The organism is Acetobacter sp. DsW_063 (assembly GCF_002153745.1).
Lineage (GTDB): Bacteria > Pseudomonadota > Alphaproteobacteria > Acetobacterales > Acetobacteraceae > Acetobacter.
Map to the genome: position 1 here is coordinate 1 of NZ_JOPL01000025.1, position 115,343 is coordinate 115,343.

Below are 115,343 nucleotides of genomic sequence, written 5' to 3' on the forward strand. Positions count from 1 at the left end.
AAGAGCTGGGCACTTCGCTCCGTCATTCAAGGCATAACAGGCCCTAGCCTAATTCCGATTGAATCCTGCAGGTATATAGAACCCTAAATTTTATTTACATGAAAATTATTTCAGAAAATATCCTTGCGCGTAAAGCACGTGTGCTGAAAATCACGACCATACAAATCGAGTGCGATGATACGAGAAATTTGACGTGCATTGCAGAGAACTCATTTCTCATGGCTTTGGAATGTTTTGTTGACGCTTTGAAAATACGATGATTTCTCCAAGACTCCGTATGAATAAAAAACGCCTGGCCATGATCTGTTGAACAATAGACGAGGCATAGTTGCCGGGCCGGCTCGTGCCGGAGTTGCGCATCTTTGTAGGACGTCGGTTCAGAGGCGCAAAAATTGTCTGTCAGATTTCCACTGGAGCGCATGTCATGCAGGATGCCTCGGGCGTTCGGCAATTACAGGTTCCGGAATATCGAGTTGTGAGCGTTTTCACGAAATCGTCTGATTACTCCTCGTCCGGATCTGCTCTAGAAGTCGGAGAATGAACGACAAACCCGCCATTGTCTGGCTCCGCGAAGATTTCCGCCTCGCCGATAACGCGGCTCTGACTGCGGCGACGCAGACCGGAGCGCCGCTCCTGTTGGTTCATATCCGGCCCGAACGCCCTTCCGGCATGACTGCTGTTGACTGGTTTCGCGAGAAAACGCTGGCGCATTTTAACGCGGGCTTGCAATCGCTGAGCGGAAAAGTTCACGTTTTCACCGGAGATTCGGCGCGCCTGTTGCCCGAAATCGTGGCGCGCATTGGCGCTGCCGCGGTGTTTTGGAACCGGCGTTACGATCCGATCGGACGGGAGATAGACGCCGGTTTGAAGCGGGAATTCGCTGCGTGTGGAACCGAGGCGCACAGCTTCGCGGGCGCGCTGTTTCATGAACCATGGACTGTGAAGAACCGCGCAGGGCAGCCGTTCAAAATTTTCTCCGCCTATTGGCGCGCCGCCTGCGAAGCGGGTTCGCCAGGGCCGCCTCTGCCTGCGCCGCGAGAATTCAAGTTTTTTGCCGGGTCAATCACCGGGGCGCAGGAGCAGCAGCTTTCCTGGCCCGCGTGGACGTCCTCTCTGGACGCGTATCACGAATTCGGCGAAGCCGCTGCGCAGGATCGCCTCGCCCGGTTCGTCGCTGACGACCTCGGCCATTACGAGGATGAGAGAGACTTTCCCGACCGAGACGCAACCTCTGGCCTGTCGCCTTATCTGCGTGTGGGACAGATCACGCCGCGACAGGTGTGGAACGCCGTAAGCGACGCACCCGGCGGTTTGGCCCATGCGGCTGCGCGCGCCAAATTTCTGGCGGAGCTTGGGTGGCGGGATTTCGCGTGGTCAGTCTTGTGGGAGCATCCGGGCCTTGCTGACCATGCTCTGCGCGAGGAATTCGAAGACTTGCCGTGGCGGAGCGACCCGTCGGGGCTGGAGGCGTGGAAACGGGGACGGACGGGCTATCCATTGGTCGATGCGGGCATGCGCGAACTTTGGCGTTCGGGCGTGATGCATAACCGGGTGCGGATGGTCGCGGCGTCGTTTCTGGTCAAGCATCTGCTGATTGACTGGCGTCTTGGCGAGCAATGGTTCGCGGAGACGCTGGTCGATTACGATCCCGCCAGCAACGCCCTGAACTGGCAGTGGTGCGCCGGGACGGGGGCGGACAGCGCCCCGTTCTTTCGCATCATGAACCCGGTGCTGCAATCGCGGAAATTCGACCCGTCGGGCGCCTATATACGCAGATGGGTTCCAGAGCTGAAATCGGCTTCGGACAAGCACATTCATGCGCCGTGGGAGAGTCCCGACGCGCGGCCCGCTAATTATCCGCTTCCCATTGTCGATCATGCAGCGGCTCGTCGGCGCGCGCTGGCCGCATGGGACGGCGTGCGGGGCGGCGATCGGCAATCGTAGCAGCGGCTTTGGCGGCGGCCACATCTGCGTCGGTGGGCGCCATAGCCGCAGGCTCCTTGCGTCCGTGAAGGCCGACGCCTTTGGGGAATGCTCTGCGACGGGAGGACCGCGGCTCTTTGCCACGTCCGCCCGCCCGTTCAAACAGGAGCCTACTTACCGTCCGGCCGTCTTTCGCTAGACTGCCGGCAATGTCCGCCTATTCCCCCTATGACGCGCCAGCCATCATCGCCCGCCACGGCTCGTTTTCCTGCCTGACGCCCGATGGAGAACTGCTGTCGCTGGATCGGGACGGCGCGCTTGCTCTCGTCGCGAAAGCGGGGCCGCCTCTGGTTGTTCATGCCCCGGAAGCGGCGCGCAAGCTCGGCTTGCCGCCACCGGGGCAACCGTCGCCGTGGTTCGATCTGCTGGAGCTGTTCGCCTTCGTGCATCCGGCGCATCCGGCCGCCCCTACGCCACTCGGGTTGTCGCTCGCGCTAGGCAGGGCGGACGGTCCGGTCGACGTTGATCGCCTGCCGGGTCTGGCGACGCGGCTGCTGGCTGATCTGCGCGGCATGCCTCTGGGAGAGGCGCGGGAGATGACGAACGCGCTCGCGGTGAGACTGCGTGCGGTGGGGTGGATGTGGGGCGATGCGGTCATGGAGGCGCTCGATCTCGAGGGACCTACGCCGCGATCGGCTATGCAGGCCAGCGACGCGATGCGGATATGGCGGGCGCTGCCGAAATGGGAGGAGACGCCGCCACGTCCCGCGCCGGGCTCTCGGCCTGTGACGCCGGCCGAAGCGCGCGCCCGGCTTGCGACGATCCTCGGGCCGGGGGCGGAGACCCGCGTGGGGCAGGCGGACTTCGCGGGCGTTGCGTCCAGTGCTTTTGCGCCGCGCGAGAGCCGGGGGGCGCCGCAGGTGGTCCTCGCCGAGGCGGGCACCGGAACGGGGAAGACGCTGGGTTACATTGCGCCAGCCAGCCTGTGGGCGGAACGCAATGGCGGGGCGGTCTGGATCAGCACGTATACGCGCCATCTCCAACGACAGATCGAAAGCGAGACGGCGCGGCTGCACCCGGACGCCGCCGCGCGCCGCCGTAGGATCGTCCTGCGCAAGGGGCGAGAGAACTATCTGTGCCTGCTGAACATGGAGGAGGTCGTCAACACCGCGCCCACGCGCGGAGCGGGCGTCACGATCGCGCTGTCTCTGCTGGCGCGCTGGGGGCTGGCGACATCTGAGGGCGACTTGTTCGGAGGCGATCTTCCGGGCTGGTTCGGGGAGGTTTTCGGTCACGCCATCGTCACGGGCGTCGCTGACCGGCGTGGCGAATGCATCCACGGCGCGTGCCCGCATTATCAGAAGTGCTTCGTCGAGCATTCGATCCGCCGTGCGCGGGAGGCTGATCTCGTGGTGGCGAACCACGCGCTCGTCATGTCGCAGGCCGCATGGGCGCAGCAGGGCGCGGCCAATCCTGACGATGCGGCGAGCGACGAGGACGGCGTGCCGACGCGTTACGTGCTGGACGAAGGGCATCACGTCGCCGATGCGGCGGACAGCGCCTTTTCATTGGAGTTATCAGGACTGGAAGCCGCCGAACTGCGGCGCTGGCTTCTGGGGGCGGAAGGCAGTCGCTCCCGCGCGCGGGGGCTGAAGCGACGTCTTGATGATCTGGTGGTCGGGTCCCCGCGGCTGGAGACGCCGCTCGACGCCGCGCTTCTGGCGGCGAAAGCCTTGCCTGCGCCGGGGTGGTCGGCGCGGCTCTCGCTGGCAGACGAAGACGCCGGGGCGCCGCCGGAGGTCGTCGAAAACGACCCGTGGGGCGTGCTCGCTCTTTCGTCGCCACAGGCTTCGGAAGCGGAGTTGATCAACCCGACAGAGGCGTTTCTTGCCCTGCTGCGGGGGCAGGTGCTCGCACGCACCGCCGGCGCCAACCGGACCACGTTGAACGGGCGCGAGTGTGATCTGTATCCCCTTGCTCCTGGACTCGCGGAAGCGGCGGCGGCGCTTTCCCGTGCCTTTGGTCGCGTCGCCGAACCTCTGCGCACGCTGGTCGACCGTCTGCAGGATCGCCTCAGCGAAGAAGCCGACACGCTGGACGCGACCTCCCGTGGGCGGATCGAGGCGATGACGCGCACGCTGCGCCGCCGCGCGCTGTCGCGCCTCGACGGTTGGGTCGCGATGCTGAGCGCGTTTGCGGCGCCGCCCGAAGAGGGAATCACGCCGCAGTTTATTCGCTTCATCCGTTTGACGGCGCGTGGAGGACAGCGGCGTGGCGAACTGGATGTCGGCCTGCATCAGCACTGGCTCGACCCGACGATCCCGTTCGCCGCCGTCCTTGCCGCGCCCGCGCATGGATTGCTGATCACTTCGGCCACGCTGCGCGACGAGACCGGCGCGAAAAGCGGAGACGAGGTCGAGCGCGCGTGGGAGGCAGCTGAATCGCGTGTGGGCGTCAACCATCTGCCCGCGCCAGCCGTGCGCGCAGCTTTGGCGAGTCCCTTCGATTACGCCTCGCAGACCCGCGTTTTCATCGTCAGCGATGTCGCTCATCACAATGTGGAGGCGCTCGCCGCCGCCTATCGCACGCTGTTCCTTGCGTCGGGAGGCGGGGGACTGGGATTGTTCACTGCAATCGAGCGATTGCGCGGGGTGCATCGTCGCATCGCCGAACCGCTGGAAACTGCGGGGATTTCGCTGTACGCGCAGCATGTCGACGCGATGGACAACACCACGCTGGTCGACGTGTTCCGCACCGAAACCGATTCATGCCTGTTGGGGACAGATGCGATGCGCGACGGCGTGGACGTGCCGGGGCACGCGCTGCGGCTGGTCGTATTCGAGCGGGTGCCATGGCCGCGCCCGGATATTCTGCATCGCGAACGCAGGCTGCATCTCTCGCAGGGCGCGCCGGGGCTGTACGACGAACGGATTGCGCGTCTGCGCCTGCGGCAGGCGTTCGGGCGCCTTATCCGCGCTCGCGACGATCGCGGTGTTTTTGTGCTGCTGGAGCGTCGTACGCCGTCGCGTTTGCTCAGCGCATTCCCCAGCGGCGTGCGGACGCAAAGGATGGGGCTGGCCGCAGCGGCTGCGGAAATCAGGGCGTTCTTCGCAGAGACGCCGTCAGGCGGCGTGTGAAGTCGGTTCTGCATGCAAAGTGCACAAGACAGACATTGCGTGGTCGTGCGTCGAAGCATCGTTAAGGATCATCTCGATACCTGTTTAGGGAGGTTCGTCCATCGGTCCGAGCAATGTGCTGAAGTCATATCCGCGGATTGGCGTGGCTCTGGGAATAGAGGCTTACGGTTGTCGCCATCGCAAGCGGGTGTGAACGTGCGTCGAAAGACGAAAGTCGTTCTGTCAGGCCGTGGAGAGTCTCGTCTACTATTTGGGTTGTCACTTTAACCTCGCTTGTTGTGGTCTGAATCGTAATGCGGCGCATGGCTGGAAGTCGACGTCTTTTCTGCCTGTCTGGCGAAAGTTGTCGGTCGGTCCTTCTTCGATCGTTTTTGCATGAAAGATGGCGTCTTCCGCGTTGCCGCGGGCGCCACCACTCTGGGCAACTCGCTTCAAACTCTCTAAGAGTGCGGGTATGCGAGACAGGACGCAGTTCATGAACCGGATTTTGGCCTGTTGGCCACTGGTTCTGCTCGCCCTGATGGCGCGGTTGAGTTTCGGCGGTCTGGTTTCACCACAAGCCGCGCTCGACGATCCTGTGGCGCGTGTCGCGGCATTGTCTCTGCTATGCGACAGTCAGCACGTTGGCGATGGAACTCCGCACGATCACGTCCCTTCCGATATGGGCGATGGGATATTCCTGCTTGGCGACGCGCTCGACAATCCAGCTCCGGCGTTCGTAGCGTTCGCTCTGCTTTTTCTGACGTTCTGTGTTCCGTGCGCCCACGTCTGGTGTTTTCCGCCGGTGCGTGGGCCACCACTGCGACGCGTCGCCAGCCTCTACCCGCAGGGACCACCAGTCTGATCTGAAACGAGTTTTCGTAAACCCGCGTGTTCGCTCGAACGGAGGCGCGGGGTATTTCTGTTTCATTCAGGTCATACCATCATGATTCGTATCACAGAAGACGCGCGCCGCGTCGGCGCGGCCGTCGGCGCGCTTGCGCTGGCTATGCTTCAGCCAGACCTTGCAAGAGCTTCCACCGCTCGTACGCCGTTGCGGCCTACACACACTGTTGCGGCCGCTCCAGCGCGCCGCGCGCCACAAAAATCGAAACCCCGTCTTCAATCGGATCGTCCGGCGCCACGCCCGGAAGAGATCACTGTGAACGGCGTGGACCGGCTGTCGGTCGCGGCGCGGCCAACGGGACAGACGACCTACAGCGCGGAACGCAGTGATTTCGCCAATCGTTCGGCGCAGACTGCTGCCGACATGATGGCGACCATTCCCGGCGTGACCGTGATGCAGGGCAACGGGCCGCGCGACACCGTGATCTCCGTCCGTGGCTCAGGCGCGAGACAGTCCTACGGGCTGAAAAATCTTTCGGTGACGGAGGATGGTTTCCCAGTCACCCAGCCTGACGGCACCGCTCGTGCGGATCTGATAGACCCGCATGCCTATGCAGGCGTCGACGTCTTTCAGGGACCAGCGTCTTCCCTTTATGGAAACTACGCGATCAACGGGGCGATCAATTTCCGGACACGCAATGGCGCCGACATTCACGGGGTCGAACTGGGGTCTGATTTCGGCAGCTTCGGGATGATTAACAACTACGTCACGCTGGGCGCGGGGAACCGCCGATATGATTTCATGCTCTTCGGCAGCGATGTTCGGGGAAATGGATTTATACCGAATAGCGCCTATGCGACTTCTACCGAAAACATGAGATTACGTGTTGTCCTGACGCCGTCCGACCGCCTTGTGTTGAAGGTGATCAATAACGTCACAGATACGTTTCTGCCGCTGCGCCTGTCTCTCTCGCAGTATCTGGCCAATCCCTATCAGCGGGGATGCGCGAATGCAGCCAGCGCCGCGAACGGTTGCGCCTCGGTCAACCTGTTGAGCAACGGGCGTTATGGGGCGACTCAGGCGACGAGTCCGCAGCAGGCGGGTCTTGGTCGCTTCGACCGACGGACGATTGTCGGTTTGCGCTGGGAACATGATTTCAACGCGCAGACCCAGTGGAGAACGCAGTTCACCTATGATCAGCGCCATGTCGATCAACCGACCTCGACTACAGCCTTCGTCGGCCCGTTCAATTCCTATAATGTGCAGACCGATCTTACGAATCGTGGTCACATCGGCGTGACGCCGCTAACAAGCTTCGTCGGCACGAATTTCGATTACATGGATTACGGGTATCAGGTGTACAACCTGACGCCGCAGGGCGGCGCGACGCGCGGCGCACTGAACTCGACGTCCTATGGACACCAGTTCAACATTGGTCTGCGGTTTCAGGAAGACTGGAAATTCGCGCCCAAATGGCGGGCCGTGGTGGGGTTGGGTGGCACATACTCGGATATCGGAGCAGTCGAGACGCTCTACGCCTACGGGGCGTCATCGCGTTCACTGCAATATGTTACGGCGAACAGGTATTTCTTCAATCTCGCGCCGGAGGCGTCTGTCGTCTACGCCCCATCGAAGGCGTGGACCCTGCATACGCGCGTCGGCACGGCTTACGCCACGCCGTCATATTCAAGCTTTTTTGTAACTCCTCAGGGGAATTATGGAAACAACACATCCCTGAAGAGTGAAACGAGTCTGGGCTTCGATCTGGGCGCGGAGTGGCGTCCCTCGGCCGATATCGACGTGCAAGCGACGGGATTCTACGAATTTTATCACAACGAGTTTGTCAGCCAGTCCGCAGGCGTCAACACGACAGCCGGAAGCTACACCTTCAACGCGCCGGCGTCCGAGCATCGAGGCGTCGAACTGGGCGCAACCTGGCGACCGCTACGCACGTGCCTGCCCGGCCTGCAGCTCAGGCTTTCCTATACTTATGACAACCAGATCTATACGAACTATACGGAGACGCTGACCAGCGGAGCCGTGTCCCGCAGTTTCTCGCGCAAGGGACGCTATATCCCCGGCGTAGCGCCGCATTTTTTGAATGCACGGGTGATGTACGATCAGCCTGACGGCGTCTTCGAGGGGCTCGGCGCGTTTGCAGAAGTCGCATGGCGTAGCGATATGTGGATCGATAACGCTAATATTCTCAAGGTCCCGGGATACGCGTTACTGAATCTGGAAGTTCATTATGATCCTCCCGTACGATTCGGTTGGGCGCATCGACTGCATAGTTATTTCGAGGTGCAGAACGTCACCAACCAGATTTACGCTGCGGGCGCCACAGTGATCGCCGACAGCTTGTCAAGCAGCGGGCGTCAGGCTGGAGCCGCGACGCTGGCTGGAAAAACCGGGTCAATTTACGCCGGATCGCCACGCGCCTTCATGGGCGGCGTACGCGTGAGATTCTGAGGGAAAATAAAAATGCACTTCAAACAATTTTCCCTGTGGCCGGATCATCGCACCGTCTGGCGGTGGCACTTCTTCGCGGGACTTTTCTGTCTTCCGTTTGTGGCGTTTCTCAGCCTGACCGGTTCAGTCTATCTGTTCAAACCGCAGATCGACGACTGGATTGACTGGCGCTTCGATCATCTCTCCGTCACAGGGCCTGCGGCGTCGCCGACGCAGGAGGTGCGCGCGGCGCTTGCCGCCGTTCCGGGCGGGCGCTTGCTCGCCTATGAACTTCCGCGAGGCGTCGGCAGCGCGGCGCGCGTCGTTGTCGACCATGGTGGCGAAACGATCCGTGTTTACGTCGATCCGTCTTCCCTCTCGATACTCAAGAAGATTCCGGAAGAGTCGCGGTTCGAACGCATTGTCTTCAAGCTGCATGGGCAACTGCTTTTGGGTAATGTCGGTTCAGTGATCATGGAGATGGTGGCTTCGTGGACAATCGTGATGATCGTCACCGGGATATATCTGTGGTGGCCGCGAGGCGGCGCGCGGGGTGGAGGAGTGCTCTACCCCCGCGTCGGCCGGGCGCGTGCGCGGTGGCGCGATTTGCATGCCGTCACAGGCCTTTGGATTTCCCTGTTTCTGGCGCTGTTTCTGGTCTCCGGATTGCCGTGGTCTTTCGTATGGGGGCATGCGCTGGCTCGGGTTGAGACCACCGTGGGTAAACTGACCTCGGTTCAGGATTGGGAAATAGGAGCGATTTCAGCGCGGGACGTCATCGTCGGACACCCCGCGGAAAATTCTGGTGCGATTCAGCGAATGCCGGGCATGGACATGGGCGACATGGATATGCCGGGCATGGATATGGCCCGGTCGACCACCGCGATATCGCCGTCGGCAGATCCGCTTGCAGGGCTGGACGCAGTGGTCATCGCAAGCCGACGTCTGGGGTTTCCAGCTCCCGTTCTGGTCACGCCGCCTGCCCGCATCGGCGCGCCATGGCGTGTGCGCTCGGACACGCCGGACAGACCACGCCGCGTCAGCGCCCTTCTCGATGCGAAGGGAGCGGTTCTCTCCATGGAACGATTTTCTTCGAAAGGCGTGGCTGATCGCGTTGTCGCTTACGGCGTCGCCGCGCATGAAGGACAACTGTTCGGTTGGGCTAATCAGGTGCTCAATCTGCTCGTCGCAACGGGTTTGCTGACTATGAGCGTCGCTGCGACGATCCTGTGGCTGCGGCGTAAAACGCCTGGTCATCTGGGCGCTCCGTCGCCGCTCGCCAGCCAGCGGGTTGGCGTGGGATCTCTTGTCGTTATGACGGCGCTGGGCGTTCTTCTGCCTGAACTTGGCGCGTCGTTGCTATTGATTGTCGTGGCGAGCGTCATACTGAAAAAGACATGATATTTGGTCAGCTCATGGCGTTCGTATTCGGCTGTGGCGCGACCCGTCCTCGCGCGATAGCATCGGGCAATGAAGCGAATGTCCTTCCATGAGCATGAAGCGAGCGTTTGTATTTCCCGGTGGAATCTGATCGAAGACGGAGCGCCTTTGAAAACGGCGTCTTCGTATCTGCTGCCGGTGACTTGCGATGGCGTCGCCGCAATGTTGAAGATCACCGCCGATCCCGACGAGCAACGAGGCGCCGCGTTGATGGCGTGGTGGGGCGGTGCGGGCGCCGCGCCCGTCCTGAAGCATGACCTGGGCGTTATGCTGCTTGAGCGCGCCTCCAGAGATCGCTCGCTTGCGGCGCTTGTTTACGAAGGAAGCGATGACGATGCGACGTCGCTTCTCTGTGCGACGGCCGCGCGCCTGCATCTGCGTGAGGGGCGGGATGCTCCATCCCTGAAGCCGCTCGAAGACTGGTTCGCCTCTCTGCTCAATTTTTCGCAGACGGATGAAGCATGGATCGTGGAGTGCTCGACGTTGGCGCGGCTATTGCTGAGCGAGCAGAGCGCCGCTGTTCCTCTGCATGGCGATCTGCATCACGGCAATATTTTGGATTTTGGATCACGCGGGTGGCTGGCGATAGATCCGAAGGCGCTTTGGGGTGAGCGAACGGCTGATTACGCCGCCATGTTCCTGAATCCAGACCTTGCTGACCCGGATCGACCATTTGCGGTGGACAGCGGGGCGTTCGAACGTCGCGTCCGCACGGTCTCCAGCCTTGCAGGCCTCGACTCCCGAAGGTTGCTGCGATGGATACAGGTATGGAGCGGCCTTTCGGCGCTCTGGTTTCTTGAGGACGGCGGCGATCCTGTCGTCCAGCGTAGGATCGGGGAACTGGCTGCTCGATCTTTGGCGCAATAGGTATCCGGGATGCGGCGAAAGCGTCGCCACGAAAATATGCTTTGGCGAGGATACTTTACATCTTTCGGCGCCAGCACTGCCGCGTGCGCAGGATTTTTTTCGTTTGATTGTGAAGTAGTGTTCACTCCTACCACAATTGCCTTATATTTACTGAAAATATTTTAACAATCTATTTTTGGCCTAAAAAAATATCATACAGGGCTGCGTCGGCGCGTTCGCCTGGAAATCGCTCCGCCAGAGTGCGCCGGCAATGGCCGCGCCTGTTGTCGCTTTGGCGGAGCGGTTTTTCCTCAATCCGCCAGTTCGATAGAATCGCTCGTTGTGACGCGCGCCAGCATCGGAAAGATCCTCTCGCAGGCGAAAGTATGCATGTCTTTTGAAAGACTTGATGTTAAATCTTCAGCGATCACGACGCCGTATCCATGCTCGTGCGCGGCCCGCGCCGTGGATTCGACGCCCATGTTGGTTGCGACGCCTCCCAGAACGATCGTCGTGACGCCACGTCGGCGGAGCTGCAAATCAAGCTCGGTTCCATAGAATGCGCCCCATTGCCTTTTTGTGATTCGCAGGTCGGAGGGTTCGGCCATGCCGTCACAGAGCTCGGACCACTTCTCGGGACGACTGTCGGCTGGCGGCGTAAGAGGTCGGTCCACGGGGGCTTTCACGGCGTCCGCGAAGTCGGCGGCGAACGCGACGTTCACAAGTACGACTGGCGCACCGGCGGCGCGGAAACGTTGCGCCAGCAGCTTGGAACGAGAGAGAATGGCGTCGCTGGGATGCGGCTCAAGCTGATAGCTCATGATACCCTTCTGGAGATCGATCAGGACGAGGGCGGTTGTGGAGGCGGGTAGAGAAATCATCCATTCTGCTCCGGCATGGCGCTCGCGCTCCTGCGCGTTGTTCGATCAGGAGCGGTCGGGTAGAATTTGAGGGTGTGTTCAAGTAGGGGCATTATTTGAGTATGGACTCAAATTCGTCAAGCGGAAAAAATCGAGCGCCTCTGACGCCGCAACGGGCGGTCGGGCGCCAGCGAGTGGCTGAATTGCTGGGCGCAGCGTCGGACATCATTGAGGAGCGTGGCTACGAAGCGACGACAATGGCGGAGATCGCCGCGCGAGCCGGGGCGAAAATAGGTTCGCTTTATCGCTTCTTTCCGAACAAGGACGCGGTGGCGAGGGCGTTGCTCGACCAACATCTTGCGATCCTGACGGAGGCGTATGCGGCGCTGGAGCAGCGTGCCGCAGGGAGGTCGCCGGATGAACTGGCCGACATGCTGATAGAGTTTCTGGTGTCGATCTATCCGCAGGTGAAATCCCTTCCTGCCCTGATGGATATGCGCGAAGACGTGGCGGATTTTCGACGCCGGTTGCATGCTCATGCTCTGGCGGGCGTCTCGGGAGCGTTGTGCGTGTGCGCGCCGCACCTGGATCAGAAAAACGCTGAAAATATTTCAGCAGTTCTCGTTAACAATATGAAAACTTTGTTGGGAATGACGCGAGGCGCGGTTATCTCGACGCCGGGCGCGCCGGACGAGTTGCGGTTGATGAACCGTCTGTATCTGTCCAGCAGGTTGAAGACGCACGGAGCCTAGTAATACAGAGCGCCGTTGGCTTGTGTGGGCGTATGCTGCGCGTACAGAAAACCTCTGCGCCGATATGGCCGCAGACGGACCTTTACGAGAACCGGCCTTTTTCACTCTGATGGCGGAAATTCTTGATATTTTCTATAAAAATCAGTGATATTTCGCGACGTCATCCTGCAAACAGGCGGATTCGGCATCGCGTTCACAGAAAGCCGTGCGTGGCATTGGAAGGTCAGCCCGGCTTTCTGGAGGAGGTCAACTGAGTCAGTTGTGCCGCCAGCCGCTCGGCGCTGGCGTCCACGGGCAATACGCCCATAAGCCGGTTGTCTCCGTCCATAAGGTAGAGCACGGAACTATGGTCCATCAGATAGGCGTCGGGCTTCTCTCCGCTCCGGGGAGTGCGTCTGTTCGCCATGACGTGAAATTCGCGGAGCATACGGTCGATATCGCCGCTACGCCCGGTAAGGCCGATGATGTCGGGTGAGAACGTAGAGACGTAGCTTTTCACCACCGCGGGAGTGTCCCGTTCGGGGTCGACAGTGACGAACAGCGGCGTAATCGCGGCGCCGACAGGGCCGAGCGAGTCCAGGGCCTGGGTCACTGTCGCCAACGTAAGCGGGCAGACGTCGATGCAGTGGGTGTAGCCAAAATAGATCAGGGTTTGACGACCGTGGAAGGTGTCTTGCGTGACGGGGCGTCCGTTCATGTCGACAAGCGCGTACGGACCGCCGACGGTATTTGGAGTCCTGTGCGAGAGCATGAGACGCAGCCCCGCCGCGCCAAGAAAGAGCGCGGCGATAAAAGCGACGACCGCTACGGACGGCCACCGACGCTTTGGGGTCAAGGGTGACGACTTGTCTGCCGAACGCTGTCCCGGTCGTCCCGATGCTGAGCGCGTCATGCGTTCCTCCTGCCTGCACGGTCCGACACAAAGGTCAGTTTATAAAAGCCGATGAGAACACGCCATACCCGGTCTGACGGTTGAGCCGCCAGTAAGCTGCGTCTCGCAGTGCTGCCCTCCGCTTTAGGCCTGCCCGAAGCAGAGACAGCACCGAAGCAAGGCTTCCTGTCTTACCATACGAGGCCCGGCACGCTGGCGACGGGAGACAGGCCTTGCGCGTCCGCCTCGGCCTGCGCCAACGTCGGATCGTCGCCAAGTTTTTCCTTATGGATCCCACCAAGAATCCAGAGTGCGTCCACGCCTGCCGCCGCCGCGCCGCGCACGTCCGTCGCCAGCGCGTCGCCCACCCCGATCACGCGGTCGCGCGGCGTATCGAGCATGGCCAGCACCGGTTCGTACACCGCAGCGAAAGGCTTGCCGATCCAGTGCACCAGACCGTTCTTCTGTTCGTAGATTTTCGCCAGAAGCCCCGCGCAGATAAGGCGCTTTCCGTCACGGATCACCTCCATGTCCGGGTTGGCGCAGATCATCGGCAGCCCGCGCGCGGCGGAAGCGTCCAGCGCTGCGACATAAGGTTCGAACTCGGTCTTTCCACGCCGTTCGTCTGGTCCGGTGTTCATGACAAAGTCGGCTTCCTCTGGCGTTTCGACCAATTCCAGACCAAGCCCCTCGAACAGCGCCAGATCGTGATCGCCGCCGATATGCAGCGTTTTCGTTCCCAGTGACGCGAGCCACGGCGCGACGGCGAGGGTCGCGGCCTGATCGCGCGAGAGAAGAAGGTGACGAGTGAACTCGCCGCTGGTCATCAGGCCGTCGTAGAGCGTGTCCACGACGCCCATGTCGCGAAGCTGAGCCTGCACGACAGGCGCCGGGCGCGGCGCATTGGAGAGCAGCACGATCCGTTTGCCCGCCGATTTCAGCGCCTGCAGACACGCAATGGCGCCGGGATAGGGGCGAACGCCGTCATGCACGCATCCCCACAAGTCCACGATGTAGCCGTCATAACGGCCGACCAGACCGGAAACGCCGGAGAGGCGTTCTATGCGGCGGGCGGTCATCGGCTTTCTCCACCGTTGTTTTTCAGATCAGCGCCCTTCAAATCTGATAGCGATTCTACGCCCAGTTCGCGCAGGATCGCCAGCGTCTCGCGCTTCAGGCGCGCCAGAAGCGCAGGGCCTTCGTAAGCGAACGCGGAATAGACCTGCACGAGGTCGGCGCCCGCGCGCACCCGTTCGACGATATCCGCGCCAGTCTCGATGCCGCCGCAACCGATAAGCCCAAGCCGCCCATTCGTCAGTTGCGCCGCTTCGCGCAGCATTTCAGTTGCTCGCGCCTTGAGCGGTCGGCCCGACAGGCCGCCGGTCTCACCCGCGTGCGGGCTACGCAGCGTCGCGGGTCGCGCCAGCGTGGTGTTGCTGATGATCAGTCCGTTCGCCCCACCCTGCGCAGCCGCCTCGACAACGGGCGCCAACTGGTCGTCCGCCAGATCGGGGGCGAGCTTGATCAGCAGAGGAGGGCGGGTCGCATGACGCGCGTTGATAGCGGCCAGCAGTTCGGCCAGGCGTTCGGAATCCTGCAGGGCGCGCAGGCCGGGCGTGTTGGGTGACGAGAGGTTGAGGACGATGTAGTCCACATACGGCTTCACGCGCGCGATCAGCTCCGGGTAGTCCAGTTCGGGTGCTGCGCCGATCTTGTTGATGCCCAGATTGGCGCCGACCGGCGCTCCGGGGCGGGTGCCCCGATCACGATACAGCCGCGCCAGTCGCACCGTGAAGCGGTCTATGCCCTGATTGTTGAAGCCCATCCGGTTGATGACAGCGCGATCCTCCGTCAGCCGGAACAGCCGCGGACGGGGGTTGCCCCGCTGCGGACGTGGCGTAACCGTTCCCGCCTCGACAAACCCGAAGCCCAGCTGCGCCAGTGGCCGGACGACGCGCGCGTCCTTGTCGAATCCCGCAGCGATGCCGATGGGGTTGGAGAACCGCATGCCGAACGCCCGTGTGGCCAACGCCGGGTCGTCCTTCGGGCGTGACGGAGGGACGCCGGCGCCCAGCAGCAGGGCGTCGATCGCCAGGCCGTGGGCGCGTTCGGGATCGAGACGCCGGAGCAGGGGAAGGGCGGGGGCGAGAAGGCGGTCGGACAGGTCTTTCATGGCGGCGGATGCTGCCCGAAGGGCGGCGAATTGAAAAGTCAGGATTGCCCCCTTCAGGGGGCGGGGCGCGACAGTCCAGGCGCTGTATGCTACCGGCGGAGAAGGCATGATTCCCGCGCGAACGGGGCGCGCCGCTGAAAGAACGGCGGAAAATGACGCCGATGGAGAAGGCGCAACGACGATGACGCAGGACGGTCGCGAACATGTTGTGGACTCGGGACTGTTCGATGCGGCGTGGTATCGGGCGCGGTTGCCGAATGCAGGCCGTGACATAGCGGATCCGCTCGACCATTTCATGACTGTCGGGGCTCGTGAGGGCCTGCCGCCGGGACCGTTGTTCGATCCGCCGCGTTACTTCGCCCGTTCCTGGCATCTTGAAGCGGGGGTGGACAATGCGCTTCTGCATTATCTTCTCGCCGGCCGAGCCGCGGGCGTGGTCGGAGAGGGCGTTTGCGATACAGCGCTTCGCGGAGGAGACGGCCCGGTAGAGCCGACGTTGCTAGCGGGGCCGCCGTCGCAACCACGCAGTCTCGCCATCGCGCTTCATGTCAGTCGGCCTGAGGTGTTTCAGGTGATCTGCCAGCGTCTGGCGACGTTGCCGTGCCACTATACGCTGCTGATCCTGACGGACAGTGTGGAACTGCGCAGCGTTTGCGAAGCCATTGTCGAGAGCGCAGGGATCTGGGAGCCTGCGATCGTTCGCCTGTCTCCTGTTCGGAGATACAATATCGCTTCAGTATTCAGCGTGTTTCATAATGCGCTGCGTCATCATGAATTCACTCTGTTCCTTCATACGGAGCTCGGGGTGGATGGTCGTCCGGTCTTTGACGAATTGCGTCAGAACCTCCTGCCTCATCCGGACGCGTTCGGGGGGCTCTTCTCGCGCCTTGCCGATGACGCCGCGCTCGGCTTGCTGCAACCGACGCCTCCGTCCGCCACGCCGTACTGGGCGTTTGGCTGGGTTGGGCAGGGGGCGCAGGCGCGCGCGGCGCTGCGGCGACTCAAACCTGACGCGTCATGCCCTGAGGGCTATTTCGACTATCCGGCGGGCGGCATGTTCTGGGCCCGGACGCGCGCTCTGGCGCCGTTTCTCGACATGGCGTGGACTGATGCTGATTTTCGTGTCGTGGCCAGAGGCGGCGTTGCTGACGCGGCGGCGCTTTTTGAGCGTGCCATCGGCGTGATTGTGCGTGGCGAAGGATTCCGTTGCGACGAATATGACGCGCAGGCTGGGCTGATCCGCGTCGGATGGGGGCGGCGTAATTTCGATCGCTATGAAGCGTTTTCATCGGCTCGATTGAAAATCGCGGTCGAGGAGGCGCGCGTCGTCTCGTTCGATATCTTCGACACGTTGCTTCAACGGATCGCGCTGACGCCTGACGCTGTGCAGCGATATGCTGGCTGGCTGGTTGAGCAGGCGTATCCGGAAATTCAGAATTTTTTCGACCGCCGAAAAAGCGCCGAGGATACGGCGCGCGCTGCGCTGGGCTGGACCGACGACGTCGGGCTTGACGAGATCTACTCCGGATTGGAGGAGGCGACCGGCTGGAGCGCTGAGAGTCTGGCTTTCGCCCGTAGCAAGGAAGAGGAGCTCGACGCCCGCCAGTTGCAACCTCGCCCCGGCATGCTCGAAGTTTTGCGTCACGCCCGTAAGCGGGGGCGTCGCGTGATTCTGGTCAGCGACACCTATCTGCGCCGGACGGAACTGGACCCAATCCTCGCCCGGACGGGCGTTCTTGCTCTGGTCGATGAAATCTATCTGTCTTCCGAGCGTTTCGCACGGAAGGACAGGGGCGATATGTGGGACCTTGTCGTTTCCGCTGAAGGCGCCGACGGATTGCTGCATGTCGGAGATAACGAACGGTCCGATCTGTTCAATGCAGCGCAACGCGGCGTGAAGACCATTCATGTTCCGTCGGCGCTTTCCTTGCTGCGCGCAAACCCTGTGGAAGCGGATATTTTCGCTGCAGCGCGCAAGGAACATGTGAGTGATGAAGGCGTCAGGATCGATCGATCGGATGAAGCGCTGGCGGCGGAGATTCTGCTTGGCCCCATCGTGGCGGCGACTTTCGGTTCTCCTTTCCCATCGGCGCAACGTGGCGGGGTCGCACGCACTTTGACGTTATCGTCGGCTTCTGAAATGGGAAAGATGCTGTTCGGTCCGTTGTTGTTGTGTTTCATGAGCAAGCTGGCGCAGCATCCGGCGACCGCGCGGGTCGAGAAAATATTCTTTCTCGCGCGCGAAGGATATTTCCTTCTGAAACTCTATCAGGAAGTGCGCGCGCGCTGGCTTCCCGGCTTGCCGGAGGGCGTTTATTTTTGCTGTTCGCGACGGGTCGCCAACAGCGCGTCCCTGAGCCGCAACGGCGATCCGCTCGGTCTTGTGAAGATCGGTGAAGGATTTCGCGGCACGATGGCCGGGATGCTCGACGCTCGTCTGGGGTATACGGTTAGTCCCGATAGCCCTCTGCGCGCCATGCGGATCGTGACGCCAGAAGAATTCGACAAGGCGCGCTCGATCATCACTTTGCTGCGTAGCGACATTCTCGCGCAGACACGGAAAAACGCTGCTCGATTACATGTATATTGCGAGTCTTTAGGTATTCGTACGGATGGTTCTGCGCTGTACGGAATGGTCGACGTCGGATACAGCGCCACTATTCAACGACGCGTGCAAGAGACGACCGGTGCGCGTTTCGCGGGGTTGTACATGGCGACCGGGCAATTGGCGGCCAGCGTCGAGGAAACGGGAGGCCTCGCATTCGGCCTGCTCGCTGAAGGGGCGGCCGGGGACAGGTTCCAGCGCGTGTGCGGCTTGATGATCGAGGCGTTTTTAACGGCGCCGCACGGCCAGACAATGGGCTATGACGATTCCATCCCGCCGCGACCGGTTTTTGGCGCTGAGGGCGTGTCTCAGAAAAACTTTTCTGTTTTGGAGGAAATTTTTTCAGGTGCTCTCGATTACTGCCGGACCGTTGTCGAAGCTTACGGGGCGGAAGTATTCGGGGCGCTGGCGCAGGGAGAGCGCGCAGCGACGACTATGCTTGGCGCGTTGGCCTCGGGGCGTCTCGTAATCGCGCCGGAACTGACGGAGGCCCTCGCAGTTGACGACCAGTTCTGTGGGCGCGGGGAAATACATATTTTCAAGCATATGACGGGCGCCTGATTGCGGGCCGCGGCGCTTTTATTTTGCGCTGGAGAAACCGTCTTCCAGCCATTGGCTCATAAGCGAATAGGACTGGGCTGCGGCGTGCGCGTCGTAACGGCAAAGACCGGCGGAGGCGGTGGCCTCCGTTTCGGTAAAGCAGTGGACGGCGTGGCCGATAACCGTGAATTCCCACGGCGCCGAGCTCCGACGCATCTCCTGCATAAAGGCGCCGAAATCTGGCGACGTTGTCGCGTCGTCCGCTCCATTCATCACGAGCACGCGCGCGCGGATTTGTTTCGCCAAATCCGGGTCGTCTGTCGTCAGGTTGCCATGGAAAGACACGACGGACGATATATCGGCGCCGCTGCGGGCGAGATCCAGGACGGCGGCGCCGCCGAAGCAGAAGCCGATCGCGGCCATCCGGGTCAGATCTATCGGCGCGCTGTCGGCGTAACTGCGTAGTTGCTCCAGCGCGAAGTTGGCGCGTCGCCGCATCACGCCACGGTTCGACAGGAGCGGCTTCGTCGCCGCGCGCGCCTCGTCAGAGTTGCGGGGACGGATGGTCTCCCCGTACATATCGGTCAGAAGAATGACGTAACGCTTGCCTGCGATATCTTCCGCCTTACGGATCGCTGCGTCGTTGACGCCGAACCACGCCGGAACCATGAGCACGCCCGGCCTTTTTGCTGTGATCGCGTCGTCATAGACAAGCACGCTTCTGAAGCGGGCGTTTTCAAAAGTCCATGTGACGGATTTTGCGACCATACGAGCATCAGCGGCGCCGCTCCACCATGGTGCGGTCAACATGCAGAGAGCCGCAAGACTCTTTAGAAGAACGCACGCTGTCCGGCAGGAACGCAAAGAATCGAGCATCTACGGCCTCCATCCAATGCAACGCTGTTGGTCAGACCATGCCGTATTGCCAGTGTTGCGTTTGTCGAGCCAATGGTCGCCTTCAGATGGCGAGACGTCAACGCGCTACGTCGCGGAGTAGAGATGGCGATAACGAGAAATGGAGGGCGCTCGCCAAGGTGAGCATATAAAAAATCGCACTGAACACGTGAGAGAGGAACGAAACAAGGAATGTCTTCTCCGTTCTATATGTTGACGCCAATCTTCCCTTGGCTTTGCGTTGTAATCTCACGACGAGACGCCGCTGAAGCGGCGGCGCCGGAAACTATTGATCCGGATACGGGCAGGCCGTGGGCCGCCAGATCGACCAGAAGCTGTTCCGCCATAACGCGCCAGGCCGTGTCATTCTCTGTGGAGGGTGGAACCAAAGGCGTCGGCTGAGCCTCGATCATGCGGATCAGCGCCGCGCGGAGCGACGACGCGTTCGGGTCGCAGAGCGCGGCCTGTGGCTGGTTACGAAACTGCTCTGTCAGCCCGCCTACATTCGTTGCGACGATCCATCGTCCGGCGGCGAGGCCGATTGCGCCTACGCCACTTTGGCTGGCCTCGGTGTAAGGCAAGACAATCACGTCGGCCCATTCGACCAGTGATCCGATTTCTTCTTCCGGAACCCAACGGTTTTCAACCGTAACCTTCGGTACCGAGGAGAGCGTCCGCAACGGTTCAGAGTCCGGCCCTTTGCCAACGATGCGACATTCAAATGAAAGTTCGGGCGGAAAATCGGTCAGCGCCTCGGCGAGCATCCCGAATCCCTTGTATGGGAGCAGGCGCCCAAACATCAGTAGCCGCAAAGGTCCAGGTTCGCGGAGGCGTGCTGAGTCTGGCGGAGGCACGTCATAGTTGAACGGGGGGTGCGACGCGACGATGATATCTTTCATTCTGGTCGTCGGCTGCTCTCGCAATTGCGCGGCGACATGCCTGGTCAGTGCGACGATGACGTCCGCCCGACGCAGGAGCGCGCGTTGCAATGTCATTTGCAGTGGAAATCCGTCTCCCGGATGCGTCACCGCGTCATGCACGATCACGGCGAACGGCACGCGCAGGCGCTGCAGGATGAGCGCCATCAGCAGATCCAGTGGCCCGACCATTGCACAGATCGCGAAATCCGGTCGCCATGAGGACAACCGCCGCCGCAGTCCCAGAAGCATGACTGGAGCGGTCAGGAGCCGTCGGGCCAACCCCCAGACGCTGTCATATGTGTCGACGGGACAGAGGGGCAACGTCTGTGTGGCCGGCGCAGATAGAATCTCCGCGCGACGTGAGGGAGAAAAAAGAACTTCCTGCTTCGGCAGGCTATGAAGCGATCGGGCGAGGTCGAGTGCGAAACGAGGCCCGCCGCCTCTTCGGCCCCATTGCCAGATGAGCACGCGGCTCATGGCGCATGGCCCGGCGGCGCGGCAAGGCGACGCGTCACGTCGAGGAGCGCCGCGCCAGAGAAGCGTTCACGCGCTGCGATCTCGGCGTTCACTCCCAACCGCGTTCGTAGCGCCGCGTCGTCAGCAGCGCGCCGCAATGCGCTGACGGCCGAGTGGAGGTCAGCTTCGGCCCATTGCGCCCCTGGCGCCTCAAACACACCTCGCGGGTCGCGCGCGGGGACCAGTCTGAAGGCGACGGGCAGGCCGCAATCCGTGTCGATGAATTCAGCGGTGGCGGACCAGTCCGTGGCGATGACGGTGCGCCCGAGCAGCATGGCCTCTGCGGGGACGAGGCCGAAACCCTCGCTGCGGTGCAGGGAGAGAACGATATCGACGCAACGTGTCAGGGCGTAGGAGTCCGCGATCGGAAGCAGTCGTTCTTCGAAGCGGATGTTCTGCGCGCCGCCAGTAGCCTCGCGCAGCACACGCATATCGGTGGCGTAGTGATCGGCGTGCGAGATCTTGAGCACTAGGATCCTGTCCCGGCGGTCTCCGAAAGCCGCGCGAAACGCCCGGATCGCCGCCAGCGGATTTTTTCGTTCAAAACTGGAGGCTAGGCTGAACGATACGAGCACGACGACGGCGTCTTCCGGCAGGCCGAACGCGGCGCGGTCGAGGTAAGCTGGAAGGATGGGCGCCGCGGCCAGTGCATGGGGCACGACGCGCACGCGCCCCGGCGCCAGTGGTTCGATGGCTCTCGCGCTGAACGCAGAAGGCGCCCACACTTCATGCACGCATCCAGCCCCGGCGCTCCAGAGCGGGGGCAAGGTCGGCAACTCCCAGGCCCAGTAACCGACTATGCGCCGCCCGCGCAGGAAGCGCCGTCCGAGGCGGAGCAGAACGGCAGGCAGATGCGGGGAGTTCACATGCAAGACCAGGGCTGGTCGTGGAGCCTGACCTGAATGACCGCCCTTGGACTGGGCTCGGTCCGTTCCTTCCATGAGCCCGGCGCGCAACGGCGCAACCGGCACACTGAACGTTTCCAGAGCCCGCAGCATAATGCGCGCGCCCTCGCCCAGCCCGGAGTCCCGGTTGAGTTCGCCGCCGACGATCACAGAGCCGTCCGATATTGGCGGCGGTAACGTGACCTTGGGGGCCAGCGCGGCGGTCAGCGCGGCGAAGCCGCGGCGTCTCTGTTCGACCGGGAGACGGCGCCAGACGCTGTGCAACGGATGAAACGCCTTGCTCACCTTCAGTCCCGGAATAAAGATTTGTCATAAAAAAAGGGCACGGTCCGATCCTAACCCCGACCCGAGTGTGCGCGAAAGAGCGAGTGCGGTCGAAAGGTGGTCCGAAATGTCGGAGTGGCGGATTAGCCAAGGGGAATAGGGACGCCGCAATAACGTGCAAAGTTTCGCTCAGATTGCTTTCGCGGGATTGCGAGGACCACGTCGGAGGGTCAATACTCGGCGGCATGACAGACATTGCGTACCCTGACAGCCCGTCGCATGGCGACGCGACGAGCCTTTCCGTCCAATCCGGCGTAGCGCAATCGCACGGACATACTGCAGCCGCGGCGCCCGCGCCGGGCTCCACGGACAGTGTGGCGATGCTGGCCCATATTGTGTCTTACGACACGACCAGCGACCGGTCGGATCTGCCGCTGATCGACTGGATTTCCGGCTGGATGGACGCCCATGGCGTCAGCTGGTCACTGAGTCACGATCCGTCGGGCGAGAAAGCCAACCTGCACGCCATTATAGGACCGAGAGAGGCCGGAGGACTGGCGTTCGCCGGGCATGTGGACACCGTTCCGGTCACGGGTCAGGAATGGACGGGCGACCCGTTCGTGCTGCGCGAACAGGGCGGTAAACTGATTGGTCGTGGCGCAGCCGACATGAAAGGCTACGTCGCGTGCATGCTCGCAGCCGTGCCCGATCTTGTGCGCATAAAGCTTGAACGTCCGGTGCATCTGCTCTTCACCTTCGATGAGGAAATCAGTTGCGACGGCGCGCGCGTCGCCATGCAGGACGCGCTCGAAAACAACCTTCTCCCGTCAGTATGCGTCGTCGGCGAGCCGACCCTGATGACGCCGGTCATCGCGCACAAGGGGCGTCTTGCGGCCCGTCTCGTCGCACGCGGCAAGCCAGGCCACTCCTCCCGTCCGGCGGAAGGCGTCAATGCGCTGCACGCATTGGGAGAGGCGATGGCGTGGGTCGCGGCCGAGGCGCGGCGCCTCGCGTTGGAAGGTCGAAAGGTCGAAGGCTTTGAGCCGCCCAACAGCACCATCCAGATCGGTTTTGCGCAGGGCGGAACGGCGATCAACATCATCCCCGAACGCGCTGAGGCGCTTCTGGAGTGGCGCAACGTTCCGGGCGACGACTCGCACGCCATGATGGCGCGGATGGAGCAAGAGCTTGAGGCGACGACGGGGCGATGGATGCGCGAAGCCGATCCGGAGTGCGGCCTGACGTTCGAGGTGTTGAACGAACTGCCGCCGCTGGCGCTTGCCGCGGACAATCCGCTGACTACAGCGGTCAAGCTCGCCACAGGTGCAAACGCTGAAGAGTTCGTCTCCTACGGCACTGAAGGCGGCATCTACCAGCAGGCGGGAATGACCAGCATCGTTTGCGGTCCGGGCAGCATCGAGCAGGCGCATCGTCCGGACGAGTGGATCGCGCGGACGCAGCTTGAACGTTGCGACGCCTTCATCCGCGATATGGCGCAGCGCGTCTGCGCGCGATCGACCGGGGCGGCATGACGTCCGCGGGCCGCGAACCGCAACCCGTTCGCGCGCCCGCGCCGCGCCTGTCGGAGACTCTTCCCCCGACGCCGCCGCGCCTGCCCACATTCACGCTGGAAATTCCCCCCCCGGACCTGTCGCCCTGGGTTGCTGGCAATACGGGCGTTCCCGGCCTGCATCAGTTCGATTCCGGACGGCCGGGGCCGCACGTCGCGGTCAGCGCGCTGATGCATGGCAACGAATACGCCGGCGCCATCGTGCTGGCGGACCTGCTGCGAGAGGGGGTGACGCCTCGGCGGGGCAAACTGTCGCTCGTCTTCCTTAATCTGGCTGCGTTCGCTCGGTTCGATTCTGAACGTCCGATCGCCTCGCGCTTCGTCGATGAGGACATGAATCGCCTCTGGCGCCGTGACACCCTTGATCAGCCAGCAGCGTCCAGCGAACGTGACCGTGTTCGCAGCCTGATCGGATTTTTCGATACGGTCGATGTGCTGCTCGACCTGCACTCAATGTTGTGGCCGTCAGATCCCCTTGTGCTGTCCGGGCCGAGCGAAGCCGGATGCGCGCTTGCCCGCGAGATCGGGACACCGCCCCTGATTGTCAGCGACAGCGGGCACGCGGGCGGGCCTCGCTTGATTGACTACGAACGTTTCGTCACCCCCGCCACGGGCGCGCGGGCCTGTCTGCTTGAGGCTGGGCAACACTGGGCCGAAGCGACTCTTGCCCTGACGCGCAAGGCGGTCTCACGTTTTCTTGGAGCCTGCGACGTCCTCGGTTCCGTTGAGGCGACCGGGACGTATCCTCGTGTGGCGGAGGTTACGGAATGCGTCACCGCCAGAACGACGTCGTTGACGTTTCTGCGTAATTTCCGGGGCGGCGAGATCATTCCCCGTCAGGGTACGGTGATCGCCCTGGACGGCCCGGAAGAAATCCGGACGCCTTATGACGATTGCATGTTGATCATGCCGAATCACCGTGCTGCGCGCGGCCATACCGCGGTACGACTGGCGCGGGTAGTCGCATAGTTTGCCCGATTGCCGTCGATTGAGGAGATGCAATTGGCGGCAGTTTCGGAACGTCTCCGCGGGGTCGCTGGTCCCCTGTTGCTTTGCCGTGTCGCTGATCAACGACCTGTCTGACCGGGCGCTGTTCGCGGATAAGACTGAAGAAATTCTTTTTTACGATGGCTGTTCGTCGAAGGCCCGGCGTCACGGAATTGGGGCGGTACCACTGAAGGAGTTTTAGAAAATATTTTTTATATTTTGAGGTTTTGTCAGAAGGATATTTTCGCGCTAAACCTCAAATGCCCCAAGAGAAATGCGGAGCGTGGCAGTTACGGCGTCTCGTTCATGGCAGAACGCCAAATTCCCGCATCGCTGGAACGAAGTTTTCGTTTTCATGTTTGGAATTGGCCAGTTTTATAAGGGCGAAACGCTGAAGCGGCGCCAGCGCCGCCCATTGCGCCGACGTTGGTGGAGAGACGTCGTCAGTTTCTGCTTGGCGTATGACCGCCTCGGGCATCCGGTCTGGCGCGATCCATCCGTCGAATGATTCGGGGGGGAGAAGTTTTGCCGGCTCGTCCGTTTTCGCGGCGATGAGGGCGAGCACAACCTCACGATAGTGCGCCAGTTCCTCTATGGATTCGGCGGGCAGCGTCGTCAGGTCCTCGCGGTCTTCGCGAGAAAAACGGCTCCATTGTCGCAATGACAGCTTCACGCCGCAGAGATCGAGCTTCTGTCGGGCGACCATTGGAATGCACCGGAGGGATCCGGCGAAGTCGCTCTCGAAATTAAAAATCATATTTATGACTCGGTTCTTTCCTCTGACGTCCCGAATCGAAAACCTCGATGTCGGGACGTCAGACCGCGCGTCTTGGCGGAGATCAGGCCGCCGCTGCTTCTTGCGTGGCCCCGACCATGGCGACAATACGCACAGGAATGGACTTCGCCGCGGGTGTTCCGCTGATATCGTCGAAATGACTCAGCGGCAGAAGAGGGTTCAATTCCGGGTAATACCCTGCGACCGCGCCCCGCGGCATCGGATAATCCAGCACTGTCAGGCCCTCAACCCGCCGCATCACGCCGTCGCTGGAAATGGTTTCGAGCGCCACGCGTGCGTGTTTCTCCAGTCCGCGCTCCTCACGCTCTGCGGTGCTGAGAAACAGCACCATGCGGTCGTTGTAGACGCCGCGATACCGGTCGCTATTGCTGTAGATCGTCGTGTTGTATTGGTCGTGTGAGCGAATGGTGGAAAGACGCAACATGTCAGGATCCGCTACGTCGCTGTCCACGGCAAGGCCGGGGATTGTCAGGAAGTTCGCCTTGCCTGTAGACGTCTTCCACACGCGACGGCGAGGCGGGATGTCGAGGTGGAAACCTTTGGGATCTTTGATTTTGTTTGGAAAATCTTCGTATATTTCTGGATAAACCTGCGCGATCTTTTCCCGGATCAGGTCGTAGTTCTCTATGTAGCTTTCCCACGGAATGTGGCTGTCAGGCAGCGTCGCGCGGGCGATGCGGCAGACAATCTCGACTTCCGCCCGCAGATCCGGGCTCGCGGGCTCAAGCACGCCGCGCGAGGACGTCACGTTCGACATCGCGTCCTCGATCGTGACGAATTGCTCGCCCGCTGACGTGCGGTCGATTTCCGATCTGGCGATCACCGGGAGGATCAGCGCGTCCTTGCCATGGACGATATGTCCACGGTTCAGCTTGGTGGCTATGCCAACGGTGAGCTCAAGACGGCTCATCGCCTCGTAAGCGATGACGGTGTCGGGAATGGCGTGGATGAAATTACCGCCCATACCGATGAAAACCTTGGAGCGGCCATCGATCATCGCTTCCACGGATTCCACGACGTGATGTCCGTGCTCGCGTGGCGGCTCAAAGTCGAACGTGTCGCGCACGCGGTCGAGGTAGGCTTGAGTCGGCTTTTCGTCGATGCCGACCGTCCGGTCTCCCTGCACATTCGAATGACCGCGAATGGGCGCGATGCCGGCGCCGGGCTTCCCGAAATTCCCCCGCAACATCAGCAAAGCCGCGAGTTGCTGGATCATCCGCGAACCCTGCTGGTGCTGCGTGATGCCCATGCCGAAACACAGAACTGTCGCCTTGGAGCGCGCGTAGATCTCCGCGACGCGACGAATCTGCTCCTCGGAAATCCCGGAAATGCGGGTGATGTCCTGCCAGGTGCAGGAAAGAACCTCGTCGCGCCACGCTTCGAAACCATGGGTGTGCTCAGCGATGAATTCCTGGTCGAGCACCTTCTCGCCGGAGGCTTCCCGCTCCAAAAGGACCTTGATCATGCCTTTCACAAGGGCGAGGTCGCCGCCGATGCGGATATGCACGAATTCGCTGGCGATGGCAGTCGAGCCAAACGTCGCCATCTTCACCGGATCCTGAGGTTCGGTGAAGCGGATCAGCGCGCGCTCCGGCATAGGATTCACGACAACGATCGGCACGTTGTGTTTGCGCGCATGGACGAGGTTGCTCATCATGCGCGGTGAGTTCGTGCCGGTGTTCTGTCCGAAGATGAAGATCGCCTCGGCCTTGTCGAAGTCCGACATCACGATCGTGCCTTTGCCGATGCCGATCGCATGCGGTAGGCCGCGCGACGTGGGCTCGTGGCACATGTTGGAGCAGTCAGGGAAATTGTTCGTGCCGTATGCGCGAACGAAGATCGAGTACAGGAACGCGGCCTCGTTCGAAGTGCGGCCAGACGTGTAGAACTCGGCCTCGTTCGGATCCTTCAGGGCGCGCAGATGCCTGCCGATCATCGCGTAGGCGTCATCCCACGTGACGGGCACATAGCGATCCGTCGCGGCGTCGTAGCGCATGGGCTCGGTCAGGCGCCCCTGCTCCTCCAGCCAGTAATCGCTCTGCGCCATGAGTTCTGTGACGGTATGCTGTTCGAAGAAGGCGCGCGTCACGCGCTTCTTCGTGGCTTCCACGGCCAGCGCTTTCGCGCCGTTTTCGCAGAATTCCAGCGTCTTTTCGCGGTCCGGGTCAGGGAAGGCGCAACTGGGGCATTTGAAGCCGCCGGGCTTGTTCATGGAGAGAAGCGCGCGCGACCCCTTGCCGATGACGCTCTGCTCCAGCAGCGCCTTGGCGGTCGCTTTTGCAGCGCCCCAGCCGCCAGCCGGGTGGTCATAGGTTTCGTAGCGGGGTTTGGCGGTTTCGCTCATGACAAAAGCCCTCTTTGTCCTTCTAACGCAGCCCTAGATCGGGCGGGACGCCGGATCCTGATTGGAGATGGGCATGGTCCTGTAGGTCGCGTAAAGCGCTCCCCCTGTAAAGACGATGCCGCCGACAAGGTTGCCGAGCGTGACCGGAATCTCATTCCACAGCCACCAATCTGCAAAGCTGACATTCGCCCCCAGCATCATGCCTGCGGGGATCGCAAACATGTTCACGACACTGTGCTCGTAGCCTTGGGCAACAAATATCATGATCGGGAGCCACGCGCCGATGATCTTGCCGATCGTCGAGGTCGAGGCGAGGCCGACAACCGAGCCCAAGCTTACCATCCAGTTGCAAAGTATTGCTTTTGCGAAGACGGTCGCCAGCCCGGCCGCCCCGAACGCTTCATAAGCGGTCGTCTTGGATACGGCGAGCGCGCGCAGCTTTTCGCCGAGCGGCCCCCCGGAGACATTCCCGCAATCGGTGATCGCGATCCAGAACAGCGCAGCGTAAATCAGACTGCCGAGCAGATTGCCGAGAAACACCAGCGCCCAGTTGCGAAAAACGGCGCCGACGCCGATGCGTCCGGCGAATGCGGCCAGAGGCATCATGCCGAAATTACCGGTAAGCAATTCCATGCCCAACAGGACGATGAGCACAAACCCGGCGGGAAAGAGCACGGCTCCTACGATGAATTGGCCGGTTTGCGCCGCCACGAGAAAGGCCAGAGTCGTGGCGAACGAAAGATACGCCCCCGCCAGCATGGCCCGGATCAGCACGTCTTTGGCGGGAAGAGCGGCCTTCAGGGAGGCAGCTTCGATCATGTTGTCGAGAATGACGGAGGGTTTGACGTAGTCGGCCACCTGGTGCGCGCCTTTATTTTGTTCGTTGTGCGTCAAAGTTTGACACACGGTAGCCTCTGCGCGCCATGACCGACATTATACCTGAGTATCATGCCGGTCGGACCGCAGTATCAGAAAGGCAGGCTCGGGGCCGAGTTCAGGAAGTTCAGAGCGGTTTTGCGCCCTGATGGATCACGTGAATCTGATGTCGAGAGTACGCAGGTAAGTCTGCAGACCCGCGTCCTGAATGGGGATCAGGCGGGCGTCCCTGTCAGACTCGTTGAAATGGGCATGCCAGTATCCAGGCGGCGTTACAAAGGCGCAGCCGGATTCCCAGTCGACGCGGGTGGGATCGACCATATTGCCGTCCTGATCGATTTCTTTCGACAGCAGGGAGTAGCATCCCTTGTCGCAGTCGACGATAAAGTCGAGTGCGATGGACTGGTGGCGATGCGGCTTCTGCTGAGTATGCGCGCCAATCATTCCATACATGGCCCAGAGCACATGCGTCACCGTGCGGGTGTGAGGGAAATTGGCGTTGCCCAGCAGAATGCTGACCCGACTTTTTTCACCGGCGTTCGGCTGAGACGCGACCGTCCGTAATTCGGCGTTCGCTTTTTCCGCCCGATAAAGCGTCGGCTCGAACCGGGCGACGGTGGGCTCCACGCCAAGGTAGCGCAGCAAGGGGGCGTCATTGACATAGTAAAGCGCAGCGTCGCCTGTCGCGCTCAGTTCGATCGCGCTGACGCCGGGGGCAGTAAAGAAATCTCCCTCGCCCCATTCGAACGTCGCGCCGTGGGTTTTGACCGATCCAGCTCCTCGGATGACGTAGAACACTGTCGACGTCGATTCAGGCTGCAGTGCGAGAGAGTCCCCTGCGGCGACGCGAACGAAATTTGCGCAAAGTCCGGGGCCTGTCGCTGGAGCCTCACATTTCAACGCCTCGCTCATGTCCAGCGGGACAACGCGTGACGGCCCCTCCGCATAAAGAGCGGGCGAAAAGAAATGGAATGGAATTCGGGGCGTCAAGCTCGGGCGGATGGGGTTGGCCGCGGTGCTGTACTCAAAGTATTCGGCGTCACGTGTAATGGCGGGGCCATGTTCGTCACGAAGTGTCACCGGGCTCGGCTGGGGGGAATATTTGTCCATGGCGGCTCTCCTTTTTGAAGTTTTTAAGCGCTTCCGGCAGGATGTTGAGCCGCGACCGTGTTGAGATCGATAACCCGCGCCGCATATGAGTTTTGTCGTAAGGGGATGCAAACTGCGTGAAACCTCACCACTCGTTTGCGGCGCGGTAGCGGTTTTCGAAAAAGGAGATGAAGGCTCTTACTTTTGAGGGGACAATTTTTTTTGGGGGGTAGACGATCCAGATTCCCTCATCGGCCTCGCTTCCAGGAGAGAACTCACAGTCGGGCAAGACATTTTCCAGTAAACCTGATTGCAGATCGTCGTTGACGAGCCAACGGGGCAGGACAGCGTAACCCGACGCGCCGATAGCGGCGGCCCTGAGGCACTCCAGATCGTCAGATCTCAAGGGTCCTGAGACCTTTATTTTTTCCCAACCGTCTGCTCCTCTGAAAGCCCATGTCGCGCCGGATTGCAGGCCGAGCGGCAGGCAGGGGCGATGAGTAAGCGCCTGCGGCGTCTCTGGCCGACCGTTGGGGTCCCTGAAGGATGGGCTGACGCAACAACAATAATGGTTTGGCGCTATTTTTCTGGCGACGAGCTGTGAATCCGCCAACGCGCCGATCTTCAACGCAACGTCCACGCCGCCTTCGATGATGTCGCGTTCGGCGTCGGCCAGAATCGCCTCCACTCGTATCATCGGGTGGTGCGCCAGAAATTCTCCCAGAACGCCCATGACATGTTTTCGTGCGAACGCGCCCGGAAGCTGGATGCGAAGCAACCCCTGCGGCATGGCGTTGAGAGTGGGGACCAATGAGCGAATCTGTTCGATGTCGCCCAGTAGTGCGAGCGCCTTTTCATGAAAGACGCGGCCCATTTCGGTCAGATGCAGATGGCGCGTCGATCGGTTGAAGAGGGCCGCACCCAAATCCTCTTCCAGAAAGGTAATGTAGCGGGAGACGGTGGAAACCTTAATTCCGGCTTCCTCTGCGGCGCGGGTGAACGTGCCCAGTTCGGCGGACCGGACGAACACTTTCATGGCGGCCAGATAGTCCATCATCGCTCCGCTGACGTTTCACAAGAGTGCCGCTGCAGTGTTTTCGGCGCTTGTGGCGCCGGCGTGTCGGCCCTTCGCCAGCAGGTTACACTGCGTGCCTGCCGCACAAATTGAATTGCGCGTGTGGCCTCACGTTATGGACGGCGGCGGGGTCCTACAGTCAAAGACCCGCGAGCTGCTCCGCTTCGTGCGCCTCGGTCACACCTTTCCGAGACACGTTTAGCGACCGCGCTGTATTTTCTCGTAACGCGCGACCAGCCTGTTGCGTCGCAGGGCCGACAGGTGCTGTATCCAGAAAATACCGTCCAGCTGGTCGATCTCATGCTGGTGACAGACCGCCCGCAGGCCATCGGCCTCCTCGGCGCGTTCATGTCCGTCAATGTCGCGGTAACGCACGCGCACGCGGGCTGCGCGTTCGACGCGTTCGTTGACGCCCGGCATGGAGATGCTGCCTTCCTCGTGAAGGATCGTTTCTTCAGAACGCCAGACAATCTCCGGATTGACGTAGGTGTGGGGCGCGTCTGAACCGGGCAGGTCGAGCGTTACGACGCGCATGGAAACGCCGATATGGGGCGCCGTTATGCCGATTCCCGGAGCCGCGCGCACGGTGTCGAGCAGATCGACCGCAAGAGTGCGAAGGGACGCGTCAAATGCGGTCACCGGCGCCGCGATCAGACGAAGGCGCTGATCCGGGTAATGGACGAGGAGCTGAACCGTCATGGGCGTCGGTTTTCGCCGTTTTGGGCGATCCACGCGCGCATGAGCGTACGCAAGGGCGAAAGGGCCTGCGGTCGGCGGCGCCGCAGGCCACAGCGCCTTACTTGTAGATCGGGAACTTCGCGCACAGGGTCTTCACGCGCTCATGCACCGCGTTTTCCACCGTGGCGTCGCCTTCGCCGCCGGATGCGGCCAGTGCAGTCAGCACCTCGTCGATCATCTCGCCGACGATGCGGAACTCTTCCTCGCGGAAGCCACGCGCGGTTGCCGCCGGGCTGCCGAGACGGATGCCGGAGGTGATCGCGGGCTTCTCCGGGTCGAACGGCACGGCGTTCTTGTTCGCGGTGATGCCCGCACGCTCCAGCGCCTGTTCGGCGGCCTTACCGGTCACCTTCTTCGGGCGGAGATCCACCAGCAACAGATGGCTGTCGGTCCCGCCGGTGACGATGTCGAAGCCACGCGAGATCAGCGTCTCGCCCAGCACGCGGGCGTTGGCGGCGACGGCTTTCTGATACTCGACGAACTCGGGCTGCAGCGCTTCGCCGAAAGCGACGGCCTTGCCAGCGATCACATGCATCAGCGGACCGCCCTGCAGGCCGGGGAACACGGCCGAGTTGATCTTCTTGGCCAGCGCTTCGTCGTTGGTCAGGATCAGGCCGCCGCGCGGGCCACGCAGCGTCTTGTGCGTGGTGCTGGTGACGACATCGGCGTGCGGCAGCGGGCTGGGATACAGGCCAGCGGCGACGAGGCCCGCGAAATGCGCCATGTCGACCATCAGCTTTGCGCCGACTTCGTCCGCGATCTTGCGGAAGCGCGGGAAGTCGATGATGCGGGGATAGGCGGAGCCGCCAGCGACGATCAGCTTCGGCTTATGCTCGCGCGCCAGACGCTCCATGTCGTCGTAATCCAGCTCGCCGTCCTGGAGACGGACGCCATACTGGATCGCGTTGAACCATTTGCCGGAGTAGTTCGGGGCGGCGCCGTGCGTCAGATGGCCGCCAGCGGCGAGGCTCATGCCCAGAACGGTGTCGCCTGGCGCGATGGTCGCCATGAAGGCGGCCTGATTGGCGTTCGCGCCGGAATGCGGCTGCACGTTGGCGAAGGCCGCGCCGAACAGCTTCTTCACGCGTTCGATGGCCAGAACCTCGACCTTGTCCACTTCGAAGCAGCCGCCGTAATAGCGGCGGCCCGGATAGCCTTCGGCATATTTGTTGGTGAGCACGCTGCCCTGCGCCTCAAGCACCGCGGCGGAGGCCATGTTTTCGCTGGCGATCAGCTCGATGCCTTCTCGCTGGCGAACCATCTCGCCGCTGATCGCAGCCGCGACGTCAGGATCGACAGCGCTCAGAGGAGCCTGAAAAAATCGTTGCAGATTCGTCTCGCTCACCTTTGAAATCCTTTTTTCGACCACCAGCCACGCAACTGGCTAAACCCGCAACCAGACCGCTGAACCGGCGACGGGACCGTAACAGCCCCGCTCATACCGCCTTGGCGAGCCCAAGGCCACATGCTTCGGGCGGAGACGTACCCCGCGACAGCCCGCGCCGCAACGGCTATCCACGTCCAGAAGACAGAACCCGGAGACACAACTTCATGTCGCAGACGGAGAGGCGACCGGCCTCAACTTCCCTGTTTCGCCTCAAGCCCATCAACACGGCGGTCGAGGAAACAGGACTCAAGCGGGTTCTGGGGGCCGGTAACCTTGTCGCTCTGGGCGTCGGCGCCATCATCGGCGCGGGATTGTTCTCGCTGACCGGCATCGCCGCCTCCGAGAACGCGGGGCCAGCGGTCGTGCTGTCTTACCTGATCGCAGCCGTCGCCTGCGGTTTCGCCGGGCTCTGCTACAGTGAACTGGCGAGCATGATCCCGGCCGCGGGCAGCGCCTACAGCTTCGCCTATGTTTCGCTGGGCGAGTTCGTCGCATGGATCATTGGTTGGGATCTGGTGCTCGAATATGCCGTCGGCGCCGCCACCGTCTCGGTCAGCTGGTCGCGCTACGTCGTTTCCCTGCTGGCCGATTGGGGCATCGCGCTGCCGGAGAGGCTGACAGCTTCCCCGTTCGAAACCGTGCGTCTGGCGTCCGGCGCGGAGGCCGCGGGCATCGCCAACCTGCCTGCCGTGTTCGCCATCGTCGTCATCACGATGCTTCTGATCCGCGGCGTTTCGGACTCTGCGAAGGTCAACGCCGTCATCGTCGCGATCAAGCTGACCGTTATCGCTGCGGTCATCGGCTTTGGCCTGCCTTACGTTCATGCGACCAACTATCACCCGTTCATCCCGCCCAACGACGGGACGTTCGGACACTTCGGCTTCTCCGGCGTGATGAGGGCCGCAGGCACGATCTTCTTCGCCTATATCGGTTTTGACGCCGTTTCCACGACGGCGCAGGAAGCCCGCAACCCGGCGCGGGACATGCCGATCGGCATCATCGGTAGCCTGCTGGTTTGCGTGACGGTCTATATGGCTTTCTCGCTCGTATTGACCGGCATGGTGAATTATCACGACATGCTCGGCGACGCCGCTCCGGTCGCGACCGCGATCGACCATACGCCGTTCGGATGGCTCAAGACGGCGGTGAAGCTGGGCATCATCTGTGGCTTCACGTCGGTCATGCTGGTGCTGCTGCTCGGGCAGAGCCGTGTGTTTTACGCCATGGCGAGCGACGGGTTGCTGCCGTCGTTCTTCGCCCGCACCCACGCCCGCTTTCGCACGCCGTGGCTGTCCAACCTGTTCTTCATGATGGTGACGGGCGTGCTGGCCGCGTTCCTGCCGATCTCGGAACTCGGGCATATGACGTCCATCGGCACGCTGCTGGCCTTCACCATCGTCTGTATCGGCGTGCTGGTTCTGCGCCGGACTCAACCGGACCGCGAGCGTCGATTCCGTATTCCCGGTGGTGCGACCGTGCCGCTGCTTGGTGTTTTGAGCTGCCTTACGGTCATGGCTTCTCTGGACAGTCTGACGTGGGTCCGGCTTGTCGTGTGGTTGCTGATCGGGTTCGCGATCTATTTCGGATACAGCCGCAGTCGCAGCGTGCTTGCTCCGCGCTGACGCGCGCTCCGGCTGTGCAGGGCGTGAGTCTGGAGCAAGTCCCATTCAAACGGACCCGTTTGAATGGGTGAAGGTGCTCGACGAAATAAGAACTTAGAGCTTTTCCACAACTGCCGTGTCTAATGGAAGAGCCCTGAATCCTGAGTTTTCCGAGATCTCAGTCTTTCACGCGCCGCGTCAGCGCCGCGAGAGCCTCAATCTGACGTGACAGGAATTCGCGCGTTGCAGGGTCTGTCAGTTCCAGCGTCTCCGCGTTCACCTTCGAACCCGCCAACCCGATCATCGCTTCCGGCTTGTTCAGCACGAACGCGTCGAGAAATACGAGGCTCTGGCGGAGGTGATACTGCGCCCGCGCTCCGCCTATCGCGCCGGGCGACGCTGTCTGGATCGCGACAGGCTTGCCTGCCAGCGGCTGCGGCGAAACGCGTGAAAGCCAGTCAATGGCGTTCTTCAGCACGCCCGGCACGGAGTAGTTATATTCCGGCGTGACGATGATCACGCCGTCCGCGGCGCGGATCTGTTCCGCCATAGCCAGCACGGGAGCCGGGAAGCCCTGCTCCTGCAGGTCCTGATCGTACAGCGGAAATTCTCCGACGGAGCCCAGGGCGCTGATCGACACGCCTTCTGGCGCGAGGGCCGGGAGGGCGCGCGCGATAGCGGCGTTGATCGAACCTTTGCGGAGGCTGCCGATGAGGCTGACGAAATGGAGCTGGCTTTTCTCTGTCATGCGCTGATGTTCTCCGGACGTCGATGTCTTGTGAGTGGTGCAGTCGTATCATTAGGACAGGATCTGGCTAGGCGGAGCAAGAGGATCTGGTGGCTTGCAGGGTGGTAAGCCACAGCATGGAGGACGAAATCCACCCTGCAGTTGATAATGAATATTAGTTGCGTTAAGGGTCGCTGGCAATTCTAAGTAAGGCGACTTCTTCCATGGTTTCCACACGGTCTGACCAAAACAGCGTGATGTCGCTAACGTTTCTCTTTTCTTGCGCACTTCTGACGCCCGTCGTGCCCGTCCGCGCGGAGACCCCGGATAGGGATTCAGCTACACAAACTGCGCGGCACGAGAAGATAGTGGTCGTCGGAAGAAATCAAAAGCTTACTCCTCTCCACAAGACTAAAACGTCGTATGGCGCGTTTGGTGAAAGAAGCGATCTCGATACTCCTTTCTCTCAAGCTCAATTTACAGATCGATATATTGCAGAAAAAGTCATTTCGTCGACGCACGAGCTGTTTCAGCAGGACGCTTCGATCATGTCCAACGCCGGAACGTATACAAGCCGCCCGAGTTTGCTTTCGGTTCGGGGGCTACAACTTGATACGCTCAATAGTTACAAGATAAATGGGCTCGCTCTGGCGGCGTATGGTCTGGAATTACCACTAGAAGATTTTCAACAAGTCGACGTCCTGAAAGGACCAGCCGGTTTTATGTACGGTTTTGGTTCACCGGGCGGAATCGTCAATTATGTGACGAAAAAACCAACGGATCAGTTTTATGCTGCTTTTGATCAAGGGTATCAGACCAACTCTGTTTTTTCGGAGCACTTGGACGTAGGCGGACGCTTCTTCAGAAACAAGCGTGTCGGATATCGTGTTAATCTGACGCACGAAGGTGGAGAAACGTTCAATGGTGGGTCAATCGACCGAAACGCTTTCTCCTTGGGGCTTGACGTCCGGATTACCGATAAACTGACCTGGACGTTCGATGGACTCTACCAGCGGCGCGTCACGACAGGTGGTATTCAGGGTTTGTTGCTCACATCATATACCGGAAGTGGCCTTCCGGGCACGATCAGCGGTCGACGCAATCTGTCGTCGAATGGGTCGCAATATGCAAGCGAAGGAGGGCTTCTTGTCAGCGGGCTGCACTGGGATATGGCGCCAGGGTGGAAAGCGTCGCTCGATTACAGCTACTCGTCAACGCGCAGGCGTTACGCCGAAGATACGCTCTTGTTGCTGAATCGTGCAGGAGGGTACTCGGATTACATGTATGACGTCGGCAATCGATATGGGTTTCATCAGATACAAGGTCTTGGCGAGGGTCATTTCACGACAGGCCCTTTCAAGCATTATCTGGTTTTCGGAGCGACGTGGCAATCGGGATGGAGCGATTTCGCAACGCCGAATTTTTATAACAGTATCGGTACAGGGAATCTTTTTTCCAGAAATGCGAATGTCTACCGATCCAGCATTTCTCCACGATACTATCGCGGCTCGACTGTTGATCAGACCGCGGGTTTCCTGAGCGACACCATAGCTCTGACCCGATGGATGTCAGTGCTGGGCGGAGTTCGTTATACGGATTTGAGCCAGACATCGCGCAGCAGTTCAGGCGTCGTGACTGCGAGGTATGGAAAATCGCCTTTCACGCCAACAGTTGCGCTTCTCATAAAGCCGCGCGCAGACACCACTGTTTATTTTAGTTGGGTGCAGGCGTTGGAGCAAGGAACGACCGTGGGCACGACGTATCGGAATGCGAACGCCGTTTTGCCGCCGATCGTAAGCACTCAATATGAGGTAGGTGTTAAAGCTGAACATAAAACCTGGACGGCCAACGCAGCCCTGTTTCGTATAGATAGAGCTAACTCCTATGTGAATTCATCAAATTACTACGTGCAGAGCGGCATGGCGCAGTATGACGGAGTGGAACTGGGGGCTTCATTACAGCCTGTGAGTTCCCTGCGCCTGTCGGCCAATCTTATGTGGCTGGATGCATCGGTTATCAGCGGTGTTGCGAGCCAGGTGGGCAGGCGGGTGCGGGGCGCATCGCGTTTCACCGCCACCGGGGGCGTGGACTGGAGTCCGAAATTTCTAAAAGGCTTCGTGGTGAACGGGCAGGGGCGTTATACGGGGACGACAGCTGTCGGCAACAACAGCGCGTTGACAGTTCCGGCCTACGCCTTATTCGATCTGGGCGCTCTATATGGACTGGATGTGGGTCGACATCGTGTCGAACTGCGTACAGAAATACGAAACATCGCAGATAGACGATATTGGTACTATTATTCGTCTTCGATCATTTTGCCCGGAGAGCCGCGAACTTTCGCAATGAGCCTGCACTTGGGCTATTGAACGTGACCTACGGTCTGGCACGTCACCCACGGAGACGACATAATGTTCGTGTACATTAAGAAATAATTATTAATATCATATCGTAAAATTTTATAAATTATATTAATTGTTTCGCGTTTTGTTGGGTAGCATTGCTATTTAGCTTTGTGTTGAGTGGCGCCAAAAAAATATAGAAATAGTAAACGGAAACTGCCGCCGCCCGAAAGCCGGGCGACGGCACGTCGTCAGTTGTTGTCGTCGTCATCTCCGTCGCTTCCGCCGCCCGGCGCGCCATTGCCAGCGTCGCCGTTGTCGCCGTTCAGAGAGATCGCCACGAACAGGGACTGCCCATCACGCAGGACGCGCAGCAGCACCGCCTGCCGGGTCTTCAGAGCAGCAGCGACGGCCGTCACGGCGGCGTGCGGGTTGTCGATCGGCTGATCGCCCACGGCCTGAATGACGTCGCCCGGCCGAACGCCAGCCTGCTCAGCTGCTGAGCCCGGTTTGACGTCGGTAACCACGACGCCATGAACAGAATTGTCGAGTCCAAGCTGTTGGCGGACGTTGCCAGTCAGCGGCGACAGGGAAACGCCCAGTTTCTCCCCTTTGGCGCCGACTTGCGCGGATGCGCCACCCGCTTCGCCAGCCGCAGACTGGTTCGCGATATGGACTGTGACGTCGCGTGAAGCGCCGTTGCGCAGCAGCGTGACGGTTGCGTCCGTGTTCGGAGCGATGGATGCGACCTTCACGGCAAGATTATGCGGGGTATCCACCGGCTTGCCGTCGAGTTTGACGATGACGTCGCCGGACTTTATCCCGGCTTTCTCGGCCGGGCTGCCAGCCGACACGTTTGCGACCAGGGCTCCGGATGGCGGGGCGCCGGGGGAGGGCGACTTCAGGCCAAGCGCGCTCGCCATCGAGGGGGAGATCTGCTGGGCTTCGACGCCCAGATAACCGCGCGTCACGTGGCCGGTCTTCTGAATCTGGGAGACGACGTTTTTGACCACGTCGGACGGAATGGCGAACCCGATGCCGATCGATCCGCCTGACGGCGAGTAGATAGCGGTGTTCACGCCGATGACTTTTCCGTCCTGTGTGAACAGAGGGCCACCGGAGTTGCCGCGATTGATCGGCGCGTCGATCTGGAAAAAGCTGTCATACGGTCCGTCGCCGATGTCGCGGCCCAGGGCGGAGACGATGCCGGCCGTGACTGTGCCGCCGAGCCCGTATGGGTTGCCAACGGCCACGACCCACTGCCCGGGGAGGACATCGTCGGACTCGCCAAGTTCGATGAACGGCAGTTTGTTTGTCGATGTCAGCTTCAACAGAGCCAGATCGGTCTTCGGGTCGCGTCCGACGATGCGGGCCGCCAGCGTCGTGCCGTCGTCAAGCGTCGCAGTCACCTTGGTCGCGCCTTTGACGACGTGATTGTTGGTCACGGCGTAGCCGTCGGCGGAGATGATGAAGCCCGAACCGCGCGCCTCGATCGTCTGGCGCTGGTGCTGCGGCATCATCTGGAACGGGAAGGGGAACGGGAACGGCGACTGCTGCATGCCGCCCTGTCCGCCGCCCATGCCGCCACCCTCCTCATCCGCCGCGTCAGCCTTGATGATCGAGGTGATGGAGATCACCGCGGGCTTCACCTGTTTCACCAGATTGACGAAGTCGGGGATCGTCTGGGTCTGCGTACGGGGCTGAATGGCGCCGGGCGCGTCGGCGTGTGCGCTGCTGATCAGGCCAGACGTCCCCAACATCGGAGGGACGGCCAGGGACAGAAGTTCGACGCCAGCGACGGCGAGCAGGAGCGAGCGACGTTTGTTCCCGGCGGTCCGGGGCGACTGTGTCTGGTCTTGCATAGGTCTTCCGGTAGGCTCCAACTGATCGGGTCGCGATACGCGACCCCTTCTGGACTTTGCGTCGGGGCTGACCCGACATGTCCGTCCGAGACGTGACGAGGTCACAATGCCTCGTGTCGTCGAACCGGCATCATACACGGTGATGAAAAACGCGTTAGGCCGTCACTTTTTACGATTATGCGTCACCGGACAGGCGCAGGGCCGCCCTGTCGGCCCGCAAATCCTGAAAAAACGAGCGCAGGAGGGTCGCGCAGCGCTGCTCATCAACCCCGCCGACGACGTCGGGACGGTGGAGGCATGCTGGCTGGGCGAAAATGCGAGGGCCGTGCTCGACGCCGCCGCCTTTCGGGTCGTAGGCTCCGAAGACGACCCGCTGGACGCGGAAATGGACGGCCGCGGCTGCGCACATGGGGCATGGCTCCAGCGTCACGACCAGCGTGCAGTCGTTCAGCCGCGTCGACCCCAGAAGGCGGGCGGCCTCACGTAGCGCGAGCATTTCGGCGTGCGCTGAAGCGTCATGGTCGGTCTCCACCTGATTCCCGGCGCTGGCGATAATCTGCCCGTGCGCGTCCAGAACGACCGCGCCAACCGGCACTTCGCCACGCCCGGAAGCGGCGCGGGCTTCGGCCAAAGCCTCGTCCATGGCGCTCCATCGCAACAAACCTCCGGAGGCGATCTCGCGCTTCACGGGGAAGGTTCGCGCGAAACGGAGCGTCGATCTGCCGTAGTCACGTTCTGTTTCAAACGCCGGTCGGACGGGCGAGGATGCAGTCGGTGAAAAATAATCGAAAACCCCTTATTTTCCCTTGCTTGTAACACGACGAGGGCACAAAGTGCAGCTCACAGACATAGTGATCTCTGTAACATAACGGTTCAACTTCGCCGCCTGAAGTGTAGGGAGAGACCCCGATGCGCAGTCTGACACTTGTCTTGGCAGCCGCCGCAATCGGCATCGGCTTGGCCGCTTCCGAGCGCGGAACATTTCATTTCGGCAGCGAGGCGGCGCACGCCCGCGTGGCGAATGAGTCTGGCGCAGTGAAGTTGGCTGACCTCTGAAAAGTCACGCCTGAAGGTCCGACGGAACAGGGTCCAGGCTGAACCGAAGCATTTCCCTCTATATCTTTTCAGGATGTCGTCGTTCGAACCCGCTGTTTCGGGTGTGAGCTGCTTCCGCCAATTCAGGACGGTGTCCCGGTTCCTCCATTTCGCCTGATAATCAGGAATCAATAAAGCTGCGCCTCGTTGTGCCGTCAGAGGCGCTCTAGGATGTTTCTTCTACTTTAGGCGTATGTGCGCGACAGAAATCGTCCGGTTCATAAGGTGTTGATCTGTGTTCGGATGCAGCGCGTATTGGAGTTGACACGCTATTTCCTTTCTGCGTTGGGACGCAGTTGGAGCCGATGGTGTTGCCGCTCTTTAAGGCAGCGAGCGCAACCGTCGCCCACGTTGATGTGACGCTTCGCACATCCGGACGATGATCGATCAAGAGATGAGCGAACGGCCGCCCCATATACCGGCACGGCGCTTTATTCTATGTGAGCGCCATGACACGCGATAACCCCGTCATCGGCGTAACCATGGATCAGGAGCCGGGAGGCTCCGGCCAGTATTCGGCCTTTCCATGGTACGCCCTGCGCGCCAATTATATGAGCGCCATTATCGGCGCCGATGGCGTGCCTGTGGCCATACCGCACGCGCCTTGTATGGCAGGGGCTTTTCTCGATCGGCTTGACGGGCTTGTCGTCACCGGCGGCGCGTTCGACATCGATCCTGCGTTATATGGCGATAAGACGCTCCATCCCGCCACGCAGCTGAAACCTGCACGCACGCGCTCCGAACTGGCCCTGATCGAAGCCGCCCGTACGCGAGGGATGCCGATCCTTGGGATTTGCGGTGGCATGCAGCTTCTCGCCGCCGTTCTGGGCGGCTCCCTGCATCAGGACATAGCGGACGCCATTCCGAACGCGCTACCGCACGAGCAGCCCAATCCGCGTGACGAGGCCGGTCATATCGTCATGATCGAACCGGGAACGCGCCTAGCGGCGATTGTCGGACGTTCGCGCATGGCCGTGAACTCCTCTCATCATCAGGCGGTGCATGATCCCGGTCGGGCGATTGTCGCCGCGCGGGCGGAAGACGGCGTCATCGAAGCCATCGAGGATGGCGAGGCCACGTTCTGTCTGGGCGTGCAATGGCACCCCGAATTTCTTATCGATGCTGGAGACAAGGCGATCTTCGCCGCCTTCGTCTCTGCCTGCCGCGACTGGCGCGCGCGCGTGGGAGTCGTAGGAAACGGCGCGCCGAATGCTGTGAAACACGAAGGATGACTGACATGGACGGGCAGGACGCGGGCGCGCGCGGCGAGCGGATCGCAAAATGGCTGGCGCGCAGCGGGGTCGCGAGCCGTCGCGACGTCGAGCGGATGATCGAGGAGGGGCGCGTCTCCCTCAACGGCGCCCCCGTCACGCATCCGGCGACGTTCGTGACGGCGAACGACGCAGTGTTTGTGGACAAGAAGCTGGTTGAGCAGCCGGACCACACGCGCCTGTGGCGCTACCACAAGCCGGACGGTCTGGTGACCACCCACCGCGACCCGGAGGGGCGTCCCACCGTGTTCGCCTCCCTGCCGGAGGGGATGCCGCGCGTGGTCAGCGTCGGGCGGCTCGACCTCAACAGCGAGGGCCTGCTGCTGCTGACCAATGACGGCGCGCTGGCGCGGCGTCTTGAATTGCCCTCGAACGGGTGGTTGCGGCGATACCGGGTGCGCGTGTTCGGCGTCGTAGACCCGAAGCGGCTCGCGGAGCTTGCAGGCGGCAGTGTGTTCGACGGCGTGAAATACGGGCCTATCGAAGCGTCGCTCGACTCGAAAAAGGGTGACAACGCATGGCTGACTGTGGCGCTGCGGGAAGGAAAAAACCGCGAGGTCCGGCGCGTCATGGCCGGGCTCAACCTGCACGTCAGCCGTCTGCTCCGCACGTCCTACGGCCCGTTTCCCTTGGGTGAGCTTCAGCCGGGCGAACTGGAGGAGGTTCCAGGCCGCGTTCTGAAAAGTCAGTTGCCGCGCGATAATGAACCTGCTCCCGCTGCGCGTGGAGCGTCGAAGGGGCGTGCGCCAGCGCGCAGGGGCTAGGCGCATCGTGCGGATTATCGGCGGCGACCGGCGCGGGCGGCAGCTTCAGGCTCCACCGGGCGGCGTGACCCGGCCCACGGCGGATCGCGTCCGGCAGGCGCTTTTCGACATGGTGCTGCACGCCTCTTGGGGCGGACGGGACGCGGTGGAGGGCGTCGCCGTTCTGGACGGGTTTGCCGGCACCGGCGCGCTGGGGCTGGAGGCTCTGTCGCGCGGGGCCGCGTCCTGCGCTTTTTTTGAACGTGACCGCGCGGCGCTTGCCGCCTTGCGCGCCAACATAACGGCCTGCCGCAAGGAAGACATGTCGCGCGTGTTCGCTGGCGATATTCTGGCGCCGCCGAAAGCTGTTCACCGCTGTGGTTTGATCTTTCTCGATCCGCCTTACGATAGAGGGTTGCCAGTGCTCGCCCTGAACGCGCTCACTGCGCGCGGGTGGATCGCGCCGGACGCGCTGATCATCGTCGAAACCGCCAAAGACGAGGCGCCGCCCGTCGACACCGTGGAGATTTTGTTCGAACGCGCCCACGGCGCGGCCCGGCTATGGGGGTGGCGGGCTGGCGGCCATGGCTGAGATGCTGACGGAACGGGCGTTTTTCGAGAAGGAGATCAAGAAAAGCCGTTTCCTCGCCTACGCCGCGCCGGTCGACAACGAAGAAGCGGCCCTCGCCTTCATCCACGAAATTTCGGACGTCGAGGCGCGGCACAATTGCTGGGCCTGGCGGATTGGCCAGCAGTACCGTTTTCACGACGACGGAGAACCTGGCGGTACGGCCGGTCGTCCCATCCTGCAGGTGATCGAGGCGCAGGACATAGATCGCGTCGCCGTGGTCGTGACGCGCTGGTTTGGCGGGATCAAGCTCGGAGCGGGCGGGTTGGTCCGCGCCTATGGCGGCACGGCGGCGGAGTGCCTGCGTCTTGCGCCGCGCGCCGCGATCGTGGCGCGCGTGCGCGTGGGCTTTCATTGCCCGTTCTCCGATCTGGCGCTGATCGGCGCGCGTCTGTCCGGACTGGGTGCTCAGGTCGAAGCGGAGACGTTCGACGCGACTGGCGCTACTTATGTCGTCGCTGTGCCGGTGGAGGGAGTAGAGGGCTTGATCGCGCGTCTTGCGGACCTGACGGCGGGGCGTGTGGCCGCGCGTGTTTGCGAGGACGTTGAGGGATAAATTCCACGAATATATTAATTTGTATAATATATAGGCGGTTTTCCTCAACTCCTTTCGTTGCCGTTATTGCCTTGGGAGTTGCGTATAGGTAGCGTCGAGTTTGTTGCAAAATATGACGGTGAATTATGAAGCGTTGGGGTCTCTTTCTGGCTGTATGCGCCACAGGCTTCTCTTTGGCGGGGTGCGTGCAGAACTCCGTGACCTCCCTAAATGCGTCCGGAGCCGGCGTCTCCAATGGCTCCGCCGTAACGCGTCGGGTTGTCGACGTCCCACAGTGGAATCGTTATCGTCTGGTCGACAAGATCGTAATGAAAAATACCGACACGATGCTGAATTACTGGCAAGCTGTGGCGGTCGACTGTTCCGCCGAAAAGTTTCAGGTCCTCAAGGTTGCAAAAGACCCGCAGCACGGGACCGCTACGTTCGTCGATTATTCGGTCAACCCGAGCTTTCCCGCGAGCAACCCGCGCTCGCGCTGCAACGCCGCGCCGGTCGCCGCGACAAGCCTTCATTACAAACCGGCGGCGGATTTTACCGGCGTCGACGCGGTGCCTGTCACGGTGGCGGGACCGCAGGGGACGATCATGAACGTTCTGTTTCGTATCCGCGTCATCGACTGAACGTCTCGGGCTTGCCGCCGCGTCCGTTTCGGACCACATCGGGGCGTTCTGAACGGATCGGGGGCGGACCATGGCGCATCGCATCGCAGTCGTAACCGGAGCAGGCGCGGGCATAGGTCGCGCGACTGCGCGTGCTTTGGGCCGGGCGGGTTTCGACGTCGCTTTGCTGGGACGCAATGAGGAGCGGCTGGCGGCGGCGGCCGAGGAACTGGAGCAGTCCGGCGTGCGGACCGTGCACGTGGCTGTCGATGTCGCCGACGAAGCGGCGCTGGACGCCGCCGCAGAGCAGGTCGAGGAAGAACTTGGCCCGATTTCGATCTGGGTCAATTGCGCCGGCGCCACCGTCGTAGGTCCAGTCGTGGAACTGGATGGCGCCGATATCCGTCGCGCGACGGAGGTCACTTACCTTGGCTCCGTCTATGGCTCCACCGCCGCGCTGCGCCGTATGCGACGGCGTGGGCAGGGCGTGATCGTCAATCTGGCGCTTGGCCCGCGCTTGCGCGGATTGCCGCTGCAGGCGGCGGAGAACGGTGCGCGCAGCGCCGTGGTTGGCTTCTGCGAAAGCCTGCGCGCCGAGATCGCCCATGACGGCGATCGCATCCGTGTGGTGCTTGTCCATCTACCGTCCTTCAATACGCCGCGCTTTGGCTGGACGAAGAACCTGACCGGCAAGCGCCTGCGTCCGCCTGCGCCGATCTTCGAACCGGAAGTGGCCGGAGAGGCCATCTGCCGCGCGGCCTTCCACAGCGGCGAGGATATGTGGGTTGGCCTGCGTGGCCAGATCACGCGCGCGATCGACGCGCTCGCTCCGCGTATCGTTGCGTCCCGTCGTGCTCGCCGGGGTTATGCGGCGCAACTGGAGAAAGCTCCCGCGTCCGACGACGCTCCCGCCAACTTGGATTACAGTGTCGCAGGTGCGCTTTCCGCTTATGGGCCTTTCGATATCGAGACCAAAAAGGCGACGGCGCTGACGCCTGCATTTCTCGGCGCTCCATTGCCGTTGGGTGCGCGCCTGGGGCTGGCGACGCTGGGCGTCGTCAGCGTTCTGGCGGGGGTGTGGGGGTGGCGTAAGTTTAAAGTCTGATAAGCGAAGCGCAGGCTATTCTGGTTAGAAGGTATTTGCGCGCCGCTCGTTTCCGCTGTCGAGTAGCCAGAGTGGGCGGCGTTTCCCCCGGCCTCCTGATGCGCTGCGCGTCAGTGACGGAGGCGCGCAGGACGCGGGGATAGTGTCGGCCTCAAATCAGTCTCCTTCGGTGGCGTTTAGCTGCTCCATTGAGAACAGCGGATGACTGAACAGAAATTGCCGCGATGAAAGTGCGGCTCCTTGTCTGCGATGACGTCCGCTTTGACGTTACCGAATGTAGTGTCGGGCTTGTGTCGAATCCCGTCGTAAAACGCCTGAATGATATCCTCTTTAAAATTCGGGGAGCGTGAAAACGCCGCGACGACGGCCTCGCGTTCGGCTGCGGAATATTGCGCGTAGGTGAGGCCCAGCACGTCCATCTCCACGCCAGCGGTCACAAGCGCCACGACAGGATGCATGTGTTGCGGCACGCCCGGCGTGGTGTGGAGCGCGATCGCCGTCCACACCGTATAGGCGTCTTCCTCGGGAACGCCGTGGCTCCGCAGGAAATCGCGGGCGGCATGGGCTCCATCGACCTCAAACCGTTCGCCTGGGCTGCTGTGGCTCGGCATCAGGCCGATGTCGTGAAACATCGCTCCTGCATAAAGTAATTCGCGGTCGAATTTGATTCCGCGCTTGACGCCCGCCAGCGCGCCGAATTGGTAAACACGGCTGGAATGGTTGAAGAGCAGCTCTGTTTCGGTGTCGCGAATATATTCGGTGATTGCGCGGGCTAACGCACTGTCGGGAATTGCGGCTTCTTGAGTGACGGACGGCATATTTTCCCCCTGCTGGCTGGCCTTGCGCAGACGGTAGGAGTGTCGTGAAATGGCTGCAATTGTTGTAATACGTCGATTTCGGACAATTTAGGGTCAGGGCGGCCACGGATGAAAGTGCGGTCGAAGACAATTGTGGTGGTGGCGTTGCCGGGGGTCCAGCTTCTGGACGTATGCGGCCCGCTGGATGTGTTCGCGGAAGCTAATGCTCAGGTCGGGCGTGAGGAATACCGACTTGTCGTCACCGCGATCGAACCGGGTCAGGTCCGCAGTTCGTCCGGCGTGCGGTTAGTGGCGGACTGTATTATCGGCGACGACGAAGATGAGGCGATCGACACGCTTCTCGTCGCCGGACGCCCAAACGCGGCCGTTTCCCCGGTGGATGACGCTGTTGTCGCATGGTTACGCAGGCGGGCGCCGACGGCGCGGCGATTTGGGTCGGTGTGCAGCGGAGCATTCTTTCTTGCCGCAGCAGGTCTGCTGGACGGCAAACGGGTCACGACTCATTGGGCCGTCGCGGAGGAACTGGTGCGACAGTTTCCAGACGTCATGGTGGATGCGGAGGCGATTCACGTCGCGGACGGGGCCCTTCGGACAGCCGCCGGGGTAACCGCCGGACTGGATCTCGCGTTGTCGCTTGTCGAGGAGGATCTGGGCCACGAGCTAGCGAGGAGGGTGGCAAGCCAACTCGTGATGTTCTTCAAGCGACCGGGCGGGCAGATGCAGTTCAGCCGCAAGGGCGTCGCCGCGTTGCCCGGTCGCTCGGCGTTGCAAGAACTGCAGCGGTGGGTGGCGACCAATCCGGGCTTGAACCACTCAGTCGCGAATCTCGCCAGACGTATGGATCTGAGCACGCGCCATTTCTCGAGGTTGTTTCGCAACGAGGTGGGAGTGACGCCGGCGTCGTGGGTTGAAGACGCTCGCGTGAATGCCGCCCGGCGACGTCTGGAACTGGGACAGGAGACGCCAAAGCAGGTCGCGGCGTCCTGCGGTTTTGCCGATGTCGACACATTGCGCCGGGCGTTCGTCAGGCATGTGGGCGTGTCGCCAGCTGAATATAGAAAGAGGTTTTCGAAATTTGACGCGTGAAAATGGAACTGTATCGAGTGGTCCGGACTTGATGCGTGAAACTCGCACCGAATCACCCACGCTTCGCTGGCTAAATCACTGAGTGTGAGGAAAGGCGACGTTTTGAGCGTGTCACGCACTACTATGCGGCGAGGGGCGCCCGGTACGGATCTCGCTGCGTGGTGAGGGGGAGTTGCTGGCGACGGACCTTCGAGCCGCCGTCTCTCGTCTCCTGCGTTGACGCGCTGCGGCATCGCCCGTAAAAGCCCGCGTTCCGATATCAGCGAAGCCCGAACAGGCGCAGCCTTTTTTGAGCGCCGGAGGCGCCGCTTGCCATGACCATGACATTTGCCGACCTCTCTCTGGCGGAACCCGTGCTCCGCGCGCTGGCGGAGGAGGGCTACGTCAAGCCGACGCCCATCCAGGCTCAGTCGATCCCGATGTTGCTCGAAGGGCGTGATCTGCTCGGCATGGCGCAGACGGGCACTGGCAAGACCGCAGCCTTCGCGCTGCCTTTGCTTCATCGTCTGGCGCAGTCTCCACGCCCGGCGCCAGCAGGCGGCGCGCGCGTGCTCGTCCTCGCGCCCACGCGCGAGCTTGTCTCGCAGATTGCTGACGGCTTCGAGAGCTTTGGCCGCCATCTGGATATCAACGTAACGACGATTTTTGGCGGCGTCAGCCAGTTTCATCAGGTCAATGCGATGAAAGATGGCGTGGACATCATTGTCGCCGCGCCGGGGCGTCTGCTCGACCTGATTGAGCAAGGACTGTGCGATCTGTCGCAGCTTGAAGCTCTGGTTCTGGACGAAGCTGACCAGATGCTCGACATGGGCTTCGCCAAGCCGATAGAGCGCATTGTCGCGACGTTGCCGAAAGATCGTCACACGCTGCTGTTTTCGGCGACGATGCCGAAGTCTATCGCCGCGTTGGCTGAGAGCCTGCTGCGCGACCCGGCGAAGGTCGAGATCGCTCCGCCGTCAACCACAGTGGACCGCATCGAGCAATCCGTCATGTTCCTCGACGCGGCCAACAAGAAAGACGCGCTGCTGACGCTGCTGCGTACGCCGGGGATGGGGCAGGCGGTCGTCTTCACCTTGCAGAAGAACATTGCCAACGAGGTCTGCGCCTTCATCGTAGAAGCAGGCATCACTGCCGAGGCCCTGCACGGCAACAAGTCGCAGGGCCAGCGGGAACGCGCGCTCGACGCCTTTCGTTCCGGAGACGCTCAGGTTCTGGTGGCGACAGACATCGCCGCGCGCGGTATCGACGTCGACACGGTAACGCATGTTTTCAACCACGATCTGCCGAGCCTGCCGGAAAGCTATGTGCACCGCATCGGGCGCACTGGCCGTGCAGGCCGCGCCGGTTTCGCCGTCACGCTGTGCGACGCTGAACAGCGCGCCTGGTTACACGCCGTGGAACGGGAGATTGGCCGCGCTCTGATCGTTCACGAAGACCACGAGTGGCATTCCGAAGATGCGAGAAATTCGACCATGCGTCCGCCTGTGTTGGGTGGTGGGCCGGTGAAGCAAATCAAGCCGCAGAAGACGCGGGAGCGTAAAGTGTGGACCGAAGAAGAGAAGCAGGCGGCCCGGATAGCCGCCGGGAAAGTTGTGGAAAACGCGTAATTGAGTCGGTGGGCGAGGGGAGGACTTCCTCTCACCTGTCCGCGAGCGACATACTGGGCCTTCCCGTTCCAACTGGAAAACGGGATCGTCGCTTCACAAAATAACTAAAATACCAACTCTGTCGCCCCCGGTAGTGAAATCAGTCCGTTATCGGACATCGACGGAACGTGGCGTTCGCTGCAGCGAAGATAGAAAAAATCTCAGTGTACGAGGCTATGGTTTTGGCGTATGCCATTACGAGTAGTAGATAACTAAGCTGAACATATCATGTAAAATTAAAGTTCGATACTTCATTAAATAATTGAAGATTTGTCATTTTCATAAGGGCGTCAACGGGATTGGGTTGCGATGAAAATTTAACAATGACAACCTCCGACTGGGGGTCGACGTAGAGCCATTGCCCATGAATGCCCAGCGTAAAGAATGCTTGGTGAGCATTCCCGCTCTGATACCATTGATTGCGATAAGATCCGCCGGGAAGCCAGTCGGCAAAATTCCCTTCCCTCCAGGCTTGCATGTCTCCCCCTGAAATCGTGTCGGCCACCCATTCTGGCGAAATAACCTGACGACCAAGGGCCTTGCCTCCACACCGCATGGCTTCTCCGATCCTCGCGAGGTCACGCGGGGTCATGGAAATTCCGCCGCCTGCGCGTGGCGTACCCTCTGTATCCACGGTTATTGAACCAGATTGGCGGAGACCGAGCGGGCGCCAGAGACGTGTGGCTGCGAAATCCGCCAGGCGCTCTCCGGATGCCCGCTCCACTACCAGCCCAAGGACATCGGAATTCGGCGAACAATAGTAAAAGGGGCCACCGTGCTCATTGCTTCCTTTCTTTAGCGATGCAAGAAATTCGATCACTGTCTCCTGGGGCGTTCCCTCCATCTGTGGATCGAGGAGGCCCGCCCTTCGATAGCGGGCGAAATCGCCAAGAGAATCGCCGTATTCTTCTGTAAAAGCTACGCTCGTGCGCATATCGAGCACGTGTTGAATGGAGGCGTTTCCAAAAGCGGAACGCTCCAGCTCCGGCACGTATCTCGCTACCGGTGCGTCGCGTTCGATTAACCCGTCGCCGACCAGAAGGCCGACCAAAAGACCTGTGATGGATTTACTTGAAGAAAACATAATATGACGGGTCTGAAGATCGAACTGCGGCGCATGAAATTCGGCTATAAAGCGTCCCGATTTCATGACGACCAAGGCGTCCGTCCAGGTACGGCGCAACACATCGATCAGTGGTTCTGACTCGCCCGCAATTTTAACGTTCTTTTCGATTAACCGATGGGGGCCAACTACGGGCTCTTCTGGCTCCACTGAGTATGATCGAATCTCCGCGGTCGGTATAAATTCCGGGACATGGCAAAACGCCCATACATTCCATGGAGAATTTCTCCAGTTGTGCAAATGGACCTGATTTCTCATGAAACCATAGGCGTTTGCGAACTGATCGCGCTGCGTCATACGAATTGCTCGTTCTGAGGACATTTATGTGGAGCGCCGGTCATTGCACATGCTGCAGGAAATTATGAAATCGCTCGCTAGGCGGCGAGGATAATAAAGCAGTCGGTTCACCGTCATGAATCACGCGACCGTTCTCCATGAAAATGAGGCGTGAGCCGACTTGCCGGGCGAAATGCATCTCATGAGTAACAACCATCATGGTCATCCCTTCCGTCGCAAGTGTTTGCATGACTTTCATGACTTCCTGCCGTAACTCGGGATCCAGGGCTGACGTCGGTTCGTCGAACAGCATCAATTTGGGTTGCACGGCAAGCGCACGGGCAATTGCAACGCGTTGTTGCTGGCCTCCAGATAATTGAGATGGATAATGATTCTTTCTTTCAAAAAGTCCTACTTTTTCTAGCAACGTTTCGGCGGCTTCCTGCGCCTCGAATTTCGAGTGCTTATTGACCTGGATCGGCCCAAACATAACATTTTGCAGTGCCGTAAGGTTGGGAAAGAGATTGAACTGCTGAAAGACCATGCCCGCCTGACGTCTTATCTGGCGTACGTCAGCGGGCGATCCCAGTACACTAATCCCGTTTACCAACAAATCTCCACCGTTGATTTTTTCTAGAGCATTGACGCAGCGGAGCATTGTCGACTTCCCGGAACCGGACGGACCGATGATAACGGCGACTTCCCCCGACTTGACCGAGAGTTCGGTTGGTCGCAGCACCACATGATCACCAAAGCTTTTCGTGGTTTGACGGAATTCAATCATTTCAGGGCAACCTCACCCGCCGTTCCAGCAAACGCAATCCTAACGCAAATGCGCTGATGACCAAAAAGTAAATCGCCGCGACTTCCGACCAAATTTCTACAGAACGAAAATTTTCGGCCATTACCTCCTGACCGCGACGTGTAAGCTCTCCAACTCCTATCACTATAAAAATAGAAGTATCTTTCACAACATTGACGAGTTGATTTCCCATTGCCGGTAAAGAACGTCGAAACGCAAGCGGCGCTATAATATGAGCAAGAACGGCAGGAAAAGAGAGACCCATCGCCAGGCCGGCTTCCTGTATCCCAATCGGAACACTATTAAGAGCTCCGCGTATAATCTCAGCGTTATAAGCTCCAGAATTGATTATGATGGTAATGATGGCGGCGTCTATGGAGCTGATACGAATGCCCGCTATCAACGGTAACGCAAAAAATATGAACATGACCTGGACTACGATAGGCGTTCCTCTGATGAGCGCGACATAAACATGCGCCAGCGCATTGGAGATTCGTCCTCCATACTCCAGTGCAACACCCGCCACGACGCCAAACACGATCCCTCCGGCCAATCCGGAAAGCGCGATCAGAAGCGTCACTTGTAGCCCCTGCATCAAATCTGGAAAGGCAGATATCAGAACCGACCAGTCAAAGTTCATTTTACATTTTCCGTACAAAACTCAGCTTATTCTTCGGTCTGGCCGAACCATTTCTCGTTTAACGCGGAGAGGCGACCATCTTTTTTCATCAACGTCAGTTGCGTGTTCGCCTGTGCCACAAGGGGGCTTCCCTTTGGAAAGCCGATACAGACATCGCGTCCCTCGAGGTCGGGCTTGATTATCCGTACTTTGCCTTTCCCTCCGGTGTGGGCGTAATACATCAATACCGGCGTGTCATACACAACTGCATCCGTGCGCCCGGCCTCAAGGGCCAGTAACGCCTCGGTAACAGAGGGCATTTCAGCAATCGTCGCATTTTTGATGTTTTCTCTGATGTAGGCGATTCCTATTGTGCCGGTCTCTGCGCCAATTATTTTTCCGGCGAGATCCGATGCCGTATGGATCGTCGTATTGTCGATGCGCGTCACGGCGATTAAGCCGCTTTTGTAGTAGGGTTCAGAAAAATCAATTACTTTTCGGCGTGCTGGTTTTACGAAAAGTTGCGAGACGACAACATCGAGGCTTCTCGTCTGCAAAGCTGGAATGAGAACGTCAAACTCCATCGGTTGAATTTTCCAATTCTTTCCGATGCCTGTGGCAATTTCGCTCCATACGTCGATGTCGAACCCTGTGTAGGACCCGTTTTTTCTGAAGCAAAACGGGGGACCTCCGGCATGTGCTCCGACGATCAGGGGAGCGTCATCAGCCCTTGCACCATGCGACGCCACGATAGCGGGTGCGGCCAGCAGACCGAGTCGCAAAATTGAACGTCGATTCATTTTTCACTCGTCCTGAAAGGTAAAAATGAATAATTCCTGTAATCCATATTCGTTTGGTGTCAGGATTGCTCGAATACTGACTTACAGAGAATCTCAGCGTTCGGCAGATGCTTCCACGTGACCTCCCAGCCAGCAGCCGCAAATTTTTTCGTCATCAAGAGTGAAACGAATATCTATTTTGGAGGGCCGGTTCATCGCTCGACCCTGGCGGATTGTGATGAGACGATCGGACGCTTCGACCAGTTGATTCTCCAGCAGCCCAAAGGCCAGAGCCGAAGCTGCAATTCCAGTCGCAGCATCTTCAGGATATCCGGAATTTTTCGGAAATTGTCTGGCGTCGTAAATTTGCCGAGCACGATCATGTGGAGCGTATGGGTATAGCCCCGTCGAATCTATTCTTTCGCACAGACTTTCAATACGCGTGAAATCGGGTTGCAACGCGTCAAGAATGGCCGTGTTTTTCACGGGAACTAAAGTCTTGACCCGACTGGTTGCTGCGTTCTGAATGGGGAACGGCGCTAGGTCATTTTTGGAGATCTGGAGAACATCCAGAATCTCCGCTTCGCTCTCGGCTGGGTTCGGCAATACATCAATTTTGCCAGGAGGCTGCGTAATCTCAAATTGCGCTTCCGCTCCAACGCCCGCGGCAAGGCGTCCACAAACAATGCCGCTCTTCGTCCATATTTTGGCCTCTTGTCGAGGCAATTTTCCGTTTTTGTGCAGCAGCCAGAGCGCGCCGACAGTCACATGGCCGCACATAGCCATTTCGTGATTGGGAACGAAATATCGAATTTCAAAGTCACATTGGGAGTCGGGAGGGGGCGGCAATATGAACCCGCTTTCAAGGCCGAATTCTTTCGTGATGCTCTGCATCTCCACGCCAGACAGGCCGGATGCGTCCATTGCTATGGGCGCGGGGTTGCCACCGCCTTGGCCATCGGTAAATACGTTGACGATTTTCATAGAAATGCCCGACTTCATCGTCACGCCCTATCAGGTGGTTCGTATGGGCAGACAATAAACGGATCTGGAGTTTCTTTGCTTGTCCCGTCGGGCCGTATCTTATGCCCTATCGGGCCTTCGGCGTTCTGATTTCCGATGGAGAGCGGCCAGTGGTCCGGCGCATGGTCCGGGCCAGGGCGCCGCCGCTTTCAAAACCTACGCGAAGCGCTATCTCGCCGATCGACAGATCCGTGCCGGTTAAAAGTGTTTTAGCTTGCTTTAATCTTGCTCCTTGCTGATACGCTCCTATTGATACGCCACTTTTTTCTCGAAACAGGCGTGTGAGGTGGCGGCGGGAAATCCCGAAACGTTGCCCCATTTCATCCAGAGGAAGGCTCCGGTCTGCATGATTTGCGATATATGACTTGAGATCAGCGACCAAAGCCGCCCCGTGATCGTGGCGAGCCGCATCAGGCATCGCCAGGCCTGTCATGACATCGGATATGCACTGCACCAGAAGCGCGGAGGCGATATCCAGACGAAGTGCTGATCCGCCGTATGTTCCCAGATCCTTGCGCATGGCGAGGTCTTGTAGAGCGCGCAGGGCGGCGCTGCGCTGGATGAGAATCGGTTTGTCCGCACGGCGATAAAATTCCTGCAAAGAACCCATACGGGCGTCGACCTTGCGTAGCGCGTCTTCAGTAACGTACAGCGCTATATGGTGGTGAGACGCCAGCGCCGCTCGGGTCTGATGGCCGCGTCTGGAGGGGACTACCGCAAAGCATTCCTGAGACAACCAGGCGCCTTTGGAGCGACCTTCATGCTTCAGCTCAATAGCTCCTTGACTGGGGAGCATGAACATCACGCAATCGTGCCAATGCCACGGTTTCGCGTAATCGCCCGAACTACTCAATGCTGCGAGTGTTTGATCGGCGGCGATTAAATTTTGTCTGTTCTGAGGACAGCTAACCGCTTCAAATGACCGCAGCATGACGTTCCCCCATGAGGTTCACTGCAGATTAGCGATAACCTTGATACGTTTTCAAGAAATGTGATGGGATGCTTCTGCAACGCTTCATCCAGTGGAGGCGCCGTGCCTAGGGTATGTTGCAGGTCAATGTGCAAATTTCGTGGGCAGATATTTCTTGGAAAACCAAGACGCCATCATGAGGTGAAGACGAAATAGACTACATGATGTTTGGCATTTATCTGGAAATTTTTAATTTTTCGGTAATTGTGAAAGATAATATGTAGTATTTCTGTGATATTTATTGAAAATCCTATTGTGTGCGTGGAGTCGACTTTTAATTCCACTCTTTCCTAAGCGCCCGATAAAGTGGGATAGCCGCTACAAGCGCAATCAGAGAAACCAGCAGCAAAAACAGAACGCCGGAAATGTGTTCGGCATTTTCCGTGCCTTGCATGCCAATGGAAGTCTGGAATGCTTTAAACCACGGGCTCATGCACATATTATAGATAATGCGCGTGACGAATGCGGTCCTGATCAGCGCGTTGGTTGCCAGAAGCGCGATGGTCAGAGCGGCGCAGATCGATAAAGCTGCCGGTACGATTTTTCTCATACTTCGATATCTCGTGGCGTGGTTCTGTTTCAACGAAAACATAGAAAGTTCGCGCGCCAAGCATACTTTAACGCGAGGGGGTGTCGCGCGCTTTAGTTACGCCGAACGCCGGCTTCTGAAAGCCGGGTTCGATCGAGTGTCGGTATTTTGTCGGTCATTTTTTGTAGAAAAGGAAAAAACCCAAAAATCTGATGTGTATTTAGGTATTTGGGAGAATTTTTCCCAATAAATAAATATTTACGGACCGACCAAATCTGTGGTTTTACTTCTGCTTGTTGCACGTTGGCTTCTGGCGTGAAAGCATCACATCAGAAGCCAACGGCGAGAAATCAGGCCTCAACCGAAGCGGGACGCATCTTCACGATACGGTCAGGATCGGTCACGACGCCGCCGCCGCCTGAACCGCGCTTGATCTTGTCCACCAGTTCCATGCCCTCCGTCACCTGCCCGACGATCGTGTACTGCCCGTCGAGGTGCGGGGAGGGCTCAAACATGATGAAGAACTGGCTGTTGGCGCTGTTCGGGTCCTGCGTGCGGGCCATGCCGACCGTGCCGCGCTCGAACTTCGCGGCGCGCGTGAACTCGGCCTTCAGATCCGGCAACTTGCTGCCGCCGCTGCCGGTGCCTGTCGGGTCACCGCCCTGCGCCATGAAGCCGGAGATGACGCGATGGAACGCAACGTTGTCGTAGAACCCTTCCGCAGACAGCGTGCGCAGGCGCTCGGCCGCCAGGGGCGCGATGTCGGCGCGAAGCTGGATGACCACGCGGCCGGAAGTCAGGTCCAGGTTGAGCAGGTCGCTCTTGTCGATCTCGGACATGCGTAAATCCTTTGGTCAGGCCGGCTGTGAAGCTGGCTGGTGAGCCGACCCCTTTACGCCCGGACGGGCAGGGATCGACGAACGCCTCCCCTTACGACGCCCTCAGGCAAACGTAAAATCATGGGGGGTTTCGTGATTGGAAACTGGCGCCGGAACGCCGCGGTCAACGCCCCAGTTGCGCCTTGATACGCCGCGCGGCGCCCTCGGGCGCGAAGTCGGAGATATCGCCGCCGTAAAAGGCGATGTCGCGCACGAGGCTGGAGGAAATGGACTGCGTACGCTCGGACGCCATCAGGAAAACTGTCTCGATCTCCGGCGCCAGCTTGCGGTTGGCGCCCTGCATCTGGATTTCATAGTCGAAATCGCTCAGCAGCCGCAGCCCGCGAAAGATCAGCGAAGCGTTATAATCCCGCACCGCATGAACGAGCAGCTTGTCGAACCCGACCACCTCGATCTCCGAGTCAGTCTCCTGAATCAGGCGAGGAAGCTCATCGTTGATGCAGGCAATGCGCTCATCGCTCGACAGAAGCGGCTTCTTCCCGGCGTTCGTCGCCACGCCGATGACCAGTCGGTCAACGAGCCGCGCGGCGCGCTCGATCACGTCCAGATGTCCGAACGTAACCGGGTCGAACGTGCCAGGGTAGAACCCGATCCGTGGCGACGATTTAGGCATTTTCCGTTCCGCTTTCCTCGTCCGGAGCGACGTCCCCGCCCTCCGAGTCATCTTCCAGAACGGGGAACACGCTGGTGACGACCTCGGTTCCGTCGAGACGCAGAACTGTCACGCCACTTGCCTGACGCGACATGATCCGCACCTGATCCACTGGCACGCGGATCAGGCGACCGGCGTTGGTGACCAGCATGACGTCAGTGCCCGGGAGAACCGGCAGTGTCGCCACGACCTCGGATCCGCGCTTGCTGGACGAGAAGGTCATGTTGGAGATGCCCTGCCCGGCGCGGCCGCTCACGCGGTAGTCGTAAGCGGAGGAGCGACGACCGAAACCGCCGTCGCTGACCGTCAGCAGGATTTCCTCGCCCGCCTCAAGCTCGGCGAAACGCTCGGGCGATAGGCTGGCGCCGGCCGTCGCGACCTCGTCCTCGGCCTCAGGCACCACAGCGTCTTCGGCTTCGTCCTCGCCCACCGCATTTTCCGCGCGACGCTTCGCCGCCGCAGCGCGGAGATAAAGCTGACGCTCCTCAACCGTGGCGTCGACGTGGTTGAGCACGCAGAGGCTGTTCACCTCGTCGCCCTCAGCCAGCTTGATGCCGCGCACGCCCGAAGAATCACGGCCAGCAAAGACGCGCAGCGTCTCGTCGGTGATCTGGAAGCGGATGCAGCGCGCCTTGCGGGTGGCGAGGAACACGTCCTGACCTTCGCGGCAGGTCGCGACGCCGATCAGGCGATCGCCCTCGTCCAGCTTCATGGCGATCAGGCCGGAAGCGCGGATGTTGCGGAAATCGCTCAGACGGTTGCGGCGAACGCCGCCACTGGCCGTGCCGAACACGAGGTGCAGGGACTCCCACAGCTCCTCATCCTGCGGCAGAGGCAGGACCGCCGTGATCGAGTCGTCGCCCAGATCAGGCAGCAGATTGACCAGCGCGCGGCCCTTGGCGGTGGGGCTGGCTTCGGGCAGGCGCCACACCTTCTCCCGGTAGGCCTTGCCGCCGGAGGAGAAGAACAGCACCCATTGATGCGTGTGCGCGTTGAACGAGCGGACCACGATGTCGTCGCCGCGTCGTCCGGCCGCCGTGCGCCCGCGTCCGCCGCGGTTCTGCGCGCGGAACACGTCGAGCGGCGTGCGCTTGATGAAACCGTCGCGGGTGATGGTGACGACCATCAGCCCCGGCTCGATCAGGCTTTCGTCTGTCTGGTCGCCTTCGTAATCGGTGATCTCGGTCATACGCGGCGTCGCGATTTCGGCGCGCGCGATGAGAATTTCCTCACGCATTACTTCCATGCGGCGGATGTGGCTGCCGATGATCGCCAGAAGCTCGTTGATCTTGATGGCGACTTCGGACAGTTCGTTCTGGATCTTCTCGCGCTCAAGCCCGGTCAGGCGTTGCAGGCGCAGTTCCAGAATGCCGCGCGCCTGCGCTTCGGTCAGGCGCACCTTGCCGTCGACGACGACGTTGCCTTCGTCGTGGATCAGCGCGAGCAGCGGCTCGACCTCGGCCGCTTCCCACTCCGCCGCCATCAGGGATTCGCGCGCCGTCGCCGCGTCGGGCGCCGCGCGGATCAGCTTGATGACCGCGTCGATATTGGCGACGGCGATGACGAGGCCGACGAGGATATGGCCGCGATCGCGCGCCTTTGCGAGATCGAAGCGGGCGCGGCGGAGGATGACTTCTTCACGGAAAGCGATGAACGCCGACAGCACCTCGCGCAGGCCCATCAACTGCGGCTGGCCGCCGTTGAGGGCCAGCATGTTCACGCCGAACGAAGTCTGAAGCTGCGTGAAGCGGTAGAGCTGGTTGAGCACGACTTCCGGCGTGGCTTCGCGCTTGATCTCGATGACAACGCGCATGCCCGAGCGGTCGGATTCGTCGCGAATGTCAGAAATGCCCTCGACCTGCTTCGAGCGCACGAGTTCCGCGATGCGCTCCTGCAACGTGGCCTTGTTGACCTGATACGGAATCTCCGTGACCACGATCGCCTTGCGGTCCTTGCGGATCTCCTCGACCTCGGCCTTGGCGCGGATGATGACGGAGCCGCGTCCGGTGGCGAAGGCGTTGCGGATGCCGGAACGCCCGAGAATAAGGCCGCCCGTCGGGAAGTCCGGCCCCGGCATGATCTTCATCAGCTCTTCGAGTGTGATGTCCGGGTTCTCGATCATCGCCAAAGTGGCGTCGATGACCTCGCCGGGATTATGCGTCGGGATATTCGTCGCCATGCCGACCGCGATGCCCGTGGCGCCATTGATCAGCAGGTTGGGAAAGGAAGCCGGGAGAACCTTGGGCTCGTGTTCGGATTCGTCGTAGTTCGGCTGGAAATCGACGGTGTCGCGATCAATGTCGTCGAGCAGGAAGGAAGCCGCCTTGGCCAGACGCGCTTCGGTGTAACGCATGGCCGCCGGGCTGTCGCCGTCAACCGAACCGAAATTGCCCTGCCCGTCGATCAGCTTGACGCGCATCGACCAGTGCTGGGCCATACGGACCATGGCGTCATAGATCGAGGCGTCGCCATGCGGGTGATATTTACCCATGACGTCGCCGACGGCGCGGGCCGATTTACGGTAGGGCTTGTCGGCGGTGAAGCCGCTTTCGCGCATGGCGTAGAGGATGCGGCGGTGAACCGGCTTCAGGCCGTCGCGCACGTCCGGCAGGGCGCGGCTGACAATGACCGACATCGCGTAGGCGAGGTAGGAGGAGCGCATTTCCTCCTCGATCGTCACCGGAACGAGGTCCGAGGGCGGAATGGGCTGGTCGGGGGCGTCGGTCAAAGCGTTTCCGTCATGTCGTGGGCCGCGCAGCCCCCGGTGGAGGCAGGCGCGACAAATCTATTACAAAGCGGCGGCACCCTAGCATATGCGAATCAGGGCGGTAAGGCGTGGCGCGCCCGGAGTTCGTCGCAGCGGTTCCGGGGCTCTCTCGGCACGGTAGATGGAACGTCCTTGCGCTCTGTCTCAAGCTGCGGGCTGTCTGACCTCCCGCCCTTTTCCTCGAAACGCGTAGATCGAGGCGGGCCTGTTATTTGCGGCCCGACGGCTCTGAAGTGAAGCGCTTCAATAGATCAGATTTTTTGGTTCACTTTATAAAGGAAGGGCGGGGCTCGAACTGTGCATCGTGCGATGGCGGGCCCCGCACGCGGCCATACTGGTGGGATCACCGCCCGCGCGTTCAGCAGGCCCAGTCGCTCGCTGGCGTCTTTGGCGCGATCCGACGAAATGCCCAAGGTTCGGAAAACTTACGATAATACCAGTTTTCATGGCAAAATTTGGCATCCAGCCTCTTTGGTGGGGGCCACAAAAAGAACGTCGTTTACGAAAATGTGTTCGCTCAGCTATCCAGATGTCTGAAATCTGACCATAAAACCTGAATCACCTGCGATGTTTGTATAGTTCTTTTTTCATGATCGACGTGAAAGATTCTAAAAATCCTCTTTGCCTCGCCAGAGGTGTCGGGATGATCGTTTGATAGTTCTTGTTAACGAGGCTTGAGATAGAATTTTTAAAGTCACACCGTTAATACTTATTTATATCAGATTAAAAAATGTCAAAATGTGAATGTTTCATGAAATATACAAATAAAATCAACAATATGTAAAAAAATATAAATATAGAAATTGAAATTATTATTCTAAATTTGACGTTGTATTTTTCATAAAAACGGAATTTTTTTAGAAAAAAAGCAATAAATATGTTTATAATAACAACTGAAATAAAAACAAATAATTCAATATTTCTGATCATTATTAACATTATCCGGTTCGTTAATGATAGGATTCATCAGAAAATACGATTAATTCAATAATAAATATTGTATTTATTGTCATTTTATTAATATCTATATTGTTATGGGCCGTCTCCTCGTCATTTTTCCTTTCCAAACGACGGTTCTGACCAATTTCAGGACCCGATGCTGCAACCCCGGTCATAATAACGAGGTAAAAGCAGGCTACCTGCGAATTCGGCGGATGTCTCCAGCAAGACATGGAAAGCGCCCGATTCAACCTAACGCGGGCAACGTGTCTCGCCTATTCCGCGTAGGCGTAAGCGCCACCGCGCTCCAGCGCCCGACGATAGGCCGGTCGGCTGTGGATACGGTCGAGAAACGCCGCCACGAACGGCGTCTTTGGCCCCGCCGCCGCGCGCGACGTTGCGGCTTCCAGAGGGAAGCTCATCTGTATGTCGGCGGCGCTGAACTGCTCTCCCGCGAACCATGGGCTACGGGACAGCGAGTCTTCCCAGAAACCCATATGAAGTCGAATTTGCGGATCAATGAAGCTTCGGCTCGTCTTGTCCGCGATCATCCTGACCAGCGGTTTTACAAGAAAAGAAGAGCGTCCAGGAAGCATCGAGAAGACCAGCTTCAGAAGCAACGGCGTCATCGCGGAGCCTTCTGCGTAATACATCCAGTATGTGTAGCTGAGCTTTTCGGCTGTCCCTTCCGGGGGGACCAGACGTCCACCGCCATATGTCGTCACGAGATAGTCGATGATGGCGCCGCTCTCAGCGACGGTTCTGTCACCGTCCTGAATCACGGGCGCCTTGCCGAGTGGATGAATCTTCCTCAGTTCCGGCGGCGCCAACAGAGACCCCTGCCGTTTGTAGACCCTCAATTCGTATGAAACGTCCAGCTCCTCCAGAAGCCACAGGATGCGCTGCGAGCGTGAGTTCTCAAGGTGATGGACGATAATCATCTATACTGGCTCCATCCTGACCGCAGGTTTCCGGGCGGCGCAGGACTATACGTGAACGCGCCAGAGCGGCTGGAGGTGTGTAGAGAAATTTGCATTCTGGACAGTCACCAGGCGTCGGTCCGTGCGGGCGTCGTCCGTTCAGTTAGCGCGTTTGGCGGCGGCCCTGACGTCGAGGTGAAGCTGTTTGTGCAATTGCAGGCCATGCGCCAGTCGCTCCGTGTCTTTTGGGAGCAGCGTGAAGCCCAGTGGCCCGTAAGCCGGATGTTGGAAAGCCAGAATCGAACCGCCGGATTCGACATCCGGCTGCACCGCCCAGCTTGTGCGCCGCACTGGCGTAAACTTTGCGCCCTCGATGCTGGGAGTCACATCGCCGCCCAGCGTCTGGTTCACCGCGCCCAGCGCCGTGATGAGGCTGGCCAGTTGCGCGCGGGACAGATTGAGTGAGAACGAAGCCTCGTCCGCCGTGAAGGCGACGGTTGCGTGGGTGCGGTCATCCGATACGGCGATGTGAACTTGTGGTTCCATACTGCTCACCCCTGTTGCGCGCTAAACGCGGCACTCTTTCACGAAGACGTGCGCCTGCGCCATAGGTTGCGTCCGATTTTCAGGCTGCCGGCCGGCTTTCGGAAGTTTTCTGGCGTCCGGCAAGGCCGCCCGCCCAGACCCACCACGATCGCGCCGGAGTAAGAGCGCTCAATTGCGCAGCCGCACGCCGCGCCGCCTCCGGCGTGTCGAAGATCCCAAAGCATGTCGCGCCTGAACCGCTCATACGCGACAGCAGGCAGCCGGGGAGTGCGTCAATCGCGGCGAGCACCTCGCGGATTGTCGGGCATAGCGCGCAGGCGGCCGTTTCCAGATCGTTATGCAGGCGCGACAGATCAGTCGCCATTTCTGCCGCATTCGCCCATGCGGCGGGCAATGCCGGGGCGTCGGAGAAACCGCCATCGCGCGCGCGAAATACTGCGGGCGTCGAGACGCCGAGCCCGCAATTCACCAGAATCATGCCGCAATCAGGGAGCGCGGGCGCGGGATCAAGGCGCTCGCCAACGCCGCCCATTCGCGCGGAGCGCTGCGCGAGGCAGACCGGCACGTCTGCGCCAAGTTTTTCCGCCAGTTCGAACAGGCGCTCTTCAGGCACGGCAACGTCCCAAGCCCGCTGAAGCAGTCGCAGCGCCGCCGCCGCGTCGGCCGAGCCGCCGCCGATTCCCGACGCCACGGGCAACGCTTTTTCCAGAGTCAAAGCGCCTGTCGGCGCGCGTCCGGCTTCCTCAGCCAGCAGGCGTGCAGCGCGCATGACGAGGTTGTCGTCGGTTGCGCCTGTCGAAAGCCCAGCGCCGAACGGACCACCAACAGACAAGGAGAGCGCGCCGGCGTCGGGTGAGAGCGACAGCGTGTCGGCTGCTCCGGCGAACACGGCAAGGCTGTCCAGCAGGTGATAGCCGTCGTCCCTGCGGCCGGTCACGTGCAGGTAGAGGTTGATTTTCGCGTGCGCGGTTTCGGTCAGGATCAAGAACTTAAGTCCGTTCTGGCGCCCGGGACGGGGCGCGCGGCGAGGGAGGGCGTCCGCCCCGTGCGTCGGTCACCGGGCTGCGCCGGATCGAGGCCTACTCTAGCCCGAATGACGCTTTCATTCAAAAGCGGACGATGGTTAGCCGCCGTTGGTCGCTGTCGAAGACGCGACAGGCGAAGCAGGCGCGCCCGCGTCGCTGAGCGCCTTGCGGATCCGTTGCAGGTCATCGGGTTCGGGCTTCAGGCCCAGAGCCACGTTCCACTGATCGATCGCTTCCGCCTTGCGGCCCAGACGCCAGTAAGCGACGCCAAGATGGTAGTTCACCTCCGGGTCGAGCGGCGTTTGCTCAGCCGCATGTTCCAGCAGCGCCGCCCCCTCCTGCGTCTGGTGGTTTTCGAGAAGCGCCCAGCCGAGGCTGTCCCGGATCGCCGCGTCATCGGGGTCGAGCGACGCTGCGCGTTGCAGCATCGAGATCGCTTCGTCCTTGTGAAGACCGCGCTGCACCCACCCGTAGCCCAGGAAATTCAGTATCAGCGGCTCGTCCGGCATCAGCTTGCGCGCCTCTTGGAGGTCTGCTTCGGCGCGAGCCCAGTTCCCGGCGCGCTCATAGGCGGCGGCCCGTCCGAACAGCAACGTCCAGTCTGCGAGATGCGCGGCCTTTGCCGAGGCGATGGCGCGGTCATAGGCGGCCGCCGATCCGGCCCAGTCTTTCTGTTCGAACAGAAGCATAGCCAGTGCGCGACAGATCAGGATTTGCCCGGGCTGGCCTTTCTCCAGATCCTCAAGTTCGCGGCGGGCGTCGACGGGATCGCCAAGCGCGTCCTGCAACAGCGCCGTGCGGTAACGCGCCACCCGGATCAGCGGATCGGTCGCCTCCACGCCGCGCAGGACCTGCAATGCGATATCCTTGTGATCGCTGTTCTCCTCCACTTCGGACAGCATCAGGCGTGCGACGGAAAGGTGAGGATCGAGCGACAACGCCATGCCCAACATCATGCCTGCCGCTGCGTCGATCTGTTTTTCCGCGTCGGCCTGACCGACATGGGCGGCCTGCTGGCGCAACACGTAAGCCCCCATCACGTAGGCGTAGGCGGCGCCCTCGGGGATGGTCGTCACGGGCGGAGCTGTGATGGCTTCCTGAAGATCTGCGCTGGCGAGGGCGAGCGGCGTGGGAGAGTCCGTCAGGCGACGCAGAAGCGCGCGTCCTTCCAGCCCGTGCCCGTCCTGCCAGAGCAGGTTGGCGCGCGCGCGGGCCAGCAGGAGATCGTCGCCTGTCGTTTGCGTCGTCGCCTGTCGGAACAGTTGTGTCGCGTGGGCTTTGTCGCCAGCGACGGAGGCAATGAGGCCCGCATGGATGACATAGAACGGGGTCATCGGCGAGGCGGCGCGCTCCGGCCCTGTCAGCAATTGGATCGCTGCGTCTGTCTTGCCTGCTCCGGCGAGGCTCCACGCATGGAGAAACGGTTCGAGTAGCCGTGTAAGTGCGTCTTTCGGCATCGTCGCGAAGGTTTCGGCTGCGGCGCGCCAGTCCAGCTTAAGGATTGCGCTGTTCCCCAGCACGAAGGCGGTGACGATCGTCCGCTCCTCGGGGTGTCCGGACATCGCGCGCGCTAGGGCCGGCGCGTCAGCCGTTCCCGCGAGAGCGCTCTGGATAAACGCCTGACGCGTCAAGGCTGCATCGCGCGGATCGACGGCGAGCGCTGCGGCGAAGCGCCGTGCGGCTTCCGCGTGATCGTCCTGTCGCGCCGCTTGCAGGGCGACGAGGTAGTCGGACGAGTCGACAGGGGAGAGAGTGGTGGCTCCGGACGGAGGCGCAGCTGGCGCAGTGTGGGCCGGAGGGCGATGGACGTCCGCCGCGTATGCTGAAATATTCGCGCCGAGTCCGCCCCACAGGATCGGCGTCAGGAGAGCGAGGAGCGGGGCCGGACGAGAGGGCATGGCGTTCTTGTACTCTTGTATTAAAGACTGAAGCGTCAGGGCACCGGGAGAAGAGGCGTCGCGTGGTATTGCGCCTTATGGTCTTAAGGCATTGTGTTCGGGACGTCAGGGCAGTCGGAAGATTCTCTTCATGGCTCTGTGGTCGCACGTCGTCACCGTCTTTTCGGGGCGCCCGGATTGGCAGGCGCGGTCCGCCACGCCGCTCTCGCACTGTAATATGAAGGCGGGATCGAAGGCGTTCGAAGCAGCCGGGTCGTAAGGAAGGGCGAAATGGGCCGGGCGGACAGCATCTGAGCAAGGGGATCTGGCGATGGCGGGAATCTCCAGGCTGCGGCCCGCGTGGCGGGATTTCGTCAATACGTGTAACCCGACGAAGGGGTTGCGCCAAATCATGATGCGACCGCGGCAGGAGGTGGCTATGGGGCGTCGGAACGGCAGCATGGCGGCTCAGTGCGACCGTTCATCAGCTTTGACTGAAACGCCTGATCGAACCATGTGGAGCGTTTGATGGAACGCGAAATTGCCCAAGCTCCGTCGCGTGGAGACATCGCAGCGCTGATGCGCATGCAGATCGAGTGGGGGGTCGATGCAATCCTCGACGATGCACCGCATGATCGTTTCGCGGACTCGGCGCGTAACACCGTCAAACCCCCAGCGGAGGCTGCTGAGGCGAGGGCTTCGGCTGTGTCGGGTGGCGCCGGGCAGGCAGGGCGTCACCCTGCTATCGGGGCGCAGGCGACGGTCGCCTCTGCCGGGCCATCGGCGCGCAGTGTGGCGGCGACTGGCGCCGAACCCGCCCTCCCGGATGTAGCCACGTTGCTCGGACTCTCAACAGTCGAGGCGCTGGCGGCCGCGATAGAGAGCTTCGACGGATGCACGTTGCGGACGACCGCAACCCACACCGTGTTGCCCCGCGGGCCGGTCGGCGCGCGCCTGATGGTGATCGGCGATGCGCCCGATGCGGACGAGGATCGCAGCGGGGCGCCGTTTTCGGGAGCGTCCGGCGCCCTGTTCGACCGGATGCTGTCGAGCATCGGCCTATGTCGGGAAGAGATGGCGTTGGTTCCGTCGATTCCATGGCGCCCGCCGGGTGGCCGTCCGCCTTCGCGTGCAGAGAGCCTGGCATGCCGTCCACTGCTGCTGCGAGCGATCGGCCTCTACCAACCCGAACGTCTGCTGTTGTGCGGTGGGCTCGCGACCCGGATGATTCTGGGTGAGGACGCGAACCCAGGCAGGTTGCGGGGGCGGTGGAGAATGAGCGGATGGGGCGAGGAATGGGGACCAGAACGCCCTGCGTTACCGATCCGACACCCGCTCCAGTTGCGCGTCGGTTCTTCCGCTCGTCGAGAGATATGGAACGATTTACTGTTGTTGTCTGTTACTCTTGATGAACTGCGGTGAAATAAAGGCGCCGTCGCCAAATATTTGTTTAAATATGTCAGGAATACGATTTTTATCATTGCTCGTTGTGATCGAAGTAATATCCTGAATTCAATGCTTTAGACGTGGATACGTGAGCCGTATTGGTGAGTGGATCAGCGAAAGCTTGCCTTTGTGATCGGGAACTTATAAACCCCGCCGGACTATGCGAGTCATCGGACAGTTCTCCCAAAATGTAGCCGTGCGCGTTCTGCTCGCGGGCGCAGCCTTGTTGACCGGAGCGTCAGCCACAGCGAGGGCTTCCGCCCCCGGCTCGGGCGGCGGCGATGGTGCGGCTGACGCCGAAAGCGGGGCGCGGCTCGCACGTTCCGGCGAACAGTATGCCATGGCGATCCCCCGTTTCGCGGCGCACGGCGGCGACGATGCCGTAGCGCTCCCACGGCCGCTTTCTTCCGACATTGCGACATTGGTCCGGTCGATATTTCGGCTCCAGCGGCAGGGCGCATTTCCCGATGCGCTCGCGGCCACGACCCGGCTGACCGACTCGACACTGCTCGGCGACATACTGGCCGAGCGCTATCTCAATCCCGCGTATCACCCCACGGCTCTGGAACTGAGGCAGTGGCTCCACGCCAATGTCGACATGGCGGACGCTCCGGCAGTCTTTGCGCGCCTGTCCTCTATGCCGGATCACGGCGCCCTGCCGTCTCAACCGTCATCAGTGATGCTGGGCGGCGTCGGCGGCGTGAATCGTGACGATCCTTTCGACCGGGCCTTCAGCCGCAATCCGCTGCTGGACCGGACTGTGGCGGAGCGTGCGACGCAGGGCGTCAAGGGCGCCCGCAGCGCTATTCACCTGATCTCGATAACACCCGGAATGACTGCACCATATGCCGCCCAGCTGGGCGGTGAGGTCGCGCAGGTCCTTCTGAGCCAGGGGCATGGCGCCGAGGCGCTGGAGACGGCGACCGACGCATTCGTCCGCGGCGACGGAAAAGTAGGCTTCCCGGCCTATGTCGCCGGTCTTGCGGCCTGGGCGCTTGACCGTAAGGCTGACGCCGCACCCTTCTTCGAAACCGCCTCGCGGACGCCGCTTGCGACGCCGGAGCTGAAATCGGCCGCCGCGTTCTGGGCGGCCCGCACGCATCGCGAACTCGGCGAAGACAGCGCATTCCGTCCATGGCTGCAACGCGCCCTGACGGCGCCGAACAGCCTGTACGGCCTGCTTGCGCGCCGAATGCTCGATCGCGCGCCGCGTCATTCGTCCGGCGGTGGCGTGACGAACGCCACGCTGGAAACCCCCGTGGACGACGTTCCGGTGCGGCCTGTGTTGACCGAAATCGACGTGGAGGCCGTCGCCGCTACCCCGATCGGCAAGCGCGTCTTTGCGTTGTTGCAGGTGGGCGAGCAGGAACGCGCGGAGAATGCCTTCCGTCGCTACTGGACGAATGTGCAGCACGATACGGCTCTGGCGCGCTCCATGCAGCTGGTGGCCGAGGCGGCTGGGCTGAACGACCTCGCGCTCGAGATGGAGGACTCCATCCAGAGCCTGACGCAGGCCGCCGATCAGGAGGCGCCCAATCTGCCCTTGCCGTCGCTGCATCCTCGGCATGGGTTCACGGTCGATCCCGCGCTCGTCTACGCGCTGACCCGTCTGGAATCGAATTTCAAGCCTGGCGCGGTATCCGGTGCCGGAGCGCATGGGCTGATGCAGTTGCAGCCGGTGACGGCCGGGTTTGTCACAGGCGACGCCGCGCGCTTCACTGCGGCCCCGGAAGCGTTGCACGATCCGGGGCTGAACCTTGAGATCGGGCAGACCTATGTTCGCTACCTTGCCCATCTGACGGCTTCAAGCGCTGCGGCTTCACCGGACGGCGGGGACCTGATTCGCCTGCTGGCCAGTTACAACGCAGGTCCTGGCGCGATTGGGCGCTGGGAGGCGGCGAGCGGCGCTGCTGCCGATCCTCTCCTTTACATGGAGCGCCTGCCCAATCCGGAGACCCGGGTCTACGTGTCGCGGGCGCTGTCGTATCTCTGGATTTACGCTGAGCGTATGAGCCTGCCAACGCCTTCGCTAGAGGCTCTGGTGCGTGGCGAGTGGCCTGCGTTTGCGGCCGAGCAGACGCTCGCCACGACGCGGGGCCGCTCGCATCTGATTCACTGATCAGGCGACTTCTCGTCGATCAAGGGTTGCCCTGACCCCGTCTAGCATGTACAAGCCGCCCCGTTGGTGAGAGCCGGTAGCTCAGTCGGTAGAGCATTCGACTTTCAATGGGAGCGCGGTCGGGAAACCGGTCGTGGAACAGGCCTTAAATTCGGTGAACGCTCTGGCTCACGCCGTGCCGATACCGAGCCAAGCAAGTCGGTTACGACTTGAAGGTGTAGAGACTTGACAGGGCCCGCCTAAAGACCTCGGTCCATGGCGAAGATAAAGTCCAGACCACGAACCTTTACGGGCGGCGAAAGCCGAAGTGGTACGTAATCGAATGGTCGAGGGTTCGAGTCCCTCCCGGCTCACCAATATCCCCCCAAAACTGGTTGCTTTCTGATTTCGGCCGAAAACGTATCTAGCTCTCACTTCGCGCGCCGGTTCCATCAGCTATCTCCGGGCGCGTGGCCAATAATTTTAAAAGCCTCCTAGATCGACGCCAGATATCCACCATCGACAGGCAGGCACTGCCCGGTGATATAGGACGCCGCGTCGGAGGACAGGAAAACCGCCGCCCCGACAAGGTCGTCGACCGCGCCAAAACGTCCGAGGGGAATCTTTGCCTGCATCGATTCGACCCACGTCGAATTTTCGTAAAACTCTTTCGTCATGTCTGTGTGAAAATAACCGGGAGCGATCGCGTTGACCCGAATGCCGAGAGGCGCCCATTCGGCGGCCAGAGCGCGGGTCATTCCCAGTATTCCTGATTTGGACGACCCGTAGGGCGTCGCCGTGGGCACGCCGACATAAGAGGTCAGGGAGGCCAGATTGATGATCGCGCCGCGTTTGCGCCCGGCCATGCGAGTGGCGGCGGCCTGCGCGACGAAAAATGCTCCTTTCAGGTTGGTGTCGATAATTTTGTCCCAGAGTTCTTCTTCGATATCGAGAGAGGGGCAAACGTCTTCAACGCCTGCGTTGTTGATCAGTACGTCGATGTGGCCGATGGCTGCGAACGCTGACCGAATGCCCGCTACGTTCGTCTGATCGAGCGCGATCTGTTCGACCGAACCCCCCAATGCTGAAATTTCAAAGGCGGTTTCGGCAAGTGAATCGATTTTGCGAGCTGCGATGATGACGTGGCATTCCGCCTGGGCGAAGCCCAGCGCGAGCGCCCGGCCAATTCCGCGGCTGGCGCCCGTGATCAGGACGCAACGGTCTTTCAGAGAAAACCGTTGCCACAGCAAAGACTCGTCGCGATTCATTGTTTACCCTTGATGGCTGGCTTCCGCTCTCGTCTCAGTATACGAGCATGGGCACGCTGCTCTGCTCAAGCTTTGTGATCGTGGGTGAGGTTATGATAGCCTGGCTCCTGACATCTTCGACTTCAGCGTGATTTGTTGGTCGCACACGGCGCCTCGCTCTAAAACGGCTTGTCCCCTGCTGTATGGGGGGGCGTCGATACAATGAACGCAGTCTGGTGTTGTAAGCGAGAGCATCTTTGGCAGTTCCATACAGGGGGATTCCAATATGAGAAATACCATTTTTTATTGAAATAACTGGAATTTTTTTACCGTCGCCGATTAGAAATTTATCGGTTGAATGTAAAATTATTCAATAACGTACAAGCAGTGTTTTGTTGTGTATCGATGTATTCTTCTTGAATTGAACATCGTTCGACAATGAATAATAACCATTGTATTCTTTTTTCGTTTTAGGGTCATATGGTTATATTTCGATTATGAAATGCTATTTTGAATAATTTTTTTCGAAGCCTTTCCATGAAAAAAACTAGATGGCTTCGTCGATCAGGAGTCTTTCATTCCGAAACCGTGACATCTATCGTTCAGCCGATGACAGGCCGCAAGTAACGGATAATCGCCTGAAGCGAAAGGATGTGTGCGTCCATGCCCTGACACCTGAAGCCCATCCACCGATCCGCATGACTGCGGTTCAGGACTCATTTTCTTCGTTGCTGCCGGAATCGAGTGTGCGACGCTCTGTTTTGAATGGGTCTTACTGCAACGAACGGAAAGGGCAGGTTCGCAGGACGTCCTGCAGCCGGGCGAGGCTCGTGTTGGCGCCATGGCGCGCGGTGGCCTTTCGCTTTCGTCTTCCGATTTTCACGCGGCACGCTCTCGTGCGCCGCTCAACGCAGGAACCATCTCGATGTCTGATTTCTCTGTGATTTTCCACGATCTCAGCGCGACCAAGGGGTTTCCGTCCGAACTTCTCAAACGTAAAGAAAGCGATCTTTCTGTCTTTCTCGACCGTGTGAAGCCGATCATTGAGCGGGTGAAACAAGAGGGCGATGCTGCCCTGCAGCACTTCGCTCGTGAGCTGGACGGAGTCACGGCGTCGGAGATGACGATCCGCGCGACAGAAGAGGAGTTCGACGAAGCGTTCGCCGTGATCGAACCCGACGTAATGGACGCCATCAAATACGCCATAGGGAACATCCGGCGCTTTCATGAGGCGCAAAAACCCGAAGATAGCTGGATGATAGAGGTTCAACCCGGAATCTGGGCGGGAGACCGGTGCCTCCCCATCGATTCTGTGGCGTGTTACGTGCCGCGTGGCAAAGGATCGTTCCCGAGCGTCCTGAACATGACGGCCATCCCCGGCACGGTTGCAGGCGTGCCGCGTCTGATCGTTGTGACGCCTCCAGCGCATGACGGGCGCGTGGACGCAGGGACGTTGGTGGCGGCGCGACTGATCGGGGTCAAGGACGTCTATAAGTGTGGCGGAGCACAGGCGGTCGCAGCGGTCGCTTTTGGTACGGAAACAGTGCCTGCCTGTGCGAAAATCGTCGGTCCGGGCAGCCCATACGTGGTGGCGGCGAAACGTCTGCTGGGCGATGTTCTCGATCCCGGAGTGCCTGCGGGGCCGAGCGAGGCGATTATTCTCACTGACGACAGCGTCGATCCGGTTCTTGCCGCCCTGGATCTGATCATTGAATCCGAGCATGGACCTGATTCTTCCGCGTGGCTCGTCACCAGCAGTCGCCGCGTGGCGGAAGGCGTACGCACGGCGCTGGAAACTCATTGGGCGGCAATGGAAGCGAAACGGGCAGGTTTCTCTCGTGCGGTTCTTGGCGGCGAGTATGGCGGCATTATTCTGACCAAAGATTTCGACGCGGCAGTCGCGTTCACCAATGCCTACGCGCCTGAGCATCTTGAAATCCTGACCACGGATCCGATGGCCGATCTGGGCCGCATCCGAAACGCGGGAGAGGTTCTTCTCGGGCATGCGACGCCGGTGACGCTGGGTAATTATGTGCTTGGTCCGAACGCGGTTTTGCCGACCAACCGCGCTGCGCGGACACATTCGCCGTTATCTGTTCATGATTTCATGAAACGGATGTCGTTCGCCCGCGTGTCTGACGAGGCGTACCCCGAAGCCGCACGGCATGCGGAACGCTTCGCGCGGTTCGAAGGTTTTGACGGTCATGCACGCGCGGTCTCTTCCACCCGTCCAATGCCAAAGGTTGCGCCGCGATGAGCGTCGCCGCGCCGCACGAAGTGGGAGCTGCCGGAATCTTACGCGCAAGGCGTGAAGGTCGACTTGATGAGGCCAGCCTGGCGCTTGCGCAACTGATCAGGGAAGAGTTTGGCTTTGAGTCTTACGATATTTCTTTCGGTACAGATGGCTATAGCCTCAATTCAGTAAATGGATTCGTGACGCGCGACGACGGCGCCGTATTCTTCTTCAAGTTTCATCATGAGGAAGGCGAGGAGTCGGTTCTCGAGGAATTCTATCGTGGCGAGATCCTGCAGGACGCGGGATACCCCGTGGGTATGCCGGCCTATGTATGCCGGCGGATAGGGCGTCAGATTCTGCTCTATGACCGGCGTGCCACGCCGCGTCTGGCGGACGCGGCACGCGCTGTGGAGCAGGCGAGTCCGCTCGCGGGCGGCGATCGTGAGTCTCTGACCTGTGCGCAGGATGCACTCGATCGTCTCAGCGCCAGAATATATCGCGATACCTGGCATCCGATCGATGGGGCAGAGAGCGCCGCCGAGCCGATCCATCAGCTATTCTACCACCGGCTCGCCGCTCCGGCAGATGCGGGTGGCCATGTTTCGCTGGGCGGCCGTGCGGCTGCATTCTTCGCTGACGAGCGACTCTTCGCGTTATCGGGCGCGACGCTGACAGGGGCGCAGGTGAAGGCGCTCGACTGGGTGATCGACGGCACGCGCTATGAAGGCACGCTTGGCGGCATACTCGAGCGCAGTCTCGCCCTGCTATCGCCTGCATCCCTCGCGCGGTATGGCGGCGTGATCGCGCATGGCGACGCACATAACGCCAATGTCTGGTTCACGGCTGCGAAAGACGATGCGCCTGCCTCACTCACCTTTTTCGATCCGGCGTTCGCTGGGCGTAATATTCCGGCACTGCTCGCCGAGGTGAAAGCGACATTTCACAATATCTTTGCTCATGCCGAATGGCTTTACCATCCGGCCGACCTTGCCCCGTCTCCTGTGCTCCGGTTGGAGGGAGGCGTCGCGCATGTGACGACCAACTGGTCGCTTACGCCGTTGCGGCGTGCTTTTCTGCAAGGCAAGGCGCGTCTGTTGTGGCGTCCGTTGTTGGCGGATCTGCGCGCCCGTGGCGCTCTGCCAGCAGAGTGGCGGGAGACATTGCGCTGCGCGTTGTTCTGTTGCCCGACGTTGGTCATGGACCTCCGTGCCCCACCGCCGGAAATCGCCGCGACCGAGCAGCCCGCGCGCCACACGTCCGCTTCGTCTTTGCTGGGGCTGTCGATCGCAATGATGTGTGGCGCCCCCGCTCTGGGCGACGATCTGGTGTCGCGGTTCCTGACCGCGATCGATCCGGAGACAGCAGTGCCATCGTTTGAGTCGATTTGAGATCAGGCCGCTACAAGCAGGGTATTTGTGGCGGGCGACGCCTTACGCTGCTGACGCCAGAGCAGACGTCAGCAGCGTAAGGTAATGTCACGCAAGGGGGGACGTCTCGCGCTCGGCGATGTGGCCGGCGAGATAATCCGCGTCGTGCCATACTCCCCAGATGAAGGGCGATGCGCGCCGCGATAGCCACGCGAGGCCGAGGAAGTAGAGGCCGGGCGTCTCTGAAACGCCGCAATCATGGTGCGGTTGGCCGTGTTCGTCAAAAACGTCCAGATCTATCCATCCGAAATCCAACCGGTAGCCGGTCGCCCAGATAATTGTGCCGATCCCGGCCTTCGCCAGATCCAGTGCCGTCAAGGGATTTGTCACGCAGTCCGGCAACGCGCCAAGTTCGCGTGCTTCGGGTTCTTCGGGCAGATCGAGGCCATGTTCGCGGACGTAAACGTCCGCTGCGTCGAGCATCGCAAGATAATTGGCGTCACCGGCAACCACGTTGCGTTCGAGATCGGCGGCAAAACGCAATACGCCGTTCTCGTAGGCTTCGGTGCGGCCAACAAGGGTGATGCCCGTCGCAGCGATGTCACGAAAATCGACCGTATGCCCGCCGCGTGCGCCGCTGACCGCAATCGTTACGTGTTCAGTGCCGGGGCCGGGAACTTTCATGTCCCACATCCCCAGAACGCCGAGCCACCAAACGAAATCACGCCCACGGTAGCGACGGGGTGGCCGGTCATGGGGCCCGACAGAAAGCCATACGTCGCGTCCTGCGCGACGCAGTTCCTCGGCGATCTGCGCGCCGGACGATCCGGCGCCGACTACGAGCACGCCGCCGTCGCGCAAAGCGCTCGGGTTGCGGTAGGCGTTGGAATGAATCTGGTCGACGCCGCTGTCCGGCGGCAGAATTGCAGGAAAGGTCGGTTTCTGAAACGGGCCGGTAGCCACGACCACGTTTCGGCACCGGATCGTCCCGCCAGCCGTCTCCGCTTCGAAGCCTTCGCCTTCCGGGGCGCTGCGCAGCGCCGTGACTTCAACGCCGCAACGAACGGGGGCGCCGATCTGGTCTACATAACCCTCAAAATACGAGACGATATCGGATTTCGATGCGAAGCTGTCGGGATCGAGTTGCTCGAACTTGCGGCCAGGGAAGCGGTCATGCCACGCCGGGCCGTTTGCGACGAGAGAATCCCAGCGCTCCGCGCGCCAGCGCTGGGCGATCTTTCCGCGTTCGACAACAAGATATGGAATGTTTCGCTTGCCGAGATGTTCGCTCATCGCGATACCCGCCTGCCCTCCGCCGATAATGAGGGTATCGACGGTTTCCACTGCATTTCCTGCCGACATGCCGGAGGTTTCTCCTGAACGGACATATGAAGCCTCTGCCAGAGGCGCGTAATCCTTGCTAGTGAAATTCCAACGAGATCGAAACAATTGAATTGATAGGGTTTGCTTAGAATTTTCCTAAGAAGAGCCGGTATTCTGTGCCGAAAAAGATGCTCTGGACTCCGCAACTTTTCCTGAACATGTGCGCAGACTCCGCTGCCCTCAGGACGACGTCGCCTCCCGGATGCGTTCTTCGGATGGGTCTGTCTTCCGCCAGAGAAGCGTTTTGGCGAGTCCAATTGTTTGCCAAAAGGTGTGAGAGCGCATGACGAACGCGACGCGTCGCAATTTGGTCACGTCGCTGCTGGGGGGGCACAGCAACCTCCCGATATCCGTATCTTTTATGCGCCGATAGACGCCACTGACATGGACATCGAGGAAGCGGTCCCGAGAGCCTTCGTCAGGTGTGAAGGGCCGGGCAAGTCAACTCAGCCCCTTTTTCCATGATTCCGCTTTTACTATGGGACAAATAACCCGCTCTGCGCGGATTCGGCGCCCGCACTGATACATCCGTTGACCGACCATTGCTGGACCGACGAAAACTTCGTGAAGCTACCGCGGCCGGTCGATTGCGAGGACGCCGGAACGCAGCATCTCAGAAATCCGGGTGGCGCGACGGCGAAAGCCGTCGGCCGATCCAGCAAGGTTTTACTGTGCGGCGCCGGACGTCGCATCCAGGGGCTTGCCGTTGTAACGTCCGGTGAGCGTTTTCAGAAATGCGGTGATATCATCGATGTCATTGTCCGACAGATCATGACGCGGGGTCTGGTAGAGCGCCATTTTGCGCACGGCCTGCTCCAGTGTCTTGGCGCTTCCGTCGTGGAACCATGGGCCTGTCAGTGCGACGTTACGCAACGTCGGCACAAGGAAACGCTCGCGATCGAGTTCGTCCTGTGTAACCGCGATGCGTCCGCCGTCGGCGTCGGTCAGCGCGCCGCCGCGCTCATGAAAGTAATCGCCTTCCAGACCCATGACTTCCATTGCGCCGCCGCCCATGGCTGGACCGTTATGGCAGCCTGAACAGCCAACACTCTTGAAGAGTTCGTAACCGTGCTTTTCCTGAGCGTTCAGCGCGGAGGTGTCCCCTTTCAGATACAGGTCGAAGCGACTATCCGGCGTGATCAGCGTTTTTTCATACTCCGCGATCGCGTCGGTAATCACGTCCTTGCCAACCGGCTGGTCAGGATAAAGCCGGGCGAATGCGTCTGTATAATATGGATCGGACGACAGCTTCCCCGCGACCTCTGACCAATCGTGCGACCCCATCTCCTTCGGGTTCATGACTGGCCCCGCCGCCTGATCGGCCAGAGTCTTTGCGCGCCCATTCCAGAACTGGACGATGTTGTAGGCTGAATTGTAGACGGTCGGCGCGTTGATGGGGCCCTTCTGGCCTTTGATGCCGGTTGCCGTCACCAGATTGTCGACGCCGCCCTTGTCCAGTCCATGGCAACTGGCGCAGTTCAATGTGCCGTCGCCGGAAAGCCGTTTGTCGAAAAACAGTTTTTCTCCGAGAGCGACCTTGTCCTTATCGACTGGCAGGCTCTCGGGGATGGGCTGTACAGGTTCGGCCGCGAAAGCGGGCGAGACCCCAGCCGTCTGGTAATGCGCGCGTCGCTCGGCCTTCACCCAGTCCAGAATGGCGTTACGCTGATCGCCGGACAGATGCGCATGCCAGTGCATCAGCAGATACTGCGCCGGAGGCATCCGGTTCTGTTGAATGACCTCTTCGATACGCGACAGCTGCTCTTCGCTCGGCGCTTCGCCTTTACGAAACGCCTTGATCACCGGCTCCATTCGGAAATGACGCAGGCCTTCATGCAGGTCGTGCTGCATCAGTTGGTGAGCGCCCGGCAGGCTTGCATAAAAGGGGAGGGCGGCGCCCTGCGTATGGCAATAGTCGCAACGCGCTTCATCCAAAGCGTTGAATGCGGCCAGAGTGACCGGGTTGTGCTGCGTGGGGGATTCCGTGGGAAGCTGTGGTGCGCCAGCACGATCATAATGCGTCAGATAAGCAACCGTAGCGCCGTAAGCGAGCAGGCCAGCCCCTGCGATTCCCAGAACAATGCGTTTCACCTGCGCCCCCATGTCGATGCTATGCATTTTGTGCATTGATGTGAGGGTTAGGCGCTAATCTGTCAAAATAATAATTTTGATGAAAACAATCGGCAATGTCGATCATTCATCGTCGCTTGCAGGCTCCTCGCTTAACCGCTGGCGCGCCACCGCGACGTAGGACGGGTCAATTTCCAGACCGATCCCGCGTGCGCCCATCCGCGCGGCGGCCAGCAGGGTCGTTCCGGTTCCCATAAACGGGTCAAGGACGCGGGCTTTCGGTTTGCCATGCAGGCGGATGCAGAGTTCCGGCAACTGCACAGGAAATGTGCCGGGGTGATTGAATTTCTGTAGCCGGTCCTGAACGGTTTCATACGGTATGAACCAGGTGTCGCCGCGACAGCGGCGGTCCTGCGCGTGGCCACGGCGGGCGATATTGCTCTTATCTTTGAAAGGTACGCCCGCGGCCAATCGATCTAGCGGAACGTCGCCCTTCAGCGTGAGGTGGAACAGGTGTTCGTGATTCCGATTGACATAGCGGGCGCTGTTGACCGGCTTGAAATGCCCTACGGAATCGCCCGGAATTGCGATCGATTTCACCCACGAGATATGGTTCTGCAACGCGAACAGGGAGCGCAGACGCACGGCGAGTTCGAACGGCAGCCAAGGTTCTGAGGATGTGCCTGCGATGTTGAGGAAAAACGAGCCGTCGGTCCGCAGCACACGGCGAATCTCGGTCGCGACCTCAACCATCCAGTCGAGATACTCGTCCTCCTGACGCCGATCGCGGTAATTCGCGTAGCCTAGGCCGATATTATAGGGCGGCGAAGTGACCACAACGTCGATTTCGCCCGCCTTCATGCGTTGAAGCGCTTGGAGGCAGTCGCCAAGCACGATTTCCTGCCCGGCGACATGAAAACGGCGAAGGCGGGCAGGCTTCGTCGCCGGGGCGGCGGAAGAAGGCGCTTCAGGCGATAGAGGCGACGCTTTTGTGGCGTGCTCACCCGCTTCCGACCGTCCGGAGGTCGGTTTCGAAGGCTTCACAGGCATACGATTTTAGCGCTCCGGGCGAGCCTGTGCAGCGTCAGGCGCTCCGCGCGGCAGACAGGCGCCAGCTGGAGCCAGCGTTGAGGAGGCGCTCGAATGTCCAGAGATCGGAGAATTCGGTCACAGATTCCGTGCCATGCACAGGTTGCCCGTTAGAATCGACGGTCAGGCTGATCTGGTCCGACACCACGCGTGCGTCGATCGAGACCGCAGTGCCGGCAGCGATGTCCGCCATCCTGACATCTTCGATCGCGATCGAGTTGATGCTGCGAATCTCGCTACGCTGGGTTTGTCCGGCCGCTTCGCGCGCAGTGATCGCGGCGTCAAACGCAGTGAAGGCTTCTGGCGTCAACCGCTCTCGCAGCACGGTGCGATCTCCGGCGGCGAACGCTGTAACGACTTGACGAAACGCGCCTTCCACACCGGTCAGGAACTGCTGCGCGGTAAAGCCGCGATCTTTCTCCGCCACGGCGGCTAGAATTTGTCCGACACGCGTGCCGGACGCCGGGATGTCGAATTTCGGTGTCGGGCTCTGCTCCGGTCGTCCTTCGATAATGGGGCCAACGGGTTCGCGCGCCATCGGCGGCGCCATCGGCGCAGCCTGAAGCCCTGCTTTCTTGCCCAGAACGCTGCGCAAGCGAAGGGCGAGAAACGCCGCGATCAGGGCGAAGAGAACGATATCGACCGGAAAGTGGCCGAGGGAGAGATCCATGTGCGGCGTCATCCGTAGTTCATGCTCAGGGCGTCACGCTCTGACGCGCCCTGAACGTCTGGTCCAGATACAACAGAATAGGCAGGGGCGCAGGCGGGCGCAATGACCGACGGTCCATAGCGTCTGTCGGTCCACAGAGCAGCATCGTTTTATATTGCGCGAAACGACAGGGGGCGGGGAGCGCCAAAATCATTGCCGAGGGACGGTCCGAGGTCCTATCTCAGAAGCATGATCGTTCTCAGACACTGCGAAAGCGAGTTCAATCGCCTGTTCACCGCCACGCGGCGAGATCCAGGCATCTCCGATCCACCCTTGTCCACTCATGGTCTGGCGCAGGCCGATGGGCTGGTGACGGCGCTGGCCGGGCAGAAAATTCGCCGGATTCTCGTCTCTCCGTTCACGCGCGCCCTGCAAACTGCCGCGCCCGTTGCGCGAGCGCTTTCCCTGACGCCTCAAGTGCGCCCGCTCATCCGGGAGCGCGCGGCGTTTTCGTGCGATATCGGCTCTCCGCCTGCTCAACTGGCGTTGCAATGGCCAGGACTCGATTTCTCCGGGCTGGAGGAGCAGTGGTGGACTGAAGGCGTTGAAACGCCTGAAGAAGTGGAGGAACGCGCCGCCCTCTTCCGCGCGGAGATGGCGGCGGACCCGGAGTGGCCGCACACGCTGGTCGTGTCCCACTGGGGCTTTCTCGTCGCCTTCGCTCGCGTCAGCATGGAGAACGGGAGCTGGCGTCGCCTCGACCCGACGGCGCCTTTGACGCACTGAGCACGCCGGGCTGAAGCTTCAATAATCTTCCGGCCGCGAGACGGTTGGCGAAGCGCGCACGCCATGCTACCGCCGCGAGAGCCCTACCACGGCACGAGACGAAGGAATCGACCACATGTCCGACACGAACCAGACCATCGCCGAGGGCGCTCCGCCTGCTCTGCCGCTGGCGATCAACCTGCAGTACACCAAGGACCTGTCGTTCGAGGTTCCGGCCGGGGCCGAAATTTTCGCCTCCCTGCGCGCCGCGCCGCAGATCTCGGTGAACATCGACGTTCAGGCGAACCGCCTGCAGAACGACCAGCAGGTGTTCGAAGTCGCTCTGACCATCAAGTCGGAAGCGAGTGAAGCTCCGGAGACCGAAGGTGGCCCTGCCGGTCGCAAGGTGTTCATCGCCGAGTTGACCTATGCCGCTGTCGTCACGCTGACCAACGCGCCGCCGGAACTGGTCGAGCCGATGCTGCTCGTCGAAGTGCCGCGTCTGATTTTCCCCTACGCCCGCAATATCATGGGCGACGTGACGCGTGACGGTGGATTCCCGCCGGTTGTGCTGCAGCCGATCGACTTCGTCGCCCTGTGGCAGGCGCGTCGCGCCGAGTTCCCGCAGACAGCTGGCAACGCCTGATCGGGTTGATTCACCCTCCGGGACGCAAGGTGAGGATTATCGACGCGATGCACAGGCTTAACTCCCCGATGTTTTCGCGTTTCTCCCTGCGTTCCGGCACTGGTCTGCGGCGTTCGGCGCTGCTGCCGGTTCTGGCTTTTTGTCTTGCAGGTCTACCTGGTTGCGCGGACACCGAGTCCGCCTCCCAACCTGCCGCTGACGCTCAGCCGCCTGCGGAGGCGCCAAAGCGCATACCGCCGCAGGACTTCCCGCCCGGCACAGTCGCGGAAATTCCGCCGCCGGAGGGAACGAAGCTGGTTAACGATCCTTCTGCGCCAAACAACACGCCGCTTTGTGGCGCTGCGGCGCAGGAAGCCAACGCGACCGGCGCATCGATTTATCCCCAGCCTTTGTCGAGTGGCGACAGCTGCGTGCAAAACGCCTGCTTCGACCCGGCGACGTTAACCTACATCGCATCTGACGGCACGCGACGCGTCTGCCGGTAAGGCGACATCCGACCCGGCAGATCGGGTGAAAATTTTGCCACAGTAAAAGTAGCGTTTTATTCGCACGCCGAGATGGGCAGGGGCTTTCGTAGGTGTACCAGTCAAAGGCGGCGCCGGATGAAGCTTGAACAGCCGTTTGTCAGCCTGACATTTTTGCAAGCTCCAGCGTTTTCCTGCCGACGGCAGGCGTCGCGGACGAGCGACACGAAAATTCGCAGATTTCCCAAACATCGCTACCGCGACATGCAAGCTTGTGAAGCCAGAAAATGTTCTGCTGACCACCGCGTTGACGCGCTGTTTTCCGAAGGACGTAATAGTTCTTGGACTGACATGGCTATTTCGTCAGTAATCGGATCATTGCTCTCGCGTTTCGGGCGCCGGTCTTACGTCACGGTGCGGCGTTAGCGCCGCTCGCTCTCACATTCAAGGCACGCGGCGCCGAGTAGCCCGGCGTCTCTGCCCAAAACTGCTTGTACGACCAATGGCGCATCAGCCTGCACCAGAATTTTCTGCCGTACGCCGCGATCGATCGCGGCGATCAGGGCTGCAGAGCCGCCGAGGCCGCCCCCCACGGGAATGATCGTAGCGCCTGTCGTATTCACGACCAGCGCCAGTGCGGATCCAAGGTAGGCGAGATAGATGTCCATAGTCCGCCCGGCCTCAGGCTCGCCGCCCTCCCACTGAGTCAGTATCTCCCTGCTGGTCGCCGCCGAACCGCCAGCCCACAGATGCAAGCGTTCCAGCGCCCGCGCTCCGGCAATGGTGTCGAGGCAGCCGGTCTGTCCGCATCCGCATCGAAACGAAGGAATGACGCGGGACAGGTCGAGCCCCGCCGGCGTTGCCGGAGGCGGGATGATGAATGGCCCATGTCCCCATTCCCCCGTCACACCGCCAAGGCCGCGCACGAGACGCCCATCGATCACGAGGCCGCCGCCGACGCCTGTGCCGAGAATGACGCCGAACACATTCTTATGGCCGCGAGCGACGCCAAAACGCGCCTCCGCCAACGCGAAGCAGTCTGCGTCGTTGGCGATCAGAACTTGTCGCTGCGTACGTTCCTGCAAAAGCGACGTTAGCGGCGCGTTCGCCAGGCATGGAATATTTGCGGCGTGGACGACGCCAGTTTCCGGGTTTTCGACTCCGGCAATGGCTATGTGCAAGGCGGCGTCAGGCCATGGCGCGCAAAATTTCGTCAGGATGTCGGCAAATGCTCGTATATCGTGGATCGGAGTCGGTTCAGCCTGACGCTGGGCGACGCGGCCGTCCGGGCTGACGACTGCGAAATCAATAAAGGAGCCGCCGATATCCGCGCATAAAATCATAAAGGTTTCCGCATCTCTGTCTCACGCTCGTCGATCTGCGTGGAAGGCTCCGTCGAATGAATTCGGTTATCGAACGACCGGTTTTTTGTAAATAAGACACAATGATTGCGCCGCAAATGGTTCATTTCATAAAAAAATGGTAGGCGTCATTTTCCTGCCGTTCTGTGGACGGACGCTGCTACTGGAGCCGCTATGCTTTCGCCCGGCCATTACCAGATACTAACGACTCTCAGCCGCGGTGGACCGTGCAGTCGCACAGACCTCGCCCGCACACTGGGTGTTAGTAAGGCGAGTATCTCGGGACTCGTGCGGGATCTGTTGAACCAAAACATCCTGTGTGAACAGGAGCTTGTGTTTGGAGTCGGACGACCGTCTGTTTCGCTGGCGGTACGCGCCGACGCGGCGAGCTTCATAGGCGTGTCCCTGCAGCAGGATCCGGCCGTGCTGGTGCTGACCGATCTGCACGGCTCTGTGCTGGCGCGTGTGGAAGTGCCGCGCGCGGAGGATCCGGACCTGTGCGTCGAAAGTCTGGTTGCAGCAATCGATCAATTGCGTGCTACGGGCGGCGCATCGACCGAGCGACTGTCAGGCGTAGGCGTGGCGCTTCCCGGCTTCGTTTCGCATGATCGTCATACCTGTGTCGCCTCGACAGCGCTTGGCTGGCGCAATGTCGATATCGGCGCGGCGCTGACGGAGCGCACGGGGTTGCCGACTTGGGTGGAGAATGACGCCAATGCATTGATCCTCGGCGAACAATTATTCGGTCCGCTGCGCGGAAGTCCTGATTTCAGCATGGTCTTCGTCAGCTATGGCATCGGTTGCGCGCACATCGTCAACAGGCGTCTGCTACGCGGCAACGCGGGCGGCGCCGGCGAAATATCGCATGCTCCCATAGCCATCGAAGGGTTCGGGGCCGCCCCATGTCGCTGCGGCAACAAAGGGTGTCTTGAAACTGTCGCGTCTCTTCTGGCGATCACCAATGCGGCGAGGCGAGCGGGGTTGCCGGAGCAGATCGGTCCGCTGGCCGCTCTGGCGGCGAAAGGGCAGCCGGACGCTCTGGCGTTGTTGCATCGGGCAGGGTCTGCGTTGGGCCTGGCCACGGCGCAACTGATCCAGATGCTGGATCCCAGCCACGTCGTGGTGATGCTGGACCCGGCGTTGCACGACAGTGTTTTCGCTCATGCGCTGCGTAAGGAAGCGGATTCCCATATTCTGCACCGTGAGGGGCCGGGAACAATGGTCACGTTTCGTGACTTCGCGCCCGATAACTTCGCCAGCGGCGCAGCCAGCCTTGCTGCCCGCTACTTCATTTCCGGTTCGGACGCGCTTTAGGGCGCACATGTTCGGGTATTCAACGCGGGCGGGGCGTCGTCCGTGCTCTCGTTATGCGACAGAAATGTGACATTTTCACAACAATGAGCTGGGTACGAAACAGAAATAATTTGTTTATATGATAAATTAATATATGAGGCTTTTGTAGATATTGCGGACAAAAGCGCGCCTGATCATTCTAATTTCAGGTTGGCAACGAACGGAGGCGCCGTTCGAATTGAGGAATAGAGCGCGATGCGAGTGTCCCTACGACAAATTTCGGTGTCCTGCACGGTTCTTATCGGGCTTTTTGGCCTAGGCGCTCATGCGCAGACGGCTCCAAAAGTTAAGGCGGTTGGCAAGGGTAATGTTCGTCACACATCCTCTGCGGCGCCGGATGCGCCCGCCGCAAGCGGCCTGTCTGCGTCGGTTCTGGGACAGTTCACGCAGGCGCCGGAGGAAATTTCGGTTAAGGGTGGTGTGCAGGCGGCAACCGGCATCACGAACCGCACTCCGGGCGGCGGGTTGATGCCGGTCCAGACGGCTCCCCGCTCACAGAGTGGCATCACGCGTGACTTCATCGCCAAGCAGTCGCCTACGTCCAACATCGCGTCCCTGATCGCCGATCTTCCTGGGGCCACAATGTCGTCGCAGGATCCGTTGGGCATGACCGGCGATCACATCACCATGCGCGGCATGAACGAGACCCAGATCGGTTATCTGTTCGAGGGCGCGCCGCTTGCGGATCCGATTAACTATGCGCCCTACACCACCATGTTGGTGGATTCGGAAAACCTCGGCTCTGTCACGGTGTCGCAGGGGCAGCCGGATCTGAACGCCCCGTTCTATAACGCCGTTGGCGGGCAGATTACCGCGACAGAGATGAATCCGTCGCACAAAGCCGGAGGCTTTATCGAGGCGGGTGGGGGAACGCACAGCGCCAACAAGGAATTCCTTCGTCTGGAAACAGGCGATATCGGAAACACCGGTATTCGTGGTTTCGTGTCGTTCTCGCATTCCGGCTATAACAACTTCCGCGGCCCGGGCGGCTTGTTTCGCTATCACCTGGATTCGAAATTCGTAAAAGAGTGGGGTCAGGGCAACAGCATCGCCGCCGTATTCTCCTACAACCGGCAGGAGGCTACGTCCTGGCGCGAGCCGACCAAGGCTCAGTGGAAAGAGTATGGCCTTGGCTTCAACTACGCGTCCCAGTTCACGCCCGGCGAGAGCACGTACTACAAGCTGAACCGCAGCAACCTGAACAGTCAGCTGATTGTGCTGCCAATGCACTTCACGTTGGCCGACAAGCTGAAGCTGCAGGTGACGCCGTATTACGTGCATCAGTTCGGCCCGTCGCTTGGCGGTGAGAATATTCCGGCCTCAGGCGGTTATTACGGAACGCAGCAGTATGGCACCATCACTGCTGGCACCAATGTCAATGGCAACATCCTGACCTCCAGCCGCGATCCGTGGAATCAGAAAACGGGCGGCATCAACGTCTCCGCCGACTGGGCGATCACGAAGTCGAACACCTTCTCGTTCGGCTGGTGGTACGCATACACGACGCATGAGGAGCTTTCCGATTTCCGTCCGGTCTATGCAAACGGGCAGGGTTGGTCGGGCGACGTCATCACCGTCAACGGAAAGATTCTTTCCGGCTATGACCTGAACTTCGTCCAGCAGGTCAACACGCTGTTCATTGCCGACACCCAGAAGCTGTTTCATGACAAGTTGACCCTCAGCGCCGGTTTCCGTGTCGCGATGGTGTCTCGTCAGGGCACGAACCTGATCCCCGGCGCTGATCCGTACAAGTTGCAAGGCAATTACTTCGAACCGTTGCCGCAGTTTGCCGCCAGCTATCAGATCACGCCGCATGATCAGGTCTATATCAACGGCACCACTTCTTTCCGTGCGCCGGAATCGGTCGAGGCTTATTCTCAGATTTTCGACCCGAACAGCTCGCACGCCGTCGAGCAGCCGTCGAGCCTGAAGCCGGAATACTCAATCGGTGAAGAAATCGGGTATCGCCATCAGGGGTCGTTCTATAACTTCCAAGCGTCGTTCTTCAATTATAACATGACGAACCATCAGGTGACGTCGAGCGGCTACATCCCGAACACCAACATGCTGATCTCCAGTCCGATCAACGTCGGTGGCGAGACCGCGCGCGGTGTTCAGGCGGAGCTGGGCTTCAAGCGGTGGCATCACTTCGCCCCCTATTTCTCGGGGCAGTATCTGCATGCGACCTTTGACAACAACTACAACACGGGCTCGGGCTTGCTGCCGACAGCAGGAAAAACTGCCGTCGGTTCACCGAAATTTACTGGTGCCATTGGCCTGAGCTATGACGACGGCACCTATTTCGGAAATTTCCAGCTGCGCTACGTGGACACCCAGTACACGACATTCATGAATGACCAGAAGATGCCAGCATACCTGACGTCCGACGTCACGCTTGGCTATCGCTTTAAATCTTACGGACGCGTTCGCCATCCGCAGATTCAGTTGAACCTGATGAATATCGGCGACAACAAATATCTGTCCGGCGCCGCAAGCTATACGGCCAGCGCCAATTCGCGCGTGACCTCGACCGGCGCGACTTACGCTGGCAGCTCGCCGACTTATATGGTCGCCGGTAACTTTGCGGCTTTTGTGTCCCTGTCGGCAGGGTTCTGATGTTAAGCGACGGCTGCATGTCCCGCAGCCGTCGCGCCCATTTTACGCGTTGACGCCGGATCCCGGTAAACCGTGGCATGCCACGGTTTACCGGGCATGTTGTCATCGCTGACGGTTTTCGTCCGATCGCATGATGTTCTAGAACGGACGACCGAACGGGACGGGGCGCCTCTGCGTCGCGCCTCCTGAAAACAGGGAGTAAGGCGTTGCGGAAAATGATCGAGAGCCCGGCTGGCTCCTATGGCTGGCGGCCGGTGCTCATCATGGCGGCGCTGTTCTTCAGCATCGGCTTCGTGACCTGGTTGAACGGCCCGCTCATCACATTCGTGCAGGTGGCGTTCAGCCTCGACGACGTCACGGCTTTCCTTGTGCCGATGTGCTTTTATCTGGCGTATTTCTTTTTTCCGCTCCCTGCGACGATGCTTTCCCGCAAGATCGGGCTTCGCAAGGGGCTGATCGTCGCTCTCTTTGTCATGGCGGCGGGCACCGCTCTTTTCGGCGAGTGCGTCACGGCGCGTTTCTACGCCGGAGCGCTGGGGGGACTGACGGTCATCGGCGCAGGGCTTTCCCTGTTGCAGATTACGGTCAACCCTTATGTGAGCCTTCTTGGCGATCATGACCGCGCGGCGCAACGCATCGCTATCATGGGCACGGCCAACAAATTCGCGGGCATTCTGGCTCCTATGTTGTTCGCCGTTCTGGTCATGCCGCATGTGAGCGACGTCGCCGCCAGCCTTCGCACCATTCCTGCGGGGCCCGAACGCGATACGATTCTGGCGAATTTCGCGCACGCAGTTCATGCGCCTTATGCGGCGATGGCCGGGGTGCTGGTCCTGCTCGCCATACTTGTGGCGCGGTCTTCGCTTCCTGAAATTTCTCTTGAAGCGGCAACGCCGGCAGCTTCAGGCGCGCGCGCGCATCCGCTCTGGCTCGCCACCGGGGTGCTGTCGATGTTTCTTTACGTTGGCGTCGAAGTTCTCGCTGGCGACGCGATCGGACTTTACGGACGTTCGTTCGGATTATCTCTGGACATCACGAAATATCTGACGGCGCTCACGCTTGCAGCCATGATGGCGGGGTACCTCGTCGGTATGGTCGTCGTGCCCCGTTTCGTCACGCAGAGACGCTATACGGTTTTCTGCTGCGTTCTCGGCATCGCGTTCTGCCTGCTGGCGTTATTCGCCGCCGCGACGTCCGGCTCCGGAATCGCGCCGGTTCTGTGCGTGGCGCTGCTTGGGTTCGCCAACGCGATGATTCTGCCAGCGCTTTTCCCTGTCGTGCTGGCTGAGGCCGGGGCGGACCCGGGAAGGGCCACGGCTTTTCTGGTCATGGCGTATTCCGGCGGCGCCGTCATACCGCAGATCTTTGTCCATCTTGCGCCGCGCATCGGTGTTCCCGAGGCGTTCATGGCGCTGGCCATACCGTGCTATGTCGTCATCGCTGGCTGGATGCTCGCCTTTATGGCGCGCACGGCCAAGACGTCCTCCCCGGCAGGCCTGAAGCTTACGGAAGGTTGATAAGCATGAAACTGGTCATCTGCCCGGATGCAGCCGCTGCCCGTGCGGTGGCGGCGCGCGTCATCGCTCGTCAGATCCGTCGCAAGCCGTCCTCCGTTCTGGGACTTGCCACCGGACGGACGATGGAGGCGATCTACCAACTGCTCGTCCAAGAGCATGCCGAGCTTGGTCTCGATTTTTCCGAAGTCACCACGTTCAACCTTGACGAATATGTCGGCCTGCCGGGCTCACACGAGCAGTCTTATCGCCATTATATGCGCGCGCATCTGTTCGACCGGGTGAATATTCGCTCTGAACACGCGCATGTTCCTGACGGCGCGGCGGCAAATCCGGACGTAGAGGCTTTGGCTTACGAAGCTGCGATCGTTTCCAGCGGCGGCATCGATCTGCAATTGCTTGGGCTCGGGGAAAACGGTCACATCGGCTTCAACGAACCGCTGTCGGCGCTGCGCTCACGCACTCGAGCCGTTACGCTCGATCGCGCCACGCGGGAGCAGAATGCGGGCATGTTCGGCGGCGATCCGGATTGCGTCCCTGCTCGTGCGTTAACCATGGGCACCGGCACGATCCTCGACGCCCGCGAAACGTTGATGGTCGTCACGGGAGCGGCCAAGGCGGATATTCTTGCGCGCGTCGTGGAGGGGCCTGTTTCCGCCTTCGTGCCGGGATCGGCATTGCAATTGCACGAACGTTGCCTGGTCGTTCTTGACGAAGCTGCAGCGTCTGGCCTGACGCAGCGCGACGTGATCGCCTGGCAGATGAGCCACGACCCGGAACTGACGGCGTTGCTTGAGGCCGTGCAGGGGTGACGGTGAAACCCGTTCCCGGTCTGGAGGTTTGCGTCGACTCCATCGGCGATCTGCGCGCCGTATGGGAGGGGGGGGCGGACCGGATCGAATTATGCGCTGCCCTGTCGTTAGGCGGCCTGACGCCGTCTCCCGGTTTGTTGGCCATGGCGGCGCAGGGTGTGACGCCGGTCTATGTCATGATCAGGCCGCGCGGCGGAGATTTCGTCTTTTCCACAGATGAGGAAGCGACGATGCGCCGCGATATCGACGCGGTCGCCGTCGCCTTCGAACAGAAGGCCGGGACCGTCGGCGTCGTGCTGGGCGCTTCGCTCGCTGACGGGCGGCTCGACGTCTCGTGTTTGGAGCGCCTGTTGCAACATGCTCGTTCCGTCGGGCTGTCGCGCGCCACGCTTCACCGCGCTTTTGATCTTACGCCAGATCCTGCCGAAGCGTTGGAACAGGCTATCGGGCTCGGGTTTGAGCGTGTGTTGACGTCCGGTTGCGCGAAGACCGCGCGCGACGGCGCTGAAATATTGCGGATGCTGCGCGAACAGGCGGGCGAACGCATTTCGATCATGGCGGGCGGGGGCCTGACGCCGGAGAACGTGGCGCAGGTGATCACCGTTACGGGTGTCACAGAGGTTCATGCCTCCTGCCGCGGGCCTGCCCCGCAGGAGCAGGGAGACGGACGCGGCCTCGCGTTCGGCTTCGGAGCGCGTCCGGGAGAGACGGACGCCGGGCGTGTGCGCGCCATGCGCTCCATCGTTATGTCTACGGCAAGAAACGGAGAATAATGCGTATGAAAAGAGGTTTCTCGACCGGATTCCGGGCTGGTCTGATGGCTGCGGCGGCATTGCTGGCGTTCGACATGGTAGGCGCCCCTGCGGTCGCCGCAACGTCGGGAGCATCCGTCGTGGCGCAATCCGCAGCGCTTCCGGCGCTGATGCCCGCTCCGTCGTCGGCGCAGTTCCCGGCTGGCGCCCTGCCTGCGTCCGGCGGTTTTTCCTTGACCTGGGACAGTGCGCCCACGCCGATGCTCGACCGTGCTGCTGCGCGTTTTAACGCAAGGACCGCAGTTCTGGCTGGCGGCGCACGCGCTGGCTCGAGCAGTGGTGCCATTCCGGTGCGCGTGCATGTCGGCGAAGATCCGAACGTGCTGACCGTTCAGGCGAAAGAGGGCTACACGCTCTCCGTCGGCGCAAATGGCGTTGTGTTGAATGCCGACGGCCCCACAGGCGTTCTGCGTGGCTTTGCAACGCTTGCGCAGTTGATCCGTTCTGGCGCGAGCGGCCCGGAACTGGCGTTCGCGACCATCTCCGACGCGCCCCGTTTTCCGTGGCGCGGCATGATGATCGACACGTCGCGGCATTTCATGAGCGTAGAGACGGTGAAACGCCAGATCGACGCGATGGAACTGGTGAAGCTCAATGTGCTGCATTTCCATCTCAGCGATGGGACCGGGTTCCGCGTCGAGAGCAAGGTGCTGCCTTCTCTGACGTCGAAAGGTTCGCACGGCGAATACTACACACAGGCGCAACTGCGTGATCTGGTCGCCTACGCTGCCGATCGTGGCGTGCGCGTCGTCCCGGAATTTGACGTGCCGGGCCATGCTTTGGCCATTTTGCTCGCGCGGCCTGACCTCGCTGCACAGCATCCGGTCGATCCGAATCCGAAGAACAAAAACAATGCCGCGCTCGATCCGACAGTTCCCGGAACCCTGGAACTGATCAAAAAGCTTTACGCAGAAATGGGCGCCATTTTCCCGGATCAGTATTTCCATGCAGGCGGCGACGAGGTCAGCCCGAAGCAGTGGACAACCAATCCGAAGATCGTCGCCTACATGCATGCGCACGGCTTCGCCACGCCGCAGGCGTTGCAGGCCGCCTTCACCGCCGATGTCGAAAAGATCCTGGCGTCGCAGGGCAAGATCATGGTCGGCTGGGACGAGGTCAGCGAAGCTCCGATCCCGAAGAACGTAGTCGTCGAGGCTTGGCGCAGCTCCAAGTTCATCTCTTCCGCTACAGCGGAAGGGCATCCGGTCATCGTCGCCGTCGGGTATTATCTCGATTTGCTGCAATCGGCGGGCCAGCATTATCTGGTCGATCCGTATGACCCGTCCTCGGTCGGCGTGACGCGCGAGCAGGCGAACAAGATGCTCGCCAAAGGCGGCGATCCTGTCCTGATCAACGCGTTCCTGAATGACCCGGCACCGCCGCCGCTGAACGACGCGCAAAAGAAGCTGGTTCTTGGCGGAGAGACGCCGCTCTGGGCTGAACTGGTGACCGACGAGACTCTGGACGCACGATTCTGGCCGCGTAGCGCCGCGATCGCCGAGCGTTTCTGGTCTTCCGCCGCGGTACGCGATGTCGACGACATGTATCGGCGCCTTGCGACCGTCGACACCGAGCTGACTGCGTTGGGCCTGCAATCCGAAATCAACACCCGCCGTATGATGGCTCGTCTGGCGCCGGAAGATCCCGATGCAGTGCAGACCTTGGTCAGCGCCATCGTGCCGATCCGCAATTATCGGCTGAACCGTTATTCGGGCGCGCATGGCGATCATCTGGACGAAATCGCGGAGATCGCCTCGCCAGATCCGATCGCGTCGATCCGCTTCAATGCGCTGGCGGCTCGCTATGCTGCGGGCGATCATTCGGTCGCGTCGGAACTGCGTGCGCAGTTGCAGGCGTGGAAAGACAATGACGCCGCCTACACCAAGGTCGCGACCAGTCGTGGGCTTGTCGAGGCTGTGCCGGTGTCGCACGATGTGGCGAGTCTGGCGACGCTTGGCCTGAACGCTCTCGACGGAAACGCGGGCGCTTCTGACGCAGGGGCTCGCGCTGTTCTCGACAGTAACCTCGCGCAGTTGGCGCTCTCGACCGACATCACCGCAGCGTTTGGCGCAGCCAACACGCCGGTTGCGGGGGTGATGATCGCGTTCGCTCCGGGCGTGAAAGCGTTGCTCGGCAAGTAGCAGGCTGTCGCTTTGGCGACACGAAAGCCAGCCGAACTTTGGCGTTCGGCTGGTGACGGCTCGGGGCTGCGACGCCTCGATCCGCTCGACGATATGTTGCGTCGATAATGACGCAACTTCGCGTGACGTTCCCGCATGCGCGGGGCTTGTGCGATATTTGGGGCTGCAATATGGCGGTGCCAGATAAAACTGCCTGACGTCGCCGGGCGTTAGTGAATGCCAACTCTGAAAAGAAGCATTTTCAGTAGCCCTGCGGCTCCGGGGCAGGTCGCAGCATTTCCGTAAAGCTGCAGTTCGTACGAATGGCGATGACGCCGGTTGGATGGATCGTACGACAGCGGGTAGCCAGAGGTTCGGCGCGGCGGAGGGCAACAGTTCTGTGTCGCTTGGTGAGCGCATGCATTAAGGGGGCGAGCCGTCCGAACCACCGATGCCGAACCCCGTTCCATAAGCACGATTGACCCGGCGTCCACGAGAGGCGACGCTGTGGCCAACTATATCGACCGGAAACGGAGACTATGATGAACCGCAAGTTGTCGGGTTATCTGGCCGGAGGGGCGGTCGTCGCTCTTGCCGTCATCGGATTTGGCGGATGGTCCGTCATCGCGCGTCCGGAGCAAGCGAGGCTCAGCGTCGCCGCCGGGCAGGGCGCCGATCCAGCGTTGCCCGCGCCGAACAAGACGCTGTTCCCAACCATCAATGTTGCGACGCCCATTGGCTGGCATGCGGGTGAAACGCCGACGCCCGCGCCGGGGCTTGCAGTGAAGGCGTTCGCCGCAGGGCTGCAGCACCCGCGTTGGCTCTACGTCCTGCCGAACGGCGACGTGCTGGTTGCTGAAACCGACTCTCCCGGCACCGATATACAAACGCTGAAGAACCGCATCGCGGGCTTTATCATGCGCAAGGTCGGCGCGGGCACGAAGAGCCCGAACAAGATCATGATTTTGCAGGACAAGGATGGAGACGGCGTGGCGGAAAGTCGCAGCGTCTTCATCGACAATCTGTATTCCCCGTTTGGTATGGCTTTGATCGGGGACGCGCTTTACGTCGCCAATGCGGACGCGGTTCTGCGTTTCCCGTATCACGAGGGCGAGACGCACATCGCCGAACCGGGCACGAAAGTCGTCGATCTGCCATCAGGATATAATCATCACTGGACCAAGAACCTGATCGCAAGCCCTGACGGGTCGAGTCTGTTCGTCACGGTCGGTTCAAACAGCAACGTCGGCGACAACGGCATGGAGGTTGAGGAGGGACGGGCGAGGATCGATCGTCTGGACCTCGCGACCGGTAAGCTGACGCCCTACGCGACTGGCCTGCGCAACCCGAACGGCATGGCGTGGGAGCCGCAGACCGGGAAGCTTTGGGTCACTGTCAACGAACGCGACGAAATCGGCAGCGATCTTGTGCCAGACTACATTACGTCCGTCACGGAGGGCGCTTTCTACGGCTGGCCCTACAGCTATTACGGACAACACGTCGACACGCGCATACAGCCGCAACGCCCGGACCTGGTCGCCAAGGCCATCGCGCCGGACTACGCGGTTGGACCGCATACGGCGTCTCTGGGGCTCACCTTTTCTTTTGCCGCCGCGCTTCTGCCTGCGGAATGGCGTGGCGGCGCAATTGTGGGGCAGCACGGGTCATGGAACCGCCGACCGAAGAGCGGCTATCGCGTGATCTACGTGCCTTTCACCGATGGCAAACCATCCGCTCCGCCGCGTGACGTGCTGACCGGGTTCCTGAGCAACGATCAGGGCGAAACCCGTGGGCGTCCGGTCGGGGTGACGCTGAGCCATGATGGCGCGTTGCTGGTGGCGGATGACGTCGGTGGGACGGTCTGGCGTGTGACGGGGAAATAGATCGGGGCACGGCGGGCGTTAATATGCCGGTGGAAAGCGTTTCTCGGTTTTCTCGGAAGCGCTTTTCGTTTGAACGGAGATAAGGCGCCGTCCAGCACTCCTGCCGGGCGTTGGGTGGGCCTCCGGTTCTCGAACGGGCAGTCTAATCTTATCGCGTCGCCTGGGCGTATCGGGTCTGGAAGTGTGTGTTTGTCAGGAAAAATTCAGGCTTTTTCGCATATTGTAAAAAATATTTACTAGGGCAGGAAAATCCTCCCGACCAGCGCCGGCGGTGGTGACCAACGCGCGGCCATTGTTCAGAGCAGAAAGTGTTATCCACTGGGTGATGGCGAAGCCCTCTACTTCACAGTGAAAGGTGATTTCCCACAGGCCCGTTTTTCCAGACTGCGCCATGTCGGTCGCCAGTTCAAAACCTGCGTAGCCGCGCTTGAGGCGTTCTGCGTAACGGTTGGCGAACGTGGCCATATTCTCGCTGGTGGCCCCCTGCAGATCGCTCGACAAGTCCTCGCACGTCGCCAGAAAAGAAGGCGTGACGCCGGTTCGCGCGCTGGGAAAAGGCGCAGTGATCAGGACGGAGGTCTCATTGATCCATTCTCGCGGCGCTGCGATGGACGCCGCATACTCGACTGGCCCACTCATTTGCGTGCGCTCGACGGTGGCCATTTTCCCTCTTTTTCCAGTTGCAGCACCGTATCGCTGTCAGGAGGCGGAAATGGGTATCCCTGCGCCTTCATTTTCTCAATGACACGTAGTCGCGCCTGATCCTCCGAAGTTCCTGGGAGGATTCGGCTATTCACAGTCATCTGCGCGGCGGTAACACCAAAACGGTCATGCGCCCATATATCCGCGCCATGATCTATCAAAACCTCAGCCGACGGCCATTGGTCGGTCGTGGCCGCAACGATAAGGGGTGTGGTCCTTTGTCCGGAATATACATCATTTATTCCGACATTCTTTTCGGCGAGGGCTCTGACATCGTCCGCTGATCCTTCCATGACAGCGCCCATCATCGCGCTGGACTGCATCTCCTCAGCCGTTTGCCTGCCTGCGGCCATAGATTGTCCTCCAATAAGCTTCAACAAAGTTGTGGCGAGCGTCATGACAAGAAATACTTTGGCCTTCACTGGCATCCGTTCTTTTTCCTGTCAGCAAGAATATCAGAAATTTTCTGATCAATAGCGGGTTGGACATTGCCCATCATGTGTAGAAGACCACTGCGTAGTAAGCCGCCGCTAATTGTGGTGACCTTCAAGAGTTTGGGCCCCTTTTGCCATGGCAAAACTTTGACTGGATTCAGAGGCCAGTGCCGACTACCGGCGGCGGTTGGTATTTTTGGAATAATCGCTTGTGATGTATGCAGGATTTCTCCGCGGACGTACACGTCGTCAATATTATCGCCGACAGGATGCGGCACCGTTTTGGCGTTTAATCCGGCAGCATTGTAGGTCACGGCTGGTCGTCCGGTTGCTCTTGCCGCTGCAGCGGCCATACCGCCTCCCAGGGAGTGGCCGGTAAATGTAACGTCCTTTCCAGCCGGACTGGCTGCGGCAGTTCGCGCGATAAACTGCGCCTGCCGGTAGTAAAAAGTGTCTCGTCCTAGCGCTTGCTTTCTATCGACCTTCCAGTCTTCGCCGCTTGTGAACGTTGTGCCCTTGTATGCCACCAGCGGCGCTCCCGAGCGCTCGTTGATGAAAACAGCTGCCCGGAAGTTGGTCTTCTTTTGTGTTTTGGGATCCACTGGATTTTCAAGCATGCTCTGGTCAAGCCGAAGCTTGTCCAGATCGGCTGCGGTCGCGTTTCTATATCCTTCCGGCGGTGTCCTGCTTTCCGGCGGGTCGTAAGCCGCCGCAGCCGCCTGCGCCTGGATACGAAATTTTTCAAACTGAGCCAGTTCTGCAGCGAGCGATGCGCATACTGCGGACAGGCAGGGTCCGCCAATCAACACGGTTGGGCAACCTGCGCTGATGAGCCCGCCGTGTCCGGTCGCATCCCCCATACGAACGGCGGGTCTACCGTTGATGAGGACTGTCGCCGCGCCTATGGCGGCGGGGTCGGACGGCGTGATGCATTGCGCCATATCGCCCATTCGCGCAGCTGGCAGCCCGCCAATGAGAACGTTTGGCGACCCTTGCAGGATGGGTCCGCCCACATGGATTGGGCATACGTGCATGTCCGTGAGGCGAGCGGCAGGGCGGGCGTCAGGCATATTAGCTGTCCTTCGCCGCCGATGCGGTGAAGCGGAGGCTCGATGCGACGGCGTTGAGGACGGCCAGTTGTTCGGAGGTGAAGTCACCCTGCACGCTGACTGTCATTTTTAAGAGACTGTCATCGTTTTTGATATAGACAAGTCTTTGTGCAATCGGGCTATCGCTCATGTCGTAGCGTATCGCCACGATGCATGCGTCCCGCCCGTCGAGCTGGTGGTCGCGGCTCCAGATTTTCTCAAATCCCTCAGATCGTTGCGCAATCTGGTTCAGTTCATTCTGAGCCAGATCACCCAGCGAACGATCAGGGAGCGCAGGTTGCCTGTGAATCGTCAGGCTCAATGGCGTGGCTCCGCTTACAGGAATCGTCAAAACCTGAACGCTATCGTCCCTGACGTCCGCAGGAAGGACAAGGCTCGCTTCATGAAACGTATAACGCATCACGAAAGTTTAGCGTCGGATTCTCCGGGGCGCCATTACAGGGCGGTTACAAAAAACGTCTGCCGTATCGGAGACGACGCCAAACCGTTGTTGACGTTGCGTCCTTTACCCCAGCCGTCGCCGCAAGTTCTCTGCAACACGTACTGATCCGACCGAAATCCCGTTCCAGTTCCGCAATTCCTGCTCGGTCCATCCTGCAAGCACCGGGCTATCGGAAACGCCCTCTCCGCCGAAACGCGCCAGCACAGCGGCCATTGCGGCTTCTGCGCCGCGCAATCCGCCGTCGCGACATTTGATCGCGACGCCCAGGCCGGTCTGCGGCAGGCTCGCCACCAGCACGCCTTCTGCGCCGATCTTGGTGAAGGCGCGTTCGCCCAGCGCTTCCATGACCACAGTGTCGAAGCCGCCCGTGCCGCTGACCATGAACGGGGCGCTGGCGACGGCGCGACGCAGTCGCTCGGCGGCGCGGGCGAGGTCGGGGCTGAAGCCCTGTCCCGTCGCGAAACGGGCATAGGCGAGCGCGAGGGCGCGCATCGGGATGGCGTAAGTCGGAATGGAGCAGCCGTCGACGCCGCGATTGGAGGCGTCGTGCGCGGCGCCGGTCACTTCGGTCATGGTCTGGGCCACGCGCTGCATGACCGGATGATCCGGCCGGATGTAACCTTCAACGTCGACGCCCTCTGCACAGGCGACGCAGATGAAACCGGAATGCTTGCCGGAGCAGTTGTTATGCAGCGCGCAGGGCTCTTCTCCTGCCGCGGCCAGACCGCGTGCCGCCGCCGCGTTGGTCGGCCAGTGTGCGCCGCATTCGAGTGAAGTCTGGTCCCGGCCCAACCGCCCGAGAATGCGTGAGGCGACGGCGGCGTGGGCGGGTTCGCCTCCGTGTGAAGCGCAGGCGAGCGCGAGGTCTTCCGGGATCAGGCCAAAGCGGTCCGCAGCCCCGCTTTCGATCAGCGGCAACGCCTGCAACGCCTTGACCGTGGAGCGGGGGAATACTGGCGCGTCGATATCGCCCTGCGAGAACGCTATGGCTCCGTTGGGGTCGGAAACCACGATGACGCCCGTGTGCAGGGATTCGACGCGCCCGCCGCGCAGCACTTCGGCCAGAGGCGCGTCGGTCCGGTGTGAGGCGTATTCAGTCGTCATCCCTGTCTCCCGTCAGCAACCAGACGCGCAGGCCTTCGGTCCGCGATCCGTCCGGGTCAATCTCGATGGCGCGCTCCATCACCGCGCGCCGCAGACGCAACAGCGCGGGAGCATCCATGGCGCCTGTTTCCGCGTTCTCCTGCCGCTCCGCAAGCCATGCCAAAGCGGCGCCCGCTTCCCGCAACGCGGGTGGTGCGTCGCGATCGGGGGATAGTCCGTCTTCGACCAGAGCGCGCGCCTCAGTTTCATCGTCGCAGCAGACGTATAGCCAGACGTCGGCGGCGTCGGGTTGGGCGGACGCGGCGAACTGCCTCAAAGAGACAGGCGCGGGCAGGAAGCGGACCGATTCGCGGTTCCGAGATTGTGAGAGTGAGGGCGGCAGAGGCGCCGGGCCGCTCGGCTGAGCTATGGGGGGCGCTTTTGTGGTTGTATTTTCGGTGTCCGGCGTGCTTGTGGCCTCCGCGGCTACGTTAGCCGAGGCGTCAGACGCCGCCGCCGCGGGAAAGAGATCGAATTGCGCGTCTTGCGTTCCGTGGCGCGTGCGACCCCTGCGGGTGATCCCGCGCGGTTTGGCGGGCACAGCGACCGCGTCGTCCGAAATCATTCCATCGAGCGCAGGCTGTTGCGTTTTCCGGGCCGGTGATCTCGTCATCGCGCAGCCATCGCTGTGTGGCGGTCAGGGAAACGTCGCCACGACGACGGGTGCGTCCCGCGCCGCGTCATTGCGGCGGAAGGGAAGCCGTTTCTTTCGCCCCGGAAGCCAGACACTCGGCGCATAACCCTTCAATCTCGATCGTCGAATGCTGGACATGAAAGCCCGCATTACGCGACGCGAGTGAAATCGCTCGTACGATTCCGCCGTCTTCCAGCTCCATGACGCGCGCGCAGGCCCGGCAGATCAGAAATTGGGTGGCGTGGGCGCAGTCCCCGTCATGGTCATGGGAATGATCAAGCACATGCACGCACGGCACGAAGGAGGACAGGCGTTCGATTTTGTGCGCGAGCCCGTGCTCCAAAAGGAAGTCGAGCGCACGATAGACCGTGGGCGGCGCGGCGCCTGCGTGACGGGCCTGCAACTGCTCGAGCAGATCGTAAGCGCGCAGCGGGTGCGACGATTCCAGCATCAGCCCCATTACCTGTCGCCGGAGCGCTGTCATCCGCACGCCGCGCTTCACGCACAGAGAGTCCGCGCGGTCCAGCAGGGCCTCGGTGCGGGGAGAGAGCCGATCTCCTTCGGGAACGACGGAGGCTTCGGACGTAGGGCGGGTGGCGGTCGGCATTGCTCACGTATCGTAGGCCATGTAGCGGGCGCTGCCCATACCCGCACGTGGTCGTCGTAATTTCATATTGATATATTATAACATCACGCTTACACCCGCCCGACCATGCGCCTTTCTCCTCCTTCCGATCAGCGGGACTTACTTGCGCCCGGCGCAGTGCGACGGCTGACCCGGCGCCGCGTGTTCGCTGTATGCGCCGGGGCTGGCGTCGTTGCGTATGCTGGTTGCGTTGAAGAAGTTTCTGCGATGACGCCTGTGCGTGCGCTCGCGGCGGAGGCCGTCTGGCGCGACATAGCGATGCAGATCGGCGGCGACGCCGTGGCGGTCGACTGCGTCATGACAGCGCCTGAACTTGACCCGCATCTGTTCGAACCGACTCCCGCAACAGCGCGGGCCGTCGCGGCCGCGGACGTGCTGATCGCCAACGGTGGCGGATACGACGCCTGGATGGATCGCCTCGTCGATGCGGGAAAGAGCTCGGGCGCGCGCTATATTCGTATCTCCGACGTCATTGGCTGGCGCGAACCTGACAATACGCATTTCTGGTACGACCCCGTCATTGTGCGACAGGCGGCGGCGGCGATCGCCTCGGCCTTCTCGGGGTATGCGGGATACGCCGCGCCAGCCATCGCTGCCCGTAAGGAAGCGCTGTTGCGCGATATCGATGCTATCGCCGCGCGCATTCGCGCGCTGCGTGCAAGATTCTCCGGTGCGCGCGTCGCTGCGACAGAGCCATTTCTTGACCGTCTGCTCGGCGCACTTGGGCTTGATGAAGCGCACGCAGAGTTTCAGCGATCGGTCATGAACGACGTCGAGCCAGGTCCGGCCGACGTGGCGGCGTTCGAGAGCGATCTGCGAAATGGGCGTCTGAGCATGTTGGTCTACAATGCGCAAACGGTGACTCCGGCCACCACGCGCTTGCTGTCGTTGGCCAGTGCCGCGCGGATTCCGACAATATCGGTGACGGAGACGCTGCCGCCGAAACTGCGCTGGCAGGATTGGATGAGCGGCATACTTGATCAAATCGAGCAGGCCCTGAGCTCCAACGTCAATCGGAGGCCTGCATGAGTGCGAACGTCGATGGCGTGACCGGGACAATGACGATGGCGCGCCCTGTTGTGACTGGTGGTGCGTCGCCTGATGGCGTCGCCCAGCCAACTGCTGCGGTTTCCTGTCGGGCTCTCTCCATCGGTCATGGGGAGCGCGTCGTTCTGCAATCCGCCAGTTTTTCCATTCCGGCGGGCAGCTTTGTCGGTCTTCTCGGTCCGAACGGCGCGGGAAAGACGACCTTCCTGCGCGCTTTGCTCGGGCTGACGCCGGTGCGAAGCGGGGAGTTGCATGTTTTCGGCGCGTCGCCGGTCTGCGGCGACAGTAACGTCGGATACATGCCCCAGAGCCGCACACCGATCCGCGTTCGTCTGACCGGGCGCGATATGCTGGCGTCCTCCTTGCACGGCGAGAGATGGGGGTTGCCATTAGTGCGCGCCGAAGGCGCCAGGCGGATCGACGAGGCTCTTCATGCGGCGGATGCGCAGGATTTGGCCGAACGCCGGATCGACGCTCTTTCAGGTGGTGAGTTGCAGAGACTCCGCCTTGCGCAGGCGCTTCTGAGCGCGCCGAGACTGCTGCTGCTCGACGAACCGCTGGCGAGTTTCGATCCGGTGCGCATGCGCGAGGCCGCGCTGCAAATCCGTGATGTTGCGCGTCGCGCAGGAGCCACGGTGATCTGTTCCGCGCACGATATCGATCCATTGCTCGGCGTCATGGATTCCGTGCTTTATATTGCGCGGGGTCGGGCCAGGCTGGGCTCGGTGGACGAAGTGATCACCAGTTCCGCGCTATCTGACCTGTATGGCGCTCCGGTTGAAGTGTATCGGTCCCCCCGGGGGGGAATTTTCGTCAGCGCCGACGCCGCATGAGAGAGGCTTGCGCCGAACGCCTGCGCGCGTAGTCTCCCCGCCGCCTGTCCATATCCCTGTCGCTGCTGGTTCCGTCGATGCTCGAATATGATTTCATGCGCATGGCTTTCGCCGCGTCCGGGTGCGTGGCCGTACTGGCGGGGCCTGTAGGCTGGTTCCTTGCATTGCGCGGGCAGAGTTTTGCGGGACATGCGTTGTCGCATATTGGCTTCGCGGGCGCAGTTGGCGCGGCGTTGCTTGGTTGGCCGCCGCTCGCGGGGTTGCTGGTGGTGGCGGTGGCGTCGGGCGCGGGCATGGGCGCGCTGGGGGGTAGGGCTACGGGGCGGGACGTTGCGATCGGCATGATCCTCTCGCTCGCCATGGGGTGTGGCGCGCTGTTCCTGCATCTGCTCACCCACTCCGCCATGACGGCGACGGCTCTGCTGTTCGGTAACGTTCTCGGCGTCACGCACGGAACGCTCGCATCGCTGGCGGTGATCACGGCGTTTTCGCTGGCGATGCTGGCTTTTCTCTCGCGTCCTTTGCTGTTCGCAAGCCTTCAGCCTGAACTGGCGGAGGCGCGGGGCGTCAGGATGACCCTTCTTTCGGTTCTGTTCCTGATGCTGGTCGGCGTCGCAACGGCCGGCTGTGCGCAGGTGACGGGCGTTTTACTGGTCTTCACGCTTATGGTCGGCCCGGGGGCGACGATCCTGCGGGTCGGGCTGTCGCCTGCGCTCGCGCTGCCGGCCGCAGCGGTTTTGGCGCTGGCTGAGGCGTGGGGCGGTCTGGCGTTGTCATGGTGGAGCAACGCTCCGGCGTCGTTCTGGATAGCGGTCTTGAGCGTCGTCTGTTTTCTTGTCTCAGGTATTCCGGCGCAGTCTTTGCGGTTCAGGCGTGAGGGGGACGCGGGTTCCTGCTGATCGCGGGATTGGTGACAAGCAGGGAATGTCACCGACCAGGTGGGATGGCGCAGGTGTTGAAGTGCCCCCCCTTCAACGAACAACGCCTGATTTTACAAAGTTTTTTGCTTCTTTTTCTTCAGCATAAAGAAGACGCAGATGGCTCCCGGGGCGCTTCGAAAAGAATGAGCGCGTCCCCGTGATATGTCGCTCTGTCTGTAGGTTCTATCGCCCGATCAGATTGGACCAGGGATGGCTTGCGGTTCTCGTCATGACGATATGGGCTCTGCACGTTGGCGTCCCGAATACGCCGGCGATAGTGTCGCCGTCCGGGTGACCTTCGAACACCATGGGCAAGGGACGGCGGCTGGCGTCGGTAAGCTTGAGCTGCGCGTGGAAGCGCTTGTGGTCCGCGTCCGGATGGCCGCGCAGGGTCAGGGCCCCGGTGCCGGGGGAGAAGACCAGACGGTCTGACTGGATCTGCAGGACGGAGTCCGTCTGATCGGGGCAAGCGCCCCGGTCTGTAACCAGGCGTCCAGTCCAGTTTCCGTAGGGATCGTCCTGGGCTGACTGCGCCGCGAGAGCTGGCGTCGCGAGAAGCGGGAGCAGGGCGACAAGAGCGCCAGCGCCGCCGAGCCTGCTGGCTCCGACTGCGCAAGGTCTCGGAAAAATGCGCCGTAACATGATCTCGGCCTCCGGTTCGTTAGCGGCGGCGGAGCCTTCTGCTGGGCGTCCGCTTCGCCCGGCGCACCTCCCATGCGGTGAAAGAGGTGCGAAAAGGATGGAAACTGGTGACGCTGGGCCGCCATCGTCCTATACCGCGCCGATAACCCGCCGCAACACCTCCGCCGCCATGCCATCGTATCACCACGACGGAGGCGGCGACAGCAAGGACCCGCCGATGACCGGACCCGCTCAGGACACGCCACTGCCGCTCGACGCCTCGCTGCATTCGGACCGGATACTGATTCTGGATTTCGGGTCGCAGGTGACGCAGTTGATCGCCCGTCGCGTGCGTGAGAGCGGCGTCTATTGCGAGATCTGGCCGTTCACGGCCGACGCCGAGCGCATCCGTTCTTTCGCGCCGCGCGGCGTCATCCTGTCTGGCGGTCCCGCCAGCGTTCATGACGCAGGAGCTCCCGTCGTTCCGGACGTCGTCTTCACTCTCAATGTCCCGGTTCTGGGCATCTGCTACGGTCAGCAGGCGATGTGCAACCAGCTGGGCGGCAAGGTGGAGGGATCGGACCATCGGGAGTTCGGTCGGGCGTTCGTCGAAATCACCGAGGATTGCGCGCTGTTCCGTGGCGTGTGGGCGCGCGGCGGGCGTGAACAGGTATGGATGAGCCATGGTGATCGCGTGACGCAGATCCCTCCGGGGTTCCGCGCCGTCGCGACGTCCGAAGGCGCGCCGTTCGCCGTGATCGCCGACGAGGGACGCAGGCTTTATGGCGTGCAGTTCCACCCGGAGGTGGTGCACACGCCGCATGGCGCCGCGCTGCTGCGCAACTTCACGCACCATGTCGCCGGCTGCACCGGGTCGTGGACGATGGCGGGTTTCCGTGACGTCGAGGTCGAGAAGATCCGCAAGCAGGTTGGCGACAAACGGGTGATTTGCGGCCTTTCGGGCGGCGTCGACTCATCTGTCGCAGCAGTGCTGATTCACGAGGCTATCGGCGACCAGTTGACCTGCATTTTCGTCGATCACGGGATGCTGCGTCTGGGTGAGGCGGAGGAGGTGGTCAACACGTTCCGCGGTCGCTTCAACATCAAGCTGGTGCATCGCGACGCGTCCGAACTGTTCCTGTCGGAGCTTGAAGGCGTGACCGACCCGGAGATCAAGCGCAAGACGATCGGGCGGTTGTTCGTCGAGGTGTTCGAGGAGGAAGCGGCGAAGATCGGCGGCGCCGATTTCCTCGCGCAGGGCACGCTGTATCCGGATGTGATCGAGAGCGTCAGCTTCACCGGCGGCCCTTCGGTCACCATCAAATCTCATCACAACGTCGGCGGTCTGCCGGAGCGTATGAACATGGGGCTGGTGGAGCCTCTGCGTGAGCTGTTCAAGGACGAGGTCCGCGCCCTCGGGCGCGAACTGGGCATTCCAGAGGTCATCGTGGGCCGCCATCCCTTCCCCGGGCCGGGGCTTGCGATCCGCATACCGACGGACGCCATCACGCGCGAGAAGCTCGATCTTCTGCGCCGCGTCGACGCGATTTATCTGGAAGAAATCCGTAACGCCGGTCTTTACGACGCGATCTGGCAGGCGTTCGCGGTGCTCCTGCCTGTGAAGACGGTCGGCGTGATGGGCGACGGACGCACATATGATCAGGCCTGCGCGCTGCGCGCCGTGACCAGCACGGACGGAATGACGGCGGAGGTTTATCCGTTCGACATGGGATTCCTGAATCGTGTGGCGAGCCGCATCGTCAATGAGGTACGTGGGGTCAACCGGGTTACCTACGACATTACGTCAAAGCCGCCGGGCACGATCGAATGGGAATGATTCGGCGTCTGACGCTAAAACGAAGTGGGTTTGTGAAAACTTCATATTGTTGAGGTTTTGAGTGACTCTCCGCCGCTCGACATTTTCGAGCGGCTTTTTTTATGCGCTGTGAAACAGGCTTATCGGCGAAGGTTCTTCTTCATGTCGGTGTTCGCTATTGACGTTGCGTAATCTGCGCCCGTTGTGCCGCGCAAACGCCACGCGAGCCATGCGGTCACTTCACGATCAAGGACCGGGATCGACAGCGTGCAGCATCGCTAATTTTCTTTTCCAGCCGATATCGCGTAATGGCGGCAGACTCGATCGTAGCGCAAGGCGGCTATGGTCGTCGGCGGAAAAGGGCGGCGAGAAGGTCTCTTACGACTGTTTTTAAGAGGCGACGTTTAGCGCGATCTAAGGTTGTGCAAGGGGGTTAGGAAAGTAACCCTAATTTGTGATAATTTTCTATGATTTCATCAAAGACAGAGATTTCAGATCGACTCTTTGCAAGAAGCTGCGCGCCGGACACAGCGGAAAAAACCGCCTGCGCCCGCAGAGTGCGGTCTTCCGGGGAGAGGTTCGCTGAGGTCTGCACCACCGCGCTGAGCCACGTGATATTGACGTCGACGAACGTCTGAACCTCTTGCTTCACCACGTCGGGCAGATCGTCGTACTCCGCGCTCATAAAGCTGCACAGACAGAGTCTGTTTCCATTTTGAAGTGAACGCCTGAATATCTCGGGGTAGCGAAGCAGGCATTGTTGGGGCGAAGGATTGGCTTCTTGCAGTTTTTTTAAATCTGCAAGCGTATCCTCCCAGTAACGTCGCGCCACGGCCGCGCCCAGGTCGGCCTTGCTGGGAAAATGATAGTATATACTGGCGGCTTTTATGCCGACCTCGTTCGCTATATCGCGAAAATTTAGCCCGCCATATCCGTGGGTCTGAGCTGTTCGCTTTGCGACGGCGAGAATGGCTTCTCGAGCATTGGGATGGGCCTTGAGGTTCACCGGGTTGCCGCCTTTCGCCTACCATCTGGCAGATAAGGCTTGACGATGCAATTGCAAAGCGTCACGGTTGCCTACCATCTGGAAGGTAGATAACTTTGACGCTGGACGCGCGTGCCTCAGTTCGTGTCGGCGGGGGGCACCAGAACGGCCCGGGAAGCTGCCTCAACAGCCTTGTCATGGAGAAAATCGCTTTTGAGTCAGGAGCGTTAACAAAAATTTTTCTAATCACGCGCGAGTCCCGGGACGCAATTTCGTCCGGGTCATCGGCGTGAATTCACTGGCGGTTGCGCTCGCCCGGGCTCTCACGTTGCGTGTCCCGGCGGGTCTGCAAGGGAAGATAGAGATGAAGATTTATGACTGGCCCACAGGGCCTTATCCTGCTCGTGTGCGGATCGCCCTGAGTGAGAAGGGCATGGAGTCCGAAGTCGCGTTCGAAACGGTTGATCTTTGGAAGGGAGAGCACAAGATGGCGGGCTTCCTGAAGAAGAACTACTCCGGCACCTTACCGGTGCTGGAACTCGACGACGGCGCGTTTATCGCCGAATGTACGGCCATCACAGAATATCTTGATAATCTAGATGGCAATCCGATTTTGACCGGGAATACTTCCCGCGAGAAGGGAGACATCCACATGATGAGCAAGCGCGCCGAACTGGAGGTGATGGATGCGGTCAGCGTCTATTTCCACCATGCGACGCCGGGCCTTGGGCCGGATGTAGAACTCTACCAGAATAACGAATGGGGTTTGAGGCAACGGGACAAAGCTCTGAGGGGTATGCGTTATTTTGATTCCGTCTTGCGAGAGCGCCCGTTTGTCGCTGGCGACAAATTCTCGATGGCCGATATCACCCTTGTCGGCGGCCTGATCTTTGCGTCGATTGTCGACCTGCCAGTTCCTGGAGAATGCACCGCTTTACTGGAATGGTACGAGAGAATGAAAGAACGCCCTAGCGTATCCAAGCAGCTTGCACTTAAAGCATAGAATAAAAAACGATTACTTAACATAAAGCCGATTTCGCCTTCATGGCGTCGGTAGGGACTCGCGGCGCTGAGATTGAGTTTATAAATTAGAAAAGTCGTCGCGTGGCACTGTTGCGTCGCTAAACCAAAATTTTTACGGTGGCAGTGCTCTCGACTCACATCAAAATTCTGGTGGCCGAAGCTTCTGCGTGTCTAAATAGAAGCGAAATCTTACGCGCGTCCGATATTTTTCACGGATTGTGTGGTGATAGAAGGCTGAGTGGACGAAACTAACTGCGTGGGCGAATGACCGCATCCGCCAGATTTTTTTACGTCCGATCGCTTTCAGTAAATCAACCGCCAGCGGGGCGCCGTGTGCGGCAGGACGTCAATTCAGCGTGATGACTGTTTCGGTGCGAACATGGGGGTCGACCGTATTCAGCATTGTGCTCAAACCCCATTGGCGCTGATCGAAAGTTGTGGCGCTCGAGATCTTCGTCAACGTGTTTTTCTGGAAAACCATGTTGACATCGAAGGTCAATGGGTGGGTTTGCCCTCTCATGGTAAGCGAGCCGACCAGTTGCGTGCGCACTTTGCCATTGTGGATTTTTGGGTGACAGTCGCCAACATAATGCATGGCGGGATGATCGTCGCCGTCAAGCATTAGCCCTGACAGCATCACGGTGCGCAGAACGGCGCTGCCGACTTTGATGGAGTTGACGTCCATCGTAAGATCAACGTGGCAGGTCTGGTCAGTCAGGTCGTAAGTCACGCTCCCGTTAAGTTTCTCGAATGATCCATCGATATCGGTGACAGCGCTTTTCGCGTGCAGCGTCGCCTGTGTGTTCGAACGCGTCAGCGTAACGTGCTGGGTGGCTGCGTGGGCGATCGGAACGAGGATCGGGCTGGCGCACAGGAGAAAGAGTGTGGGCAGAGCGTGTTTCATGCGGCGTCAACGCGCATGTAGTCTGAAAGATGCCGCGGATTCAGTAAGGAAGAAGGAATTTCTTAGAATTGACCGCTTTCTTTCCAGGGACCGTTCATGGAATAACGGCTAAGGCGCGTGCGGTGAGGTGGAGCCAGTCTGGAAGCGTTCTCAGCTTATAAGCAGCTTGGTTCGAATGCGCACCATATGGCTCGCTGGCTCGGTTCACGTGTCGTCGCCGACGTCGGTAGCCGACACGGCCGTCTCCGCATCACTACGGCGCTCCCATGGACGACGCCATGGGGACATCCTCCGCGGTTCCGAGTGCGCCTGCTGAAAACGCGAGACTGGCAGCGGAGATCAGCGCCGCGTAATAGGCGTCCGATCGTGTCAGACGGGCGTCGAACAGGCCATTCTGAGCCAGAGACGCCTGAGTGACGGAGCCGACGCCGCTGCGATATGCGGTGAAGGCGGCGTCGAATGTCGTGCGCGCGGCGGTTTGCAGCCGGTCCGAAGCGGCATAGGCGCTGAGGCTGGTCCGCAGGCTGTTCTGTGCGGCCACGATTTGTCGAACGGAGTCGTCGATGGTCTGGCGCAGGGTGACGCTGGCGGTGTCTGATTGGTTCTGCGCTTGTCGGACGAGCGCGGCGCGTGTGCCGCCATCGAAAATCGGCACGGTAATGCCGCCGAGGATCAGGCTGCTGAAATTATTGGTGGACAGGTTGAGCGTCGGGGAGGAGTCGGATCCAACGCCCGGAACCGAGGATAACGAAAGGCCGCCCGTACTGTAAGCGACGTTTCCGGTAAGGAAAATTTTTGGCAGAAACTCTGCTTTCGCGGCGATGACGCGACTTTGCGCCGATCGGGCGGTCGCGTAGGCGGCCAGAACGTCTGGTCGGCGGGACACGGCCTGTCGCACCATGGCGTCGGTCATACGCATGTCGGAAAGGGCCAGAGGGCGGTTGGAAATATCCTGTGCCTGCAGGCGGGTTTCGGGCGACACGCCCATGGCGGTCATGAGGTCGAGATAACGATTCTCCGCTTCGCCTTCGGCTTGTACAAGGCGAAGTTCCGCCTGCGCGGTCGCCTGCTGCGTTTGGGTGACGTCGACGATCGTGCCCTGGCCCTGTTTCAGCCGGGCTTCGGCCGCCTTCTGGACCTGCCGCGCATTGTCCAGCGCTTCGCGGATCAAGGTGACGCGGGCCGCGGCCGCCGCATGTGTGTAGAAGGCCAAGGAGACGCTGTAGATAACCTTCTGGTGGGCCGCGGTGAACAGTATGTTGCTGGCGACCTGTGCCTGCTGCGCCGCGTCGATGGTCGCCTCGCGCTTGCCGAAATCGAACAGCAGCCACTCAATGCTCAGTGTCTGGACTTCGCCGCTGCCGGAGGTGTTGTTGCGTACGCCATTGGTCAGGTTACGCAGGTCGCTCGCACCAGTGTTAAATGCGTCGCCGATAACGCCGCCATTGCTGATGGAGGGGTTGGCCCCATTGTTGCGCGTGTGGTTGTAGCCCCCCACCACCGTGGCGCTGAGGCGAGGCAGATAGCTGCTGCGCGCAATTCCGACTGCCAGAGCACTGTCACGCGCGGTGTTCCATGCCCGGCGGGTGAATGGATTGGCCGATTGCGCGATATCAATGAGATCGACCAAGGAGTAGGCGCGACTTGCGGTGATGTCCGGAGAGGCGTCCCGCGTATGAATGGCCGTGTTGGCGGGAAGCGCGAAGCCGGGCGGCAGAGTCAGGCCCTGTGCGTGTTCTCGTCCCGGCAGGATTTCTCCACTTTGGGAGACGTTGGGCTTCCACGGGGCGTCGGGATGCGCCGGGGCAGTCTGGAGAGCGTCCGTGGCGCATGCGCCAAGGCAGCAGAGCGTGACGCTGGCTATGGACCGAAGATACAGGGCGTTCATGGAGTGCGAGCTTCCAGCGCAGCGAGGCGCGTGGCGAGGGCGGGCGACGCGGGGGACAGCAGCGTGTCCGCCGTCAGTTCGGCGGCCTTGCTCATGATGTCATGATATTGCGCAAGCCTGTCCATCTGGGCGCGCATATGCGCGGGCTCGACGGTAGCGTTCTCAAATACGCGTTCGGCGGCGGACAGGGCCGTCTGTGCGTCTGCCGCGCAGAGCATCCGGTCCGGTTCCGTTCGCGCTGAAATCTGGCGCCGCAACGCTGCGAACATGGCGTCCAGACGTTTCGGGATTTTCTGATAGGCGCTGCTGGGCCAGAAACTTGTGAACATTGCGTAGGTGATCAGATTGCCAAGCATGATGCCGACGATACGATCGCGTGCGGTGGTCATGTCGGTTGTTGGGCCATAGTCTTTGAGGTCAGACAGGAAGAATGCAAGGCCGATCTGAAAACCGGCGTACGCAATGCGCTCGTCTCCTGTTTTTACCCATGCGCCGATCAGCGACCCGATGAAGATGAGGAGTAGAAAAGCGGCGACGTTGTGAAGATGGGGCATGACGAACACGATAGACAGAATGCCCAGTGTGGCTCCGACAAGCGCGCCTGAAATGCGTAACGAGAGCTTTGAAATCATTTCGCCCATTGTCGGTTGGGCGACGATGAAGCAGGTGATGATGCTGGTATGAATGCCCTGCCAGTTTAAAATCTTGAACACGAAATAACTAAACATGACGGCGGCCGTTCCTTTGACGGCGAAGCGCACATGCTCGGGGTTGGTGAATGCGTCCGCAAAGAAGAAGCCGCTCCCTTCGGGTTGGGGAGCCGGAGAGTGAGACTGAGCGGGATTTGTGAAAGAGGAAAGAATGTCGACCATGGCGTCATGGCTCGTCTGGCCGATCCGTGTTGGAGAAAGAATGTCGGTAGGATAATCGCCTTCCTCAAAAATGATCGCCATTTCCTGCATGAATGGCGTCAGATCCTCCAGAGAAACAACGTCGTCGCTACGGCTTGCGTGGGCGCGGGCGAGAATCAGCAGAGCGACGCTGCTGCGCGCGGCCTGCTCCAGCGCCGCCAGATCGTTTGCGCGCCAGATTTTCTCGAGCCGCGCCATTTTCAGATTCTTCGCCATGCCAGACATGCCTTCGCGCATCATGTCGTCGGCGCGTTCCAGCAGCAGGGGATCAGGGGCTGCAAGCAGCGCAGCGCTCATGCGCAGGCGCGCAGCGATACGTCGGGTCAGGAGCGCTTTTGGAGACGGACAGATCAGCAGTCCAAGCACGACCATTACAACACCGGGTGCGAGCGTGAACAGGTCGGCGTAAAGCAGGGCGCGTGTCGCCAGCTCGCCGACAGGAACCTGATCGACTGCGATCATCGCATAGACGACGATCAGGCCAAGCATGTATGCGACCGGTTTGAGTTTGCTTGCCGAGCCCAGAAAGAAAAATCCACACGAAAGCAGTGCGACGGCAATGACGATGCCCAGCGGATGATCCAGCGTAACGCGGATAATTCCGTAAACCAGAGCCAAAAGTATCAGAATCAACAGATTGACGCCGGCCCCGGCGATGGCGTTGGTCGTGCGGTCCTCCTGCCAGAGAGCCATGGTGACGAGGGCCGGGACAGCGAGTTCCGGGATTTGCCAGATTTCACCGATCAGAACGGTCGTCGTGCAGCCGGCCGCCATGCGCAGGGCATAGCCCATGCGACCCGGCGCAGGATTGCATATAAGGCGCCACAGACGTCGCGTGGACGGTCCTGTCGGCAGGACGAACTGACCGCGCGGTGTGACGTCGGCATAGGGCCCCATGTCGGGCGCCCTATCGACAGGCGGCGCCATGTCGAATCTCGACGGTTGCGGTCGCCCCCAGACGCAGAAGGGCCGGGTCTGCGTGATCGAGTTTCACTCTGACTGGAAAACGTTGTGCGACATGCACCCAGTCCATTTCCCGGGGAACGATCGGAAGCGCGCGCGCGATGCCCGCGGTGTCGGCCGATAGAACGCCCCAGCCGATGCTTTCGACGTGACCACGGATCGACGCGTTTCGGTCGATCATTGAATAAACCGTCGCGCAGTCGCCGGGACGTATGACGCTCAGATTGACTTCGCGGATATTCGCGATCGCAAACCACGCGTCGTCTGCGATCAGGGTAAAAAGAACCTGCGATGGGGCAAGAATCTCTCCGGGCAGAACGTGCAGGCTCGTGACGTAGCCATCCGCGGGCGCGACGACGACAGTTTGTCGCAGCTCATAGCGCGCGTGATCAAGGGCGGCCTGACTGGCAGCCTCTGCGGCGAGGGAGCTCTTCAGGTCTCCGATGGCGATTTGTGCGGCTGACGACTGCTGATGCGCCTGCTCCAGCGACACTTCTGCATCATGCAACGCCACGCGAGCCTGATCGTATTGCTGCCAGGGGATGTAGGCATGGTTCGCCAGTGGGGAAAGACGCTCCACCGTACGCGCGGCGAGGTCACGATTGGTTTGCGCGCGCAGGGTCTGATCCTGGGCTACGGCCGAGTTGGCTGTTTTTACAGCCACCAGACGTTTTTGGTTCTCTACTTCAGCTTGAGCCAACGCCAGGTTGGCTTCCGCCTGTCGAACCGTCAGTTCGTAGGGTTCAGGGTCGAGGCGGTACAGCAGATCGCCCTTATGAACGTGTTGGTTTACATGCACCGGCAGCTCTATCAACCGGCCTCCAACCGTAGTGGCGATGTGAACGAGTTCAGCGTCAATCACGCCGCTGTCGGAGGAGGGATGCATGCGATCCTCGTGCGCAACATGCATGCCGAGGAAAGTAGCGATTGCGATGCTGAGCACGGCGACGCCAATGCCGATCGGTTTGCCGCTGGAGAGGTGTACGCGTTTCATAATCAGGGACCGAACCAGATCAGCCAGATGGACAAGGCGACGATGACCCCGAGCGCGCTATAGGTAAACAGCCGGAATCTCAGAAATGCGTCGATCGTCGTAAACACGAAGATAACCCGCAGACCCACGGCTGCGAGGACACCGCAAATGGCGCAAAGCATCCAGTCCGGGAAATAGGCGCCGACCAACGAAAAGGAGGGGGCGGCGTCAGTCGAGCATCCGGCAAGGAGCAGGCACGACGCCATCGAGAGAGAGCGTGGTCGAGGCATGGCGATAACGATCTGACCGTCTCCGCTCTGAAGGCAACGAAGATAACGACGGTAACGATACAAGGTTCTGTTGGCAAAATTTCTTTTCAAATTGGCGAATGCGCGGGTTCTGCGTTACCCATCACGGGGCCTTTTTGTGCGCGTAACACGTTGATTGGGAGTGTTATGTGGTGAGCGTCTGGGTCAGACCTTATTTGTGTCGCGTTCAGGTCGTGATTCCAATTGTCCATCAAGAGTAGCAACGAGCTCTGATTGCCTGTCCTTCCCGGCATCAACGCCGGGAGCCGGAGCCAATACCGAATACATCGTCGTGGAGGCGATCAAATACGTCCTGAATTGTGTCGTGGGCTCGCCGTCCCTTGCTATCGACGATTGTTACGGTGGCAGTCATCCCGGCGGCAAGTGTGACGTTGGCAGGTATGCTGTCTATCCGAATTCGCACAGGGATGCGTTGGGCCAGACGGACCCAGGTGTAAACCGGGTCGACGCTCGGCAGCCCCTGTGCGCCTGCTCCAGCGTTCGAGGTCGCGATACCACGGGTGATGCTCACGACATGTCCCCGGAGAGGCGAACGGTATCCCATGAGATCAATGCGCACTTTATCGTTGATGTTGACCGAACTGATCTTGGTTTCCTCGAAGTAGCCATCAACCCAGTAAGACGATGAATCAACGACAGTGACATTGGGGACGCCGGCTGTTGCGAAATCACCGACACGCATGATCAGGTTATTCACGGTGCCGGTGACGGTGCTGCGGACATGCGTGCGGTCGAGATTGATCTTCGCTTGAGACAGACTTGCCAGGGCTTCGGCGTATTGAGCTCTGGCCACTTGTGCGGTCGCTTCGTACACCTGCTTTTCTTCGCGGGATGCGGCGGCCTCCGTAAGGTGCGTGCGGCGTTCATGTTGGGCGGTTTTCAGAACCATGTCGGCTTGCCGCTGTTCCGACACCGCAGTAGCGGTGGCGACCGCTACCTGGAAGTCGAATGGGTCAATGTCGTAGAGTACGTCTCCGGCATGAACGACCTGATTGTCTTTGACATACACAGCAACGATCTGTCCGGAGACGCGGGGGGCGATATTGGCGACCTGCGCGCGCACCTGACCATTCCGTGTCCATGGCGCTGCAGTGTAATAGTCCCAGAGAACGAACGCCGTTACCATCGCAATGCCCAGAATTATCATTGTGGTGGTAACTTTGATCGCAAGCCGCGCCCTGTCAAACATGTCAGTAAATTCCTTATGATATACAAAAAATACTGACGATGGGTCTGTATGAAGATTGACGGGTCATAGGCATTGTATTTTTCACCGTGACAGTTGCTCTGGATCGGCGCGCTATTGTAGCCAAGGGGTCACAGGGCAAGGGAATAAACCCCGGTCAGAATGATCAACAGACCGAACTCCGCCAGAGGGATATTCCATACGAATCGCTCCAGTCGAGTTTTCGCGATCAGTGGGCGAAGGGCGAGCATCGTCATCACGGCGAGTCCGACGTGAAGGAGAAATGACGATACAAGGAGACCGTCCACATCCAGAACCGATGGAATTTCCATCACGCGGCGTTCCGGGGTTTCGGCAGTATTTTATAAAGATTTATGGCGGATCGATTTCGTTGCAAAAGCATGATCGATCCCGTCATGCCGGACACCGCCCCGACGACTGTGATCATTTTTCCAGCGGATAGTTCTCTCGATCGAGCGAGAAGCTGTTCAGCGGATGCCCGCATGAAAGAAATTCCTTCGTCACAGTCGCGTATTTCAGTGGCACGCATCGCTGCGTCGCATTCGACGCGTATTGTGGCGATCGTCGCGGCCCGCCCAAGATGGCGTCGTGCGCGCGCCAGAGCTGCGGCAAGATCCTCGAGTTCCGCCATTCTGGAAAGAACGCGCACCTGCGAAAGGGATTTCGGGAGATAGCCGTTCCAGAGCAGGATACGCGCCAACCGATCGTAATTCCGGCTGATCAGCACGGAGCCCGCCTGCCTGTCATTTCCGAGGCATTGCGAACGCAGCGTGAAGCCGATGGCCATCGCAACGCGAAACCTCCGTGAGCGCGCAGACGGAGGCAGCAGAAGCGTCAAGGCGACGAAAATCAGTAACGCAGCAAGGATATAAAACACGTTCCTGTTTATGAAATTTTCTGGATTGAATTCCTGCCTGTTGCTTACGCCAAGCATGACGAAGAAGAAAACGCCGGCGTTCAGGCCGATCGCCGATGTCTTCGGCCGAAGCAGCAACAGGCAGCCGCCAAAGACGGCGGGCACCGCCGCGAGTGCAAGAAACGTCATTTCAGACCCGCGCGTGAGCACGAAGAAATTCAGAAACGCCGCGACTGCGACAGCCATGGGCGTGCCGATCAGCGCTCCCATTCCGAAGGCGCGGACGTTGTAAGTGGTGGCTGCGAGCATAATGATGATCGACGCCTGGGACAGAACTGCGACGCTGCCTGGTATGCCGGAGAGAATGCACAACCAGGCGGAAAGACTGAAGCCGATGAGCAGACGCAGGCCGTTTAGCAGGGCCATGATGACGTCATGATGTCCGGCGATCGGAAAGTCAGGGGCTGGATTCTGCGTCGCAGAGCCGTCGCGGACCGTGCAGAGTCCGTCTTCGGCCCATCGCCAGAAGGACAGAAGCGCCATGGAGCATTCCGCAAACCATGCGTCTTCTATTGTCAGTTCCTCCGCTACTCCCTCCGACGATCTTCGCGGACGCTCCAGTAACCCTTCCAGCGCTTTCATCGCAGCAGGCGGGGAGTCCGGGCAGGATGCGCTTTCGAATACAGCCCGAACATCCTTGATCATTGATGGGGAAACGCGCCCCTCTTCAAGAGCGTAGCCAATGGCGCGGCTGCGGCTCAGCATTTCCATCAACGACACCATGGCCGACCGGGCGCCTGCCAGCCGTGTGCGGCCGTCTCCGATCTCCGTGCGGGCGTAGGAAACCTGTGTGGTAAGCGCCATGATGCGGCCTGCCAACTCGGCGCACGTGACGGCGTCGGGTATGGAGCGTCCGAGGACCGCATTCCGTGCGATCATCTGCGCTTCACGCGCTGTAGCCTCCAACCCCGACACCAGATTGTTCCATGCAGTAGGCGCACCGATCACGTCATTGACGGCTGCGGTCGCCGCGATGCCGATCAGGATCGCGGATACGCGGTTGACCGTCACTGCGAATGCGTCTTGCGGTGAATCTATGCAGCCGATGGCGATCAGGGCGACAGTATATCCCGCCAGCATCGCGGCGTAGGCCCGGAAATCTCGCTCCAGAGTTCCGACGATGCAACACAGGCCCAGCCAAAGTCCTGTGCAGCCCAGTAACACGGCGCGATCCTGACTGAAGCACGCGGTCAGGAACAGGGCGACAAAGGCTCCGATCAACGTGCCGAGCAGTCGGTAAAGCGCTTTGGAGAGGGTCTGCCCTCGTAACGGTTGGGCGAGAATCATCACCGTGACCGCCGCCGTGGCTGGTGAAGATATCTGGAACCAGAGCGCCGCGGCGAGCGCGAGTGATACGGAGAGCCATGTACGCAGGCAGAACGCGAATGCGCCCGGTGGAAACAGCCCATGCAAAAAGTCCGGGATCCAGAAAAAATCTTTCAGGGCGCGAATGCGCCTGCCCGTTGTTTCGTCAACAGCGCTCACTGCATGCCTGCCTTCAGCCCGTAGCGCGGATGATCATCCGCAGCCCTTTTTGTATCGGGCCCTTCGGGCGTCAGGCCAAATGACAAAACAAGGCTTGGCCTGCGTCGGGCTGGATCAAGCTATTCGCCCGACGCAGCGCGAATAGAAATCAGGCGGTAAGGTCTCGCGTGTAGACGCGGTGACGCTTGGAAGGCTCGGGGGCGATGCGCTCTATCAGGCGGCGCATAGGCTGGTTCGTCTCCAGAACCCAGCCCAACTCGATCCGGCGATATGGAAGAGTTCGGCCCCGTTTCATCAACTCGGCAATTACGAGGCCGGGCAGTAAAGAACCTAGGGCCGTGCCGACTACGGCGCGATTGACGCCAAGGAGGATGACGCGCGCAGAGTGGAATTCGTGACGCAGCAGGCGTTTACCCAGACGCGCCCAGCCGAAAGGCGACGGCGCGCCGCCGAGATCCCCTGCGATGTCGAAGACATTGGGGATCACCAGAGCAACCGCCATTGGTTCTCCTGCGCGCTCGACCAGCACGAACAACTCGTCGCGAAGAATCGGCTTGATCTGGTGGATCATGGTTTTCATTTCCGTATCTGCATACGGAATGAAGCCCCACGTATCGCGCCATGTGTCGTTGTACAGTTGGAGCAGGATATCGCCGTCACGGGAAATTTCGCGGCGGTTGAGCTGGCGTACCGAAAGGTCGCCCAGCCGCCCTTCGCCCACACGAAGCCCGCGCGGCACGATATGCGCCTCTTCGGCTTCGGGGCCGACCTGCATGTCATAAGACAGAACGTCCATCGCCTTGGTCATGCCAGAGGCTTCGACTGCCGCGCCCAGCTCTTTCGGATGCCAGGGCATCATGATCATCGGGGGCGCCGT

97 protein-coding genes (1 of these 97 running past the window's edge) are annotated in these 115,343 nt (G+C 60.6%); 41 read left to right on the top strand and 56 right to left on the bottom strand.

The genetic code is table 11. The annotated features are described in order from the left end of the window. The first annotated feature begins 537 nt into the window (after positions 1 to 537). From HK28_RS05200 to HK28_RS05225, 6 genes are all read left to right on the top strand, one after another. Positions 538 to 1,944: a deoxyribodipyrimidine photo-lyase gene (locus HK28_RS05200; RefSeq protein WP_086643558.1), complete on the top strand. Its 1,407-nt coding sequence runs from the start codon at positions 538 to 540 to the stop codon at positions 1,942 to 1,944. A 188-nt stretch (positions 1,945 to 2,132) separates the two neighbouring features. Next, the gene (locus tag HK28_RS05205; RefSeq protein WP_086643559.1) at positions 2,133 to 5,060 is read left to right on the top strand and encodes an ATP-dependent DNA helicase; all 2,928 of its coding nucleotides are present in this window, start codon (positions 2,133 to 2,135) and stop codon (positions 5,058 to 5,060) included. A 475-nt stretch (positions 5,061 to 5,535) separates the two neighbouring features. Continuing rightward, positions 5,536 to 5,904: a hypothetical protein gene (locus HK28_RS05210; RefSeq protein ID WP_233140367.1), complete on the top strand. Its 369-nt coding sequence runs from the start codon at positions 5,536 to 5,538 to the stop codon at positions 5,902 to 5,904. Positions 5,905 to 5,985: 81 nt separating this feature from the next. After that, positions 5,986 to 8,355, top strand: coding sequence for a TonB-dependent receptor domain-containing protein (locus HK28_RS05215; protein WP_233140368.1), 2,370 nt, complete (start codon positions 5,986 to 5,988; stop codon positions 8,353 to 8,355). A gap of 12 nt (positions 8,356 to 8,367) precedes the next feature. Next, on the top strand, positions 8,368 to 9,735 hold the full coding sequence (locus HK28_RS05220) for a PepSY domain-containing protein (RefSeq protein WP_086643561.1): 1,368 nt from the start codon (positions 8,368 to 8,370) through the stop codon (positions 9,733 to 9,735). A 69-nt stretch (positions 9,736 to 9,804) separates the two neighbouring features. Further along, complete coding sequence (locus HK28_RS05225; RefSeq protein ID WP_198945797.1) at positions 9,805 to 10,641, top strand: aminoglycoside phosphotransferase family protein; 837 nt, start codon at positions 9,805 to 9,807, stop codon at positions 10,639 to 10,641. 290 nt (positions 10,642 to 10,931) lie between these two features. Here HK28_RS05225 and HK28_RS05230 read toward each other — a convergent pair whose 3' ends face one another. Beyond that, positions 10,932 to 11,501, bottom strand: coding sequence for a hydrolase (locus HK28_RS05230; RefSeq protein WP_086643563.1), 570 nt, complete (start codon positions 11,499 to 11,501; stop codon positions 10,932 to 10,934). Positions 11,502 to 11,602: 101 nt separating this feature from the next. Between HK28_RS05230 and HK28_RS05235 the strand changes: the two genes are divergently transcribed. Beyond that, positions 11,603 to 12,232 (top strand): helix-turn-helix domain-containing protein, encoded by a 630-nt coding sequence (locus HK28_RS05235; RefSeq protein ID WP_086643564.1) that lies wholly within the window; start codon positions 11,603 to 11,605, stop codon positions 12,230 to 12,232. A gap of 223 nt (positions 12,233 to 12,455) precedes the next feature. Here HK28_RS05235 and HK28_RS05240 read toward each other — a convergent pair whose 3' ends face one another. From HK28_RS05240 to HK28_RS05250, 3 genes are all read right to left on the bottom strand, one after another. Continuing rightward, on the bottom strand, positions 12,456 to 13,124 hold the full coding sequence (locus tag HK28_RS05240; RefSeq protein ID WP_143217327.1) for an SCO family protein: 669 nt from the start codon (positions 13,122 to 13,124) through the stop codon (positions 12,456 to 12,458). A gap of 170 nt (positions 13,125 to 13,294) precedes the next feature. Beyond that, complete coding sequence (locus tag HK28_RS05245; protein WP_086643565.1) at positions 13,295 to 14,182, bottom strand: TIGR01459 family HAD-type hydrolase; 888 nt, start codon at positions 14,180 to 14,182, stop codon at positions 13,295 to 13,297. After that, positions 14,179 to 15,276: a quinone-dependent dihydroorotate dehydrogenase gene (locus tag HK28_RS05250; RefSeq protein WP_086643648.1), complete on the bottom strand. Its 1,098-nt coding sequence runs from the start codon at positions 15,274 to 15,276 to the stop codon at positions 14,179 to 14,181. Before HK28_RS05250 ends, HK28_RS05245 begins: the two co-directional genes overlap by 4 nt. Positions 15,277 to 15,382: 106 nt before the next feature. On the opposite strand from HK28_RS05250, the gene HK28_RS05255 reads away from it, so the two are divergent. Continuing rightward, entirely contained in the window at positions 15,383 to 18,442 is a 3,060-nt protein-coding gene (locus tag HK28_RS05255) for a rhamnan synthesis F family protein (RefSeq protein WP_086643566.1), read from the top strand. An 18-nt stretch (positions 18,443 to 18,460) separates the two neighbouring features. On the opposite strand, the gene HK28_RS05260 is transcribed toward HK28_RS05255, so the two are convergent. The 3 genes from HK28_RS05260 to HK28_RS05270 form a co-directional block, all read right to left on the bottom strand. Continuing rightward, positions 18,461 to 19,297, bottom strand: a complete 837-nt coding sequence (locus HK28_RS05260; protein ID WP_198945798.1) for a dienelactone hydrolase family protein — start codon at positions 19,295 to 19,297, stop codon at positions 18,461 to 18,463. Positions 19,298 to 19,521: 224 nt separating this feature from the next. Further along, a complete protein-coding gene (locus HK28_RS05265) occupies positions 19,522 to 20,712 on the bottom strand; it encodes a glycosyltransferase (protein ID WP_086643567.1) in 1,191 nt (396 codons plus the stop codon). Continuing rightward, on the bottom strand, positions 20,709 to 21,941 hold the full coding sequence (locus HK28_RS05270; protein ID WP_086643568.1) for a glycosyltransferase: 1,233 nt from the start codon (positions 21,939 to 21,941) through the stop codon (positions 20,709 to 20,711). The genes HK28_RS05265 and HK28_RS05270 overlap by 4 nt, the downstream gene beginning before the upstream one ends. A 224-nt stretch (positions 21,942 to 22,165) precedes the next feature. Here HK28_RS05270 and argE point away from each other — a divergent pair, with 224 nt between their 5' ends. Together argE and HK28_RS05280 are read left to right on the top strand one after the other, a co-directional pair. After that, complete coding sequence (gene argE / locus HK28_RS05275; protein WP_086643569.1) at positions 22,166 to 23,452, top strand: acetylornithine deacetylase; 1,287 nt, start codon at positions 22,166 to 22,168, stop codon at positions 23,450 to 23,452. Continuing rightward, complete coding sequence (locus tag HK28_RS05280) at positions 23,449 to 24,459, top strand: succinylglutamate desuccinylase/aspartoacylase family protein (RefSeq protein ID WP_198945799.1); 1,011 nt, start codon at positions 23,449 to 23,451, stop codon at positions 24,457 to 24,459. Before argE ends, HK28_RS05280 begins: the two co-directional genes overlap by 4 nt. A gap of 322 nt (positions 24,460 to 24,781) precedes the next feature. Here the strand turns inward: HK28_RS05280 and HK28_RS05285 are convergent, their stop codons facing one another. The 7 genes from HK28_RS05285 to glyA all read right to left on the bottom strand — a co-directional run bounded on the left by HK28_RS05285 (position 24,782) and on the right by glyA (position 32,740). Further along, positions 24,782 to 25,234, bottom strand: a complete 453-nt coding sequence (locus HK28_RS05285) for a nitrate reductase associated protein (RefSeq protein ID WP_086643570.1) — start codon at positions 25,232 to 25,234, stop codon at positions 24,782 to 24,784. A gap of 82 nt (positions 25,235 to 25,316) precedes the next feature. Next, entirely contained in the window at positions 25,317 to 27,617 is a 2,301-nt protein-coding gene (locus HK28_RS05290; RefSeq protein ID WP_086643571.1) for an FdhF/YdeP family oxidoreductase, read from the bottom strand. A 33-nt stretch (positions 27,618 to 27,650) separates the two neighbouring features. Then, the gene (locus HK28_RS05295) at positions 27,651 to 28,475 is read right to left on the bottom strand and encodes a formate/nitrite transporter family protein (protein WP_233140369.1); all 825 of its coding nucleotides are present in this window, start codon (positions 28,473 to 28,475) and stop codon (positions 27,651 to 27,653) included. 171 nt (positions 28,476 to 28,646) lie between these two features. Continuing rightward, complete coding sequence (locus HK28_RS05300; protein WP_233140370.1) at positions 28,647 to 29,603, bottom strand: cupin; 957 nt, start codon at positions 29,601 to 29,603, stop codon at positions 28,647 to 28,649. A gap of 124 nt (positions 29,604 to 29,727) precedes the next feature. Further along, positions 29,728 to 30,639, bottom strand: a complete 912-nt coding sequence (locus HK28_RS05305; protein WP_086643572.1) for a LysR family transcriptional regulator — start codon at positions 30,637 to 30,639, stop codon at positions 29,728 to 29,730. Between the two features lie 216 nt (positions 30,640 to 30,855). Then, complete coding sequence (locus HK28_RS05310; RefSeq protein WP_086643573.1) at positions 30,856 to 31,356, bottom strand: peptide deformylase; 501 nt, start codon at positions 31,354 to 31,356, stop codon at positions 30,856 to 30,858. A gap of 97 nt (positions 31,357 to 31,453) precedes the next feature. After that, positions 31,454 to 32,740, bottom strand: coding sequence for a serine hydroxymethyltransferase (gene glyA, locus HK28_RS05315; protein ID WP_086643574.1), 1,287 nt, complete (start codon positions 32,738 to 32,740; stop codon positions 31,454 to 31,456). Between the two features lie 206 nt (positions 32,741 to 32,946). On the opposite strand from glyA, the gene HK28_RS05320 reads away from it, so the two are divergent. Continuing rightward, entirely contained in the window at positions 32,947 to 34,404 is a 1,458-nt protein-coding gene (locus HK28_RS05320; RefSeq protein ID WP_086643575.1) for an APC family permease, read from the top strand. Between the two features lie 157 nt (positions 34,405 to 34,561). Here HK28_RS05320 and HK28_RS05325 read toward each other — a convergent pair whose 3' ends face one another. Continuing rightward, a complete protein-coding gene (locus tag HK28_RS05325; protein WP_086643576.1) occupies positions 34,562 to 35,131 on the bottom strand; it encodes an NADPH-dependent FMN reductase in 570 nt (189 codons plus the stop codon). 203 nt (positions 35,132 to 35,334) lie between these two features. Between HK28_RS05325 and HK28_RS05330 the strand changes: the two genes are divergently transcribed. After that, the gene (locus HK28_RS05330; protein WP_086643577.1) at positions 35,335 to 37,476 is read left to right on the top strand and encodes a TonB-dependent siderophore receptor; all 2,142 of its coding nucleotides are present in this window, start codon (positions 35,335 to 35,337) and stop codon (positions 37,474 to 37,476) included. 224 nt (positions 37,477 to 37,700) lie between these two features. Here HK28_RS05330 and HK28_RS05335 read toward each other — a convergent pair whose 3' ends face one another. After that, positions 37,701 to 39,311 (bottom strand): Do family serine endopeptidase, encoded by a 1,611-nt coding sequence (locus HK28_RS05335; protein WP_086643578.1) that lies wholly within the window; start codon positions 39,309 to 39,311, stop codon positions 37,701 to 37,703. A gap of 175 nt (positions 39,312 to 39,486) precedes the next feature. Continuing rightward, entirely contained in the window at positions 39,487 to 39,954 is a 468-nt protein-coding gene (locus HK28_RS05340) for a nucleoside deaminase (protein ID WP_086643579.1), read from the bottom strand. Positions 39,955 to 40,220: 266 nt separating this feature from the next. On the opposite strand from HK28_RS05340, the gene HK28_RS13955 reads away from it, so the two are divergent. The 7 genes from HK28_RS13955 (at position 40,221) to HK28_RS05370 (ending at position 45,308) form a co-directional block, all read left to right on the top strand. Further along, the gene (locus HK28_RS13955; RefSeq protein ID WP_158093401.1) at positions 40,221 to 40,367 is read left to right on the top strand and encodes a hypothetical protein; all 147 of its coding nucleotides are present in this window, start codon (positions 40,221 to 40,223) and stop codon (positions 40,365 to 40,367) included. A 488-nt stretch (positions 40,368 to 40,855) separates the two neighbouring features. Next, complete coding sequence (locus HK28_RS05345; protein WP_086643580.1) at positions 40,856 to 41,638, top strand: gamma-glutamyl-gamma-aminobutyrate hydrolase family protein; 783 nt, start codon at positions 40,856 to 40,858, stop codon at positions 41,636 to 41,638. A gap of 5 nt (positions 41,639 to 41,643) precedes the next feature. Further along, positions 41,644 to 42,441 carry a pseudouridine synthase gene (locus HK28_RS05350; protein WP_198945800.1) on the top strand — a complete coding sequence of 266 codons (798 nt, stop codon included), beginning with the start codon at positions 41,644 to 41,646 and terminating at the stop codon, positions 42,439 to 42,441. Between the two features lie 7 nt (positions 42,442 to 42,448). Next, complete coding sequence (rsmD, locus tag HK28_RS05355) at positions 42,449 to 43,012, top strand: 16S rRNA (guanine(966)-N(2))-methyltransferase RsmD (protein ID WP_086643653.1); 564 nt, start codon at positions 42,449 to 42,451, stop codon at positions 43,010 to 43,012. Next, entirely contained in the window at positions 43,005 to 43,604 is a 600-nt protein-coding gene (locus tag HK28_RS05360; RefSeq protein WP_086643582.1) for a YigZ family protein, read from the top strand. The genes rsmD and HK28_RS05360 overlap by 8 nt, the downstream gene beginning before the upstream one ends. A gap of 125 nt (positions 43,605 to 43,729) precedes the next feature. Continuing rightward, positions 43,730 to 44,224: a hypothetical protein gene (locus HK28_RS05365; protein WP_086643583.1), complete on the top strand. Its 495-nt coding sequence runs from the start codon at positions 43,730 to 43,732 to the stop codon at positions 44,222 to 44,224. 70 nt (positions 44,225 to 44,294) lie between these two features. Continuing rightward, the gene (locus tag HK28_RS05370) at positions 44,295 to 45,308 is read left to right on the top strand and encodes an SDR family oxidoreductase (RefSeq protein WP_086643584.1); all 1,014 of its coding nucleotides are present in this window, start codon (positions 44,295 to 44,297) and stop codon (positions 45,306 to 45,308) included. A 176-nt stretch (positions 45,309 to 45,484) separates the two neighbouring features. Here the strand turns inward: HK28_RS05370 and HK28_RS05375 are convergent, their stop codons facing one another. Beyond that, positions 45,485 to 46,126, bottom strand: a complete 642-nt coding sequence (locus HK28_RS05375) for an HD domain-containing protein (protein WP_086643585.1) — start codon at positions 46,124 to 46,126, stop codon at positions 45,485 to 45,487. Positions 46,127 to 46,234: 108 nt separating this feature from the next. Between HK28_RS05375 and HK28_RS05380 the strand changes: the two genes are divergently transcribed. Together HK28_RS05380 and HK28_RS05385 are read left to right on the top strand one after the other, a co-directional pair. Then, on the top strand, positions 46,235 to 47,212 hold the full coding sequence (locus HK28_RS05380; protein WP_086643586.1) for a GlxA family transcriptional regulator: 978 nt from the start codon (positions 46,235 to 46,237) through the stop codon (positions 47,210 to 47,212). 314 nt (positions 47,213 to 47,526) lie between these two features. Further along, positions 47,527 to 48,819 (top strand): DEAD/DEAH box helicase, encoded by a 1,293-nt coding sequence (locus tag HK28_RS05385; protein WP_086643587.1) that lies wholly within the window; start codon positions 47,527 to 47,529, stop codon positions 48,817 to 48,819. A 265-nt stretch (positions 48,820 to 49,084) separates the two neighbouring features. On the opposite strand, the gene HK28_RS05390 is transcribed toward HK28_RS05385, so the two are convergent. From HK28_RS05390 to HK28_RS05460, 14 genes are all read right to left on the bottom strand, one after another. Beyond that, complete coding sequence (locus tag HK28_RS05390; RefSeq protein WP_086643588.1) at positions 49,085 to 50,278, bottom strand: serine hydrolase; 1,194 nt, start codon at positions 50,276 to 50,278, stop codon at positions 49,085 to 49,087. Between the two features lie 40 nt (positions 50,279 to 50,318). Beyond that, the gene (gene glnQ, locus HK28_RS05395) at positions 50,319 to 51,041 is read right to left on the bottom strand and encodes a glutamine ABC transporter ATP-binding protein GlnQ (protein WP_086643589.1); all 723 of its coding nucleotides are present in this window, start codon (positions 51,039 to 51,041) and stop codon (positions 50,319 to 50,321) included. A gap of 1 nt (position 51,042) precedes the next feature. After that, a complete protein-coding gene (gene glnP, locus HK28_RS05400) occupies positions 51,043 to 51,699 on the bottom strand; it encodes a glutamine ABC transporter permease GlnP (protein WP_086643590.1) in 657 nt (218 codons plus the stop codon). 26 nt (positions 51,700 to 51,725) lie between these two features. Continuing rightward, positions 51,726 to 52,478: a transporter substrate-binding domain-containing protein gene (locus tag HK28_RS05405; RefSeq protein WP_086643591.1), complete on the bottom strand. Its 753-nt coding sequence runs from the start codon at positions 52,476 to 52,478 to the stop codon at positions 51,726 to 51,728. Between the two features lie 93 nt (positions 52,479 to 52,571). Next, positions 52,572 to 53,459 carry a PhzF family phenazine biosynthesis protein gene (locus HK28_RS05410; RefSeq protein WP_086643592.1) on the bottom strand — a complete coding sequence of 296 codons (888 nt, stop codon included), beginning with the start codon at positions 53,457 to 53,459 and terminating at the stop codon, positions 52,572 to 52,574. A gap of 88 nt (positions 53,460 to 53,547) precedes the next feature. Next, positions 53,548 to 54,276 (bottom strand): helix-turn-helix domain-containing protein, encoded by a 729-nt coding sequence (locus tag HK28_RS05415; RefSeq protein ID WP_158093402.1) that lies wholly within the window; start codon positions 54,274 to 54,276, stop codon positions 53,548 to 53,550. A 448-nt stretch (positions 54,277 to 54,724) separates the two neighbouring features. Beyond that, positions 54,725 to 55,000, bottom strand: a complete 276-nt coding sequence (locus HK28_RS05420) for a hypothetical protein (RefSeq protein ID WP_086643594.1) — start codon at positions 54,998 to 55,000, stop codon at positions 54,725 to 54,727. 329 nt (positions 55,001 to 55,329) lie between these two features. Continuing rightward, complete coding sequence (locus HK28_RS05425) at positions 55,330 to 55,818, bottom strand: peptidylprolyl isomerase (RefSeq protein ID WP_086643595.1); 489 nt, start codon at positions 55,816 to 55,818, stop codon at positions 55,330 to 55,332. Positions 55,819 to 55,981: 163 nt separating this feature from the next. Then, on the bottom strand, positions 55,982 to 56,491 hold the full coding sequence (gene coaD / locus HK28_RS05430) for a pantetheine-phosphate adenylyltransferase (RefSeq protein WP_086643596.1): 510 nt from the start codon (positions 56,489 to 56,491) through the stop codon (positions 55,982 to 55,984). Next, entirely contained in the window at positions 56,484 to 59,258 is a 2,775-nt protein-coding gene (gyrA, locus tag HK28_RS05435; protein ID WP_086643597.1) for a DNA gyrase subunit A, read from the bottom strand. The genes coaD and gyrA overlap by 8 nt, the downstream gene beginning before the upstream one ends. A 1,253-nt stretch (positions 59,259 to 60,511) precedes the next feature. Continuing rightward, a complete protein-coding gene (locus tag HK28_RS05445; protein ID WP_086643599.1) occupies positions 60,512 to 61,177 on the bottom strand; it encodes a glutathione S-transferase in 666 nt (221 codons plus the stop codon). Positions 61,178 to 61,315: 138 nt separating this feature from the next. Further along, entirely contained in the window at positions 61,316 to 61,702 is a 387-nt protein-coding gene (locus HK28_RS05450) for a hypothetical protein (RefSeq protein WP_086643600.1), read from the bottom strand. A gap of 79 nt (positions 61,703 to 61,781) precedes the next feature. After that, positions 61,782 to 62,687 (bottom strand): 4-(cytidine 5'-diphospho)-2-C-methyl-D-erythritol kinase, encoded by a 906-nt coding sequence (locus HK28_RS05455; protein WP_086643601.1) that lies wholly within the window; start codon positions 62,685 to 62,687, stop codon positions 61,782 to 61,784. Between the two features lie 138 nt (positions 62,688 to 62,825). Further along, entirely contained in the window at positions 62,826 to 64,625 is a 1,800-nt protein-coding gene (locus HK28_RS05460; protein WP_086643602.1) for a tetratricopeptide repeat protein, read from the bottom strand. A 130-nt stretch (positions 64,626 to 64,755) separates the two neighbouring features. On the opposite strand from HK28_RS05460, the gene HK28_RS14415 reads away from it, so the two are divergent. From HK28_RS14415 to HK28_RS05470, 3 genes are all read left to right on the top strand, one after another. Continuing rightward, positions 64,756 to 64,884, top strand: coding sequence for a hypothetical protein (locus HK28_RS14415; RefSeq protein WP_255376457.1), 129 nt, complete (start codon positions 64,756 to 64,758; stop codon positions 64,882 to 64,884). Positions 64,885 to 65,132: 248 nt separating this feature from the next. Beyond that, positions 65,133 to 66,026, top strand: coding sequence for a uracil-DNA glycosylase (locus tag HK28_RS05465; RefSeq protein WP_086643603.1), 894 nt, complete (start codon positions 65,133 to 65,135; stop codon positions 66,024 to 66,026). Between the two features lie 184 nt (positions 66,027 to 66,210). After that, positions 66,211 to 68,169: a transglycosylase SLT domain-containing protein gene (locus HK28_RS05470; RefSeq protein ID WP_086643604.1), complete on the top strand. Its 1,959-nt coding sequence runs from the start codon at positions 66,211 to 66,213 to the stop codon at positions 68,167 to 68,169. Between the two features lie 473 nt (positions 68,170 to 68,642). Here the strand turns inward: HK28_RS05470 and HK28_RS05475 are convergent, their stop codons facing one another. After that, complete coding sequence (locus HK28_RS05475) at positions 68,643 to 69,416, bottom strand: SDR family NAD(P)-dependent oxidoreductase (protein ID WP_086643605.1); 774 nt, start codon at positions 69,414 to 69,416, stop codon at positions 68,643 to 68,645. Positions 69,417 to 70,320: 904 nt separating this feature from the next. On the opposite strand from HK28_RS05475, the gene hisD reads away from it, so the two are divergent. After that, positions 70,321 to 71,652 (top strand): histidinol dehydrogenase, encoded by a 1,332-nt coding sequence (gene hisD, locus HK28_RS05480; protein WP_086643654.1) that lies wholly within the window; start codon positions 70,321 to 70,323, stop codon positions 71,650 to 71,652. Further along, positions 71,649 to 73,019, top strand: coding sequence for a hypothetical protein (locus HK28_RS05485; protein WP_198945801.1), 1,371 nt, complete (start codon positions 71,649 to 71,651; stop codon positions 73,017 to 73,019). Before hisD ends, HK28_RS05485 begins: the two co-directional genes overlap by 4 nt. An 87-nt stretch (positions 73,020 to 73,106) precedes the next feature. On the opposite strand, the gene HK28_RS05490 is transcribed toward HK28_RS05485, so the two are convergent. The 4 genes from HK28_RS05490 to HK28_RS05505 all read right to left on the bottom strand — a co-directional run bounded on the left by HK28_RS05490 (position 73,107) and on the right by HK28_RS05505 (position 78,210). Continuing rightward, positions 73,107 to 74,360, bottom strand: coding sequence for an NAD(P)/FAD-dependent oxidoreductase (locus HK28_RS05490; RefSeq protein WP_086643606.1), 1,254 nt, complete (start codon positions 74,358 to 74,360; stop codon positions 73,107 to 73,109). Positions 74,361 to 75,047: 687 nt separating this feature from the next. Next, positions 75,048 to 76,472, bottom strand: coding sequence for a cytochrome-c peroxidase (locus tag HK28_RS05495; protein WP_086643656.1), 1,425 nt, complete (start codon positions 76,470 to 76,472; stop codon positions 75,048 to 75,050). A gap of 102 nt (positions 76,473 to 76,574) precedes the next feature. Beyond that, positions 76,575 to 77,501, bottom strand: coding sequence for a site-specific DNA-methyltransferase (locus HK28_RS05500; RefSeq protein ID WP_233140371.1), 927 nt, complete (start codon positions 77,499 to 77,501; stop codon positions 76,575 to 76,577). 34 nt (positions 77,502 to 77,535) lie between these two features. After that, the gene (locus HK28_RS05505) at positions 77,536 to 78,210 is read right to left on the bottom strand and encodes a Tim44/TimA family putative adaptor protein (RefSeq protein ID WP_086643658.1); all 675 of its coding nucleotides are present in this window, start codon (positions 78,208 to 78,210) and stop codon (positions 77,536 to 77,538) included. Between the two features lie 228 nt (positions 78,211 to 78,438). Between HK28_RS05505 and HK28_RS05510 the strand changes: the two genes are divergently transcribed. From HK28_RS05510 to HK28_RS05520, 3 genes are all read left to right on the top strand, one after another. Then, positions 78,439 to 78,975 (top strand): histidine phosphatase family protein, encoded by a 537-nt coding sequence (locus HK28_RS05510; RefSeq protein WP_086643607.1) that lies wholly within the window; start codon positions 78,439 to 78,441, stop codon positions 78,973 to 78,975. A 115-nt stretch (positions 78,976 to 79,090) separates the two neighbouring features. Then, positions 79,091 to 79,600 (top strand): protein-export chaperone SecB, encoded by a 510-nt coding sequence (gene secB / locus HK28_RS05515; protein WP_026398054.1) that lies wholly within the window; start codon positions 79,091 to 79,093, stop codon positions 79,598 to 79,600. A gap of 68 nt (positions 79,601 to 79,668) precedes the next feature. Further along, entirely contained in the window at positions 79,669 to 80,085 is a 417-nt protein-coding gene (locus HK28_RS05520; protein WP_198945804.1) for a hypothetical protein, read from the top strand. 401 nt (positions 80,086 to 80,486) lie between these two features. On the opposite strand, the gene HK28_RS05530 is transcribed toward HK28_RS05520, so the two are convergent. After that, the gene (locus HK28_RS05530; RefSeq protein WP_086643610.1) at positions 80,487 to 81,407 is read right to left on the bottom strand and encodes an ROK family protein; all 921 of its coding nucleotides are present in this window, start codon (positions 81,405 to 81,407) and stop codon (positions 80,487 to 80,489) included. 192 nt (positions 81,408 to 81,599) lie between these two features. Here HK28_RS05530 and HK28_RS05535 point away from each other — a divergent pair, with 192 nt between their 5' ends. The 7 genes from HK28_RS05535 (at position 81,600) to HK28_RS05565 (ending at position 92,535) form a co-directional block, all read left to right on the top strand. Further along, positions 81,600 to 82,739, top strand: a complete 1,140-nt coding sequence (locus HK28_RS05535) for an ROK family transcriptional regulator (RefSeq protein WP_086643611.1) — start codon at positions 81,600 to 81,602, stop codon at positions 82,737 to 82,739. Positions 82,740 to 82,973: 234 nt separating this feature from the next. Next, positions 82,974 to 85,394, top strand: coding sequence for a TonB-dependent receptor (locus HK28_RS05540; protein ID WP_086643612.1), 2,421 nt, complete (start codon positions 82,974 to 82,976; stop codon positions 85,392 to 85,394). A gap of 215 nt (positions 85,395 to 85,609) precedes the next feature. Then, on the top strand, positions 85,610 to 86,911 hold the full coding sequence (gene gluP, locus HK28_RS05545; RefSeq protein ID WP_086643613.1) for a glucose/galactose MFS transporter: 1,302 nt from the start codon (positions 85,610 to 85,612) through the stop codon (positions 86,909 to 86,911). Positions 86,912 to 86,916: 5 nt separating this feature from the next. Next, positions 86,917 to 87,720: a glucosamine-6-phosphate deaminase gene (nagB, locus tag HK28_RS05550; RefSeq protein ID WP_086643614.1), complete on the top strand. Its 804-nt coding sequence runs from the start codon at positions 86,917 to 86,919 to the stop codon at positions 87,718 to 87,720. Further along, positions 87,717 to 88,493 carry a copper homeostasis protein CutC gene (locus HK28_RS05555; protein ID WP_198945802.1) on the top strand — a complete coding sequence of 259 codons (777 nt, stop codon included), beginning with the start codon at positions 87,717 to 87,719 and terminating at the stop codon, positions 88,491 to 88,493. Before nagB ends, HK28_RS05555 begins: the two co-directional genes overlap by 4 nt. After that, complete coding sequence (locus tag HK28_RS05560) at positions 88,493 to 90,673, top strand: beta-N-acetylhexosaminidase (RefSeq protein ID WP_233140373.1); 2,181 nt, start codon at positions 88,493 to 88,495, stop codon at positions 90,671 to 90,673. The genes HK28_RS05555 and HK28_RS05560 overlap by 1 nt, the downstream gene beginning before the upstream one ends. A gap of 521 nt (positions 90,674 to 91,194) precedes the next feature. Then, positions 91,195 to 92,535, top strand: coding sequence for a sorbosone dehydrogenase family protein (locus HK28_RS05565; RefSeq protein ID WP_086643661.1), 1,341 nt, complete (start codon positions 91,195 to 91,197; stop codon positions 92,533 to 92,535). Positions 92,536 to 92,727: 192 nt separating this feature from the next. Here HK28_RS05565 and HK28_RS05570 read toward each other — a convergent pair whose 3' ends face one another. The 7 genes from HK28_RS05570 to HK28_RS05600 all read right to left on the bottom strand — a co-directional run bounded on the left by HK28_RS05570 (position 92,728) and on the right by HK28_RS05600 (position 97,606). Further along, positions 92,728 to 93,198: a hypothetical protein gene (locus HK28_RS05570; protein ID WP_086643615.1), complete on the bottom strand. Its 471-nt coding sequence runs from the start codon at positions 93,196 to 93,198 to the stop codon at positions 92,728 to 92,730. Next, the gene (locus tag HK28_RS05575; protein WP_233140374.1) at positions 93,171 to 93,635 is read right to left on the bottom strand and encodes an ankyrin repeat domain-containing protein; all 465 of its coding nucleotides are present in this window, start codon (positions 93,633 to 93,635) and stop codon (positions 93,171 to 93,173) included. The genes HK28_RS05570 and HK28_RS05575 overlap by 28 nt, the downstream gene beginning before the upstream one ends. A gap of 20 nt (positions 93,636 to 93,655) precedes the next feature. Further along, on the bottom strand, positions 93,656 to 94,741 hold the full coding sequence (locus tag HK28_RS05580) for a PAAR domain-containing protein (RefSeq protein WP_086643617.1): 1,086 nt from the start codon (positions 94,739 to 94,741) through the stop codon (positions 93,656 to 93,658). Position 94,742: 1 nt separating this feature from the next. After that, positions 94,743 to 95,180: a DcrB-related protein gene (locus tag HK28_RS05585; RefSeq protein WP_086643618.1), complete on the bottom strand. Its 438-nt coding sequence runs from the start codon at positions 95,178 to 95,180 to the stop codon at positions 94,743 to 94,745. Between the two features lie 105 nt (positions 95,181 to 95,285). Beyond that, positions 95,286 to 96,326 carry an asparaginase gene (locus tag HK28_RS05590; RefSeq protein ID WP_086643619.1) on the bottom strand — a complete coding sequence of 347 codons (1,041 nt, stop codon included), beginning with the start codon at positions 96,324 to 96,326 and terminating at the stop codon, positions 95,286 to 95,288. After that, positions 96,316 to 96,978: a hypothetical protein gene (locus HK28_RS05595; protein ID WP_143217328.1), complete on the bottom strand. Its 663-nt coding sequence runs from the start codon at positions 96,976 to 96,978 to the stop codon at positions 96,316 to 96,318. Before HK28_RS05595 ends, HK28_RS05590 begins: the two co-directional genes overlap by 11 nt. Before the next feature lie 67 nt (positions 96,979 to 97,045). Continuing rightward, on the bottom strand, positions 97,046 to 97,606 hold the full coding sequence (locus HK28_RS05600; RefSeq protein ID WP_086643621.1) for a transcriptional repressor: 561 nt from the start codon (positions 97,604 to 97,606) through the stop codon (positions 97,046 to 97,048). Between the two features lie 246 nt (positions 97,607 to 97,852). Here HK28_RS05600 and HK28_RS05605 point away from each other — a divergent pair, with 246 nt between their 5' ends. From HK28_RS05605 to HK28_RS05615, 3 genes are all read left to right on the top strand, one after another. Then, on the top strand, positions 97,853 to 98,674 hold the full coding sequence (locus tag HK28_RS05605) for a metal ABC transporter solute-binding protein, Zn/Mn family (protein ID WP_158093404.1): 822 nt from the start codon (positions 97,853 to 97,855) through the stop codon (positions 98,672 to 98,674). After that, positions 98,671 to 99,525, top strand: coding sequence for a metal ABC transporter ATP-binding protein (locus tag HK28_RS05610; RefSeq protein WP_233140375.1), 855 nt, complete (start codon positions 98,671 to 98,673; stop codon positions 99,523 to 99,525). Before HK28_RS05605 ends, HK28_RS05610 begins: the two co-directional genes overlap by 4 nt. 77 nt (positions 99,526 to 99,602) lie before the next feature. Further along, the gene (locus HK28_RS05615) at positions 99,603 to 100,424 is read left to right on the top strand and encodes a metal ABC transporter permease (protein ID WP_086643623.1); all 822 of its coding nucleotides are present in this window, start codon (positions 99,603 to 99,605) and stop codon (positions 100,422 to 100,424) included. Between the two features lie 204 nt (positions 100,425 to 100,628). Here HK28_RS05615 and HK28_RS05620 read toward each other — a convergent pair whose 3' ends face one another. After that, positions 100,629 to 101,087 carry a hypothetical protein gene (locus HK28_RS05620; protein WP_143217329.1) on the bottom strand — a complete coding sequence of 153 codons (459 nt, stop codon included), beginning with the start codon at positions 101,085 to 101,087 and terminating at the stop codon, positions 100,629 to 100,631. Between the two features lie 217 nt (positions 101,088 to 101,304). Here HK28_RS05620 and guaA point away from each other — a divergent pair, with 217 nt between their 5' ends. After that, the gene (gene guaA / locus HK28_RS05625; protein ID WP_086643664.1) at positions 101,305 to 102,903 is read left to right on the top strand and encodes a glutamine-hydrolyzing GMP synthase; all 1,599 of its coding nucleotides are present in this window, start codon (positions 101,305 to 101,307) and stop codon (positions 102,901 to 102,903) included. Positions 102,904 to 103,315: 412 nt separating this feature from the next. Here the strand turns inward: guaA and HK28_RS05630 are convergent, their stop codons facing one another. Then, positions 103,316 to 103,888, bottom strand: a complete 573-nt coding sequence (locus tag HK28_RS05630; protein ID WP_086643624.1) for a TetR/AcrR family transcriptional regulator — start codon at positions 103,886 to 103,888, stop codon at positions 103,316 to 103,318. Positions 103,889 to 104,231: 343 nt separating this feature from the next. On the opposite strand from HK28_RS05630, the gene HK28_RS05635 reads away from it, so the two are divergent. Beyond that, positions 104,232 to 104,870 (top strand): glutathione S-transferase, encoded by a 639-nt coding sequence (locus tag HK28_RS05635; protein WP_086643625.1) that lies wholly within the window; start codon positions 104,232 to 104,234, stop codon positions 104,868 to 104,870. 366 nt (positions 104,871 to 105,236) lie between these two features. Here HK28_RS05635 and HK28_RS05640 read toward each other — a convergent pair whose 3' ends face one another. The 9 genes from HK28_RS05640 to HK28_RS05680 form a co-directional block, all read right to left on the bottom strand. Next, the gene (locus HK28_RS05640; protein ID WP_086643626.1) at positions 105,237 to 105,794 is read right to left on the bottom strand and encodes a YceI family protein; all 558 of its coding nucleotides are present in this window, start codon (positions 105,792 to 105,794) and stop codon (positions 105,237 to 105,239) included. A gap of 253 nt (positions 105,795 to 106,047) precedes the next feature. Continuing rightward, positions 106,048 to 107,682 carry a TolC family protein gene (locus tag HK28_RS05645; RefSeq protein ID WP_086643627.1) on the bottom strand — a complete coding sequence of 545 codons (1,635 nt, stop codon included), beginning with the start codon at positions 107,680 to 107,682 and terminating at the stop codon, positions 106,048 to 106,050. Then, on the bottom strand, positions 107,679 to 109,520 hold the full coding sequence (locus tag HK28_RS05650) for an FUSC family protein (RefSeq protein WP_369823605.1): 1,842 nt from the start codon (positions 109,518 to 109,520) through the stop codon (positions 107,679 to 107,681). Before HK28_RS05650 ends, HK28_RS05645 begins: the two co-directional genes overlap by 4 nt. Next, positions 109,501 to 110,550: a multidrug transporter subunit MdtN gene (gene mdtN, locus HK28_RS05655; protein WP_086643628.1), complete on the bottom strand. Its 1,050-nt coding sequence runs from the start codon at positions 110,548 to 110,550 to the stop codon at positions 109,501 to 109,503. The genes HK28_RS05650 and mdtN overlap by 20 nt, the downstream gene beginning before the upstream one ends. 2 nt (positions 110,551 to 110,552) lie before the next feature. After that, complete coding sequence (locus HK28_RS05660) at positions 110,553 to 110,819, bottom strand: YtcA family lipoprotein (RefSeq protein ID WP_086643666.1); 267 nt, start codon at positions 110,817 to 110,819, stop codon at positions 110,553 to 110,555. Between the two features lie 271 nt (positions 110,820 to 111,090). Further along, positions 111,091 to 112,047, bottom strand: coding sequence for a biotin/lipoyl-binding protein (locus HK28_RS05665; protein WP_086643629.1), 957 nt, complete (start codon positions 112,045 to 112,047; stop codon positions 111,091 to 111,093). A 128-nt stretch (positions 112,048 to 112,175) separates the two neighbouring features. Beyond that, complete coding sequence (locus tag HK28_RS05670) at positions 112,176 to 112,376, bottom strand: DUF1656 domain-containing protein (protein WP_086643630.1); 201 nt, start codon at positions 112,374 to 112,376, stop codon at positions 112,176 to 112,178. Then, positions 112,376 to 114,466, bottom strand: a complete 2,091-nt coding sequence (locus HK28_RS05675) for an FUSC family protein (protein WP_086643631.1) — start codon at positions 114,464 to 114,466, stop codon at positions 112,376 to 112,378. The genes HK28_RS05670 and HK28_RS05675 overlap by 1 nt, the downstream gene beginning before the upstream one ends. A 148-nt stretch (positions 114,467 to 114,614) precedes the next feature. Further along, on the bottom strand, positions 114,615 to 115,343 hold the 3' portion of the coding sequence (locus tag HK28_RS05680; RefSeq protein ID WP_086643632.1) for a hypothetical protein. Its footprint extends 444 nt past the window's final position; 729 of the gene's 1,173 nt are visible here — the last part of the coding sequence; its start codon lies off the right edge, out of view; the stop codon is at positions 114,615 to 114,617.

Bases quoted from the DNA above. Each gene is read 5' to 3' on its own strand.
- HK28_RS05200 (WP_086643558.1), top strand. From the start codon at position 538: ATGAACGACAAACCCGCCATTGTCTGGCTCCGCGAAGATTTCCGCCTC.
- HK28_RS05205 (WP_086643559.1), top strand. From the start codon at position 2,133: ATGTCCGCCTATTCCCCCTATGACGCGCCAGCCATCATCGCCCGCCAC.
- HK28_RS05210 (WP_233140367.1), top strand. From the start codon at position 5,536: ATGAACCGGATTTTGGCCTGTTGGCCACTGGTTCTGCTCGCCCTGATG.
- HK28_RS05215 (WP_233140368.1), top strand. From the start codon at position 5,986: ATGATTCGTATCACAGAAGACGCGCGCCGCGTCGGCGCGGCCGTCGGC.
- HK28_RS05220 (WP_086643561.1), top strand. From the start codon at position 8,368: ATGCACTTCAAACAATTTTCCCTGTGGCCGGATCATCGCACCGTCTGG.
- HK28_RS05225 (WP_198945797.1), top strand. From the start codon at position 9,805: ATGAAGCGAATGTCCTTCCATGAGCATGAAGCGAGCGTTTGTATTTCC.
- HK28_RS05230 (WP_086643563.1), bottom strand. From the start codon at position 11,501: ATGATTTCTCTACCCGCCTCCACAACCGCCCTCGTCCTGATCGATCTC.
- HK28_RS05235 (WP_086643564.1), top strand. From the start codon at position 11,603: ATGGACTCAAATTCGTCAAGCGGAAAAAATCGAGCGCCTCTGACGCCG.
- HK28_RS05240 (WP_143217327.1), bottom strand. From the start codon at position 13,124: ATGACGCGCTCAGCATCGGGACGACCGGGACAGCGTTCGGCAGACAAG.
- HK28_RS05245 (WP_086643565.1), bottom strand. From the start codon at position 14,182: ATGACCGCCCGCCGCATAGAACGCCTCTCCGGCGTTTCCGGTCTGGTC.
- HK28_RS05250 (WP_086643648.1), bottom strand. From the start codon at position 15,276: ATGAAAGACCTGTCCGACCGCCTTCTCGCCCCCGCCCTTCCCCTGCTC.
- HK28_RS05255 (WP_086643566.1), top strand. From the start codon at position 15,383: ATGATTCCCGCGCGAACGGGGCGCGCCGCTGAAAGAACGGCGGAAAAT.
- HK28_RS05260 (WP_198945798.1), bottom strand. From the start codon at position 19,297: ATGCTCGATTCTTTGCGTTCCTGCCGGACAGCGTGCGTTCTTCTAAAG.
- HK28_RS05265 (WP_086643567.1), bottom strand. From the start codon at position 20,712: ATGAGCCGCGTGCTCATCTGGCAATGGGGCCGAAGAGGCGGCGGGCCT.
- argE (WP_086643569.1), top strand. From the start codon at position 22,166: ATGACAGACATTGCGTACCCTGACAGCCCGTCGCATGGCGACGCGACG.
- HK28_RS05280 (WP_198945799.1), top strand. From the start codon at position 23,449: ATGACGTCCGCGGGCCGCGAACCGCAACCCGTTCGCGCGCCCGCGCCG.
- HK28_RS05285 (WP_086643570.1), bottom strand. From the start codon at position 25,234: ATGATTTTTAATTTCGAGAGCGACTTCGCCGGATCCCTCCGGTGCATT.
- HK28_RS05290 (WP_086643571.1), bottom strand. From the start codon at position 27,617: ATGAGCGAAACCGCCAAACCCCGCTACGAAACCTATGACCACCCGGCT.
- HK28_RS05300 (WP_233140370.1), bottom strand. From the start codon at position 29,603: ATGGACAAATATTCCCCCCAGCCGAGCCCGGTGACACTTCGTGACGAA.
- HK28_RS05305 (WP_086643572.1), bottom strand. From the start codon at position 30,639: ATGATGGACTATCTGGCCGCCATGAAAGTGTTCGTCCGGTCCGCCGAA.
- HK28_RS05310 (WP_086643573.1), bottom strand. From the start codon at position 31,356: ATGACGGTTCAGCTCCTCGTCCATTACCCGGATCAGCGCCTTCGTCTG.
- HK28_RS05320 (WP_086643575.1), top strand. From the start codon at position 32,947: ATGTCGCAGACGGAGAGGCGACCGGCCTCAACTTCCCTGTTTCGCCTC.
- HK28_RS05325 (WP_086643576.1), bottom strand. From the start codon at position 35,131: ATGACAGAGAAAAGCCAGCTCCATTTCGTCAGCCTCATCGGCAGCCTC.
- HK28_RS05330 (WP_086643577.1), top strand. From the start codon at position 35,335: ATGGTTTCCACACGGTCTGACCAAAACAGCGTGATGTCGCTAACGTTT.
- HK28_RS05335 (WP_086643578.1), bottom strand. From the start codon at position 39,311: ATGCAAGACCAGACACAGTCGCCCCGGACCGCCGGGAACAAACGTCGC.
- HK28_RS05340 (WP_086643579.1), bottom strand. From the start codon at position 39,954: ATGGACGAGGCTTTGGCCGAAGCCCGCGCCGCTTCCGGGCGTGGCGAA.
- HK28_RS13955 (WP_158093401.1), top strand. From the start codon at position 40,221: ATGCGCAGTCTGACACTTGTCTTGGCAGCCGCCGCAATCGGCATCGGC.
- HK28_RS05345 (WP_086643580.1), top strand. From the start codon at position 40,856: ATGACACGCGATAACCCCGTCATCGGCGTAACCATGGATCAGGAGCCG.
- HK28_RS05350 (WP_198945800.1), top strand. From the start codon at position 41,644: ATGGACGGGCAGGACGCGGGCGCGCGCGGCGAGCGGATCGCAAAATGG.
- HK28_RS05360 (WP_086643582.1), top strand. From the start codon at position 43,005: ATGGCTGAGATGCTGACGGAACGGGCGTTTTTCGAGAAGGAGATCAAG.
- HK28_RS05365 (WP_086643583.1), top strand. From the start codon at position 43,730: ATGAAGCGTTGGGGTCTCTTTCTGGCTGTATGCGCCACAGGCTTCTCT.
- HK28_RS05370 (WP_086643584.1), top strand. From the start codon at position 44,295: ATGGCGCATCGCATCGCAGTCGTAACCGGAGCAGGCGCGGGCATAGGT.
- HK28_RS05375 (WP_086643585.1), bottom strand. From the start codon at position 46,126: ATGCCGTCCGTCACTCAAGAAGCCGCAATTCCCGACAGTGCGTTAGCC.
- HK28_RS05380 (WP_086643586.1), top strand. From the start codon at position 46,235: ATGAAAGTGCGGTCGAAGACAATTGTGGTGGTGGCGTTGCCGGGGGTC.
- HK28_RS05385 (WP_086643587.1), top strand. From the start codon at position 47,527: ATGACCATGACATTTGCCGACCTCTCTCTGGCGGAACCCGTGCTCCGC.
- HK28_RS05390 (WP_086643588.1), bottom strand. From the start codon at position 50,278: ATGACGCAGCGCGATCAGTTCGCAAACGCCTATGGTTTCATGAGAAAT.
- glnQ (WP_086643589.1), bottom strand. From the start codon at position 51,041: ATGATTGAATTCCGTCAAACCACGAAAAGCTTTGGTGATCATGTGGTG.
- glnP (WP_086643590.1), bottom strand. From the start codon at position 51,699: ATGAACTTTGACTGGTCGGTTCTGATATCTGCCTTTCCAGATTTGATG.
- HK28_RS05405 (WP_086643591.1), bottom strand. From the start codon at position 52,478: ATGAATCGACGTTCAATTTTGCGACTCGGTCTGCTGGCCGCACCCGCT.
- HK28_RS05410 (WP_086643592.1), bottom strand. From the start codon at position 53,459: ATGAAGTCGGGCATTTCTATGAAAATCGTCAACGTATTTACCGATGGC.
- HK28_RS05415 (WP_158093402.1), bottom strand. From the start codon at position 54,276: ATGCTCCCCAGTCAAGGAGCTATTGAGCTGAAGCATGAAGGTCGCTCC.
- HK28_RS05420 (WP_086643594.1), bottom strand. From the start codon at position 55,000: ATGAGAAAAATCGTACCGGCAGCTTTATCGATCTGCGCCGCTCTGACC.
- HK28_RS05425 (WP_086643595.1), bottom strand. From the start codon at position 55,818: ATGTCCGAGATCGACAAGAGCGACCTGCTCAACCTGGACCTGACTTCC.
- coaD (WP_086643596.1), bottom strand. From the start codon at position 56,491: ATGCCTAAATCGTCGCCACGGATCGGGTTCTACCCTGGCACGTTCGAC.
- HK28_RS05445 (WP_086643599.1), bottom strand. From the start codon at position 61,177: ATGATTATCGTCCATCACCTTGAGAACTCACGCTCGCAGCGCATCCTG.
- HK28_RS05450 (WP_086643600.1), bottom strand. From the start codon at position 61,702: ATGGAACCACAAGTTCACATCGCCGTATCGGATGACCGCACCCACGCA.
- HK28_RS05460 (WP_086643602.1), bottom strand. From the start codon at position 64,625: ATGCCCTCTCGTCCGGCCCCGCTCCTCGCTCTCCTGACGCCGATCCTG.
- HK28_RS14415 (WP_255376457.1), top strand. From the start codon at position 64,756: ATGGCTCTGTGGTCGCACGTCGTCACCGTCTTTTCGGGGCGCCCGGAT.
- HK28_RS05465 (WP_086643603.1), top strand. From the start codon at position 65,133: ATGGAACGCGAAATTGCCCAAGCTCCGTCGCGTGGAGACATCGCAGCG.
- HK28_RS05470 (WP_086643604.1), top strand. From the start codon at position 66,211: ATGCGAGTCATCGGACAGTTCTCCCAAAATGTAGCCGTGCGCGTTCTG.
- HK28_RS05475 (WP_086643605.1), bottom strand. From the start codon at position 69,416: ATGAATCGCGACGAGTCTTTGCTGTGGCAACGGTTTTCTCTGAAAGAC.
- hisD (WP_086643654.1), top strand. From the start codon at position 70,321: ATGTCTGATTTCTCTGTGATTTTCCACGATCTCAGCGCGACCAAGGGG.
- HK28_RS05485 (WP_198945801.1), top strand. From the start codon at position 71,649: ATGAGCGTCGCCGCGCCGCACGAAGTGGGAGCTGCCGGAATCTTACGC.
- HK28_RS05490 (WP_086643606.1), bottom strand. From the start codon at position 74,360: ATGTCGGCAGGAAATGCAGTGGAAACCGTCGATACCCTCATTATCGGC.
- HK28_RS05500 (WP_233140371.1), bottom strand. From the start codon at position 77,501: ATGCCTGTGAAGCCTTCGAAACCGACCTCCGGACGGTCGGAAGCGGGT.
- HK28_RS05505 (WP_086643658.1), bottom strand. From the start codon at position 78,210: ATGGATCTCTCCCTCGGCCACTTTCCGGTCGATATCGTTCTCTTCGCC.
- HK28_RS05510 (WP_086643607.1), top strand. From the start codon at position 78,439: ATGATCGTTCTCAGACACTGCGAAAGCGAGTTCAATCGCCTGTTCACC.
- secB (WP_026398054.1), top strand. From the start codon at position 79,091: ATGTCCGACACGAACCAGACCATCGCCGAGGGCGCTCCGCCTGCTCTG.
- HK28_RS05520 (WP_198945804.1), top strand. From the start codon at position 79,669: ATGTTTTCGCGTTTCTCCCTGCGTTCCGGCACTGGTCTGCGGCGTTCG.
- HK28_RS05530 (WP_086643610.1), bottom strand. From the start codon at position 81,407: ATGATTTTATGCGCGGATATCGGCGGCTCCTTTATTGATTTCGCAGTC.
- HK28_RS05535 (WP_086643611.1), top strand. From the start codon at position 81,600: ATGCTTTCGCCCGGCCATTACCAGATACTAACGACTCTCAGCCGCGGT.
- HK28_RS05540 (WP_086643612.1), top strand. From the start codon at position 82,974: ATGCGAGTGTCCCTACGACAAATTTCGGTGTCCTGCACGGTTCTTATC.
- gluP (WP_086643613.1), top strand. From the start codon at position 85,610: ATGATCGAGAGCCCGGCTGGCTCCTATGGCTGGCGGCCGGTGCTCATC.
- nagB (WP_086643614.1), top strand. From the start codon at position 86,917: ATGAAACTGGTCATCTGCCCGGATGCAGCCGCTGCCCGTGCGGTGGCG.
- HK28_RS05560 (WP_233140373.1), top strand. From the start codon at position 88,493: ATGCGTATGAAAAGAGGTTTCTCGACCGGATTCCGGGCTGGTCTGATG.
- HK28_RS05565 (WP_086643661.1), top strand. From the start codon at position 91,195: ATGAACCGCAAGTTGTCGGGTTATCTGGCCGGAGGGGCGGTCGTCGCT.
- HK28_RS05570 (WP_086643615.1), bottom strand. From the start codon at position 93,198: ATGGCCACCGTCGAGCGCACGCAAATGAGTGGGCCAGTCGAGTATGCG.
- HK28_RS05575 (WP_233140374.1), bottom strand. From the start codon at position 93,635: ATGACGCTCGCCACAACTTTGTTGAAGCTTATTGGAGGACAATCTATG.
- HK28_RS05580 (WP_086643617.1), bottom strand. From the start codon at position 94,741: ATGCCTGACGCCCGCCCTGCCGCTCGCCTCACGGACATGCACGTATGC.
- HK28_RS05585 (WP_086643618.1), bottom strand. From the start codon at position 95,180: ATGCGTTATACGTTTCATGAAGCGAGCCTTGTCCTTCCTGCGGACGTC.
- HK28_RS05590 (WP_086643619.1), bottom strand. From the start codon at position 96,326: ATGACGACTGAATACGCCTCACACCGGACCGACGCGCCTCTGGCCGAA.
- HK28_RS05595 (WP_143217328.1), bottom strand. From the start codon at position 96,978: ATGACGAGATCACCGGCCCGGAAAACGCAACAGCCTGCGCTCGATGGA.
- HK28_RS05600 (WP_086643621.1), bottom strand. From the start codon at position 97,606: ATGCCGACCGCCACCCGCCCTACGTCCGAAGCCTCCGTCGTTCCCGAA.
- HK28_RS05605 (WP_158093404.1), top strand. From the start codon at position 97,853: ATGACGCCTGTGCGTGCGCTCGCGGCGGAGGCCGTCTGGCGCGACATA.
- HK28_RS05610 (WP_233140375.1), top strand. From the start codon at position 98,671: ATGAGTGCGAACGTCGATGGCGTGACCGGGACAATGACGATGGCGCGC.
- HK28_RS05615 (WP_086643623.1), top strand. From the start codon at position 99,603: ATGCTCGAATATGATTTCATGCGCATGGCTTTCGCCGCGTCCGGGTGC.
- HK28_RS05620 (WP_143217329.1), bottom strand. From the start codon at position 101,087: ATGTTACGGCGCATTTTTCCGAGACCTTGCGCAGTCGGAGCCAGCAGG.
- guaA (WP_086643664.1), top strand. From the start codon at position 101,305: ATGACCGGACCCGCTCAGGACACGCCACTGCCGCTCGACGCCTCGCTG.
- HK28_RS05635 (WP_086643625.1), top strand. From the start codon at position 104,232: ATGAAGATTTATGACTGGCCCACAGGGCCTTATCCTGCTCGTGTGCGG.
- HK28_RS05640 (WP_086643626.1), bottom strand. From the start codon at position 105,794: ATGAAACACGCTCTGCCCACACTCTTTCTCCTGTGCGCCAGCCCGATC.
- HK28_RS05645 (WP_086643627.1), bottom strand. From the start codon at position 107,682: ATGAACGCCCTGTATCTTCGGTCCATAGCCAGCGTCACGCTCTGCTGC.
- HK28_RS05650 (WP_369823605.1), bottom strand. From the start codon at position 109,520: ATGGCGCCGCCTGTCGATAGGGCGCCCGACATGGGGCCCTATGCCGAC.
- mdtN (WP_086643628.1), bottom strand. From the start codon at position 110,550: ATGAAACGCGTACACCTCTCCAGCGGCAAACCGATCGGCATTGGCGTC.
- HK28_RS05660 (WP_086643666.1), bottom strand. From the start codon at position 110,819: ATGCCTCGACCACGCTCTCTCTCGATGGCGTCGTGCCTGCTCCTTGCC.
- HK28_RS05665 (WP_086643629.1), bottom strand. From the start codon at position 112,047: ATGTTTGACAGGGCGCGGCTTGCGATCAAAGTTACCACCACAATGATA.
- HK28_RS05670 (WP_086643630.1), bottom strand. From the start codon at position 112,376: ATGGAAATTCCATCGGTTCTGGATGTGGACGGTCTCCTTGTATCGTCA.